We start from the raw sequence: 112,093 nt of genomic DNA on the forward strand, positions 1-112,093 counted from the left end.
CCTTGACCTGCACGTCCCTCGGAAGCGCCTCGGGCGCTTCGGGTGACTGTACGTCTCCCGAACTGTCATGAACAGCCGCGAATTCCCGACTACCATGGCCACGGGCCGCATGCGCGCGTCGTGGCTCAGGGTCGCGCTCGCCCGGGCGCTCGTTCGCTCGTCTCCCGCTCCCCCCTGCCCGGCTCGCCGCCGACGTCTCCGCGTGCCCGACCGAGGAGGACAGCATGGACACCGCACCCGACCACGGTGACAGCGATCCCGAGGAACCATCCGCCCCCCACACGCCCGGAGACCTCACCGACCGCGAGCGCGAGCTGCTCGCCTTCGAGCGCCAGTGGTGGCGCTACGCGGGCGCCAAGGAGCAGGCCATCCGCGAGACCTTCGGCATCTCGTCGACGCGTTACTACCAGCTGCTCGGCCAGCTGGTCGACCGTCCCGAGGCGCTGGCCCACGATCCGATGACGGTGAAGCGGCTGCGGCGGCTGCGTGCATCCCGCCAGCGCGAGCGCGCGGCACGCCGTCTGGGCATGCGCCCCTGATCCCTGGGGTACTGCTCCACGCGTGACTCATGATGTATTGCCAGATATCGCAGGTTTGGCCGCCATCAAGGCCGACCCCGCGGGGGCGGTGGTCGGTCTCGACTTCGACGGCACGCTCGCCCCTATAGTCCCCGACCCCGCCGACGCCCGTGTCGACCCGCACGCCGCCGCCGCGCTCGTACGCCTCGGCGGCCTGGTGGGCGGCGTGGTGATCGTCACCGGACGCCCGGCCGCGACGGCCATCGCCTACGGCGAGGTGCCGGGCGGGCCCGGTCTCGCGGACGTGCCCGGGCTGGTGGTGCTCGGCCAGTACGGGCTCGAACGCTGGGAGGACGGCCAGGTGATGTCCCCGCCACCGCCACCCGGGGTCGAGCGCGTGCGCGCCGCGCTGCCTGGTCTGCTGGCCCTGCTCGGCGTCACCCTCACCGACGGGACGGAGCCGGGAGTGACGATCGAGGACAAGGGCAGGGCGGTGGCCGTCCACACCCGCAGGGCCCCGGACCCGGAGGGGACGCTTCTCGTCCTGCGCGAGCCGCTGGCGAAGCTGGCCGCCGAGAGCGGCCTGCTCGTCGAGCCGGGACGGCTGGTGCTGGAACTGCGGCCCGCGGGGATGGACAAGGGGCACGCCCTCGGAGGGTTCCTCGCCGAGCGTTTCGCGCGGTCCGTGCTGTTCGCCGGGGACGATCTGGGCGACCTCGCGGCGTTCGAGGCCGTACGGCTGTCCGGGCTGCCGGGCGTCACCGTGTGTAGCGCCTCCGTGGAGGTCACCGCGCTCGCCGAGCGCGCGGACCTCGTCGTGGACGGCCCGGCCGGGGTCGCGGCGCTGTTGTCGGCACTGGCCGACGCGGTCGCGGAGAGAAGCCCGCGCGGGCACTGACCGAGGCCTCTGGCGCGCGCGGGCACTGACCGAGGCCTCAGGTGCGCGGGCACTTACCGAGGCATCAGGCGGGGGTCGTCGCGGGCGGTCGCGAGAGTGCGATGCCGGCGATCGCGAGGGCTATCAGCAACGGGACAACGAGGAACGCCATGCGGGTGCCGAAGCCGTCGGCGAGGGCGCCCAGCGCGAACGGCCCGACGCCGACGGCGACCCCGGTCCAGATGGAGGCCGCCGCGCTCGCCTGGGCGGCCCGGCCGCCCGACATGGCGAGGACCCTGGCGAGACCCAGCGGGAACTGCACCGCGATGCCGAGCCCGCTCAGGACCAGGCCCGCGTACGAGATCACCGGATGGGCGCTGAACCAGAAGACCGACCAGCCCGTCAGGGTCACCACGAGGGCGCCGGACAGCATGCGCGTCGGGTCCATGCGGAGGGCCAGCCGCCCGGTCGCGAACCTGCCCACGGCGATGCCGGCGGTGAACGCGGTGAGCCCGGTGGCCGCCGCCGCCGCGGTCATGCCCGTCTGGTCGGCCAGCAGCTTGGCGGCCCAGACGTTGAAGAGGAACTCCATGGCCACCAGGCAGAACAGCACCCCGCAGGCGGCGTGGAAGCGCCAGCCGTAGGGGGCGTCCGCGGCGCGGGTGGGGCCGGCCTCCGGGTGGTCGCCGGCCGTCGGGAGGGCCGGCACCCACACCCGGCCCATCAACGCGAGCAGGAGCAGCGCCGCGATGGGCGTGATGAGGATGCCGGCCCGCCAGCCGAGCGGGGTTCCGGCGAGCACGCTGATGAGGAAGGACACGCCGATGCCGACGGTGACGCCCACCGCGTTGGCCTCGTTGATGGCCGCGGGACCGGCCGCTCGATGGTGGTCGCTCAGCATCGACATGCCCACGTAGAGCGTGATGGAGCCGCCGCCGCTCGCCAGGCCGAACCCGAGCAGGGTGACGGGCAGCGCCGTTGTGAGCGCGACCAGCACGACGCCGCAGGCCATCACGGCCAGGCCCAGCCAGGTGGCCCGGCGCCTGCCGACCTTGGAGACCAGGCGCGGCATGGCGATGCCGCTGATGATGCTCCCGACGGCCATGGAGGTGCCGTGCAGCCCCGCGACGGCCTGGGACACCCCCTGGTCGATGCGGAGCAGCGGCAGGGCGGCGGAGAGCCCGTACAGGTAGGTGGAGAAGGTCGCGAGCTGCAGGTAGATGAGCCAGGTCGGACGGTCTCTGGTGAGCCGGGCGCGCGGTCGTGCGGACGTGGTCGAGCTCACTGATCCCCCGTGCCTCGGAACACTCGAACGGTCATGAAGGTACCACCGGACTATTCACAAGGAACGTGCCCAGACGGCAAGGAGTCCGGCACTCGAAAGAGCGGCGTTCCAGGGGCAGGCGACGGGGGTTCACTCGGGCCGGGTGGTCCCGTTTCAGGGGAGCCGGGTCACGAAAGACGGGTCAGCGTTCGAGGGCGGCCAGTTGGTCGGCGAACCAGCGGCTCGGGGGCAGCGCCGTCGCGGCGGCGCGCAGCCGGGTGCCGCGCTTGGCTCGCTCCTCCTCGGGAAGCATCAGCGCTTCGTGCAGGGCGTTCGCGGTGCCGGAGACGTCGTACGGGTTGACCAGGAGAGCGTCGGCGCCGAGCTCGGCCGCGGCGCCCGCCTCCCTCGACAGCACCAGCGCGCAGTGGGGCGAGAGGATCGGGCCCTCCTTGGCGACGAGGTTCATGCCGTCTCGGATGGGGTTCACCAGCAGCACGTCGGCCATGCGGTAGGCGGCGAGGGAGCGGGCGTAGTCGTCGTCCACGTTGAGGATCAGGGGATCCCAGTCCTCGCCGCCGAAGACGTCCTCGATCTCCTTGGCGCAGCGCTGCACGGCCGCGGTGTACTCGCGGTACTCGGGCAGGTCGTGCCGCGACGGGTAGGCGAACGCCAGGTGCACGACCTTGCCGTGCCACTCGGGATGGTCGGTCAGGAACTGCTTGTAGGCCGACAGGCCGCGGACGATGTTCTTCGACAGCTCGGTCCTGTCGATGCGCACGATGAGCTTGCGGTCGCCCACGCGCTCGCGGAGGGCGGTCATGTGCGACTCGACGTCGGGCTCAAGGGCGCGGGCCCACAGCGCGTCGCCGTCGACGCCGAGGGCGTGCACGCCGATGCGCGTGGTCCTGCCCTCGTAGGCGACGGTGCGCTCGACGCGGTCGACCTGGGCGCCGAGCAGGGTCTCGCAGCAGTCCATGAAGGCCGAGGCCCAGCGCGTGGCGAGGAAGCCGGCGTGGTCGGCGCCGAGGATGCCCGACAGCAGCTCGGCGGAGATGTCGTCGGGCAGCAGGGAGAAGTACTCGGGCGGAGCCCACGGGGTGTGGGAGAAGTGGGCGATGCGCAGGTCGGGGCGCTCGACGCGGAGCATCGCCGGGGCGAGGGTCAGGTGGTAGTCCTGGATCATCACGCGGGCGCCGTGCGCGGCCTCCTCGGCCAGTGCGAGGGCGAACGCCGCGTTGTAATCCTGGTAGGACTCCCACTCCCTGCGGAACCGCATGTCGAACTGCGGTGAGTTCGGGATGTCGTAGAGCAGGTGGTTGACGAACCACAGCGTGGAGTTCGCCACGGCGTTGTACGCGCGGTGGAACGTCGCGGGCGGGATGTCGAGCATGCGCACCGGGCCGGTGTCGTAGCCCGCCTGGTCGAGGCGCCCGCTCGGCGCGAGCCGTACGGCGCTGCGGTCGCCGTCGGAGAGCGCGGCGCACACCCAGAGCACGTTGGTGTCCTTGGCGACCTCCGAGAGGCCGGAGACCATGCCGCCTCCGCCCCTGCGCATGGTCAGCGCACCGTCGTCGGCAAGTGTGAACGACACCGGGCCCCTGTTGGAGGCCAGCAGAACAGTGTTCATCTGCCCATCACCACTCCTCGCCCGCCATGTGGCGGTGGTCCCTCGCCGTTCATCTCCGCTGTGATGCGCACCCGGCCGCGGATTAAATTAATTTAACGCTCCCAATAAGATGGGCTGATGGTCCGGTCGAGGCAAAGTGCAGACCGTCGAGGGGAGCTCCGGCATGGCGCTTGACGAGACGACCGAAGAGCTGGCCCGCGCCGCCGCCCAAGGTGACCACCGCTCCCTCGGAGAGCTCCTCCGCCGCATCGAGCCCGACGTGCTCCGCCACTGCGCGAGGCTCCTGCCCTACCACCAGGACGCGGAGGAGGCTTGCCAGGATACGTTGCTGGCCGTCGCCCGCAATATCGGAAGGTTCGAAGGGCGGGCACGTTTTTCCACCTGGTTGCATATCGTCACCGCCAACTGCGCGCGCACTACCTACCGCACGCTGAAACGCCGGGGCGCGGAGCAGACCTCCGAGGAGCTTCCGGACATGCGCGCCGACCCGCGCAGGGTGAGCGTCATCGCGGGCTCGCGGCTCGACCTGCTCGACGCCATGGAGGCCCTGGAGGCCGACAAGCCCGACCTGGCGCAGGCGCTGGTGCTGCGCGACATCTGCCAGCTCGACTACAACGAGGTCGCCGAGCAGCTCGGCATCCCCCTGGGCACCGCCAAATCGCGCATCCACCAGGCCCGCAAGTATGTGCAGGCGGCTCTCGGCGACGCCTACAAGTGATAGTCGCGATCCCACCGCGCGGTCACTCCGATCGTGTGGTGATGATACTTGTTCGTCTCGATTGGTGAGACGATCGACCGGGCCCGCTGGCGGGCAAGGTACAGTTCTTTTGTCCTGCCTGTAACATCGGCGGGATCACAACTTCATATTGCTCATCCAGAGGGGTGGAGGGACCGGCCCTGCGAAGCCCCGGCAACCCTCCCGGCTGTGGTCACACGCGTCTCCGAATGGCGCGGCAACCGACCAGAAGACCAGCCGGGACAGGTGCCAATTCCGGCCCGTGATCAAGGTGGTCCGGGCGAAGATGAGGGAAAGGCCTCGCTTCATGGCGCTCGCAACAGCTGAGACAACGACCACACTCGACTTCGGCCCCGCCGTCGCGCTCTCCTGCCGCGAATGTGGCACTCGCTACGACCTCGGACCGATCTTCGCCTGTATCGAGTGTTTCGGGCCACTCGAAGTGGCTTACACCTGGGACACCCCCGACGCCGGTCGCACCTCGGTGACCCGCCGGCAGATCGAGTCGGGCCCGCAGAACATCTGGCGTTACCGCTCGCTTCTCCCGGTGCCCGCCGACGTCATCTCCAAGCCCAACCTGGCGCCCGGCTGGACCAAGCTGGTCAAGGCCGACAACCTCGCCCGTGAGCTGGGGATCCGCAGCCTGCACGTCAAGGACGACTCCGGGAACCCGACCCACTCCTTCAAGGACCGGGTCGTCGCGATCGCCCTTGAGGCGGCACGCAACTTCGGTTTCCACACCCTGTCGTGCTCGTCGACCGGCAACCTCGCGGGCGCCGTCGGCGCCGCCGCGGCACGTGCGGGTCTGGACTCCTGCGTGTTCATCCCGTCGAACCTCGAAGAGGCCAAGATCGTCATGGCCTCGGTGTACGGCGGGCGCCTGGTCGGCATCGAGGGCACCTACGACGAGGTCAACCGCTTCTGCTCGGAGCTCATCGGCGACCCGCTGGGCGACAAGTGGGGCTTCGTCAATGTGAACCTCCGCCCCTACTACGGTGAGGGCTCCAAGACCCTCTCCTACGAGATCGCCGAGCAGCTGGGATGGCGGATCCCCGACCAGATCATCGTGCCGGTGGCCTCGGGCTCCCAGCTCACGAAGATCGACAAGGGCTTCAAGGAACTCATCAAGCTCGGGCTCGTCGACGACAAGCCCTACAAGATCTACGGAGCGCAGGCCGAGGGGTGCTCGCCGGTGTCGTCCGCCTTCAAGGCCGGTCTCGACATCGTCCAGCCGGTCAAGCCGGACACCATCGCCAAGTCGCTCGCCATCGGCAACCCGGCCGACGGGCCGTACGTCCTGGACATCGCCCGCCGCACGGGCGGAGCGGTCGAGGACGTCACGGACGCCGAGGTGGTCGACGCGATCCACCTGCTGGCCCGCACCGAGGGCATCTTCGGTGAGACCGCCGGCGGCGTCACCGTGGGAGTGCTCCGCAAGCTGGTGCGGAACGGCCTCCTGGACCCGGAGGCCGAGACGGTGGTGCTCAACACCGGGGACGGCCTGAAGACCCTCGACGCGGTCTCCGACAAGGCCCGGCCGACCGCGGTCATCCGCCCCTCACTCGACGCATTCCGCACGGCTATCGCCGATAACTCCTGAAAGGTCACGATAAATGAGCGTTTCTGTGCGGATTCCGACGATTCTCCGTACGTACACCGATGGTGCTGCGGAGGTGAACGGTGAAGGCGCGACGCTTCGCGAGGTGTTGCAGAAGCTGGAGTCCGACTTCCCCGGAATCGGCGCCCGCATTCTGGACGAAACGGGCAAGATTCGCCGTTTTGTCAACGTATATGTCGGAGAAGAGGATGTCCGTTTTGTGGACGGTCTTGACACCGCCACCCCGGAGGGCGCGCAGATCTCGGTGATCCCCGCGGTCGCCGGCGGCTGACCCTCAGGCTCCCCTCAACGCCCACGTGTCCCTGGGACGCGTGGGCGTTGGCATGCCCAGGGGGGCCTGGAACGGCCTGACTATCATAATAGAAGTTCTTACTGACTCTTGCGGGTAGTGTAATCCTCAACTAAACCAAGCGCGGGCGGAAAAGTGACGTCCTGCTTACAGCGAACGTCAAGAAGTAGTTTGATGATTGACTCTGTTGCGCCAAGCCTTGCCACAGGTATGGTCGAGAACGATCGACGTGGCCGAGGAGTTCGCATGCGTCTCGGTTCCGAAGGTCACGGGCCTCGCGGAGGAGTGGGTGGGGTCCGGAGCCCAGCAAGAGGAGTCGGAAAGTGGCGCAGGGCACCGTCAAATGGTTTAACGCGGACAAGGGCTACGGCTTCATCGCGGTAGACGGTGGTAAGGACGTGTTTGTCCACTACTCAGCGATCATGTCCGAGGGATACCGGTCCCTTGAGCAGGGTCAGCGGGTGGAGTTCGAGATCACACAGGGCCAGAAGGGTCCACAGGCGGAGTCCGTGCGGACTGTGTGACGACACCGGCCCCGTCCGGTCGTCGACGAAGATCCACTGGTCTCTCTCGGTCAGTAGCCGGAAGGTTCGGTTCGTCATGCAGGAAGACGGGCCGAGCCTTCCGTCATGTCCGTACTTTCCCGCACGTGAGGGCAGGTCCAATATTCGGCATACGGTCAGAGAAATCCTTGTGCCTCCCAGGTCATAGGGGTTGTCGCTTGCACTCGGCAGGGTAGAGTGCTAAACAGTTCGTTGGCACTCTCCTGTCGAGAGTGACAAACCTGGATCGAGGCGATGGGGCCTGGCGGTTCACGGCGACAGGTGTCGTGAAGTCGCGGGGTCTACATGCCGTCGCGGGCGTCGGCTCGATCCGCTGCAAGCCACCCTGTATCTGGGAGGTCTAGCCGTATGGCAGCCAAGATGATCGCGTTTAACGAGGACGCCCGGCGCGGTCTCGAGCGTGGTATGAACCAGCTCGCCGATGCCGTCAAGGTGACCTTGGGTCCCAAGGGCCGCAACGTCGTGCTGGAGAAGAAGTGGGGCGCTCCCACGATCACCAACGACGGCGTCTCGATCGCCAAGGAGATCGAGCTCGAGGACCCTTGGGAGAAGATCGGGGCCGAGCTCGTCAAGGAGGTCGCGAAGAAGACCGACGACGTCGCGGGTGACGGCACCACCACCGCCACCGTGCTCGCCCAGGCGCTCGTGCGCGAGGGCCTGCGCAACGTCGCCGCCGGCGCCAACCCGATGTCCCTGAAGAAGGGCATCGAGGCCGCCGTCGAGCGCGTCAGCGAGGAGCTCTCGAAGCTCGCGAAGGACGTGGAGACCAAGGAGCAGATCGCTTCGACCGCCTCCATCTCCGCCGGCGACACGCAGATCGGCGAGATGATCGCCGAGGCGATGGACAAGGTCGGCAAGGAAGGCGTCATCACCGTCGAGGAGAGCAACGCCTTCGGCCTTGAGCTCGAGCTCACCGAGGGTATGCGCTTCGACAAGGGCTACATCTCCGGTTACTTCGTGACCGACCCGGAGCGGATGGAGGCCGTCCTCGACGACCCCTACATCCTCATCGTCAACTCCAAGGTGTCGGCCAACAAGGACCTGCTTCCGCTGCTCGACAAGGTCGTGCAGGCCGGCAAGCCGCTCGTGATCATCGCTGAGGACGTCGAGGGCGAGGCCCTGGCCACCCTGGTCGTCAACAAGATCCGCGGCCTGTTCAAGTCCGTGGCCGTCAAGGCCCCCGGCTTCGGCGACCGCCGCAAGGCCATGCTCGGCGACATCGCCATCCTCACCGGTGGCCAGGTCATCAGCGAGGACGTGGGCCTCAAGCTCGAGACGGCCACGCTCGACCTGCTCGGCCGCGCGCGCCAGGTCATCGTCACCAAGGACGAGACCACCATCGTCGACGGCGCCGGTGACCCCGAGCAGATCTCCGGCCGGGTCAACCAGATCCGCGCCGAGATCGAGAACACCGACTCCGACTACGACCGCGAGAAGCTCCAGGAGCGCCTCGCCAAGCTGGCCGGCGGCGTCGCCGTCATCAAGGCCGGCGCGGCCACCGAGGTCGAGCTCAAGGAGCGCAAGCACCGCATCGAGGACGCCGTTCGCAACGCGAAGGCGGCCGTCGAGGAGGGCATCGTGCCCGGCGGTGGCGTGGCTCTGCTGCAGGCGGGCGCCAAGGCGTTCGACAAGCTGGAGCTCTTCAACGACGAGGCCACCGGTGCCGCGATCGTCCGCAAGGCGCTCGAGGAGCCGCTGAAGCAGATCGCGATCAACGCCGGCCTTGAGGGCGGTGTCGTGGTCGAGCGCGTGCGCAACATCGAGGTGGGCTTCGGCCTCAACGCCGCGACCGGCGAGTATGTCAACATGCTCGAGGCGGGCATCATCGACCCCGCCAAGGTCACCCGCTCGGCGCTGCAGAACGCCGCGTCCATCGCGGCTCTGTTCCTCACCACCGAGGCGGTCATCGCCGAGAAGCCCGAGAAGACCCCTGCCGCTCCCGCCATGCCCGGCGGCGGTGACATGGACTTCTGAGCCTCCGGCTCGCAAGTCACTGAAAGGGCCGTCCCCGGATCCACCGGGGATGGCCCTTTGGCGTTGGCGCTCACCTGGCTCGGAACACCCGAGACGACCGCGACCGCGCCCGCCTGATCAGCGCTGTCGTACGGCTAGGTCGACTTTTCTGCACGATCAGTGGGCTGCGTTCACCTGAAGGGCAGAGACGAGGCCGAAATGTGTTGCGGCCGTGTGGTGGAGCACGTAGGTTCATCGGGCCGTCCGTCACACCGGACCGGCGCCATCGACGAGGGGGTGTGCAGCAGATGCGCATGACGGTCGAGCAGCCGCACCAGGGCTCTGACACTTCCACCTCCTCATGATGGAGCGCTACCCCGACCTCGGCGGCCTGCTGGCCGACACGGCTGACAGCAACCCGTACATGAGGCGCATCAACGACGCGCTGGGCTACGTGCCGACGCACACGACCTTCGAGTACCAGCTCGACCTGTAGATCGCGAGTAGCCGCGTCTGCGACGGCCGGACAAGCGGGGGAGGCAGCCGATTCCTTCCCCGTGGGCCGGGTGTACGGTCAGCGGGCGCCGTAGTCGCCGATGCCCCTTTCGAGCAGGTCGAATGCGCGCTCCGCCTGCACGCGAAGGTCGGGGACGATCTTGTCGATGCTCTCATCCGCCATCTTGCGCCGTACGGCATGCGCCACCAGCCGCCGCGTGACCGCGCAGAGCTGGGCGGCGATCACCCAGGGTGTGATGTCGTCAGGGTCGGCGTCGGTTTCCTCGGCGAGGGTGCGGGCCAGGAGTTCCTCCTGGTGCTCGCCCAGCTCACGTATCCGTGCGACGAGCGACGGGCTGTCCTTGACCAGCCGGTTGAACACCTCGGAACCCTCGTTCAGCCCGATGCGCCAGTGACGCTCGTCGAGCGCGGTGAGGAAGTCGCGGCGCAGCGCGGCGACGACCGACTCGCCCGGCCGGCGCTCCCGGATGACCTGGCTCGGCAGGTCCTCCACGACGTCCGTGCGGTCGAGGAAAAGGTCTTCTTTGGTCTTGAAGTAGTTGAAAACCGTGTTTACGGAGACGTCGGCCACCCGGGCCACCTCGGCCACGGTCACGTTGTCGAAGCCACGGGTCATGAAGAGCCCCATGGCCCTGTCGGCGATGCGCTGCCGGGTCTCTCGCTTCTTACGTTCCCGCAGGCCGAGCTGTTCTCCCATGGCCACGATCCTAGGTAGGAAAAATAGAGCGGCACCAAGGATGGCGCCACTCCATTGACGTCAGTGGTCTGTGTGGGACCCTCGCTGGATCGGCACACGAGTTGATCTCGCCACCATGTCCCATGATGTGCCACGCCGTGGGACATGGTCGTATGATGTGTCCATGACCTACCCGGCGCACGAGCTACCAGAGATCAATCAGCGTGATCTGAAGAATCGTGCCAGCGAGATCATGGACGCCATAGAGCACGGCGAATCTTTCACTCTCATGCGCAACGGGCACCAGATCGCCACCGTCACGCCCATCGGCCGCCGGCGAACATTCGTCCCTCGGGAACGTGTCGCTGCCGTATTCGCCGGAGCTCCTGCGATCGACGACAAGAAGTTCCGAGAGGATGTCCGCGCCATCTTCGACGATGTGAATGACGACCCCTACGATCGCGCCCGCCGTCAAGGGCGGTCCGCTGCGGCGCCGGGGGAGGAGAACTCGTGACGGTCGCGACACGAGGGCTCCTCGACACCAACATCCTCATCCTCATGGAAGGTCTCGACCAGCGTGAGCTGCCACTAGAGCAGGCCATCAGCGCCATAACCCTGGCGGAACTCTCAGCAGGCCCGCTCGCCACCGACGATCCACAAGAACAAGCCGGTCGCCAGGACATTCTCACCCGCGCTGAGTCGGAGTTCGAACCGATCCCTTTCGACACAGCAGCCGCACGAGCTTTCGGCAGAGTGTACGCGGCTGTTCTGGCGGCAGGTCGAAACCCACGGCGAAACATCGCTGATTTGCTGATCGCGTCAATCGCGGTCGCCAACCGGTTGCCTCTGTACACCGTCAATCCTGATGACTTCAAAGGGCTGGAGCACCTGGTTCGCGTAGAACCGGTCACCCATCCCCAAGACCGTCCACACAGCGGCAGGTAACGATTCGCGAGGTCGCCGCCGAAGGTCGTTTTCGCTCTTTGGCATGGCCATCGCTCACCCTTACGGGCGACGCGGGCGTCAGGAGCGCCGCGACCCGAGTGGTTTGACCCACCGCCCCCACTCCCCCTGGCGTACGTAACCCGCGGCGGTCCAGGCGTGGTGGGCGAGGGTGTTGTCGTGGAGGACCATGGCGTCGGCCCGCATCCCGCCGTACTCCACGAAGCGTCTCTCGGCCGCGTCGAGCAGCATGCGGGAGATGCCCTTGCGGCGGTGCGCGGGATCGACGGCCAGCCGGTAGAGATGGCAGCGCCACCCGTCCCACCCGGCGATCAGCGTGCCCACCATCCGCCCGCCCACCTCGGCGACCAGCAACGCCTCCGGATCACGCTCGATCAGCCGGCGCACGCTCTCAGCGCTGTCATGCCGATCGGTCCCTTCAGCGGCTTCGAGCCAGAAGGCCAGCACCGCCTGGACGTCTTCGGCCACACCGTTCCGTATGGCAAGTTCCGTTTCCGCTGCTTTGGTCATGAACGTCAACGTAGCAAGGCGTGGTCGGCGGCAGCGCTTGAGCGCTGGTCAGCGCAACTCGCCGGACTTCATGCCATGGATGAACTCCTGCCATTCGGTGCTGGTGAAGCGCAGCATCGGACCGCTCGGATTCTTGCTGTCCCGCACGGTCCGGCCGCCCCCCTGAAGCTTGGCCACCTCGACGCAGTTGTCGTTGGCCGCGCTGTAGGTGCTCTTGCGCCCGGTCGCCACCATCCGACCGATCGGCCCGTGGTTCACAACACGGGTTCACTCCAGCCGGCATCGATGGCCGTGGCCTGCCCCTTGGTGGGGGGACGTGTCGACGTCTTGCCGCCTTTGGGGGGCCACGGCTGGGTGGGTTGCACTGGGTGCCCACGACACTGGGTGCCGGGTGGGCGATGGAGGGTGTGAGTCCAGTGCCCGAGGATGGGCCTTTGTCTCGGCTAGGCGAGCTGGGGTGGGAGGTCGCGGGTGTGGAGGACTTTGAGGGAGGTGACGGCGCGGGTGAGGACGACGTAGAGGCGGGCGAGGCCGCGGTCCTCGGCGTCCACGATGTCCGCCGGCTCGGCGACGACCACGTGGTCGTACTCCAGGCCCTTGGCGAGGGACGCGGGGATGACCGAGATCCGCTGCTCGGGGGAGGAGTCCGGCCCGAGCACGTCGTGCGGGATGCCAAGCGCGGCGAGCGCGGACGCCAGCGTGGCGACGGAGGCGTCGGCGGCGATCACGCCGATGGAGCCTTCGTGCCCGATGGTCTCGTTCACGGCCTGTGTGACGGCCTCGGCCAGGTCGGTCGCGCGCCGTACGGTGAGCGAGCCGGCGCCCGGGCGCAGCGAGCGGGGGGCGGCCAGGGTGGGCGCCACCGAGGGGAGCAGGCGGGCCGCGAAGTCGAGCACCTCACGCGGGACGCGGAACCCCAGGGTCAGCTCGGTGACCGAGCCCTCGGTGAAGCCGAGGTGTTCGAGCACCTCCACCCACGACCGGGCCGACCACGGGGTGGTGCCCTGGGCCAGGTCGCCGAGGACGGTCGCCGAGCCGGTACGGCAGCGCCGTCCGAGCGCGCGCAGTTGCATGGCGGACAGGTCCTGCGCCTCGTCCACGACCACGTGCCCGAGCATGGGCGTGCGCTCGACGCAGTCGGCCAGCTCGTCGAGCAGCGCGGCGTCCGCGGCGGACCACTTGGCGGACTTCCACGACCGGGGAGGCTTGGTCCAGAGCAGGGTCTCCCGCTCCTCGGCGGTCAGGTCGTCCTTGGCGGCGCGGGCGAGGAAGTCGGCGTCGGACATGAGCCGGAACAGCACCTGCTGGGGGGACACGCGGGGCCACACCTGGTCAACGAGCTGCTTGACGGGCTTGGACCTCGCGACCGCGTCCTGCACGCGGTCGTCGGGGGACTCGCCGCGCTGCTCCATGCGCACGAGAATCGCATGGGCCAGTCGCTGGGCGAGCGCAGCGCGGCCGGGGCCGTACCGCGTGGTGCCGCGCAGGGAGGCGACGATCTCGCGGACCTCGTGGTCGGGAACGCGGAAGCGGTTGACGCCGCGCGTGATCAACAGACCCTCCTCGGGCTTGCTGATGTGCATCCAAAGAGCCCTGTGCAGGACCGGCGCCATCTTGGCGTCGCCCTTGATGGTGGCGACGGCGGTGTCCTCGGGGGCCGAGTGGTCGCCGACGATGCCCGCGACGGTGGTCTGGTCGACCTTCACCTCGCCGAGGGCGGGCAGGACCGAGGAGATGTAGGAAAGGAAGGCGCGGTTCGGCCCGACGATCATCACGCCCGATCGCGCCAGCTTCTCGCGGTGGGTGAAGAGCAGGTACGCGGCCCGGTGCAGGCCGACGGCGGTCTTCCCGGTGCCGGGGGCGCCCTGGACACAGACGGTCTGGCCGAGGTCCGCGCGCACGATCTCGTCCTGGTCGGGCTGGATCGTGGCGACGATGTCGCGCATGGGGCCGGTGCGCGGCCGCTCGATCTCCTCGGTGAGGATCCTCGACTCCTGGAGCGGCGCCGCGCCCTGGTCGAGCGGCTCGTCTTCGTACGCGGTCAGCTCGCCGCCGTGGAACCCGAAACGGCGGCGGCGCCGCACGCTCATCGGGTCGGACGGCCGGGCCTGGTAGAACGCCCGGGACACCGGAGCACGCCAGTCGATCACCAGGGCACGGCTGTTGTCGTCGTGCACGTGCCGGCGCCCGACGTGGATGGTGACGGGGAGGTCGTCGTCGCCGGCCCTGTCGAGCCGGCCGAAGAACAGCGGGGTGTCCGCGTGGTCGGCGAGCGCGGCCACACGCTGGTCGAGCAGGCCCTGCAGGACCTGCTGCGAGACCCAGTCGCCCGCGGCGTCGGCCGACAGCGACTGGGCGTGCTCACGCATCGCGCGGAGCGCGGCGCGGGAAGCGGCCAGGTGGGCGCGCTCGGCCTGGAGTACTTGAGCGGGGTCGTCGTAAGGGATGTCTGAGGGGTCTTCGGCGAGGTGAGAGGGGTCGTTCTCCGGCGTGCCGGGGTCCTCTCCGGATATGTCAGGGGCCAATTGGTGTCCGGGCATGCTGAAGGACTCCTTGGGGGACGGGGGTGGTGGACAAAGGCAGCGAACCAGCAAGCCTATATGCTTACGCCATGTCCGTCGGCGCGGCTGTATGTCGCGTGTCCACAGATGGACGTACGATGTATTGCTTGTCCGGAGTTTGCCGACTCTTGACCTTTGGGTACAGCCGTCAGGGTGACGACGCGTACCCAGGTGGCGGTCTCTCCGGTAATTCCCGCCATGGCCAATCTGCTCCTCGGCGGACTGTGGACGCTGTCGGTCTTCGCGGGGTGGGGGCTCGCCGCGTTCTGCGGAAACGGGGAGCCGTTCGACTCGTGCATGGACCGGCTGACGGTGGTGTCCACGCTGTCGGGAGTGTTCGCGCTCGTGGCCGCGAGCAGCACGGTGGGCGGCCTATTACCACCGATAATGCGTAGATATCCGGAAAAGTCTTTGGTGCTTGTCGGGATCGCGACGGCTTCCTGGCTAATCGCGCTGGGTGTGCTTTACGTCGGCGGGTTAGTCGGTCGGTGATCTGGCGAACACGTTGCGTTAACGTATACCAAAATCGCGAAAAACCAGGACAACCCTTGTGATTTAGTTAGATCATCGGGTATGTCGCAGTTGGCGCCGTGGGAGCCAATAGGCGAGGGGGTGATGCGGTTGTACAGGACCGACGGTATTTCGTGGACCTGAATGCCTGTCCCCTAGGCGAAGCTTTTCCTGGGACAGGTTTGGGGGGACCGGCGGCGTGCCGCTCAGCGAAACGAGTCACTCGCTGGCGAGCACGTCGTCCGCGTCGATGATTTGATAGGCATAACCCTGTTCGGCGAGAAAGCGTTGCCGGTGCGCCGCGAAATCCTGGTCGACCGTGTCCCTGCTGACGACCGAATAGAATCGCGCTCCGCCGCCGTCCGCCTTCGGGCGGAGCACCCGACCGAGCCGCTGCGCCTCTTCCTGCCGGGAGCCGAAGGTCCCCGACACCTGGATCGCCACTGAGGCCTCCGGCAGGTCGATCGAGAAGTTCGCCACCTTGGAGACGACCAGCACCTGGATCTCCTTGTCGCGGAAGGCCTGGAACAGCCGCTCGCGCTCCTTGACGCGCGTCTCGCCCTTGATCACCGGCGCGTTGAGATGCTCGGCCAGCTCGTCGAGCTGGTCGATGTACTGGCCGATGACCAGCACCTGCTCTCCCGCGTGCCGCCTGACCAGCGTCTCGGTGACCCGCGTCTTGGACGGCGTCGTCGCGCAGAAGCGGTAGCGCTCCTCCGACTCGGCCATCGCATAGGCGAGCCGCTCCTGGTCGGTGAGGGTCACCCGGACCTCGACGCAGTCGGCCGGCGCGATCCAGCCCTGGTTCTCCATCTCCTTCCACGGCGCGTCGTACCGCTTCGGGCCGATGAGGGAGAAGACGTCGCCCTCGCGGCCGTCCTCGCGTACCAGCGTCGCGGTGAGCCCGACCCGCCGCCTGGCCTGGAGGTCGGCGGTCATCCGGAAGATCGGCGCGGGCAGCAGGTGGACCTCGTCGTAGATCACGAGGCCCCAGTCGCGGGCGTCGAAGAGCTCCAGGTGCCGGTAGACGCCCTGCCGCCGGGTGGTCATCACCTGGTAGGTGGCGATGGTGACCGGACGGATCTCCTTCTTGGTGCCGGTGTACTCGCCGATCTCGTCCTCGGTGAGGGAGGTGCGCTTGAGCAGCTCCTGCTTCCACTGGTGGGCGGAAACCGTGTTGGTGACCAGGATGAGCGTCGTCGCCTGCGCGTGCGCCATCGCGGCCGCGCCCACGATCGTCTTGCCGGCGCCGCAGGGCAGCACGACCACGCCCGACCCGCCGTGCCAGAACGAGTCGGCCGCCTCGCGCTGGTAGGGCCGCAGCGTCCAGTTGTCCTCGGCCAGCGTGATCGGGTGGTGCTCGCCGTCGACGTAGCCCGCGAGGTCCTCGGCGGGCCAGCCGAGCTTCAGCAGGGCCTGCTTGATGTTGCCGCGCTCGCTCGGGTGCACGGCCACGGTGTCGTCGCCGAGGCGCTCGCCCAGCATCGGCTGGATCTTCCTGGCCCGGAGCACCTCCTCGAGCACGGCCTTGTCCGTGCTGGTCAGCGTCAGCCCGTGGTGCTCGCTCTTCTGCAGCTTGAGCCTGCCGTACCTGGACATCGTCTCGGCGATGTCCACGAGCAGCGCGTGCGGCACGGGGTAGCGGCTGAAGCTGATCAGCGCGTCGATGACCTGCTCGGCGTCGTGCCCGGCAGCCCTGGCGTTCCACAGGGCCAGCGGGGTCACCCGGTAGGTGTGGACATGCTCGGGAGCGCGCTCCAGCTCGGCGAAGGGCGCGATCGCCTTGCGGCAGTCGTCGGCCCTGGCGTGCTCCACCTCCAGTAGCAGCGTCTTGTCCGACTGAACGATCAGCGGGCCATCAGACACGTTTCTTCTCCCGTTCGCATACGGCCACCGTGCTGGCGGTCCCGTCCGCCTATCCAACAAGAGAACGAGCCGGATCAGTCCCGCTTTCCCGCGGCTTGCCGCCACGACCTGCCTGTTTACGAGTTGGCGCTGAAGATGATGGCGGTCGCGATCCCGAGGATGAGCAGGCCGATGTTGATCCCGATGCTGATCCAGGACCATTTGAGCAGGGATCTGGCTCGGGCGGGCTCGGAGTCGACCTTGCCGAGCGCGATGCCGGCGATGATGGCCCCGGCGATGCCGCCCAGCGAGACGTAGCAGCTCAGCGCCATCACGAGGCTGATGACGAGGGCGACGATCGCGTGGGTGCGCGGGCCGTCGCTCGCGGGCCTCGGCGGGTACCCGTAGGGCTGGTTGTACTGCTGGCCGTAACCAGGCTGACCGTAAGCAGGCTGACCATAGCCGGGCTGGCCGTAGCCGGGCTGACCATAAGAGGCCTGACCCTGACCGGGCTGGCCGTATCCCGGCTGCCCGTAGCCGGGCTGACCATACGGGGCCTGGGCGGGTGAGCCGTACGGCTGGTCGTACGAGGGCTGGGCCGGCGCGTCGTAGGAGGGCGCCGGCGAGCCGTACTGGTCGTATCCCGGCTGGTCGTGCTGCTGCCCGTACTGCTGGTCGTGGGGCGGCTGGTCGTCATACGGAGTCGTGCGGGAGGGGGTGACGTAGGGCTCGCCGTACGACGGCTGGCCGCCGTAGGCGTCGTGCCCTCCGGACGATCCGTAGGGACTTTGCCAGTCCTTGGGATTCTGGCCGGAGGACTCGGGAGGGCCGCTGCTCACGATCGTCTCACTTCCATGGCTTTCCAGGCAGATCAACACTTACCACGTCGCATACGACCCTCGCGCCGCCTATCAGGTGAACCGGGAGCGCAGCACCTTCCTGTCGAGCTTCATTACGCTGGTCACCGGGATCGACTCCACGAAGTGCACTTCCCGGGGATATCTCACCCTGCCGAGCCGCTCCCTGGCCCACTCCATCAGGCTTTCGGCCGTGGCCGTGCCTTCCGGGTTCAGCTGGACGAAGGCCACGACCTCCTCGCCGAGCCTCGGGTCAGGGCGGCCGACCACGCCCGACATCGCGACGTCGGGGTGCCTGTTCAGGGCGTCCTCCACATCGCGCGGGAAGATGTTGAAGCCGCCCCTGATGATGAGGTCCTTCTTGCGGTCGACGACGTAGAGGTAGCCGTCGTCGTCAGTGCATCCGATGTCCCCGGTGCGCAGCTCGCCGTCCACCAGGGCGTGGCCGCTCTCGTCAGGCGACCGCCAGTAGCCCCGCATGATCGCGTCTCCGCGGACGCAGATCTCGCCGATGTCCCCGGGCTCCACCGGCTCGCCGTCGTCGTCCCTGATCGTGATCGTGTATCCGGGCAGCGGCAGCCCCGCGCTTCCGGCCTTCCTGTGGTCCAGCGGGTTGAACGTGGTCACCGCGCTCGTCTCCGTCAGGCCGTACCCCTCGATGATCCGCACGCCGGGCACGCGCCGCTCGAAGCCGGTGAGGACCTCGCGCCCGAGCGGCGCCGCGCCGCACGTCAGGTACAGCAGGTCGGGCAGCGGGGTGGCCTCGAGGGGCTCCGCCAGCAGCTCCTGGAGCATGGTCGGCACCACCGCGCCGTACTGGACGCGGTGCTCGGCGGCGAGCCGGAGGAACGCCTTCGGGTCGAACCACCGCATGAGCACCGTGTGGAGTGGTTCGGGGGCGTGCATCGCGGCGATCGTGACGATCAGGCCGTACGAGTGCGAGAGCGGCACGGGGACGATGGCTCGGTCGACCCCTGGCCGGTAGGTGAGATCGTGCGCGGCCCTGGAGACGTGCCACAGGCCCGCGTGGCTGAGCATGACGCCCTTGGCGCGTCCCGTCGTGCCGCCGGTGTACATGAGGGCGGCGAGGTCGTCCTCGTCCCGGCCGGAGGCCCCCGCCTCGGGGGACTCCTCCAGCTCCGCGAAGCCGCTGATCCGCTGAGTCCCGCCGTGCGCGCCGCCTTCGGGGACCTCGCCCACCACGACCACCGCGACGTCCAGGCCGTCGGTCGCCGCGAGGACGGCCGGCAGCAGCCCGGCGGAGGCGATCACGGCGCGCGGCTCGCTGTCGGTGACGATGTGCCGCAGCTCCTCGGCCGCGACCAGGAACAGCACGGGGGTCACGACCGCGCCCGCCGCCCACAGTGCCTGGTAGGCGATCTGGACCTCGGGGCCGTTCACCATCATCACGACGACGCGGTCACCCGGCTCCACGCCGAGCGCCTTCAGCCCTCCGGTGACATGCCGCGTGCGCTCCGCCAGATCGTGGCCGCGGTGCCACGCCCCCTCGTAGTGGAGCGCGTCGAAGTCTCCGAGCCTGCTCCAAGAGTCCTCCGCCAACCGGCCAAGAGTTCGCTCCGTGCCCATCGCGCTCACCTTCTCCCAAGAGGATTTACGCCTTCGCACGCCAAACTGATGCGGCCGGTAAAGGTCGTCAACCCTTAGGACGCCGGGGACCTTGGTTCAGTTCACGTCCGCGACGCCGGTGATGCGGTGGAGCGCGAAGCGGTGGATGGCAGCGCGTGTCTCGTCGTAGGCGGTGAGATAGCCGCCCTCCATGCGGGCGGGCTCCAGGATGCGGCTGGTGGCGTGGCCCTGCGAGTCGAGGTAGCCGATCCAGACGCGCTGCCCCTGCCGGATGGCGTCCTGCAAGGCCACGATCGTGCCCGTCGATGGCGAGCGCGGCACCTGCCCGTCGGGCGCGGCGACCGGATGCCTGCGCGACAGGTGGGCCTCGTCGCCCGCCCTGATGGCCCGTACGGCCGCGGCCACCAGGTCGGCGTCCGGGCTGGACGAGCTGAGCACCGGCCGGGCGGTGGGTGGCCGTTCGGTGCGCCGCGCGTCGGCGCGGGTCACCACCACGTCGCCCTCGGACGACTCGGCGACGGGGGCGTAGCCGATCGCGCGCAGCGAGTCGACCACCAGTGCCCGGGAGCTCCGCGAGGCCACCACGGTGGGCGCGAGCCGCCGCAGGCGCAGCGGGACCGCTCGCTTGTCGGCCATCACCTCGTCGAGCACGGAAGGGTCGTCACAGCGCACGTAGGCGCTGGCGGTGCCCACCCGGAGGCGGCCGTGCCTGCGTGCCACGTCGGTCACCAGGTAGCGCAGCGGCTGGGGGACGGAGGTCGTGGAATGCTTCTCCAGCATGGCGACCAGCTCGTCCGCGCTGGATCCCGCGTCCAGTGCCCGGCGGATCGAGCCGTCGTCGAACCGGTAGACGGTGGCGCCGCCCTTGGACTCGATGTCGGCGGCGAGCGACAACCAGCGTCCCAGCTCGCTGGTCAGCGGGCCGGGCGCGACGGCGGTGAGGTCGGCCTGGAGCACCACGTGGTCGACCGGCTCGGGCAGCAGCGGCGCCAGCAGCTCCGCGGGGGTGGCCGGGGCGAGGGCCCTGGCCCTGGCGGTGGAGACGTTCTTGGCGGCCTCGGCCTCCTGGGCCGCCCCGGGCAGCAGCCCGCGGCCGAAGACCGACATGGCGCCGAGCCCGGTGAGCCCGAGCTGCTCGGCCTCGCGCAGCGTGTAGTCGACCAGCTGGTCGCGGTAGGTGCCACGGCGGCGGGGCTGCTCGAAGGCCAGCCGCTCGCGCACCGACTCGGCGGACGGCGCCAGGCCGGGACCCGCCGAGGCCAGCACGCGCAACGTCCGCAGGCGGACCTCGGGCGCGGCCGGACGGCGCAGCTCGGGATGCAGGACGTTCATCAGGCGGTCGCGATCGTCCCGCTCGCCGACGAGGCCGGGCACGCGGTCGCTGGTCAGCCAGGCCGCGGCCAGCGCCTCCCAGCGGTCCTCGGTGGCCTTCACACGCCAGCCGTCGTAGGCCGTGGTGGGAAGCCACTCGCCGTCCACGGGCGCGCTGGACGCGATGAGACCCGCCGCGTGGACCACCTCCACCACCAGCGCGGCCGTCCACTCGGGCACGTCGAGAAGCTGCGCGGTCTTCTTCCAGTCGCGCACCGACAGGCCGCCCGCGCGCAGGGTGCCCGGAGGGTCGACGCTCCAGGCCTCGCACAGCTCCTCGACCGTGCGTACGAAGGAGAACGCCTGCCCCGCGGCCGTGCGGTCGGCGAGGGCCTGGTCGCGCGCGACTCCGTCGAGCGGCGGCGCCCCGGGATGCAGCTCGCGATGCACCCGGCCGCCCCGCAGGACCAGTGCCACCTCGCGGGGCAGCACGACGCTCTCGTCGCCCGTGGCGGCCAGCAGGCCGCGGGCGAGAAGCTGCTCGATGGGCGACTGGGCGGTGGCCACGCTGACCTCGCGCCGGGCGTTCGGAAGGCGGCCCGCGGGCGGACCCCAGGCGAGCTCCTCCAGTGCGGCCCGCGCCTGGGGGGCGATGTCCTTGAGGAGACGCTCGACGGCGCCTTCCTCGGCCAGCAGGGCGGCGAGGCGCTCGGGCACCGCCTCCCCGCGGCCGGCCCTGCCGGGGCGGACCACCCGGATCAGCTCCTCCAGGCGCTCAGACGGGTGGTGCCGGAAGACCTCGGCGGCCGGGGGCCCGAGCCCGGCGGGGGTCTCGGACACGTCGCGGACTCCGGGTGCGAGACGCAGCCCGCTGTCGGGGCCGTACACCAGGGCCATCATCTGGAGCCGGTCGATCGCCCGGCGCAGCGGCTCGTCGAGGCGGGCGGCGTCCTCACGGGAAACCGATCTGGCCACGGTGTCGCGGAGATCCTTAAAGGCCTGGCCGGGCCCGTCTTCTGTGGTGGTGACGAGAAGCGTCTCGACCACCGCGAGGGCGAAGCGGTTGAGCCGGTCGAGCGCCCTGCCGGTCGCCGACGGGCTGGTGGCCCGGATCACGAGCCCTTCGAGGTGCGCGGGGACGGGGGTGATGAGCTCGGGACGGGCGGCCACCAGCGCGCGCAGCCGGTCGTCGGTCAGGCCGCGCAGCCACTCAGTGAACTCGGTGTTCATCACGCTCCACCGAACCCCCTGTCGAACACTCACCGCATGCGCGTCCCACGCCGTGGAACCGTCCCCTCCATCGTAGGAGCCCACGGGCCATCACACGCCAGTTGCCCGATCACCGGCACTTCCGGAACGGACCGTCATTTCGCCGGACGTGCGGAGCGGTATGCGTTGACGGCCGAACTGAGCGGTGCGGATAGCCATTTCTTCGAAAGGGTGCGCGGGCCGGTGGGCTCGGGCAGTATGGCGAGGGTGATCGAGCGCGCCGACCAGCTCGTCCTGGAGTACGTCAGCAAGGTGGCCGATGCCGCCCACGGCGTGCTCCGCACCGACCAGCGCCTCGATTTCGTGGGACGGCTGCGCACCCGCATCGAGGAGGAGCGCCGGGGCAGCGCCGACCTCGCCACCGTCCGCAAGGTGATCGCCAGGTTCGGCGACCCCGGGGTGCTGCTCCAGCGAGAGATCCAGCGGCTGGCCGCCGGCGAGCAGGAGGCCGCGCGCCGGTCCCGTGAGCGTCCGGCGTCCGGGCCGTCGCCCGCGTCCCGGCCCTCTCCGGCCGTACGCGCGTCGCGGCCCTCTTCGGCCGTACGCGCGCCGGCTCCGAGGGGTGGCACGCCACCGGCGGTGGACGATTTCGGCGAATCGGCCACGGAGGTCTTTCCCGCCGTGGTCGACGACGCCATCGATGCCACGCAGGTCACCGAGGTCACCGAGGTGAGCCCATCCCGGCCGGCCAGGCCGCCGAGGCCCGTGAGGCCGCTGCCGCGCGGCGGGGTTCCGCTGCCCCGGGGGAGCTCCTTCGGGCCCCCTCCCCATACCGTCCGGACTCCGCTGGCGGCACGCCTGCGCCGCGTGAACCCGACCTCCACCGATGGGCGCGACATCGGCACCATCCTGCGCAACGATCGCCGTGAGGTGGTCGGGATGGCTCTGCTGATCCTGTCCGGGCTGCTGATCCCGTTCCCCCTGCCGTACGTCGCGATCTTCCCGTTCCCGGTGCTGGTGTGGGCGGCGGGCTCGCTCACGGTGCTGGCGAGCGAGGGGTGGATCTTCAAGGATCGCCTGACCGGGCTCCTCGCGCCGATCGCCGCCTACCTGGCCGGGGGCCTGCTGCTCGGCGCCCTCAGGTCATCCGAGGAGCCGGTCAAGGGGCTGCAGGCGTTCGTCGACTCGTTCTGGCACGTCAGCGGGCTGATGTTCATGATCGGAGCGGTGGGCGGGGTGCTGTGGCTGGCCTACCGCCTGCTCAACCCGCCACCTCCGCCACCTCGGCGGCTGCCCCTTGGCACGGTGCGCTGAGCAGGCCCATCGACAGCCGCACCCATGAGGCCACGAACCGGTCGCGCTCCGCCCGGCCGGGAGGCTCCCCGACGGTCTCCTGGAACAGCTGGTAGTGCACCACCGCGCCGCCCAGCACCGCGCCGATGGCCGGCCAGTCGAGATCGGCGCCGGCGTACTCCGGCTGCGCGCGGAACCACGTCGTGATCGAGTCGAACATGGGCTGGAGCAGCCCCTCGCGCACTGTGGCGACCAGTTCGGGGAACTGGCTGAGGTCGCGGAAGAAGACCCGGGTCAGCTCGCTCTCCTCGCGGGCCTTCGCCAGGCCCGCCCTGCACAGGTGGGCGAGGCGCTCCTCGATCGAGATCGACGTGCCGATGGCGTTCACCTCGGCCAGCGCGTCGGCGATCTGCGAGCGCGTGCGGGCGGCGTGCTCGTTCATCGCGGCGGCGAGTACCTCGTACTTGGACTTGAAGTGCCGGTAGAGCCCGCCCGCTCCCGGGGACAGCCCCGAGGCGGCCTCGATCTCGGCGACCGAAGTGGCCGAGTAGCCCCGCTCGGCGAAAAGCCTCAGGGATTCGTCGATGATCCGTTCGCGCGTCGGTCTGGTCATGAATGCCCGCTTTCCGTCGCGCGGACGCGCGTCGATAAGTAAGCCCTTTCTCGCCGCCAAGGGTCCCATAACCGTCAGGGGTACGCGTTACCGCCCGGAGTTTGGCATCCTTCAAGGGTGTATTCGGTAGGTTTCGATCTTGATCTGACGCTCGCGGACACCCGGGCGGGGATCGCGGCGGTGTACGACGAGGTGGCGCGCCGTCTCGGCGTGGTCATCGACAGCACCGTCGTGATCAGCCGCCTCGGCCCGCCGCTGGAGCAGGAGCTGACCTACTGGCTGCCACCCGAGGAGATCGCGGGCGCCGCCGCCCTCTACCGCTCCCTGTATCCCGGCACCGCCGTTCCCATGACCACGCTCATGGCCGGCGCGCTGGAGGCCGTGGCCGAGGTACGCCGCCACGGCGGGCGCGTGATCGTCGTCACCGGCAAGCACGGCGACACCGCCCGCCAGACCGTCGAGTTCCTCGGTCTGGACGTCGACGAGGTCGTGGGATCGGTGTTCGGGGCGGCGAAGGGTGCGGCCATCGCGAACTTCGGGGCCGCCGTCTACGTTGGAGATCACGTGGGTGACATCGCGGCCGCCAGAGCCGGGCGCGCGGTGAGCGTCACCGTGGCGACCGGTCCGTACTCGGAGGAGGCCCTGCGCGATCACGGAGCCGACTTCGTCCTGCCGGATCTGACGGGGTTCGCAGGGTGGTACGAGGCCTGGCGCGTCCAGGAAATCGGGGCCGTTTCGACGGTCATGTGATGCCCCGTGTGGGCATAACCTACATCCATTACCATTCATGACAGTCTGAACGAGGTCACCCCTGTGCCTACTGGCAAGGTCAAGTGGTACGACGCTGACAAGGGCTTCGGTTTCCTCACCCGCGACGACGGCGGTGAGGTATTCGTGCATTCCTCAGCGCTTCCCAAGGGCGTGGAAGCGCTCAAGCCAGGTCAGAAGGTCGAGTTCGGTGTGGCCGAAGGCCGCCGTGGCCAGCAGGCGCTTTCTGTCCACGTGCTGGAGCAGCCGCCGACGCTCGCCAAGACGGTGAAGCCGAAGGGCAAGCGCAAGAAGCCCGACGAGCTCGTCGTCATCGTCGAGGACCTGATCAAGCTGCTTGACGACGTCTCCGACTCCTACCAGCGGGGCAAGCACCCGGATGCCGCCCACGCGAAGAAGATCGCGACCGTGCTGAGAGCCGTCGCCGACGACATAGACGCCTGACCGTCCTCCCCGGGTCGTCTCCCGGAGCTCCCTTCCCCTTTCCCCAAGCCCTGCCGTACGGCTGTGCGGGCCGGTGGAGAGCCGGCTCCGGGATCAGCCGTGCGGGTTGGTCAGGGGCTTGGTCGCGTCCGACCGTGGCTTGGCGGCCTCGGGCCTCGGGCGTTCCGTGTACGGGGTGTCCTCGCGCGGTCCGGGTGTCCTGTGGACGTCGGTGAACGGCTTCGGCCTGGCCGTGGACGACGGCTCGGCGGCCGGTGCCGATGCGGGCCGTCCGTACCCGGGAGCCCCCGAGGCGGGCGGTCCGGAGGTGCGCGCGGCACGGATGCGTTCGGAACGGGCGCGCAGGCGGCGGTGGCGTGCGAGGAGCAGCCAGGCCAGCGCGGCGACCAGCGCCACCGCGACCACGGCCAGCCCGATCGGCCCCGCGGCGCGGCCCTTCAGCAGGGACAGCAGCAGCCCGGCGAGGCCACCGCCCACCCAGGCGATCTGCAGCAGCGCCTCCACCACGCCGAAGGTCGAGGAGCGCACCTCCTCGCCGATCTCCCGCTGGACGATCGCGTCGAGCGCCAGCTTGCCGACCTCCTGCGCGAACCCCGCGACCACGGCCACCAGGACGGCCGTCCACAGCGAGAAGAAGAACGCGCTGGCCGTCGCCGTCGCGGTGGTGAGCGCCAGTGTGAACAGGACGATGATCTGGGGGGAGTGACCGCGCACCCACGAGGCGACCACGGCTCCGATCAGGCCGCCCGCTCCGGCCCCGCCCGCGAGGATCGCGATCACGATCTGCTCGGGGATGCCGCTGCCCCGGAGGTGCCCGTCCTGCACGAGGAAGAGCAGGAAGAACACCAAAAATCCGGACAGCAGCCGGATCGCGGCGTTCGCTTGCATGGCCTCGGCCACCACCGGGCCCACGTTCAGAAGGGTGCGCCAGCGAGGCCTTCTCTCGCCCGCTTCGTCTTCTTCTTCCAAGTCCAGGTCGGGCGCGTCGACGTGGCGCGGCAGCCGTACGGCGATCACGCCCGCGGTCAGGAAGATCACCATGGTGCCGCGCAGCACCCAGTCGGCCCCCGCCCACGCGGTCAGGCCGACGGCGACGGGGGCGGCCAGCGCCGCGGACACCAGCGAGAACAGGGCGACCCGGGCGTTCGCCGTCACCAGCGTGATGTCGGCGGGCAGGACGCTCGGCATGGTGGCCGCCCGAGAAACGTTGTACGCCTTCGACAGCACGAGCACGGCCAGCGCGGCGGGGAAGAGCGTGAGCCCGTCGGCCGGGCCGATCGCCGCCGCCATGGCCCAGCAGAGCAGCCCTCGCGCGAACAGCGTGCCCGCCATGATGTAGCGGCGGCCCGACCTGAACCGGTCGAGCACGGGCCCGACGAAGGGCGCCACGACGGTGAAGGGCACCATCGTGATCAGCAGGTAGAGGGCCACCTGGCCGCGCGCTTGGTCCACGGGAAGGCCGAAGAGCAGGGTGCCCGCCAGGCTGACGGTGATGAGCGCGTCCCCGGCGCTGTGGGCGGCGGTCAGCTCGATCAGCCGCCCGAGGCCGGTGCGGTCGGCGCCCTGGGCGTGGGTCAGCTTGCGGCTGGCGTGGCCGATGCCCCGGCCCGCGCGCACCGTGCCCTTGGCGGCCGTGCGACCGGCGCCCGCCGTCCTCTTGACCACCGTACGGCCGGCGCGGATCGTGCCGCGGCTCGCACCGGCGGCGGCATGTCCGGCACGCGACAGCGAATCTCGAGCTCTGTCCCAGGCACCCGCCATCACGCGCGCGTGGGCGGGGCACCGGAGCCGGTGGCCAGCGGTCCCACGCTTCCCCCCTCAGTGGGTTCGATCATGTTCGTCCTTGACGATGGATCTCCAGAAACCCGTCTGCGGCTTTGGTTTACAGTCTTACCCGACCCATACGAGTGATGTCCGCTCGTAGCATGGGTGAGAATTGACGTGTGAGCCGCACTCGTTCCCGCACCTTTGCTGTCGACCAAGCCTGCGCCGCCGCTGTGGAGCCGGCCAGGGCCGCCGCCGAGGAGATCGCCCGACCCGGCGAGGTGGGCGAGCATCTCGGCTTCGAGAGCGAGGCCGAGCGGGTCGTCACGCACTACTTCGTGTGTCTCGACCGCGCCTACCGCGGATGGCGCTGGGCCATCACCGTGACCCGCGCCTCCCGGGCCCGCAACGTCACCGTGAGCGAGACCGTGCTGCTGCCGGGCGGCGGCGCGCTCCTTCCCCCGGCGTGGGTGCCGTGGAGCGAGCGGCTTCTCCCCGGCGACCTCGGCGTCGGCGACCTGCTGCCGACCTCCGACGACGACGACCGCCTCGCCCCTGGGTTCACCGAGACCGACGACGACTCCGACCGTCAGATGATCTTCGAGTACGGGCTCGGCCGGGCGCGGGTGCTCTCGGCGATCGGGCGCGACAGGGCCGTCCACCGCTGGCACGCCGGCGACTCTGGCCCGCACACCCCGCTCGCCCACGCCGCGCCCGCGCAGTGCTCCACCTGCGGGTTCTACTGGCCGCTCGCCGGTGCCCTCCGCCTCGGCTTCGGCGTCTGCGCCAACGAGTACGCCCCCGACGACGGCAAGGTCGTGGCCGCCGACCACGGTTGCGGGGCGCATTCCGAGGCCGCCGTGGTGACGCCGGCCGGTGTCGAGCAGGCGATGCCCATCCTCGACGACCTCGGCTACGACCTCATGGAAGAGGGCGCTCCGGCCGCCGGGTCCGTCGACGAGGAAGTCTCCGAGCCGCTCGGCCATTCCTGAGCCCAGTTTCTCCGAGCTTTACGGCCGAAAGGGTCCCGTGGGGCTCGGGGACCGGAGATGCTTCCGGGCCAGAAGCTTTGCCACCTTTTTGCACGGAAGCCGGCCCACCTCCTCCACCCCTTGGGACATGACTGGTGACTGACATCTTTGGCACCGAACGCATGCGCACCACCGTCCTCGCCGCCTGGACGGCCTCACCCGCGAGGTTCCGCGAGGACGCCAACGCCGAGGAGGACTTCGCCCTCGGCGGGTACCGCGATCGGCTGATCGTCGAGCTCGCCCAGAACGCCGCCGACGCGGCCCTGCGCGCCGGTGTCCCCGGACGGCTCCGGCTCACCTTGGAGAACGGCGTCCTGAGCGCCGCCAACACCGGCGCCCCGCTGGACGCGACCGGCGTCGAGGGCCTGGCCACGCTCCGCGTGTCGGGAAAGCGCGACGAGGTCGGCTCGATCGGCCGGTTCGGCGTGGGCTTCGCGGCCGTGGTGTCGGTGTGCGACGAGCCGCTGATCGCCTCGCGCGCGACGGGCGCCGTCCGCTGGTCGCGACCTGCGACCGCCGCGCTCGTCGGCGCCGAGCCCGCGCTGGCCGCCGAGCTCGGCACCCGGGGCGGGCACGTGCCGCTGCTGCGCCTGCCGTTCGAGGCCGGTCCTGTGGACGTGCCCGACGGCTTCGACACCGTCGTACGCCTGCCGCTGCGTGACAAGTCCGTCGAGCAGGCCGTGCGGCAGATGCTCGACGAGACGGGCCCGGCGCTGCCCCTGGCCATGCCCGCGCTCACCACGATCGAGATCGAGATCGACGGCAAGATCCGCACGGTCATGGCCGGCGACTGGCGGGTGGTGGAGGAGTCCGGGCGGTTCACGCCCGAGCAGGTGGCCGAGCTGTTCGCCGACCGCCCGACCGAGGAGCGCAACCGGCCTTACTGGCTGGTCCGCTGGGCCGTGCCCGCCGACCACGGGCGCCTGCCCAAGGACGTCGCCCCCGTCGTGCACGCGCCGACGCCGAGCGACGAGCCCCTCGACCTGCCCGCGCTGCTCATCGCCAGCTTCCCGCTGGCCACCGACCGGCGGCACGTGGCCCCGGGGCCGCTGGCCGACTTCCTGATCGAGCGGGCCGCCGAGACCTACCTCGACCTGCTCAGGTCGCTGCCGAAGACCCCCCGCCTGCTCGACCTGGTGCCCGGCCTGATGGGCAAGGGCGAGCTGGACGCGGCCATCCGGCGGGCGATCCTGCGCCGGCTTCCCGACACGCCCCTGCTGCCCGCGATCTCCGCGCCCGCCGACGCCCCTGATGGCTCCCATGACGCGGACGCCGATGGGTCGTTCGTCGTGTCCGGCCGCGAGGCCTCCGTGGTCGCGGGCCCGGCCGAGTTCCTGACCATGATCGCCGACGTGGTGCCGGGCCTGCTGCCGGCCGGATGGGCGTCGAGGCATCCCGCGCTGACCACCCTCGGGGTCACGCGCGTGGAGCTGTCCGACGTCGTCGACATGCTGTCGGGCGACGCCGTCGACGACAGGTCCGCCGCCTGGTGGCACTCGCTGTACGACGTGGTGCCCGGCGACGACCGTGAGGCCCTCGGCGCCGTGCCCGTCCCGCTGGCCGACGGCCGTCTCGTACGGGGGCCGCGCGGCACGCTCCTGCTCACCGACGGCTCGTCCCTGGATCCGGCGCTGCTCGGCCCGCTCGGGCTGCGCGTCGTGCATCCGGAGGCGGCCCACCCGCTCCTGCTCCGGCTGGGCGCGGCGGAGGCCAGCCCGAGGAGCGTCCTGGAAGACCCGCTCACGCGCGCCACCGTCTCCGAGTCGCTCGACAGCGCCGACCCCGAGCCGGTGGCGCAGGCCGTGCTGGCGCTGGTCGACGCGGCGGGGCTGACGGCGGGGGAGGCTCCCTGGCTGTCGGCGCTGGCGCTGCGCGGAGCCGACGGCGAGCTCTACCCGGCGGGCGAGCTGCTGCTGGGGGAGGGCGCCCTGGCCAAGCTGATCGACCAGGACGTGCCGTTCGGCGTCGCCGCCCCCGACCTCGTCGAGCGGTACGGCTCGCGCGTCCTGTCGGCCACGGGCGTGCTCGACGGCTTCGCCGTGGTCAACGACTCCGACGTGCTGCTCGACCCCGACGAGTGCGACCACGACCTGGACGCCGAGGACGAGTGGCTGGAAGCCGTGCTCGACGTGCTGCCCGAGGCCGACGTTCCCCCGGTGGCGCGGGAGTTCACCGCGATCCGCGACCTGGAGTACGTCGCCGACTGGCCGCACGCGCTGGCCCTGCTGTCCCGGCCGCCGCTGCGGGCCGCCCTGCAGCCGCTCCGCGCGCTGGTCAACGGCGAGATCGCCGAGGCTCCTTCGTACACCTCCTGGTGGCTGTCGCACCACCCCGTGCTCGCCGGCAAGCGCCCGACCGCGTTGCGCCTCGCCACGGGCGATCCCCTGCTGTACGGCCTGTACGGCGACGCGCCGGTGGGCGTTGACGAGACCGCGCTGGCGATGATCGGCGTGCGGACGACGCTCGCCGAGCTGCTCGCGTCGCACGGCGGGCCCGATGAGCTGCTCGACCTGCTGGCCGATCCCTCGCTGGAGGTCGACCGGGCCCAGCTACGGGCCCTGTGGATCGCGCTCGCCGCGGTGGAGCCCTCGCGCGTCGCGCCCCCCACGGCCGTACGGGCGGTGCTGAACGGCGAGATCGTCGTCGCGGACGCCGAGGACGGCCACCCCGTCGGCGGCAACGGCCACCCCTTGGTCGAGGGCCTGGTCGCCACGGGCGGGCCGGTCGTGGTCGAGGCGCCCGACCTGCTGCCGCTGGTCGCCTCGCGCCCGCTCGTGCTCGCGCCATTCGACCTCGCCGAGGCGCTGTCGGAGCTGCTCGACCTGCCCGTAATCGGCGAGGAGGTCACGGGGGAGGTCACCTCGTCGGGGCAGGAGCGTCCGGTGCCCGCCCAGGTGCGCTCGCTGCTGCCTTCCGCCCCCGCGAGCTACGTCGAGCACGCCGATCTGGAGGTCGACGGCGTCAAGGTGCCGTGGCGCTTCTTCGAAGGAGCGGTCCACGCGAGCGGGGTCGAAGGGCTTGCCAGGGGCCTGGCCTGGGCGAGCGGCCAGTGGGGAGACCGGCTCGCGGTCGCCGCCCTGCTGCGCGACCCGGAAGCCGTACCCCTGCTCCTGGCCGAGGCCGACCTCGACAGCTGACCGCCGGCCAGCGGCACAGGGGCTGCCCTGTGCCGCGGTCGGCTCACGACCGGACGGACTCGTCCTGCTGCTCGCCGGTGCTGGACGCGTCGCCACCGCCACCACGCCGGTCGCGACGCCGTACGAACCAGCAGCCGAAGAGCCCGAACGCGATGCCCGCCACGCAGGTCCAGATCCACCAGCGGTGGTCGGGCGACGGATTCATGATCAGCAGCACGATGAGCGCGACCACCCACAGACCAGTGCCCGCGAGAATGGTCGCTGTGTCGTTGGTCTCCAACGGGGCGGGATCCGGGGGGCGCGGCTCGTTCACGCACTCCAGCCTAGGCGAGAACGGTACTGACGTTGCTGGTCGGGTGGGGTAACCTCTTGCAGGATCCGAACCGTACACAAGTTGGTCTCATTAAGACCACGAGCGCCTCAGGGGTCTTCCGGACTGTGATACCGCCTGCCACTCTGCCCGCGTGAGCGAGATAACTGCCCCCACCTCCCAGCCGACGGGACTTCTTGGCTGGATCGACCGCTTTTTCCACATCTCCGAGCGACAGTCGACGCTCAATCGTGAGATCCGTGGCGGACTGGCCACCTTCTTCACGATGGCCTACATCGTCGTACTGAATCCGCTGATCATGGGCGGCGTCAAGGACGCGGACGGCCAGTACCTCGGCGACGGAAGCACCCCCAACTACGCCATGATCGCCGCGGCCACCGCGCTGACCGCGGGAATCCTGACGATCCTCATGGGCGTCGTCGCGAGGGTGCCCTTCGCCCTCGCCGCGGGCCTCGGCCTGAACGCGTTCGTCGCCTTCGGCATCGCTTCCAGCATGTCGTGGGAAGACGCGATGGGCCTGATCGTGCTGGAAGGCATCGTCATCACGATTCTCGTGCTGACAGGCTTCCGCACGGCCGTGTTCCACGCGATCCCGAGCCAGCTGAAGACCGCGATCAGCGTGGGCATCGGCCTGTTCATCGCGTTGATCGGTTTCGTCGACTCCGGCTTTGTCCGCAAGGCCGCCGGGACGCCACTCGAACTGGGCATCGGCGGCGCGCTGACCAGCTGGCCCATCTTCGTCTTCGTGATCGGCCTGCTGATCACCGTGCTGCTGGTCGCCCGCAAGGTCAAGGGGGCGATCCTCCTCGGCATCGTCGGCACGACCATCCTTGCGATCATCGTCGAGGCGGTCGCCCAGGTCGGCCCGTCCAACGGGGGCAAGAACCCGCTGGGCTGGAGCCTGGTCGTCCCGGTGTTCCCCGAGAAGATCATCGGCTCGCCCGACCTCAGCCTGATCGGGCAGTTCAGCCTGTTCGGCTCCTTCAGCAAGGTCAGCGTGGTGCTGGCCGTGCTTCTGGTGTTCACCCTGCTCATCACGGACTTCTTCGACACGATGGGCACGGTCGTGGGCGTCGGCCGCCAGGCCGGTCTGGTCGCCGAGGACGGCACGCTGCCCCGTACGCGCGAGATCCTGCTGGTCGACTCCATCGCGGCGGCGGCCGGCGGCGCGGCGTCCACCTCGTCGAACACCACCTACATCGAGTCGGCGGCCGGCGTCGGCGAGGGCGCCCGTACGGGCTTCGCCAGCGTGATCACCGGGATCCTGTTCCTGCTGGCGGTCTTCCTGTCGCCGCTGGTCGACATCGTCCCCTACGAGGCCGCGGCGCCCGCCCTGGTCGTGGTCGGCTTCCTGATGATGACCGCCATCAGGGACATCGACTTCAACGACTACGAGATCGCCATCCCCGCCTTCCTCACGATCGTCCTGATGCCCTTCACCTACTCAATCTCGAATGGCATCGGCGCGGGCTTCATCACGTACGTCCTGATCAAGCTTGTCAAGGGCAAGGCCCGCGAGGTCCACCCACTGCTCTGGGTGGTCACGGCCCTCTTCGTGATCTACTTCGCGATCGGCCCCATCAAGATCCTTATTGGGCTCGGTTGAGTTCGGTCGAGCCCAATCAGTTGTGGATGGGGCTAAAACTGAAGACCCAGTTCGTCTGCTAGCCGGAGTGAGCTGATCGATGTAGGTCGGTACTGGAAGCTCAGACTGTCACCCAGATGGTCTGAGCTTTCCCTGTTGCAGATCCTGGACTGATGAAGTAGCGGACAGTCTTGATTGCTATGCCTGGACGCTGATCCTCTGACGCGTTTCGAGATGCCCTTGCTGCTTATGAGGACAGTAGCCAGCGTGAGTCCTAGGGGTATGCACATACTCTTCCCAGCAGGGAGCGCGCCGCCTTGCGCCTGAAGGTCTTCCCCGCTGCTCGTATAGGAGCTGCTGCGAGGATCTATACACGATAGAGGCATCAGAGGCTTGTGATCAAAGACCAACCTCACGGGCGCAGGGTCGAGCAGGTTGAGTTGATGAGATGAAGACTGATGGACGCCTGTCATAGGAGCTGTCTCAACCCCTCTTCGGCGGCCAATCCTAACAACTGTGTCCAGGATTCGAGACATTGGAACAAACTTGGGGTGAAGAGCCTTATATTGAGGGTGCATTATGTAGCAAGATGTGGTGTCGTCCTCTGACGACACGCCGACGGCTTCCTCATATAGGAAGCTTGGAGCTACACAAGCGTAATTATTTGTGTACGCTCCGTGCGTGAGTGAAGACGGCCGTGTCAGGCTCTGAAGGGTGTGGGGAGCCCCGTACCCGGTCCGGGCAGACCAGTATTGGGCGCGAAGCTCCCCGTGGTGGTGGCCCTGGGTCGTTCCTCCCGCTAGGCGGTGAGGGGCCCGGGGCCGTTGCCGCCGTTGAACCAGCGGATCAGTTCCAAGAGGAAGCGACCCGTGGAAGCAAGGGCTTGAAGGGCCCGCCAGCGTCCGGATCCATCGTCGGCTTCCCCCTTGGCGCGTCTTCTTCTAGACACGCCCTCCCCTTCCTCTCGATCCCCGAAGGGAGATCAGCCGTCCTTCGACCGACCATGGTGCGTTCGAAGGCTGCGCTGAGGAAGAGCTGGAAATACCTGTACCACGACGATCCTGGGCATAGCCCAGCTCCTCGTGGGTTGTGCAACGAGCCTGAGCTTGTACGGCTTGTGGCCAGCCTGACTCATGTTTCCAATGGGATGTAGACCCCGTATCGGCAGACTACATCACCGGATGGGTCATGTACGACGCAAGGGATACGTGATGTTCAGTCAGGTCTCGCATCCTGGCGAGAAACGCGAGAGACACTCACGATCCCTAGATCTTTGAGATGCCAGAGGGCGTGTCACGTAGGCTAATCCGGCTCAACCGATATACAGGCTTGTCACGGAGCGGGCCACCTTCAGGGCATGTCAAGTCGTGTCAACTGGTGTACTAAACTGAACAACACTGGTCTTGAGATGTTGGTCACTGCGGTCTAGGGCCATCTAATTCGGACATGTAGGACATATAGGTATACTAAAGACATATGCGCATAGATGGGTTAATCTCTCTGGGGATCGATGGCCTCTGTTAAGAGGGAGGGGGGCTTCACTAGGATGATCATCACTATGGAATTCTCTGCGTTCCTCCGGCGGCGCCGGCAGACCCTTCGCCTCTCTCAAGCGGATGTTGCATGGCTGGCCAAGATTTCCCGGACTACGCTGTCGAATTTAGAGCACGGGCGAGGCGAGCCCGAATCTCGAACCGTCGTAGACGTGCTCACGGCGCTCGGGTATAGCCCTCTTGCCGTAGATGACATAGAGGAAGGCGGCTTGCCTGATACACCCCTAGTGGAGGACGTTTTCCTTCAACGAATCATAGGGCTGATCTCCCAAGAACGAGCATTCGATCCTTCAAGTGGTCGTCGTTTTGCTGATCGGCTGATGATGTTTCTTCAGGTCCTAGCCGGCGCTGAAGGTTTCGAGGGGTTCAACCGGCGGATATTGATTGATTTTGTGACTATAGTAGCGCCTCGGCTCGACCTGAGTAGTGCGATAGATGTGAAAATTCTAGAATTGTTGGAGAGTCATGACATAAGTTCGGGATTAAAGCGATCGATCGATAACGGGCGAATGCATGGGTCGATGCTGGCAAAGCCGGAATCCGAGGCGCTAAAGTTTCGCATGTCGAGTGATGTCGACTCTGCTTTAAATGAGATTCGCAGAAAGCTGGACAGTATAGCCAATTCCGTTCAGCCTTACGTGAAGCTACATCACGATCTGATAAGGGCTTTCGAGCGTCTCCCAGTCGTGGTGCAAGATGTTCTGCTGCACGGACAGGTAGTTGAACACGCTACCCACCGGCCTCAGGGAGCTCCTGAGCTTACGGTTCTGGACCTTGTGGTTAGAGACAGCGATAAGACGTCCGTGGTCCTCGCAAACAGACGTAAAACTATTGAAGCAGTAAGAAGGTGGAGCAGCGCCTTCCTTGTGGCTCAGTATCTGATGCAGAATCTCGAGCCTGAGCGGGATCCGCGAGAGATCATTGATGCTGTGGTGGAGGTGCTAGACACCTCCTCCGGTGCGCGTATTCAGGGCGATGGATAGGTGAGCGTTGCACGGATTTTCCATGCGATCTGCCCGGCGCAAATCGGTGCCTTTGCTACAGGAATGAGTGCAGAGGGATGTTGTATAAACGGGCTCCTTGGTCGTTTTGGGTGGCATAGTGACCAGTCGACTTAAGATAAGATTCGACGCGAGATCGGCAAGTTCAAGGCCAACGCCAGCTTTGTTGTGAATAGATGCAGCGACTTTCAGCGTTCTTGCATATAGGGGCGAATGGGCGAGCCTGTTGTACTGCTGCTACTTCTGAAGGCTGCGGATTCGCTGGGAAGTCCAGGAGGACATTTCCCGTTGCTCTGGGTAGGTGACTATTCACGTCATATCTTCGCGTACGACTAGACGACGGCGTCGGCGTGATCCCGCTTATGGAATGATCTTCGGGTGATTTCGGCTGGGGACGAGCAACCGTCGTATGGCTAGCTCGTGTCCCTGGTCGGGGTGTTGACCCCGCAATTGGACTCGTTGGAAGCGGAGAACGCGGAACTGCGTACCGAGAACGCTGAGCTGCGCCGGCAGTTGGGGCGTAACTCGCGGAACTCTTCGTAGCCGCCGTCAGCCGATGGGCCGGCCAAGCCACCACCTCGATTGATGCGAGGCAGTAGCGGACGCAAGGCGGGCAGGCAGCCCAGGGCGCCCGGGACCACGTTGATGCAGGTCACGAACCCAACGAGGAGCGTTCCCCATGTTCCGGCCGCGTGCGGGGGGTGCGGAGCCGACCTGGCCGACGCGGCCGCGGTAGGCACTCCGGTGATCCGGCAGGTCTTCGACATCCCCGAGGTGACGGTCGAGATCACCGCGCACGAGTTGCACGTCCGTGCCTGCGGCGGCTACGGGACGATCATCCGCGCCCCGGCTCCGGTGTTGTGCACGGCTCCGGCGGTCTACGGGCCGCGCGTGACCGCGCTGGCCGCCTACCTGTCGGCCCAGCATCACATCCCGGTCGGCCGCATCGCCGAGATCCTCGCTGACCTGGCCGGAATCGAGGTGTCGACGGGGTGGATCAGCGACGCGGTCACTAAGGTCGCCGACGTACTGGCCCCGGTCAACGCGTAGATCCGGGACGCCATCGCCACCGCGAGTGTTGCGCATTTCGACCAGAGCGTCACCCGCGTGAACAGTAAGAACCGTTGACTGCACGTAGCTGCCACCACGATGCTGATCGCCTACCACATCGACGAGCACGGCCGCGCAACCGAGTCGATCATCGCGTTCGGGATCCTGCCTCGCTTGTCCGGCGTGGCCCTCCATGACGCCTACCGCTCTTATCTGGGCTTCGAGGGCTGCACGCACGCCTTGTGCAACGCCCACATCGTGCGCGAGGCCACCGGGATCGGCGAGTACGAACCGGTCGCCATCGCCGATGGGTGGGCCCAGGCGCTGGTGCTGCTGCTCAGCGATGGCTACCGGTGGGTGGCCGGCTGGCGGGACCAGGGATACGACCGCCTACTGGACTTCAAGCGCGACGATCTATCACGACGCTTCGATGTCCTGGTCGAACGGGCCTTGGCAGCGCATCCACCACGCGGCTCGGGCAAGCAGAGTCCGGCCCGGAACCTGGCGCTGCGATTGCGGGATCGAAAAGACGAAGTGCTGCGGTTCGCCGCCGATTTGACCGTGGCGTACTCAAACACGTGGCGGAGCAGGCCATCCGCATGATTAAGACGGAGACCAAGGTCAGTGGCGGCTTCCGCACGCTCAAGGGCGCCCAGACCTTCCTCGCCATCCGCGGCTACATCTCCACCGTCCGCAAGAACGGTCTGCGCGCCGCTCACGCTCTTCACGACGCACTGCTCGGCAATCCCTGGACGCCTGCACTCACGTCGTGACGTGAACAGTCACCTGGGTAGGTCATGGATCTTTCGTGATGTACTCACGATCGGTCCGATCAAGATTTTTCTTGGGCAGCTGACATATCTAGCCGCTCCGGGCTCCACGCGCCGCGGAATCGTTACCCCGGTAGGTAGTTGTGCTCAGGGGCGCCTGAGTAGGGCGGCGCATGCGAATGGTGACCTGAAGGGAGCATTGTTCTCTCATGCGCGGAGATGTGCGGTGTCCTGACTGCGGTGCGGCGTTAGCCGGAATCGGCCCTCCTGTGCCGGATTCGGCACCCAAGTGCCCTGAGTGTGCGCTTCCACTGTGGGGACCTGACGCGCACGAGCTGTGGCGGGTGGACGAGGCGCTCGCCGGGCTGCGGATACAGGAGACCCGGCTGCTGGCCCGCCGCGAGGAACTGCTGGGCATCCTGCGCGACGGGCGCACGCGGGAACCGGCCGGCACGACGGCTCAAGGGCGTGCCGGCGGGGAAGCCCAGGGGGAGGCCGATGCGGCGGGTCAGGGGCACGGCGGTGCGGTGGGTCATGGGGCGGTCGGGGTTGGAGCGGTGGGGCCGTACTCGGGGGCTGGTGGCGAGGGTCGGGTGCGGGAGGTTTCGGCGGGGGCCGTGCAGAACGTGCTGCTCGTGCTCGGGGGACTGCTGTTGACGGTGGCCGCAGTGGTGTTCACCGTCGTGAGCTGGGGGCGGTTGGGCGTCGGCGGGCGCGCGGGGGTGCTGGCCGGGTTCACCGCGCTGGCCATGCTGGCGCCGGCGGTGCTGGTCAGGCGCGGGCTCACCGCGACGGCAGAGACCGTGGCCGGATTCACGGTCGCACTGCTGCTGCTGGACGGCTACGCGGCCAGGCGGGTGGGGTTCCTCGGGGCCGACGCCGTCGAGGTGCTGGACTACACGGCCGGGGTGTTGGGGCTCGTCGCGCTGATCCTGGTGGTCTATGCCCGGGTTGTGCCGCTTCTTGGGCCCGTTCCGGTCGCCGTGGTCCTGGCGCAGCCGGTCCTTCCGCTGCTGGCCGGAGACGCGTCGGCGACATGGGTGCTGGCCATGCTGGTGGCCACGGCGGCGCTGGACGTCGCCCTGGTGCGGTACGTCCGGGCGGGGTACGGCCCGGCGTGGACGACGGCCGTGCTCTGCGGTAGCGCGGTCGCGACCCTCGCACTGTTGGGCGGCGCGCCGTACGCGCTCGACGCCGGCTCCGTCGGGCAGGCGTTGGGCAGGTCGGCGCCGCTGGCCGGGCTGGTGCTGCTCGGCGCGTTCGTGACGTGGAGCCTGGCCGGACGGGGCAAGACCGAGGGAGAGGTCTTGGCCTCCCTGATCACCGTGGGAACCACGCTCGCGCTGATCGCCGCCCTGGTTGCGCCGGTGAAGTCGGTGCTGGGCCCGCTGAGCCCGGACTGGAGCCCGCTGGCGTACCTGGTTCCGGCGCTCGTGGTGGTGCTCGCCGCCACCTGGCTGCCCTGGCGCAGGGTACGGCTGGCGGGCATGGTCACCGGCGGGCTGGTGGCGCTGCTGACGGCGCTTACGCTCCTGCCCTGGGTCGTGGTCACCCTCGCGGCCCCGCTGGCCTGGTTCGACACGCTCTGGACGGGCATCTGGGACGGCGGCTCGTGGCCGACCGGGGTGACGTCGCCAGTGGACGTGGTGGTGCTCGGCGCGCTCGCGGCCGGTTTCCTGGTGCCGGCCGTACGAGGGACCGGCGGGTGGCCGGTGAAGGCGGCGGTGATCGGCGCGCTGGTGTCCGGGGCGCTCATGGTCGCGGTCGCGCCCGATGCCCTCGCGATGGCCTACCCGGCGGCGGTGGCGGTGCAGGTGGCGCTGGCCACGTTGCTGGCGGTGTCCGCCACGCTGGGCCGGACGCCGTGGTGGGCGGTGGCCTGCGCGCTCACCGCCGGTCTGGCCTCGGTGGAGGCGGCGGCGTACGCGTTCGGCGGCAGGACCGCGACCCTGATCGCGCTGCCGATCCTGGCGGTGGCGGCCGCCGCCGTGGCGCTGGCGGCCAGGGTGACGGCATTGCGGATGTGGGGGATGGGCGTCGCCGTGCTGTTCCTCGGCCTGGAAGCGGTCGCGGCAGGGCTGGCGGTGGGGCTGCAGGTCAGGGTGGCGGCGAGCGTGGGGTGCGCGGTGGCGGGGGTGCTCCTGCTGGGCAGGTCGCTGTGGGCGGACCGGTCCGGGAGGGACGGGCTCAGGTACACGGGCACCGCCCTGTTGCTTCTGGCCTCGTGGTTGCGGCTGTGGGCCGGCGAGGTCACCGTCGTCGAGGCGTACACGGTGCCGTGCTCGCTGGTCCTGCTGGGATTCGGCTGGTGGCGGCGGCGGAGCGCGCACGTTTCGTCGTGGGCGGCCTACGGTGCCGGGCTCTCCTCCACGATGCTGCCGAGCCTGGTGGTGGTCTACGCGGACACGGAATGGCGGCGCTCGATGGTGCTCGGCGTGCTGGCGCTGGCGGTGCTGCTCGCCGGGGCCCGGTTCCGGCTCCAGGCGCCCACGATGATCGGAGGCGTCGTGCTCGCCGGGGTCGCGGTCCGGGAACTCGCCCCGTACGTGTCGGAGATGCTGCTCGCGGTGCCGCGCTGGGTGCCTATCGCGGTGGGCGGGCTGCTCCTCGTGGTGCTCGGGGCGACGTACGAAGCGCGCAAGCGGGACTTGCGACGGCTGCGGGGCACCCTGGCCACGATGGACTGACCCCCGCGGCGAGGCACTTATGCCATGTGTCGGGCGCTCTTGGCCAAGTCCCGCACATCTAGCGATCTCCCCCCTGACGCCGGCGGGTGGCACTGGCCGCGGCGGCGGCGGATGGTCCCCACGTCTGGGGTGGCCTACGTGGTGCACTGAGCAGTTGGCCCAGGAACCCCCAACTATCGGGTCCGACTGATCTGATGTGAGGAGTCAGTGGCGACCTGGTGTGGGTGAGGGTCCGCATGGACCGGCAGGTCTGGCCGGTGATCGCGCTGCCAGGCGAGCAGCGTGATCGCAACAATGATCTGCACCGCCACCATGAATGCCTGCGTCACAGGATGACGGCCGCACCCGTCGCATCGTCAGCCTCGTCGTCGTGCCCGACAAACCCGCGGCGAAACCCGGGCCGGACGCCGACGCCGAGCGGGTGGCTGATTGAACTGTTCCACGGCCAGTGGTCGCGTGCGGGTCCAGGCGTCCGCAGGCCACCGGCGACCGGTTTCAGCTCGGGCAGACGCTGCAGGCCGTCGACATCGCAGATCTAGCGATCTCCCACCCCTGACCGCCGGCGGGTGGCACTGGCCGCGGTGGCGCCGGAGACCGCGGACGCCGGGCCGCGGTGCCGGCGCCGGCGGTCGCGGAATTCCGGGATCGGTGTCAGACCGGTTCGGCGAGCGGGTGGTCGCGGTCGACGACGTCGGTGATGGTCACGGTCACGCCGGGATCGGCGCCGGAGAAGAGCGTGCCCTCGTGGCCGACCGCGGCCGCCGCCCAGGCCAGTGCGTTACGCAGGGCGTCACGGCCAATTCCTCCCGCCGCCAGGAAGCCGGCGAGCAGGGCGTCCCCGGCGCCCACGGCGCTGACCACCCGGGGCACCGCCGCCCGACCGTGCAGCACGCCGTCGTCCTCGACCAGGATCGCGCCGTCGGCACCGAGGCTGGCGAGGACGGACCGGGCGCCCCGCTGCTGGAGCACGGCGGCCGCGTCCACGGCGTCTCCCAGGGTCTTGAGCGGCCGTCCGACCACCTCGGCCAGTTCGTGGGCGTTGGGCTTGACCAGGTCGGGGCGGCCGGGAAGCGCGCTACGCAGTGTGGTGCCCGACGTGTCAATCGCCACCTTGACCCCATGGCGGTGCGCCTCCGCGGCCAGCCGCGCGTAGAAGTCCTCCGGCAGGCCGGCGGGCAGGCTGCCGCAGCCGGCCAGCCAGCCGGCGCCGCCGGTGTGCTCGAACGCGGCGGCGGTCAGCGCCGCGGCCTCGGCCGGGTCCAGCGCCGGCCCGGGTTCGTTGATCTTCGTCACGGTGCCGTCGGGTTCGACCAGGCTGACGTTGATGCGAATCTCGCCGGCGATGGGAACCGCGATGACCGGAACGTCGGCGTCCTTGAGCATCGTCATGATCTGTGAACCGACGGCGCCGCCGACCGGCAGCACGGCCACGACGTCGTGGCCGTGCGCCCGCAGGGCCAGCGCGACGTTGACCCCCTTGCCGCTCGGTTCGCTGTGGGTGCGCCGGCTGCGGACGACGGCGCCTCTTGGCAGCGCGTCGACGAAGACGGTGCGGTCGACGCTGGGGTTCGGGGTGACGGTGACGATCACGTCTGCTCCACTTCGAGGCCCGCGGCCCGCAGTGCTTCCAGGTGGGCCTCGGGCAGGCCGGTGTCGGTGATGAGCAGGTCGATATCGGACAGGTCCGCGTGCTTGCAGAGACTGACGGCGCCGACCTTGCTGTGGTCGGCGAGCAGGATCCGCCGACGGGCGCTGGCGAGCATGAGGCGTTTGATCGCCGCCTCGGCACGGTCAGGGGTGGTGAGCCCGCGCTCCACCGAGATCGCGTTGGTGCCGAGGAACGCCACGTCGACGTTGATCTCGCTGAGCGCCCGTACCGCCCAGTCGTCGACTCCGGCGAGGGTCAGCGGGCGGATACGGCCGCCGAGGGTGATGACCGTGAGCCGGGGACGGGTGACGAGCGTCAGCGCGATCGACAGCGTGTTGGTGTACACGGTGAGCTCCCGGTCCGCCGGGAACAGCTCCGCGAGCCGTCCGGTCGTGGAACCGGCGTCGATGAGGACGGACCCGCGGACCGGCAGACGGGCGAGCGCCGCCATCGCGATGCGGGTCTTCTCCTCCGAGTAGTACGTGCGGGTGGGCACGGCGGGCTCGAAGGACAGCTGTTCCACGGGGACCGCGCCGCCGTGCACCCGCCGCAGCACGCCCTGCCGTTCGAGGTCGATGAGGTCCTTGCGCACGGTCTCCTTGGTGACCCCGAGCTGGGCGGCGATGTCGGCGGCGTCGACCCGCCCGTTCGCGCGAAGGTGCGTGACGATCGCCTGCTTGCGCTGCGAGGCGTACGGCACCCGGTCGGGCGGCGTGGGGGTGCTCACGAAGCGCCTCCCGGTTCGAGCGGCGGGAACTCCCGCGGTCCGGCGTACACGCCCGCGGCCATGCCGCCGAGCAGCGCCGCGCCGCGGGCGCCCGCCTCGGAGACGCCGGGGTTGCGCAGCGGGCCGAGTACCCGGCGCTTCACCTCCAGCAGCGCCCGGCTGCGCGACCAGCCCCCGGTGACGACGAGCGCCTGGTGGGCGCCGACGACCGCGGACATCGCCGCGTGGACCTGCTCGGCCTGCGCGACGACCGCCTCGAGCGTGGCGCGCCAGAGGTCGGCAGGGCCGGTGCCGTTGGCGACCCCGGCGATCCGCAGCTCGTCGGCGTCCACGCCGGTGACGGTCACGGTGCGCCCGTCCCGGACCAGCGCCTGCCGGTCCAGTTCGGCGAGTTGGCCGGAGGTGAGCCCGAGCAGGCCGAGGACCCGTTGCAGGGCGAGGCCGCCCTGGGTGCCGCCGAGCAGGCACCAGTGGTCGGACAGGACGTGCCAGCCGGTGGTGATCCCACCCTTGGCGAGCGTCGCGACGTCGGCGGTGTTCACCAGGCCGGCCGGGACCGTGCGGACCAGCGCCTCGGCGGTGCCGCACGAGTCGAGCTCGTCTCCGGGCCCCGCCGCGTCCGCGCCCACGGTGGCGGCCTGGTGGTCGTGGCCGGCCACGGTGAGCACCGCGCCGGTCAGCCGGGGAATGCCGGCCTCGGCGCCGACCGTGCCGAGCGGCGTGCCGGCCGTGACCAGGTCTGGCATGAGCGAACGGGCGGCGCCGGACCACTCCAGGGCCTCGGGCCACCAGCTTCGCGTGGCCAGCTCCAGCCAGCCGGTGCGCGAGGCCAGTGACTGTTCGGCGGACTCCTCGCCGCCCAGTCCCCGCACCACCCATTCGGCGATGTTGAGGCGGCGGACCGCTTCCTTGGTCTGGGGATGGTGCTCCAGCAGCCAGCGGTGCTTGGTGAGCGACCACTGGCCGCGAAGCGGCAGGCCGGTGCGGCCCGCGAAGTGATCCTCTCCCAGTGCGGTGGTCAGGTCACGGACCTCGGCCCTGTCCCGGGTGTCATGCCAGGCGATGACGGGCGCCAGCGGGACGCCGTGCCCGTTGAGCAGCACGCCTGACTCGCCCATACTTGTCACGCCGACGGCGAGCACCGGCCCGTCCGGGGCCGAGGCCAGGGCCTGCCGCAAGGCCTCCTGGGCGGAGTCCAGCAGCTCACCGGCGTCCAGCTGCGCGCCGTGCGGGGTCACGACCCAGGGGGTCACGGCCTTGCCCTCGCCGACGGGCCGCCCTTGCGTGGTGAAGACGACGGCCTTGCTCGTGGTCGTTCCCACGTCCAAGCCGACGATCAATGGATCCATGCACCCCGCCTTCGGTAACGACCCGTTGCTCGGTTGTGGGTCGATGGATATCGTTGCGTTTCGTTGGGGGAGTGTCAAGGGAACCCAACGCTCGAAGTACCGGTCCCGGATCGCGAGACGCCTCGCGCCGAACATTCTCGGAGGCATTGGATGCCGCTCGTCAGTACTCAGCAGATCGTGGACTCCGCGCGGGCCCGAGGCGTCGGGGTGGGGGCGTTCAACGTCATCACCCTGGAGCACGCCGAGGCCATCGTCGCGGGCGCGGAACAGGCGGGCACCCCGGTGGTCCTGCAGATCAGTGAGAACGCGGTGAAGTTCCATGGCGGCCGGCTCGCGCCCATCGCCGCCGCCGCGGCGGCGGTGGCCGGGCTGGCGGCCGTGCCGGTCTCCCTGCACCTGGACCACGTCGAGAGCACCGAACTGCTGTACCAGGCCGCCGATGCGGGGATGAGCTCGGTCATGTTCGACGCCTCCAAGCTGGACTACCAGGCCAACGTCGCCGCCACCCGCGCCGCCGCGGACTGGGCGCACGAGCGCGGCCTGCACCTTGAGGCGGAACTGGGGGAGGTCGGCGGCAAGGACGGCGCGCACGCTCCGGGTGTGCGCACCGACCCGGCGGAGGCGGCGGCCTTCGTCGCGGCCACCGGGGTGGACGCCCTCGCGGTCGCGGTCGGCAGCTCCCACGCCATGACCACCCGCACCGCCAGGCTCGACCACGACCTGATCGTCAAGCTCCGCGAGGCCGTGCCCGTGCCGCTGGTGCTGCACGGCTCCTCCGGCGTGGCCGACGACGAGCTGAGCACCGCCGTGCGGGCCGGCATCGTCAAGGTGAACATCGGCACGATCTTGAACGTCGCCTTCACCGGAGCGGTGCGCGAGACCCTGCGGGAGCCGTCGTTGGTGGACCCCCGCAAGTACCTCGCCCCGGCGCGCACGGAGATGACCGCCGTGGTGCGGCACATGCTCACCATCCTGACCAGCGACGACACCGGCGCGGCCGCGTCCTGAGGCCCGCCGCGGCGCCGGTCCGGCAAGCTGGGCAAACAGTCGGGAACAACCCTTGACAGGTTAAAACGTGGTGTCTAAGTTCTAACCACCCTGATGTGACATCGATTACCTCGCCGGACGGCAGAGATCTTGACGGATGGCGAAGCGTTATGAGCAGTGCTGACTCGATCCTGTGGGAAAACCGCACTGCTTCGATTCCCCTGACGGTGTACCCGAAGAATTGCCATTTGGGAGAGGGTTGACATGCCGGTATGCGTTACCTAGCGTGAGCTCGCTTCTTCGTGACATCGTTTACCTTCTGGCAGCCGTAAGGCCATGAGCAACCGGAAACAGCCCGCGCTCCCCGAACCGACGGCATGTAGCCCATATCCGCAAGGCCCCCCCGGGCGAAGGTAGCCGGCAACGGCGGCGAATCGGCCGGTCATGAGGCTCCCCTATAGCGCGAAACACCTCGGAATCGAAAGGTACCCCCGCATGCAAAGATTCGCCGCGAAAACGCGACGCGCGTCAGTGGCTCTGATGGCCGCAGCCCTTCTCATCACGGCGGCGGCATGTGGCTCGTCGTCCGGGGCCGAGTCCAGCTCGGCGAAGAAAGAGATCACGATCGGCTGGTCGGTCGCCTACTTCGACCACCCCGTCTACCAGTTGATGATGGAGGGCGCCAAGGAGCAGGCCGCCAAAGAGGGCGTGAAGATCATCTTCGCGGACGGCAAGAACGACCCCGCCATCCAGACCCAGCAGCTCAACAACTTCCTGGCGCAGAAGGTCGACGGCATCATCCTCACCCCGGCCGTCTCCGACCCGATGATCCCGGCGGTGAAGAGGGTGAACGCCTCCAAGGTGCCGTTCGCCATCGTCGACCGGCGGATGGAGACCAAGGGCTCCGGCATCAAGTGGGACTTCCTGGTCAGCTGGGACATGGTGAAGTCCGGCACGGTCGGCGGTGAGCAGGTCGTCAAGGCGCTGAACGGCAAGGGCAAGATCGCGGTGGTCGAGGGCACCGCGGGCGCGGGCTCCACGGTCGACCGAGGCGGCGCGTTCTACAAGGTGATCGCGCAGAACCCCGGCATCCAGGTGGTCTACAAGGCGGACGGCAACTTCACCCGAAGCGGTGGCCAGCAGGTGACCGAGGCCATCCTGCAGCGCTTCCCCAAGGGCCAGCTCGACGCCATCTACTTCATGGCCGACGAGATGCTGTTCGGCGGCATCCAGGCCATCAAGAACGCCGGCCGCCGCGACGACGTCAAGATCATCAGCTGTGACGGCGACAAGAACGCCCTGGACCTGCTGCGCAAGGGCGACATCGACTACGACGGCATCTTCTTCCCCAAGGACGAAGGCGTCATCGGCACCCGGCTGATGGCTCAGCAGCTCAAGGGCCAGAAGCCCGACTTCGCCAACCAGGAGTTCGAGGGCCGCAAGGCCGCACTCGTCCAGCACGAGGGCATGCCGTGGGTCAAGCCGGACTTCTTCGGAGTCGACCCCAGCAACATGAACGACAAGCAGTTCGTCGGCTGGTAACAGCCCGGCTCGCGGAGCCCGCTCCGCACCAGCCCTTCCCGCCCGCCGCCGGCGAGCGGGAAGGGCCCCACCGAAAGGCCAACGGGGAGTACGAGAAAGGGGGCATGCCATGGTCGCTTCATCGACTCCACAGCCCCTCCTGCGCATGGAGGGCATAACCAAGTCGTACGGCAGCGTCCAGGTGCTCCACGGCGTCGACCTGTCGGTCGGGCGCGGTGAGGTCCTGGGACTGCTGGGCGAGAACGGCGCCGGCAAGTCGACGCTGCTGAACATCCTCAACGGGGTGATCCCGCGGGACACCGGGTCGATCGTCATCGACGGCGCGCCGGTCGAGTTCACCGGGCCCAAGCAGGCGCAGGAGGCCGGCCTGGCCTTCATCCACCAGGAACTCAGCGTGCTGCCCTACCTCAGCGTCGCCGAGAACGTCTTCCTCAACCGCCTGCCCCGCCGCAAGGGCGCCCCCTGGCTGGTGGACTGGCCGGCCTGCTACCGGCAGGCCGGCGAGATCCTGGAGCGCCTCTCGCTGAAGATCGACCCGCGGACGCTGGTCGGCCGCCTCGGCACCGCCGAGCAGGAACTCGTCGAGATCGCCAAGGCACTGTCGATGAACGCCCGCATCATCACCATGGACGAGCCGACGGCGTCGCTCACCGAGTCGGAGATCGAGCGCCTGTTCACGCTGATGCGCGCGCTCAAGGCCGACGGCGTCTCGGTGCTCTACGTCTCACACCGCCTGGACGAGGTCGGCGAGATCTGCGACCGGGCCACCATCCTGCGGGACGGCAAGATCGTGACCACCGTCGACGCCAAGACCACCGACTCCCACGCCCTGGCCACGATGATGGTGGGCCGCGAGCTGTCGGAGCTGTTCCCGAAGACCGAGCACGAGCGCGGCCGCGAGACGCTCCGGGTGTCGAACCTGTCGAACGCCAAGCTGAACGACGTCAGCTTCACCGCCCACGCCGGCGAGATCCTCGGCCTCGCCGGGCTCGTCGGCTCCGGCCGCACCGAACTGGCCCGCGCCGTCTTCGGCGCCGACCCGATCGGCTCCGGCGAGGTGTTCGTCAACGGCGAGGCGGTCACCGTCGACTCGCCGGGCACCGCCATCCGGCACGGCATCGGCCTGGTGCCCGAGGACCGAAAGCACCAGGGCGCGGTGCTGCCGATGACCAACGCGCACAACATCACCCTTGCCAGCCTGGCCAAGGTGAGCCGGTGGGGACAGCTCGACCGCGGCGCGGAGCGGCAGGCGGCCAAGCGGCTCATCCAGGATCTGCGGGTCCACCCCTCGCGCATCGAGCAGGAGACCGGCCGGCTGAGCGGCGGCAACCAGCAGAAGGTCGTGCTGGCCAAATGGCTGTTCGCCGGCTCCGACATCCTCATCGTGGACGAGCCCACCCGCGGCGTCGACGTCGGCGCGCGGGCCGCGATCCACGGACTGCTCGACGACCTCGCCGGGCAGGGCGCCACGATCATCATGATCTCGTCGGACCTCCCCGAGGTGATGGGGATGAGCGACCGCATCCTCGTCATGCACGAGGGACGGATCGCCGGTGAGCTCGCCCGCGAGGACTTCAGCGAGGAGGCGATCGTGATGTACGCCTCCGGGCTCAGGCCGGCCGCCTCGTCGGCGCCCGTCTCTGGACGCAAGCCAACGAAAGAAGGGTCGAAGGCGTGAGCTCCACCGCGCAGATGGGCAGCCCGGTCGACGCCGACGCGCCGAAGAAGGGCCGCTGGGCCAGACCGAACATCCGTGCCGAGAACGTGGCGAGCGGCGTCGTGCTGCTCGGCCTGGTGATCGTGCTGAGCGGCGTCTCACCGGCCTTCCTGTCGTTCTCCAACTTCCTGGACATCGCCCGGGTCGTGGCCATCACCGGCGTCATCGCCGCGGGCATGACCCTGGTCATCATCACCGGCGGCATCGACCTGTCGGTCGGCTCCACCGTCGGCCTGGTGGGCGCGGTGACCGCCTCGCTGGTGGCGGGATCGGCCAGCAACTCCTCGTTCGTCACCGACTTCAAGCTTCCGGTGCCGCTCGCCGTCCTAGTCGGCCTGGCCGTCGGCGGCGCGATCGGCTTCGTCAACGGCCTGATCATCACCAAGACGCACATCGAGCCGTTCATGGCCACGCTCGGCACCATGATCTTCGTGCGCGGCCTGGTGTACCTGTTCACCGGCGGGTACCCGATCCACTTCGACCCCATGCCGCACGACTTCGCGTTCATCGGACAGGGCGCGCTGTTCGGCATCCCGACGCCGGTCTGGCTGTTCGCGATCGTCGTCGCCGCGCTCTGGTGGGCGTCCCGGCGCATGTCGGTCGGCCGCACCATCTACGCCATCGGCGGCAACCCGGAGGCGGCACGGCTCAGCGGCCTGAAGGTCGACCGGACGAAGATCCTCGTGTACACGCTGCTGGGCCTCCTCGCCGGCCTGGCGGGGATCATCCTGACCTCGCGGCTGGCCAGCGCCGACACCGTCAACGGCGTGGGATACGAGCTGATCGCGATCTCCGGGGTCGTGATCGGCGGCACCAGCCTGGTCGGCGGCCGGGGCTCGGTCATCGGCAGCCTCATCGGCGTCTTCACCGTCGGGGTCATCCAGAACGCGCTCAACCTGTTCGGCGCCTCGACGCCGATCCAGTACGTCGTCACCGGCCTGGTGCTGCTGCTCGCCATCAGCCTCGACGGCATCGCGCGGCTCCGGAGGCGGACATGAGGACGCACAGGTCGCTTCGGTTCGGACGCGCAGAGAGCAGGTTCGGTTAGATGTCGTCGTTGCCAGCACAGATTCCCGGCCGCCGACGTGGAGCGAGGGCGTCCGGGGCCTTTCGCGGGCTCCCCGTGCAGGGGCAGCAACTCGCGCTCGTCCTGATGATCGCCCTACTTGCGGCCGGGTTCACCAGCCGGGCGCCGGAGTTCCTGTCCTTGGACAGCATCGAGAACCTGCTGCGCAGCGCCTCGATGTTCGGCATCGTCGGCCTCGGCATGACGGTCGTCATCATCAGTTGCGGCTCGCTCGGCGGCATCGACCTGTCGGTGGGCTCGATGATGGCCCTCGGCGGCGCGATCGGCGCCGGCCTCCTCGGCACGGCGTTCACCGCCGCCAACCCGGTCCGGCTGCCCGCGGTCCTCACCGTGCTCATCGCCCTGCTGGTGACGGCGCTGCTCGGCGCCGCCAGCGGCCTGCTGATATCGCGGCTGAAGCTCGCGCCGTTCGCCGTCACGCTGGGCATGATGAGCGTGGCCCGTGGCCTGGCCTACCTGATGGTGGCCTTCGCGATCGGAAGCTCGAACACCGCGGGCGTCACGTTCTCCGACCCGCTGTTCGACTGGTTCGGCCTGACCAACATCGGCCCGGTCCCGGCGGTCACCGTCCTGTTCCTGGTGCTCGCGGTGCTGATCGCGTTCATGCTCAAGGCCACCCCGTTCGGGCGCGGCCTGTTCGTGCTGGGCGGCAACGCGGAGAACGCGCGGCTGGCCGGCATCAACGTCCGGCGGACCATCGTGATCGTGTTCGCGATCAGCGGGCTGCTCGCCGGGCTCGGCGGGCTCATCCTGACCGGCCGCCTGTCGTCGGCCTCGCCGCTGGCGGCGAACGGCTACGAGCTCGAAGTGATCATGGTCGCGGTCATCGGCGGCACCAGCCTGTCCGGCGGCCGGGGCTCGATCCTCGGCACCGTTCTCGCCGCGATCCTGGTCAGCGAGATCGACACCGGCCTGGACATGATGAACGTGCCCTCGTTCAACCAGTACCTGATCAAGGGCACCATCCTCGTCGTGGCCGTGGTGATGGACAAGGTGTACCAGGCGCGAAGCAATCGGAAGTTGGTACAGACCGCGTGATGTGCGAGCGGGCCGGGGCGAAAGCCCCGGCCCGCTCCGCTTGAGAGGTGAGCTGCATGCAATACGCAAGGAAACCTGACCCGGTCGACGTTCTCATCGTCGGAATGGGCGCCTCGGGCGCGACCGCCGCGAAGGTGCTGTGCAAGGCCGGCCTGAAGGTCGTCGGCCTGGATCGCGGGCCGTGGCTACGGCCGCGCGAGCACTTCTCCGGCGACGAGATCAAGTTCCTCAACCGGACGTACCTGTGGTCCGACCCCCGGGTCAACCCGCGCACCGTCCGGACGGAGGAGAACGAGACCGCCGTCCCGACACCGTTCTCGATGGTCCCGCAGATGGTCGGCGGCGGGACGGTGCACTGGGCGGGCTGGCTGCCGCGCCCGCGCCCGTCCGACTTCCGCATGCGCACGCTGCATGGTGACATCGAGGGCGCCAGCCTCGCCGACTGGCCGATCGGCTACGACGACCTGGAACCGTACCTGTCCAAGGTGGAGTGGGCCTTCGGCTGCGCGGGCCTGGACGGCGCGGACGCCCACGAGCCGTACCGCAGCAGGCCGTACCCGACCCCGCCGCTGCCGCCGACCCGGGCGGGCAAACGGTTCTACGAGGCGTGCGAGAAGCTGGGCATCAACGCGATGCCGATCCCGCAGGCGATCGTCACCAAGCCGTACCGGGGGCGTACTCCCTCGAACTGGACGAGCTTCTGGAACGGGTACGGGGACCCCAGCGGCATGCGCTCCTCGACGCTGGACACCTTCGTGCCGGAGGCGCTGGCGACCGGCAACCTCGAACTGCGGCCGGAGTCCTACGTCCGCGAGGTGACCGTCGGGCCGGACGGCCGGGCCCGTGGTGTGCTGTACATCGACGCCGACGGCCGGGAGGTCGAGCAGGAGGCCGCGCTGGTCCTGCTGTGCCTGGGGGCCGTGGAGTCGGCGCGGCTCATGCTGCTGTCGAAGTCCCGGCAGCACCCCGACGGCCTCGCCAACAGCAGCGGGCAGGTCGGGCGCAACGCCACCTTCCACGAGTACCTGTTCGCCGTCGGCCTGTTCAACGACGCGGAACCGCTGTACGGGTTCCCCGGCAACTACATCAGCGGCGGGTCCTTCCAGTTCTACGAGACCGACCATGACCGCGGGCACATCGGCGGCGCGCTGATCGGCGCCTCACACGTCGGCCAGCCGATCAACTGGAACTTCCCGGGACGGCCGCAGTGGGGCGGCGCCGCCAAGGACGCCGACCGCGACTTCTACAACCACGCCATGAAGATCGGGCACACGCTGCACGACATGCCCGTGGCCTCCAACCGGGTGGACCTCGACCCCACGGTCAAGGACGCCTGGGGCCTGCCAGTGGCCAGGATCACCCACAAGGCGCACCCCAACGACATCCGCCTGGCCAAGTGGCAGGTCGACAAGAACGTGGAGATCCTGCAGGCCGCGGGCGCGTGGAAGACGATCCCGGTGTACCTCGAACGCGGCCGGGCGAGCGGGAACACCTGCCACCAGCACGGCACGGTACGCATGGGCACCGACCCCGCCACCACCGTCCTCAACGAGTGGTGCCAGGCGCACGACGTCGACAATCTCTACGTCCTGGACGGCGCGAGCTTCCCCACGGCGACCGGGGTGAACCCGACGCTCACCATCATGGCCAACGCCTGGCGGTGCGCCGACTACATCGCGGGCGTCCACGCGAAGGGGCGTACCGAACGTTTGCCGCAGGGGCGCTCCGGCCGGGCCGCGGCGCCGACGAGCTGAGGAGGAGACGTGACATCGATGGCAGACTGGCCGGTCGTTCCCCCGCCTGCGGATGGGGACTCGGACGAGCGGCTCTTCTTCGACGACCACGAGTGGGACACGATCGAGGCGGCGACCGCGCGCGTCATCCCGACCGACCACGATCCCGGCGCGCGTGAGGCGGGCGCCGTGCGCTTCATCGACCGGTACCTGTCCGGCATCGACGCCGTGTACGCCGCCGCGGACGGCAGCGGGTTCCTGCGGCTGAGCGGCAAGCTCGCCGACGCCTGGCGCGCCCGCATCGCGGACCTGCGGGAGACCTACCGGCAGGGGGTGCGCGACCTGGACGCGATCGCCCGCGAGCGGTTCGGCGCGGACTTCGTCTCGCTCGGCGACCCGGAGCAGGACGCCGTGCTGGAGCAGGTGTCCGGCCGGCCGAGGCCGGCACCCGTCGGGCTCACCGGCGAGGACGGCAATCTCACGATCCAGGTGTACGCCTTCGACGACGGGCTGTCGTTCTTCGACGCCCTGGTGGCGCACACCCGGCAGGGCTTCTACGGCGATCCGGTCTACGGCGGCAACCGCGACCGGGTCGGCTGGCGGGTGATCGGCTTCCCCGGTCCGGAGTCGCTCAAGGACACCATCGACGGGACGTACAGCGTGCGCGAGTACTACGTACAGGACTATGACTGGGGCCGGCTCATTCCCCACTTGAGAGGAGTGGGCAGGACGTGATTCGATCAGCGTCGGTCCGGTGTGTCGCCGGTTGCGGGCCGTGAGCGCCGCATCGTCTGAGAGGACGGCGAGCCGTTTGATGAACGACAGTCCGCTGTCCGTCGTGCTGCCCGGCCGGGTGTCGCGATGAAGAAACTGGTACGGCTCAGTGACGTCGCCGCGGCGGCCAACACCAGCGCCAAGACCGCCTCGCGGGTGATCAACGGCGACCCGCGGGTGTCCGCGGAGACCCGCCGCCGGGTGCAGGAGGCGGTCGTCCGGCTCGGATACCGTGTCGACCTGCTGGCCAGGTCGCTCCGCCGGGGCGTGGACGACACGATCGGCGTGGTCGTGGAGTCGATCGCCGACCCGTTCTTCGCGGCGGTGATCAGCGAGATCGAGCTCGCGGCGCTGCGGCGCGGGCTGAACGTCATCGTGACCAGCAACAGGCGGCTGCCGAACCGCGAGGTCGCGATCGTGGACGGCCTGCGGCAGCGCCGGGTCGCCGGCATGATCATCACGCCGCACGCCTCGGACCTGTCGTACCTGGCGTCCACCGAGACGCCGGTGGTGTTCGTGGACCGTCATCCCAGGAACTTCCCGGCGGACGTCGTGACCTTCGACGACCGCGGCGGCGCACGGACGGCCGTGCGTCACCTGCTCCGCTACGGTCACCGGAGGATCGCCTTCGTCAGCGACGACCTGGAGATCGAGACCTCCCGCGACCGGCACGCGGGGTACGTCGACGCGCTGCAGGAGGCCGGCGTCCCCGTGGTGGCCGGGCTGGTGGCGACCGACTGCGCGGACGCCGCCGTGGCCCGGGGGCGCACCTGCGACTTCCTGGACCTCGACGAGCCGCCGACGGCCATCTTCAGCGCCCGCTCCGAGACGTCGCTGGGGGTGGTGAAGACGCTCCACGACCGCAAGCGCACCGACATCGCCATGGTGTCGTTCGGCGACTTCGCGCTGGCGGACGTCCTGTCGCCCGCGATCACGGTGCTTGAGCAGTCCCCCGAGCTGCTCGGACGGCTGGCGGCGGAACGGCTGTTCGCCCGGTTGGACGGGGACCGCTGCGATCCGATCAACACGGTCATCCCGGTGCGTCTGGTGCCCCGCGGCTCGGGAGAGATCATCCTGAGCGAGGACGCGGAGACGGTGGCCGTCGCCGGAGCGTGACGACCGCCGGGGCTCGGCGCGGCCGTGGTCCGGTGCCCGAGGCGGCCCGTGGGCGGGTGGCCCCCGTGCCCGGGGACGCCGCCCGGTGTGGCTCTCGTACCCGCCGCCGGCCGGGGCCGGAAAACAGTGCGGGCTGACCGCTGTTCCTGGCGACCCTATGGGTTGACCTGCGCGTTTACCGCTATTAGATCCGCCGGGCGATTTGCTTGACACGTAACAGGGAGGGTGTTTACGGTTGGGTTCTAATGCTGTGACATCGATTACCTAACCCCCCGAGCGCCAAGGCAGGGGCGACGCTGCCTTCGTGCGCCGTAATCGGTCGTCATCACCGATCCACGTCATGCTCCGTCCCTGGTGTGACCCGCACCCCCCGCGCGAGCAAAGACGCTTTTTGTAAGAGAAGTGCCGAGCGGCATCCCGCCGAGGCGCATGAATCAGGAGGAATCGACTGTGGTCGACCCGTACGCAGTGGTTGCGATCTCGCCGCGCATTGTCACGATGAAGAAGCGCGAGGACGCTCTGGAAAGCGCCAAGCGAATCTGTGACTTCATGGACCCAGCGGTTCAGGTCGCCGCCACCGAGGGCGCGCCCGTCAAGCTGATCGTTCTGCCGGAGATGGCGATCCAGGGCATGCCCATGGACTTCGCGGCCGGCAACCGGGCGGCGCACGAGGCGTTCGCCCTGGACATCCCCGGTCCCGAGACCGAGGTGCTGGCCCAGAAGGCCCGGCAGCTCAACACCTACATCGCGGCCGAACTGCTGATGGTGCGCGACCCCGACTTCCCGGGGCACCTGTTCAACGTCGCATTCATCATCAGCCCCGAGGGCGAGGTCGTCTACAAGCGGGCCAAGGCCACGAGCGACGCCTACGAGGGCGGCGCGCTCGGTACCACCAACCCGCACGACATCTACGACGAGTGGGTGGAGAAGAAGGGCAACGGCAACGCGCTGGACGCCATCTTCCCGGTCGCCAAGACCGAGATCGGCAACATCGGCTACATCATCTGCCACGAGGGCGCCTACCCCGAGATCGCCCGTGGCCTGGCGATGAACGGCGCGGAGATCATCATCCGCTCCACGCTGATCGACCCGCAGGTCAGCCACGGCATGTGGGAGCTGCAGAACCGCGCCCACGCCATGTTCAACCAGGTGTACGTCATCTCCCCGAACCTCGGCCCGCAGATGAACGACGACGGGCACATGTACGACCTGTTCGGCGGCCGCTCCATGATCGTGGACAACAAGGGCCGCATCGTCACCCGGCAGGAGGGCGTGGTTCCGGGCGACTCGTTCATCAGCACGGTCGTCGACGTCGAGGCGCTGCGCCGCAACCGCATGCTCAACGGCGTGACCAACTGGTTCAAGGACCTGCGCACCGAGCAGTACGCGGCGATCTACGAGAAGCCGCTCTACGAGAAGAACCAGTACGCCAAGGAACTGCCCCAGGAGGGCTGGCTCGCCCGCGAGGACGTCCGACGCGCCGGGAACATCGAGAAGCTGGTGGAGCGCGGCATCCTCACGCCTCCCTCGGCCTGATCCCAGCACGCCCGGCGCACGGCGGGCCCGTCCGGACCTGACCGCTTCTAAAGGTCTCCGGCTCGGCTCCGCCGCGCGTAGCGGACATCGGCCGGTCGCGGCCGGTCACGTTTCCCGACGGTGCCGCTTGGCCCACATCAAGGGCCGAGCGCGCCTTCGGTGGGTCCCAGCCCACCGGTGTGGTCTTCTCAGAGAAAGCACCTACATGAAGGCAGTCCTGCTCGAACAAGCCGCCCCGATCGAGGACAAGCCCCTGCGGCTTCGCGAGGTCGCCGATCCCACCCCGTCGGCGACGCAGATTGTCATCAAGGTGACCGCGTGCGGCGTCTGCCGGTCCAACCTGCACATGGTCGAGGGCGACTGGCTGCCCGGCACCCCGGCCTCGTTCCCCATCATCCCCGGCCACGAGGTCGTGGGCACGGTCGCGTCGGTCGGCTCGGCCGTCACCCACCTGGCCGTCGGCGACCGGGTCGGCGTGCAGCCGATCTGGGCGACGTGCGGCGTGTGCGAGTACTGCTTCTCGGGGCGCGAGCAGCTGTGCCGCAAGCGGCAGATCACCGGCGAGACCCTGAACGGCGGCTACGCCGAGTACATGCTCGCCGAGTCCGCGTACACCTACCCGATCCCGGACAACGTCACCGACACCGAGGCGGCGCCGCTGTTCTGCCCCGGCATCACCGCGTACGGCTCGGTGACCAAGGCCGACCTGTCGCCGGGCAAGAAGGTCGCCGTCCTCGGCGTCGGCGGCGTCGGACACATGGTCATCCAGATGGCCGCCCTCACCGGCGCCGAGGTGTACGCGGTGACCCGCAGCGCCGTCCACCGGTCCGTAGCCGAGGAGCTGGGCGCGCTGAAGTCCTACAGCCCGAAGGGCGAGGGCGGCAGTTTCGTCGCCGACGCCACGCTGGACGCCGCCATCGTCTTCGCGCCGTCCGCCGCGTCGGTGGCCGAGGCGATGCGCATCACCAAGCCCGGCGGCCGGATCGTGCTCGGCGTGTCCGAGACCGTCGGCCCGGTCGACATCGGCGACGAGAAGACCGTCCTCGGCTCCGTCCTCGGCAACCGCCGGCAGATGCGCGAGGTCCTCGACCTTGCCGCGGCCGGCAAACTGCGCGCCGTCCACGCCGACTACCCCCTGGCCGAGGCCAACGAGGTACTCGGCCTCCTCAAGTCCGGCCAGATCCGCGCCCGCGCCGTCCTCGTCCCCTGACCTGTGCGGTGACCACCCCCGTCACGACAAGGAGTTCCAGCGTGCTGAGTGATGAGGCGTCCCCGTCCTCCGTCGAGGCGCCACGGCGGGAGCCGGTACGGTTCGGGGTGGTCGGCCACGGGTGGCGGGCGGACTTCTACCTCCGCCTGGCCCGGCAGGCCCCGGACCGGTTCCAGTGCGTCGGCGCGGTGACGCGCCGCCCCGAGGTGGGCGCGCGGCTGGAACGGGAATGGGAGATCCCCACGTACCGGCGACCGGAGGACCTCGTCGCGGCCGGCGCCCCGGAGGTCGTCGTCACCTCGGTGCCGAGGACCGCCAACCCTGGCGTCCTGCGGACGCTCGTCGGTCTTGACGTGGCCGTCCTGTCGGAGACGCCGCCGGCCGAGGACGTCGACGACCTGCGCCGGCTGTGGGCCGACCTGGGGGCCGCCGACCTGGTCCAGGTGGCCGAACAGCACCCCTACCTCCCTATCGTGGCGGCGGTGCGCGGCCTCATCGACCAGGGCGTACTGGGCGAGGTCACCTCCGCGGAGGTCTCCTGGACGCACGACTATCACGCCATCGCGCTGCTGCGGACCCTGCTCGGGGTCCGCGGCGAGCCGGCGCGGGTGCACGCCGTTCACACCACCGGGCCGGTGCTGGAGGGACCCGACCGCGGCGGATGGCCGGACGTCCAGAAGGTACGGGCGGCCGAGCACACCCTGTCCATCCTGGAGATGGCCGGCCGCACCGGCGTCTACGACTTCACGGAGGGGCAGTGGTTCAACCCGCTGCGCCGGCGGCGCCTGATCGTGCGGGGCAGCCACGGTGAGGTGGTCGGCGACCAGGTCACCTGGGCCGGGGACGATGGCACGCCGCTGAGCGCGCCGATCGTACGCCGCCACACCGGGCTGGACGGCAACCTTGAGGGCGCGGACCTCGACACGCTGACCTGGGCGGATAGGGTGCTCTACCGCAACCCGTACCCGGGCGCGCGGATGTCCGACGAGGAGATCGCCATCGCGACCTGCCTGGAGCGGACGGCGCTCTGGCGGCGCGGCGAGGGCCCCGCGCCGTACCCGCTGGCCGACGCCTGCCAGGACCACCTGCTCGCGCTGAGCGTCCACGCGGCCGCCGAACGGGGCGAGCCGGTGACGACCGTCGCCGAACCGTGGGCCGACGCCGTCCGGGTCACGTGAACCCTCAACCGCAGTTTTTTTCGCCTATGGGAAAGGGAAGCGTGGCATGACATCGCTTAGCGGAAAAGTGGCCTTCATCACGGGGGCGAGCGGCGGCATCGGCGCCGCGGTGGCGCACGCCCTGGCGGCGGAGGGCGTGCGGCTCGGCGTGGCGTCGCGTTCAGGGACGGAACTCGGCCTGCCGGACTGCGTGGGCACGGCCTGCGACGTCCGGGACCTCGCCCAGGTGGAGGCGGCCGTGGCCGCGACGACCGACCGCTTCGGCGGCCTGGACATCGTCGTGGCGAACGCGGGCGTCGGCTCCTGGGGGCCGTTCGAGAGCACCCCGGTCGCGGACCTCGACGAGATGGTGGACGTCAACGTCCGTGGCCTTTTCCACACCGTCCGGGCGACGTTGCCGCACCTCAAGGCGCGCGGAGCCGGTGACGTCATCACCGTGGCCTCCGAGGCGGGCCGGCGCGGCCTCCCGGACGAGGCCGCCTATGTGGCGACCAAGTTCGCCTCCGTGGGGTTCACCCGGTCGCTCGACCACGAGTTGCGCGGCAGCGGCATCCGGTGCACCAACATCTGCCCCGGCGGCGTCGCCACCGGCTTCGGCATGGGTCGGGGCCTGCGCACGCCCGACATGCCGGAACTGGCGGACATGATGCGCCCGGAGGACGTGGCCGAGATGGTGGTCTTCGCCCTCACTCGGCCGCGCCACTACCGGCTGCTGGAAGTCGCGTTCCGCTCGATGACCGAGCAGTCCTGGGGCTGAGCCGACGCCACACAGCGGGCGCATGACGGCGTTGACATCGCTCACCTCGCCGCCATGCGCCCTTCGCGTGAGTGCGGGGGACTATCGAGCCACCACAGGATCCTGCGGCCCCTGCACGGGCCGCGGCGTCGTCCGGCCCCTGCGCCGGATCAACGCAGTCGCCTCGGACTACGCGGGCACCTGGCGGTAGATGGAGCCGCGCTCGACGACCGGCCCCAGGATGTCGTCCTCAAGGTAGTACTCGGCCTCCCCCTCGGCGGCCGGCATCCGGCGCGGCGCGACACCCGGGTAGCCGAGGACGCGGCGAACCGCCGGGTTCATGAAGTAGGCGCCGCCGACGGCGAACGCGAAACCGTCGAAGACCTCCCGCTCCTGCGACCGCAGCTTGGCCAGCACCTCGTCAGGCGCACCGTCGATGCCCAGCACGTGCGCGACCGGGCCGGTGAGGTCGGGGTTGGCGCCGAGCACGCGCTCGATCCACTGACCCGCCACGTCGGCCTCACCGGCGGACGGGAGGCCGGACCCGCCGGGGATCAGGACGTCGGCCAGCGCGGTGAGGCGGGCCCTCGAAGCGTCACCCAGTTCATCCGGAAGGTTAGGCTCGCTCACGAGGCGACCTCCAGTTCCCGAGCGTTGGAAGCGATGTAGGTGGCGGTGCGCCTGGCCAGCGCGCAGATCGTCGCGGTCGGGTTCACCCCGGTCGAGGTGGTGAACACGCTCGCGTCGATGACGTACAGGTTCGGCACGTCGTGGGCGCGGCCGAAGCGGTCGACCACCGAGGTGGCCGGGTCGTCGCCCATCTTGGCGGTGCCGGTGTTGTGGCCTGTCATGAAGTTCCGCCCCGCGATCCAGGTCTTCTGGGCGCCCGCGGCCTCGTGCGCCTCCAGCGTCCTGGCCAGGTGGAAGTCGATGATCTTGTTGGTGTTGTCGGAGACCCGGTAGCGGACCTTGGCGGCCGGTAGGCCGTCGGAGTCGGTGAGGGACGGGTGCAACGCGACGAAGTTCGTCTCCTCCGGAAGGTCCTCAGGAACGACGTGCCACTGCAGCATGCGCACGAAGGACTTCATCCGGTCGGCCGAGCCTTCTCCCCAAAGCTCCTCGCCGCTGAGGCTGCTCTTGTCCGTCCACTTCTCCGCGGCTTCCAGAGGCCCGGCGATGGGCAGCAGCGACCACTTCGCGCCGCGGACGAAGCCGCGTGACTTGTCGGTCTCGTAGAACTGCATCGAACCGATGTGCTCTCCCGCGGGCCCCAGCCAGTTCTCCAGGTCGTCGTCGTAGACGCCGACGGACACGGCGTACGGGTGGAGCATCAGGCGCTTTCCGACCAGCCCGGAGGAGTTCGCCAGGCCGTCCGGGAAGCGGTCGGAGGCGGACATGAGGAGCAACCGGGGCGTTCCGATGCCGCCGGCGGCCATGAGGACCACCGACGCGGCCTGGAAGTACTCGCGGCCGTCCCGCAGGTAGACGGCCCCGTTGGCGCGGCCGCGTTCGTCCAGCGTCACCCGCGCCACCCGCGCCCGGGTGATCACCTTGGCCCCCAGCGACTCGGCGTCCCGCCAGTGAGTGACGTCGGTGGAGGACTTGGCGCCTTCCGGGCAGCCCATCCGGCAGATGGCGTAGCGGACGCACTTGCCCTCGTGGCCGCGGTTCTCCGTCGGAATGGCGTTGGTGCCGGGCCACCAGTGCCAGCCCAGCCGGTTCATGCCCTCGGCCATGAGGCGGCCGGTCCGGTGGATTGGCGCGGCCGGGAGCGGCGGTTCGAAGCCCGGCGGGTAGGCGGGGTTCCCCGCGAGGCCGGCGACGCTCATCTCGCGCTCGACCGCTTGGTAGTGGGGGAGCAGTTCGTCGTAGGCAATGGGCCAGTCATCGGCGACACCATCGAGAGTGCGCACCCGGAAGTCGGCGGGCAGCGGCCTCGCCCAGATGCCGCCGTAGAGCACGCTCGAGCCGCCCACGCCGTTGTACATCCACACCGGCAGGTCGGCGTCGGTGGTGTCCACCGGGTAGTCCTCGCGACGCCCGCGGACGTTCGGGCTCGGATGCCAGTCCTTGGACCCGAGCAGTTCGTACTCGGGCTTGTTACCTGGCAATTCTCCCGGATCCACCCAGGTACCCTGCTCAAGGCAGACCACCTTGAATCCGGCCCCGGCGAGGTGCTTGGCCGCGACGCCCGCCGAGGTCCCCCCTCCCACGATCAGAACATCTGCGGGATCTTGCCTGGAACCCAACCGAACCACTCCTATGCGGCCTTGCGTCCTTCACGGCGCCAAAGCCCCTGAAGGGAACCCCGGTCACAAGCGCCCGCCCGGCGTGCAGGCCGATGCGAGTCCACTTGTGAGCTGTTGGGAAGTGTTGCAACTCGTTGGAGTTCTGTCAACCCTCCCAACTTCCCCCTGAGCTCCTCTACGGGCCCCTGGTCGGAGGCGTGATCACCGTATTCGGCGGCGAGCACGCGGCCGTCGGCCGCGATCAGGAAGTCGGCCGGGAGGCCTGGCCTGCCGCCGTGGGGGTTGGTCCGTTATTCAGATCCGGCCGTGCCGTCGAGAACATCCCCTTAGCCGTGGAAGCGAAGATCGTGTTGCCGGGTACCGCCTGCCCGCACAAGATGAGGTGGTGGATGGTCTGGCCGGGGTCGTTTCCCCGGGGGCGCGGGGGAGTCTGGTCTCGGCGGGTCTCCCGCGGACGTACGAGCCGGGTTCGACGGTGCTTCGCCAGGGTGACGCGGCGACGCATGATCGCACAGTGTGCCCCAGATGACAGGAGGATGTTAAATGTCCGAGATGAGCCCGTACCGCGCGCTTCTGACGGTGGACGCGTCGGGTTACGGCCAGCAGCCAGATGCCCTGCTTCCGTTCATCCACCACGAGATCCACACGGCCCTGACGAACGCCTGTGAGCGCAGCTCGCTGAGCGAGCCATGGGAGTCGGTGTCGTTGTTGCAGAGGCCGGGGGACGAGCTGGTCGCCCTGCTACCCGTGGAGACGCTTCCCCTGCTCGTCCACCCTTTCCTCGACAACCTGCAGGACGAGCTGGCGCGTACCGACCAGAGGGTCTTCGAGCAGGACCATGGCCCCCGGTTGCGACTGCGGGCGGCCGTGCACGTGGGGTCGCTGGAGGAGGACGGCTCGGTCATGACGGGCATCGCGCGGGCGGTGAACGACATCCACCGGCTGCTGAACTGCGAGCCCCTGATAGACGCGTTGTGCGACAGCGACCCCGACAGCACCTTCGTCGCGGCGATCATCTCGTCGGAGGCGTTCAGCAGGTACGTGGAGGAAGGGGGAACGAGCCTGGATCCCTCCCGCTTCACGAAGGTCCGGGCGCGGGCGAAGAACTTCGACCACCCGGCCTGGCTGTACGTCCCGCGCCCGTCCCGGGCCCCCGAGCAGGCGGCTTCACCTGCGCCGCAGGAAGGTGTGGTCGGCAACTAGCGCTCGGCCGCCGCGTCCTTCCCCGACGGGGGCGGTCGCCCTGGCTTGGGCGGGAGGGGGCGGTGTCAGCCCTGCTCGGGCGTTCGCGTGGATGAGAAGCCTCTGGACAAGGCGTCGATGGCGAAGTCGTAGCGGGCCTGATGGTCTTCGGGGGTGCCGAGCCCGTCCTGGATCGCGGCGGTTGCGTTGGGGAACTCGGCCGGGTCCATCTCGGGAATCGTCATCGGGGGCTCACCAGGCGGGTCGACCTCGGCCAGGCAGTGGCCGGTGGTGAACATCGCGACCGTGTTCATCAGGTGGAACGCCTCACGCAGCCCGAACCCCGCGTCCCTCAGCATGGTCACGATGGCCTCCAGCATGCGTATGGCGTCCGGCGTCGTCACCGGTCTGGTGGCGACCAGTTGCAGCACTCCCGGATGCCGCAGCAGCTCCCGCCGGGAGACGGCGAAGTCGCGGAGCGTCCGCCGCCAGTCGGACTGGGAGTGACCACGAAGGCGCGGGTCTGACGCGCTCGACCAGCTCGTCCAGGACGGTGTCCTTGTTGGGTATCGCCGACGCCCTGGGGAAGTCGGGCATGGACTGGCACGAGGCATGGCGAAACGACGTTGCGGCCAGAGAACGCCGAAAGCGGGAAGCCTTTGGGCAGGGATCGCTCTTCGACGACGAAGGAGAGCCGCCGGTCTTCGACCGCGCAAGGCACCAGAAGGATCAGGAACCGAAGTGGGTCGCGGCGATCGAAAACAATCTTCAGAAGTTGCTGGCCCAACATGGAACGTTCCGCATCGCCGACTATGTGGCGGACGTTTAAGGCACCACGCTCGGATCAGCCTGGATACCACATATCAGAAATGCGGTGAAGCGCCTGAACGGCGCGGGAGTCATTGACAATAGCGGCAAAGGTGACTTTCACCTGGAGATGATCACTCGAGCTAAGCCGTCATAGGGCGGGCGGAGTGTGGGACGGCTGGGCGGCGTGACGGCATCTCACCCCAGATGCGCCCGTCCAGCGTGCGTCCCCCGGCCTTGGGGGTCCTGCCACCCCATTGTTTGAAGAAGAAGGCGACTTCGTCCTTAAGACACTGATCGCGGAGCTCACGTACCCAATCGGGGTCGACACGCCGGGCGCCGGAACCGCTCTCCCCACCGGCGATCAACCAGTGGATGTCCGTGAGGTCGAGACCGCTCAGTGAGCCTAGAAGGGGCTCCGCGGATACGAACCGCACGGCGGCCGGCACGTGTCGTAGAGAGTCGACTCGGGCTGTCACCTGTCGGTTCTCGACACTGGCTCCCATCCAGACATTGTCCGGCCATGGGAGCTGGTGGGCGATGCGCGCGAGCCGAGTGGCACGCTTTGTCAGCACTTGGTAGGTGTGCTGAGGCGTCGCTGCCATGACGTCGAAGACTTGACGGACGAAGGTGATGGGGACACGCGCATGGAACAGGTCGCTCATGGAGTTGACGAAAACCAGTCGGGGTTCGCGCCAGCGGAGTGGCGCTGTCAGCGTGTCTTCATGCATGGTCACCCCGAAGCCCGGTCCGCTGGTGCGAGGGTCGCCATCGTTCTGGTACTTAGCGGCACCCATGGCTTTAAGCCGCTTCGCAAGCGTAAGTGCATAACAATTATCACAACCGGCCGAAACGCGATCGCACCCGGTCGTCGGGTTCCACGTGACCTCGGTCCATTCGATGCGGCTTCGATCTGCCATTGGTCGTTCCCTCCTCCAGCGTTCTAGAGATCGAAAGAACTTGCTTCGTCAGAGCAAAACCGATGTCCAAACCGGGTCACAGTGGACGATGTCTCCAGGCCGGGGGCCGGCCTGGTACAGAGGCCCCGTTCGTACACCGGGAAGCCCTCGGCTGCGGCCGAGGGCTTCCTGTGCTTACGAGGGTCGGGGTCAGAAGTCGAATTCGCCCTTCTTGGCACCGTCGATGAAGGCGTCCCAGACGCCGGCGCACACCACGAAGGGGGCACGCTCGGGAGCCTCGGTGTCCCGCAGCCCCACCCGACCACCGGACAGCGGGGCGACCTCCAGGCAGTCGCCGCCATTGGACGCGCTTCTCGTAGCCTTGCGCCAGGTCGCGGCCTTCAGTTCGTCGCTCAACTCCATGCCTTTATCGCCTCTCTGATCCGATCGATGGACACATGCTGTGGGTGTGCCTCTGTCCGGATGATGTCGTACCTGTGGTGGATCGCCTGGACATCGTCCGAATGGCTGGTTACGTACCCATGGGTGGCTGATTCGATATATACCGTATCCGTTCGTCCTGGTAGTTGGGCGATAACAAACCCTCCAGAAATCCCTGTAGTGCCTCCAAGCATCAGGGGAACTACTTGGATGCTGATTCGCGGAGACTCTACGGCCGCCAAAAGACATTCGAGCTGGCGACGTATCACGTCCTTGCCGCCGATCGGACGGAGTAGCACGGCTTCGTCAAGCACTACCCAGAGCACTGGAGGCGTGGTGCGAGCCAGAATCGCCTGCCGCTCCATGCGTGCTTCCAGCTTCTTCGCTACCTGCTCCTGGGTAATACAAGGTTCCCCGCGGATCACTTCCCGCGCGTATTCCTCGGTCTGGAGCAGACCTGGGACGACGAGCGGCTGCCAGGTGCGTAGCGTGTGAGCCTGCTGCTCGACGTCCAGCCAACCGTGGAACCATGGCGGACTCGCTTCTCGCGTCAGCAGTGGCCACAGGCGGGTGAGTTCGCCCTTCAACTCCAGTGCCTGGTCGCAGCGCTCGACAAAATCACGGCTCGGAAAACGCTGGGCCCTTTCGACGAAGCCGATCAAGCTGGCACTGAAATTGATTCTGTCCGCCAGGTCCTCTTGGGAGATGCCCGACCGCTGTCTGTAGTTGCGCAGCTCAGCACCGAAGAAGGCAAGTGGACTAGCGGTTGGGTGGAGCTCGGCGGGTGCGGGCATCTCTCCTCCGTTCGGCAGCGGTCATACAGGGATCGCACATGAATAGAACAGCACCTGATACAAGAACTGTTCTCACGATGTGCTTACCGTTCAGCTGAAAACGTAGTCGGCTGGGAGCACTCTGTGAAGGGGTTCGATAGATCGGGACACCGTCCGAGAAGCTCTTTCATCCGTATTACGCAGAGCTCTCAGTCAGCATCACTGAAACAACCAGATATGTCCGGATAAGAAGGGTGAGGAATGAATGCGACCCGGCGCCGTACAGGACACACGACTGCGGCGCAGTGAGCGACGGCACGGCCCGCAGAATCACCCCGCCCTCCCGGGGAGCGACGGAGGCCGGCCCGTACAAGCACTGACAACGTCCAGGACGACCGTTCTTTCCCCGAGGGCGACGGAGGCCGGTCCGTGCAACTACAGACAACGTCCGGAACGACTGTTTCCCCGGGGCGACGGAGGCCGGTCCGTTCAACTCCCGATGGCCCGGAGCCAGTGAACGAAGGGCCCACTCGTGAAAGCGGGGCTCGCCCCGGGAGGCGACCATCTGGGGCGACCTCTGGGCGGTCTCCCCGGCCAACCCGTCCGCCCGTACCCCACCCACTGTCACCCCGAGGAGTGATCATGCTTGAAATGCCGGACGGCTCGCGTTGGGTCTGCTGGGATCTGCCCCACGACTTGTCGATGGTCGGCAAGAGCCGGGGCATGGTCAACGAGATCCTCGCCACCTGGGGCCTCCAGTGCCTCGCCGACGACGTTGTCCTGGTGGCCGGCGAGCTTCTCGCCAATGCGATCACCTACGGCGAACCCCCGGTCAGTCTCACCCTGAGTGCCGGGACCGGCGAGCTCCACCTCCAGGTCACCGATCACGGCCCCGAACAGCCCCGCCACCTCCACCTCAGCCTCGAAGCCATTCACGGCCGCGGCCTGACCATCGTCGAAGCCCTCGCCCACCGATCAGGCGTCACCCAACTCCCCGACGCCCAAGGCAAAACCGTCTGGGCCCGTTGGTGCCTTTCCCCCTAGGTCGGTCGAAGGCTCCACCGTCCTGTCGGTGCTGCGGCCCCGCACGCCCTGACGGCCGGTCCAAGATTGTCGAAGGTCTGAGGTTGGACGCCGCCCTGCCGCCACGGCTCGCCGACCGACGCCCGGGTCGCGGACCTGACGGAGCCATCGCCGTACTCCGCCTGCCGCAGCGATTCTTCGCCGGGGTCTGCGATGATTTGTCCTGGTATGTGATCACGTGTCGGGGAGGGGTGGCCGGGTGGCCGTCGTGCACGGTGCGCTGGATCATCGGTATCGGGGTGAGCATCCGCTGCGGACACTCGTGTACCTGTTCCGCGAGGACCGGAGCCGCATCGCGTTCGCGTTCGGCGCCTTCATGGTCAAGCACAGCCCGACGTGGCTGCTGCCGCTGATCACCGCGAACATCATCGACATCGTGGTGGGGCATCTTCCCATCTGGCAGCTGTGGGTCAACACCGGGGTCCTGCTCGTACTGCTGATCCTGAACTACCCGTTCCACCTGGCCTACGTCCGTCACCTCAGCGGGGCGATCCGCCGGATGGGGACGAGCCTGCGGTCGGCGCTGTGCCGCCGCATGCAGCAGCTCTCCATCGGCTACCACTCCCGGGTGAGCGCCGGCGTGCTCCAGACCAAGGTCATCCGTGATGTGGAGAGCGTCGAGCAGATGCTCCAGCAGGCGGGGGACCAGGGCCTGGCGGCGCTGTGGATGCTCAGCGGCGGGCTGGTCGTGATCGCCGTGCGGGTGCCGGCCGCGCTGCCGGTCTTCCTCCTCGTCGTCCCGGCGGCGGCCCTCCTGGTGATGCGGATGCGAACCCGGCTGCGCTCCGACAACGAGAGCTTCCGCCAGGAGGTGGAGCAGCTCTCCTCGCGGGTGACGGAGATGACCCACCTCATCCCGATCACCCGCGCGCACGGCCTGGAGCAGGACGCGCTCAACCGGGTCGACGGGACGCTGTCCAAGGTCCTCCGTACGGGCCTGCGGCTCGATCTGCTCAACGGGCGGTTCGGCGCGCTGGCCTGGATCACCCTCAACGCCCTCGGCGTCGGCTTCCTCGCCACGTCGGCGTGGGTCGCGTACTACCAGGTTCTGCCGATCACCCCGGGCGACGTGGTGATGCTGAGCACCTTCTTCGCGACGCTCACCTCCTCGGTGACCACGCTGATGAGCCTCACCCCGGTGATCAGCAAGGGCCTGGAGGCCGTACGTTCCATCGGTGAAGTCCTCCAGGCGCCTGACCTGGAGAACAACGCGGGCAAGGCCGAGATCGACTCCGTCCGTGGCGTGGTGGAGTTCCAGGACGTGGTCTACGAGTACGAGGGGGGCCGGCAGGCGGTCGGCGACTTCAGCCTGACCGTGTCCCCGGGTGAGACCGTCGCCCTCGTCGGGGCCTCGGGCGCGGGCAAGTCGACCATCCTCAATCTGGTCATCGGCTTCCTGCGCCCCACGTCCGGACGGATCCTGCTGGACGGCCGCGACATGGAGACGCTCGACCTGCGCACCTACCGCCGGTTCGTCTCGGTCGTGCCCCAGGAGTCCATCCTGTTCGAGGGCAGCATCCGGGACAACGTCCTGTACGGCCTGCGGGACGTATCAGACGAGACGCTCCGGGAAGCCCTGCGGGACGCCAACGCGCTGGAGTTCATCGACCGGCTTCCCGGCGGGCTCGACACGGTGGTGGGCGAGCGCGGCGCGCGGCTGTCCGGCGGGCAGAAGCAGCGCCTGGCGATCGCCCGCGCGCTCATCCGGGACCCCCGGGTGCTCATCCTCGACGAGGCCACCTCCGCGCTGGACACCAGGTCCGAGGCGCTCATCCAGCAGGCGCTGGCGCGGCTGGTCGCCGGTCGTACGGTCTTCGTGGTGGCCCACCGGCTCTCGACCATCCGTACGGCGGACCGCATCGTCGTCATGGAGGACGGGCACATCGCCGAGGTCGGCACGCACGACGAGCTGATCCGCCGGCGCGGGCTCTACTCGGGCCTCCAGGCCGCCCAGCTCGGGTGAGGATGAGGAGGTGCCCCGGTAGTAGGGCGGGCGGAAAAGAGATTGCCGGCTCGGGGGGCGCCTCACTACGGTCGAAGCCCTCTGCCCCGCACTCGATCGGAAGATAGTCATGCTGTGGCGCGCCCTCGCCCGCCGCTTTCCGGTGCTCGCCATCCGCGACTTCCGATTGTTGCTCGCCGATCGCCTGCTCGCGCCGGCCGCGTTCGCGTTCTCGCTGGTCGGCGTGTCGTTCGCGGTGCTGGACATCAGCGGGTCCACCGCCGACCTGTCGTACGTGCTGGCGGCGCAGATCGCGCCGTCGCTCGTGTTCACGCTGATCAGCGGTGTCATAGCCGACCGCGTCCCCCCGCAGCGGGTCATCATCGCGGCCAACATCATGATCGCGGTGGGCGAGGGAACCCTCGGGATCCTCGTACTCACCGGCCAGGCCGTGCTGTGGCAGATGATCGTGCTGGAGACGCTGACCGGCGTGGGCATGGCCGTCTTCTGGCCGGCGTCGCAGGCCCTGCTGCCGAAGATCGTTCCTGACACGCTGCTCCAGCAGGCCAACGCCCTCAGCAGGCTGGCGATGAACGGCGCCCAGATGGGCGGGGCCGCCGTCGCCGGTGTGGTGGTCGCGGCCGTCGGCCCTGGATGGGCCCTGTCCGTCTGCGGCGTCGGCCTGCTCAGCACGATTCCCCTGCTGCTGGCCATCCGCGTAACCGGTCACGACCGGGTTCGCAACGCCGGCATGCTGGGGGAGCTGCGCGACGGCTGGTCGGAGTTCATCTCCCACACCTGGCTGTGGGCGATCGTGGCCCAGTTCTCCGTCATCATGATGGCCTGGTACGGAGGCTTCCAGGTGCTCGGCCCCGCGGTCGCCAAGGCGCATCTCGGTGGCCCGGCCGCCTGGGGGGCGATCGCCTCGGCCGAGGCCCTCGGCCTGATCATCGGGGGCGTGCTCTCGCTGCGCTTCACCCCGCGAAGGCCCATGCTGTTCGTGGTCTGCATCGGCGCCGCGATGTCGATCTCACCGCTGTCGCTCGCCATGCACTGGCCCCTTCCCGCGCTCTGTCTGGCCGCGGTGTTCCTGGGGGTCATCATGGAGATCATGATGGTTCAGTGGAGCGTCGCTCTGGCGCGCAACGTGCCGCCCGACAAGCTGGCCCGCGTCTCGGCCTACGACGCGCTCGGCTCGGTCATGGCGATGCCGCTCGGCGCCCTGGTCGCCGGGCCGATCGCCGCGGAGATCGGGCTCTCGGCCACGCAGTACGGCGCGGCGGTGCTGATGGTGGCGGCGTCGGCGCTGGCCCTGCTGTCGCGCGAGGTGCGCACCATGCGCTCGCCTGTGATCCTCGACACGAACGGCGAGCCCTCGGTGGCCGCCGAGCCGGGCCCCCGGTGACCCGCGCCTGACGCCTGCGGGAGCACGTCGTTCCGCACCGAATGCGGATCTTACGTCGTCTGCGCGAACGTCTCAGGCGTCGCGCGCGTTCGGCAGGTCAAAGGAAGGTCGCGGTACGGACGTGCGTGGTACCGCGCTGGGAGAAACACCGAGCCATCAGGAATCATGACATGTCGTATATAGTTAGCAAAGGTAATGACTCATGCTAACGAACACTCCAAAGACGGGGCGCCTGTCGGACCTACGCAGCGACGCCGGGCTGGCGTCCGCGCTGCGCGTCTCCCTGGCGCGGCTGACCAGACGGCTTCGGCGGCAGGCCGGAGCCCACACACTGACCCCCACCCAGCTCGCGACGCTCGCCGCCGTCGAACGGCATTCAGGGATAACCCCTGGCGAATTGGCCGAGCTCGAAAAGATGCAACCCCCCTCGATGACCCGGGTGATCGCCGCGCTGGCGGAACGGGGACTGCTCGCCCGTACCCCGCACCCGACCGACCGGCGCCAGGTGACCGTCAGCGTGACGGAGCACGGGCGAGGCCTGCTGAAGGAGGAACGCCGGGGCAAGGAGGCGTGGCTCGCCCAGCGGCTCAAGGAGCTGACTCCCGAGGAGCGGACGACGCTGCGGGCCGCGGCGCCGATCCTGGAAAAGCTCTCCCAGATGTGACTTGTCCACAGGCTGTGGACGAGGACGCCGGAGAACCTCCCGAACCCGTGGCGCGAGCCGTACGGGATCGGGACGCGCAGGTCGAGGACGCCGAGCTCCGTGAGGTCCAGGCCGAGGAGACCAGGGGCGTCCAGGCCGAGGAGAGCCGGAGCTCGGCCGCCCGGTCGAGCGGGGGGATGTTCCGCTCGCTGCGCAACTACAACTATCGCTTGTTCGTCTCCGGCAGCGTCGTGTCGAACGTCGGCACCTGGATGCAGCGCACCGCGCAGGACTGGCTGGTCCTGGAGCTGACCCATGGCAGCTCGGCCGCCCTCGGCATCACGACCGCCCTGCAGTTCCTGCCGGTGGTCGTCTTCGGCCTCTGGGGCGGCATGCTCGCCGACCGGTACCCGAAGAGGCCGCTGCTCATGGGCGCCCAGTCCCTCATGGGCCTGCTCGCGCTCACGATGGGCCTGCTGACGATCACCGGGCACGCCCAGACCTGGCACGTCTACGTGATGGCGTTCATGCTCGGGCTGGTCTCGTGTGTCGAGGTGCCCACGCGGCAGTCGTTCGTCGTCGAGATGGTCGGCCGTTCCGACCTGGCCAACGCGATCGCCCTGAACAGCTCCACCTTCAACCTCGCGCGCGTCGTCGGCCCCGCCGTCGCCGGCCTGCTGATCTACGCCCTGGGCGGCACCGGTCCGATCTTCCTGCTGAACGCGGTGTCGTTCGCGGCGGTGATCACCGGTCTGTTCCTCATGCGCTCCTCGGAGCTGCGCACTCCGGAGCCCCTCGCCCGGGCCAAGGGGCAGCTGCGCGAGGGCCTGCGGTACGTGTGGCAGCGCCCCGAGCTGCTGATGCCGATCCTGCTCGTGGCGTTCGCGGCGATGTTCGCGACCAGCTTCTCGATGAGCATCGCGCTGATGGCCAAGCAGGTGTTCGGCCAGGACGCGTCGTCGTTCGGCGTGGCGTCCAGCGTGTTCGCGGTCGGGGCACTGGGCGGGGCACTGCTCGCCGCCCGGCGCGCGCGCCCGACACGCCGCCTGCTGGTCGGCGGGGGCATCTGCTTCGGCATCGCGCAGATCGCCGCGGGGTTCGCGCCCGTGTACCCGGTCTTCCTGATCCTGCTGGTCCCCGCGGGCATGGCTATGATCACCACGAACACCGCGGCGAACTCCGCCGTGCAGCTCGCGGCGTCACCGGAGATGCGGGGCCGCGTCATGGGAATCTATGTCCTGGTGTTCACCGGCGGAGCCCCCATCGGCGCGCCGCTGATCGGCTGGGTCGGCGAGCTCGCCGGGCCCCGGCTCGGAGTGGTGATCTGCGGAGTGATGTGCCTGGTGGGCGTCGGTCTCGCGATCCTGCTCACCAGGTTCGCGGCGGGAAGGACGCACGGTGCGGTTGTTCGTGGCGTTGTCGCCTCCCCCGGAGGCACTCGCTGAGGTGGCGCGGGTCGTCGCCTCCCACAGCGAGGCGTGGCCCGAGCTGCGGTGGGTCGCGCCCGAGACGTGGCACGTCACGATGACGTTCCTCGGCGAGGTCGCCGAGGAGGTGCTGCCCCGCCTTGCGGTACGGCTGGCGCGGGCGGCGAGCCGCTACCCCGCGATGACGCTGGCCTTCGGGGGAGCGGGCGCCTTCTCCTCCGCCGCCAGGGCCCGGGTCGTCTGGCTCGGCCTTTCCGGCGGAGGCACCGCCCTGTCCCGGCTGGCCGCCTCGCTGGCGGCGGGCGCCCAGCGCGCCGGGGCCGTCCACACCGACAGGAAGCCGTTCCATCCCCATCTGACGCTCGCCCGCTCCCGCGCGCGTACGGGCACCGACGCGCGGGGGCTGGTCGAGTCGCTGGGTTCGTTCAGCGGTACGCCGTGGCGCGCCGACTCCGTGCATCTGGTGCGGAGCCACCTCGGGCCGTCCGTACGTTACGAGACTCTCGGGTCATGGCCACTGGCCGGACGCGACTAGGCTCCATTGCGTGGACCGTCCCCGTCGCTGGCTGCTGCCCACGGTGCTCGCCCTGCTGGTGATCATCGTGGTGATCGGCGCGTTGCTCTCGTAGAGGCGCCGGGTTCGACGGGGCGGAGCCGCGGCCCTCACTGAGAGGACCACGGCCGCCGCCGACGGGCTTGCCGCGCACGCCGGTCCAGGTAACTACCAGGCGTACGCCTCGGGAGCGGGGCCGCCGGGACCGGGGAAGATCTCGTCCAGGCGGGCGAGAGCCTTCTCGTCGAGCTTGATCTCCAGCGCGCGGAGGCTGCCTTCGAGCTGTTCGATGGTCCGGGGGCCCACGATCGGGCCGGTCACGGCCGTCTGCTCCAGAAGCCAGGCCAGCGCGACGTTGGCCGGGTCCTCGCCCAGCTCGTCGCAGAAGGCCTCGTACTGCTCGATCTGCTCCCGGTGCTTCTCCAGCTCGGCGAGCACGTGCTCGGAGGCGGAGCGACCCTTGTCGATCTTGCGGAGCACGCCGCCGAGCAGGCCGCCCGCGAGCGGGCTCCACGGGATGACGCCGAGCCCGTAGTCGTCGCAGGCCGGGAGGACTTCCAGCTCCACGGTGCGGGTGAGCAGGTTGTAGTGCGACTGCTCGGAGACCAGGCCCAGGAAGTTGCGCCGCTTGGCCTCCTCCTGCGCCTTGGCGATGTGCCATCCGGCGAAGTTGGACGACCCGGCGTAGATGATCTTGCCCTGCTGGCGGAGGACGTCCATCGCCTCCCAGATCTCGTCGAACGGGGTGTTCCTGTCGACGTGGTGCATCTGGTAGATGTCGATGTAGTCGGTCTGCATCCGCTTGAGCGAGGCGTCACAGGCCCTGCGGATGTTGAGGGCCGACAGGTGCGTCTCGTTCGGCCAGTCGCCCATCGAGCCGTAGAGCTTGGTGGCGATGACCGTCTTCTCCCGGCGGCCGCCGCCCTTGGCGAACCACCGCCCGAGGATGTTCTCGGTTACTCCCTCACCCTTCTTCCAGCCGTAGACGTTTGCCGTGTCGAAGAAGTTGATCCCCAGCTCGTGAGCCTTGTCCATGATGGCGAACGAGTCCTCTTCCGAGGTCTCGGGGCCGAAGTTCATGGTGCCCAGGCAAAGGCGGCTCACGGAGAGACCGGCGCGTCCAAGATGTGCGTATTCCATATCTTCACCCTAAGCGCCTGGAGTGCACTCCAGGCGATCCCGAAGGCCCTGCGGCCACGGCGGGCCGGCCAAGACCTGCCCCAAGTCCGGTCCAGGCCCGGTGCGGCTCCGGCGCGGTGCCCCCCGGCGCGGGGCATGATGAGCGAATGGGGAGCAGACGGGTGGGCGTGGCAGCGGGGGTCCTTACGGCGGTCGGGCTGGTGGTGGCCGGTCCCGCCTCGGCGTCCGCCGTCACCTCGGCGGGGAGCGCGGCGCACGGCCAGGCCGCGTCGCGAGTCAAGGGCGGTGAGCCGGCCAGGGACAAGGAACGGCTGCTCTTCCGGTTCAAGGATCGGCGGATCTCCGAGTCGAGCGGCCTCGCCGTCTCGCCCACGCACAAGAACGTCTTCTACACCCACAACGACAGCGGCGCCGGCCCGCAGTTCTACGCGGTCGGGCCCGACGGGCGCACCCTGGCGGTGTTCACGGTGGCCGGGGCCGCCGCGAGGGACTGGGAGGCCATGGCCGCCTCCGTCGACCCGGCGACCGGCGAGAGCGTCCTGTGGTTCGCCGACATCGGGGACAACCTCAACGGCGCCTGGCCCGACTACTCCGTCTACAAGGTGACCGAGCCGAAGACCATGCGCGACGCGACGCTCCAGGCGACCCGCTACCGCTTCCGGTACAAGGACGGCGGGCGCAACGCCGAGGGCATCATGGTGCACCCGCTCACCGGGCGGCTCTACGTCGTGAGCAAGGAGTTCGCCGGGTCGATCTACGCGGCCCCGGCCAAGCTGCGCACCGACAAGGTGAACATCCTGCGCCGGGTCGGCCCGGCTCCGATCATGGCGACGGACGCCGCCTACGCCCCCGACGGGTCGAGCTTCGTGATCCGCACCTACTTCTCGGCGTCGCTCTACCGGGCCCCGGGCGAGCTGATCAGCCGCGTCTCCATGCCGTCGCTCCAGCAGGCCGAGTCGATCACCTACACCCGGGACGGCAAATCCCTGCTGACCGGGACCGAGGGCGTCAACAGCCCGGTGTACGAGGTGCCGCTCCCGACCACCGCCGCGGCGAGGACGGCGCCCGGCACCCCGTCGCGTACGGGCGCCGCGCCGTCCAGGGTCGCCGGGGTGCCGGACGCCTCGGCCTCGAACGCCGCCGCGGGCGACGGCGACTCGGGGGTGCCGGCCGGGGTCATCGCCCTGTGGCTCGGCGTCGCCCTCGGTGCCACCGGCATCATCGCCGCCATCGCCCGCCGCGTCAGCTGAACGCCGTCAGCGCGTCATCGTCTCCGCCCGGGGAAGGACGATCGGCTCCGCCACGTCGCCGGCGTGGGACGGCGCGGGCGGCTTGACGGGGAAGGGCGACAGCGGGAGGCCCAGGGAGTCACACGACCGGCGCGGGAACCTCACCTTGGGGCAGGCGCCGGTGCAGCCGACCTCCACGGAGTCGAGGAGGTTGCCGGCGATCGTCGAACCCGAGGCGGCCGAGACCGACTCGATGGAGATGCGGGTGACCTTCTGGCGCCTCGGGACGCGGTAGATGCCCATGTAGTGACCCCAGGCCATGCCGCCGTCGGCGATGTCGCCGGTGGTCTGGCCCAGCGGTACCTGGACCCCGGTGGAGCCCGGTGCTCCGATCCTGACGCGGATGACGTCCTTCTCCTCGGGGCTCGCGCTGCGCGCGCGGTGGGCCAGCCGCCACACCAGGAGGGTCTTGGGCTTGGTCGCGAGGTCCTGGTGGAGGGTCGCGGCCTGCGTCCCGTTCAGCTCGGCGAACTGGGTGCCGGAGTCGGCGGGGATCTCCGCGCCGGTCGCGCTCGCGTTGCCCCGTCCCCAGATCCTGATGAGGCCGTCGGCCGAGTTGGTGTGCCAGCTCGGCACGTCCTTTCTCAGCGTGCCCGCGCCGTCGACGCCGGCGGGTTCCTCGAACCCCCCGTTGCCCGGCAGGCACGCGATGGGGGGCGACGCCGAGGCGGACGCCTGCGGAGACCGCTGCGCCGAGGCCGGGGAAGCCCCGAGGCCGGCGGCCGGGAAGGTGACGAGCGAGGCGGTGACGCCCAGTAGGAGGACACGCCGTGGCAGGGAGGCCAGAGCATGGGGTTGATTCATGAAGTTCCCCTCGATCGGATGACCGCCCCGGAGGCCGGGGCGAGGAGGGCACGCCGGAACTGATCATTCCGGCGCGCCGTGTCGAGGTATGCCCTGGTCAGACGCCGAACCTTGGGAGGCCGGAGACTCTTGGACCGTCTCGCCCCAGGGTTTTACCGGGGCGGTCTTCTTTGCCCTGAGGTGTCCATGCGGGCGACGAAGGGCTCGCCGCGCAGGGCCTGCTCCACCAGTTCGATGGAGGCGCCCAGCCGTACCAGCCGCGGGCCCTCGCGGCGGTAGGCCTCAAGGACCGCCTCTATGGCGTGGGGCGGCAGGTGCCCCTTGAGGTCGACCGCCGCGCCCCGGTAGCCGGTGCGCGCCGCCTCGACCATGGCGTTCACGTGGTGGCGGGCCATGCGTGCCAGCGCGAGCGGGTGGCGCCGGAGCACGCCGTACGCGCGGTAGTCGGGCGGCACGGCGTCGAGCAGCCAGGCCACCGCCGAGGCCTCCCAGTCGGGGCTTCCCGGCGGGAGGACCTCCGATGGCCACCCAGGCGGAACGTACACATCAGCGAGTGTATCGAATGTCTGTTCGATGGCTATGTGGGGTGTTACGCCCCTTTCCTTGATGTCTGCCAAGCGCTAGCTTGCGTTCATGCGCGTTGTGGTGACCGGGGCCTCCGGATTCGTCGGCTGCCACGCGGTGGCCGCTTTACAGGCCGCCGGACATGAACCCGTCCTGCTCGTCCGCAACCCCCAAAAAGCGGTGAAAGTCCTGTCGATTCTTGGCATCACCGATCCGGTGGAAACCCACGAGGCCGACATCCGGGACGCGCGGGCCGTACGGGAGGGGTTGCGGCATGGGGAGTCCGTGCTGCACACCGCCGCCGAGGTCGGGGTCACAGGGCACGGCGGAGACCTGGTCGGCACCAACGTCACGGGCCTCAGGAACGTCCTCGGCCAGGCGGTCGAGCTCGGCCTCGACCCGGTGATCCACGTCTCCACGACCGCGGTCTTCGTCCCGCCGCGCGGCCCCGTCATCACGATCGACAGCCCGTTGGCGTCCCCCAGGACGGCCTACGGCAGGACGAAGGCCGCCGGGGAGCGGTACGCGCGGGCGCTCCAGGACGAGGGCCACCCGGTCACGCTCGTGTACCCGTCGGGTGTCATCGGCCCCCACCAGCCGACGCTGGACTCGATGGTCGAGGGCCTGCGCGGAGGCCTCGACCAGGGGTGGCCGATGACCGCCGGCGGCGTCGCGCTCATAGACGTGCGCGACCTGGCCACCGTGCTCGCCCGCTGCGCCGAGCCCGGCAGGGGGCCGCGCCGGTTCCTGCTCGGCGGCCACTTCCTGCGCTGGGCCGAGCTCGCCGACGTGTGCGACGAGGTCACGGGTGGTCGATGCCGCCGCTTCCCCGCCCCCGCGCCGCTGCTCAAGGCCGCGGGCAGCTTGCTGGACGGGCTCAAGAGGGTCAAGCGCATCGACTACCCCCTGACCCGGGACGCCGCCGACATCATGGTGTCGATGGTCCCTGTCGACGACACCGCGACGCTCGACGCCCTGGACGTACGCCTGAGGCCCGTCCAGGAGAGCGTGGCCGACACGCTGCGCTGGCTCGCCGAGGCGGGGCACCTCGCCCCCCGCCGCGTCGGCCGTCTGGCGCGGCCCTCGGAAAACGAGGAAGATATCACCCTGTGAGTGAGCGAATCGGGGTCGTCGGTGCGGGCATCCTGGGGCTGGCGGTGGCCAGGGAGCTGGCGGCGCGCGGCGCCACGGTCACCGTGCTCGACAAGGAGGACCGCGTCGCCGCCCACCAGACCGGCCACAACAGCGGGGTCGTCCACGCCGGCATCTACTACACCCCCGGCTCGCTCAAGGCGCGGCTCTGCCGGGACGGCGTCGCGCTCCTGCGTGAGTACTGCGCCGAGCACCACATCCCGTACGAAGAGGTCGGCAAGCTGGTCATCGCCTCGACGGCGGCCGAGCGCGCCGGCCTGAAGCGCATCGCCGGCCGGGCCAGGGAGAACGGCGTGCCCGGCATCGCCGAGCTGGACGCTCTCGGGCTCCGCGAGATCGAGCCGCACGCCGTCGGGGTGGGCGCGGTCCACTCCCCGCACACGGCGATCGTCGACTTCCCCGCCGTCGCCCGCCGCCTCGCCCTCGACGTCGCCGACCTCGGCGGGTCCGTACGGCTGGGGCATCCGGTGCGTGCGCTGCGCGAGACCGCGAGCGGGGTCGAGGTGCTGGCGGGGAAAGCGCGGTTCGCCTTCGACCGGCTGGTCTCCTGCGCGGGGCTGCAGTCGGACGCCGTCGCCGCGATGAGCGGGCACGCGGGTGACGTGCGCATCGTCCCCTTCCGCGGTGAGTACTACAAGCTGGCCGGGTCCGCCAAGGACCTCGTGCGCGGGCTCGTCTACCCGGTGCCCGACCCGCGCTATCCCTTCCTCGGCGTCCACCTGACCCGGCGCATCGACGGCGAGGTGCTGGTCGGGCCCAACGCCGTGCTGGCGCTCGCCCGCGAGGGCTACTCGTGGGGCGACGTGTCGCCGCGCGACCTGCGCGAGATCCTTGCCTGGCCCGGCACCCGGCGCATGGCCGCAGCGCACTGGAGGACCGGCATCGGCGAGGTCTACGGCTCTTTCGCCAGGAAGTCGTTCCTCAAGGCCGCCCGCCGCTACGTGCCCATCCTGACCGCGGACGATCTCGTGCGCACCCCCGGAGGAGTGCGGGCCCAGGCCGTCGCCCGGGACGGGAGCCTGATCGACGACTTCGTGGTGGACGTGCACGGCAGGGTGATCCTTGTGCGCAACGCCCCCTCACCTGCCGCCACATCGAGCCTCGCGATCGCCCGCCACATCCTTTCTTTCATCCCAGCTTAAGGAAATCAGGTCACTATAGGGGCGTGACCGATTCGCCTGAAGCCCGACTGCTGGTCGTCGAGGACGACCCGAACATCCTCGAACTGCTGGCCGCCAGCCTGCGGTTCGCCGGGTTCGAGGTGACTCCCGCCGGAAGCGGGGCCCAAGCGGTCGAGGCCGCCCAGCGCCGTCGCCCGGACCTGATCGTCCTGGACGTCATGCTGCCCGACATGGACGGCTTCGACGTCGTACGGCGTCTGCGCGGCGGCGGCGCCCACACGCCGGTGGTCTTCTTGACGGCGAGGGACGCCACCGAGGACAAGATCAGGGGGCTCACGCTCGGCGGCGACGACTACGTGACCAAGCCGTTCAGCCTCGAAGAGGTGATCGCGCGCATCCGCGCCGTGCTCCGCCGTACGGCCGGCGACCCCATGGCGCCGCCGCCCCGGATGACCTTCGCCGACATCGAGCTGGACGAGGAGAGCCACGAGGTGTGGCGGCGCGGCACGGTCGTCCCGCTGTCGCCCACCGAGTTCAAGCTGCTCCGCTACTTCATGGCCAACGCCGGGCGGGTGCTGTCCAAGGCGCAGATCCTCGACCACGTGTGGGACTACGACTTCCGGGGCGACGCGGGCATCGTCGAGTCGTACGTGTCGGTCCTGCGCAGGAAGATCGACAATTCCAGCCCCCGGCTGATCCACACCCTGCGGGGCGTCGGCTACGTGCTGCGCACTCCTCCCACGTGAACCGGGCCGCGCCCGTGAACACCACCCCGCGATCGGCCCTGTCCTCCGTGTTCTCCCGGACCCCGCTCCGCATCAAGCTGATCGCCACGATGCTGGCGCTGGTCGCGATCGCGCTCGCGGGCATCGGCGTGAGCAGCGTGTCCGTGCTCCGCGGCTACCTCGTCGACCGGATGGACCAGCAACTGGCGACCTTCGCCCAGGACGTCGCCCGGCGCCTGCAACGCGGTCCCGGCCTCGGCAACCGGGTGCCCCCGGACGGGCTCATCCAGCTCCGCGACCAGGACGGGAAGATCGTCGCCACGCTGGCCGGGCTGGAGACCGAGAACCGGCCGTGGCCCGTGCTGCCGGACCTGAGCGAGGCGTCGGCCTGGGAGCCCGAGACGGTGCCCGCCGCCTCGGGCGGGGGCGAGTGGCGCGTCCGTGTGGTGTCCGTGGTGGGGGTGGGAAGCGTCGTCATCGCGATCGACCTGTCGTCGGTCGACCAGATCACCGCGCGCCTCGCCCTGACCGAGCTGCTCGGAGGCGGGGTCGTCATGGTGATCCTCGCCCTGTTCGGCGTGGTGATCGTGCGCAGGAGCCTCCGGCCGCTGGTGGAGATGGAGCACACCGCGGCGGCGATCGCCGCGGGTGACCTCGGCAGGCGGGTGCCCGACCGCGACCCGCGCACCGAGGTGGGCAGCCTCGCGGCCTCGCTGAACGGCATGCTCGCCCAGATCGAGACCGCCTTCCGGGCTCGCGAGATCTCCGAGGCGGCGGCCCGTACGTCCGAGGAGCGCATGCGGCGGTTCGTCGCCGACGCGTCGCACGAGCTGCGTACCCCGCTGACCTCGATCAGGGGCTTCGCCGAGTTCTACCGGCAGAACCCCGCGGGCGACCCCGCCAGGCTCATGCGTCGCGTCGAGGACGCCGCGGCCCGCATGGGCGTCCTGGTCGAGGACCTGCTGCTGCTCGCCCGCCTCGACCAGCAACGGCCGCTGACGATGGGGCCCGTCGACCTGCTCGCCCTCGCCGCCGACGCCGTCCAGGACGCGCGCATCCTCGCGGGCGACCGTGACATCGCCCTGGAGGTCGCCGGCGAGGTCGCCCCGATCGTCTCCGGCGACGAGGTACGGCTGCGCCAGATCGTCGGCAACCTGATGAGCAACGCGCTCACGCACACTCCCCCGGGCACCCCGATCAGGGTCCGCGCGGGTACGGGCGGCGCCACCGCGTTCCTCGAGGTCATCGACAAGGGCCCGGGTCTCGCGCCTGACCAGGCAGAACGCGTCTTCGAACGCTTCTACCGCGCCGACCCATCGAGATCACGCGCCGCCGCCTCGGCGAACCCGGCGACCTCGGGGAACCACGGGGGCAGCGGGTTGGGGCTCGCCATCGTGGCGGGCCTCGTCGCCGCGCACGGCGGCACGGTAACCGTCGAGACCTCCGTGGGCGCGGGAGCCACCTTCCGCGTCGTCCTGCCCCTGTCCCCCGACGTACTGGCGTCGCCGGCGTGAAGGTGATATTTGTCTGCCCTCTTATGCTCACGTAAGTGGACCCGTCCCGATGTCAGCAATGTCCGCCTCCTACTCGACCTGTACGGCGTAACCGACGCTCAAGTCCGCGAGGCCGTCCTGAACCTTGCGCGGCACTCGCGCGAAAAGGGCTGGTGGCAGAGCTACAAGGACGCGTTCGGCAGCAGTCTCCCGGGCTTCGAAGCCGATGCGACGCAGATCCGGACGTATGAGGTCGCGTTTGTAGCGGGTCTCTTGCAAACCGCTGGATACGCCACAGCCATCTTCAGGGCCGGCCAGGTGCTGGAGGCCGGTGAAGCCGCCGTCACGCGACGTGTTGAAGGACGCCTTGCCCGTCAGCAGATCCTTGCCCGTGAAGATCCACCGCATCTGTGGGCCGTCATCGACGAGGCAGCGCTTCTGAAGTTGGTCGGCGGGCCCGCAGTCATGGCCGAGCAACTCCGTCACATCGTCGAGATGGCGAAGCGTCCCAACATCACCATTCAGGTTCTGCCCAACTCTGCAGGGGCACACACGGCCATGGCCTGCGGATTCGTCATCTTGGATTTCGCCGGCGATCTGGACCCGTCTATCGTCTACCTGGAGACCCCCACAGATAACCTCTTCCTGGAGCGGCCAGGGGAGATACAGGCATATACGCTCATTCATAACCACGTGGTGGCTGCGGCATTGACGGCTGAGGAGTCCAGTCGCTATGTGCTAGCACTGGCCGATCGACTACTGCAGTAATAGAAGGCAATCATGGATGAAACCCCCCATATGCCCATCTGGCGCAAAAGTAGCCATAGTGGTCAACAGGACAACTGTGTGGATGTGGCGGACATACCCGGTGGCGGCCGTGCCGTGCGTGACAGTAAGAAGAGCACCGGCCCCACGCTGGTCTTCACTACGGACGAGTGGAACGCCTTCATAAGCGCGGTGAAGACCGGCCGATTCGCCACTCCGTAGCCAGCGAACAGGCTCAGGCACTTAGCAGTTAGAAACGATCGGGGGCCGTAACTGGTTAGGTGCCCAGGATTGATGAGCGTGAGGACGTCAGGCTGCGGTGGGCATGGTTCAAGCATCCGGGACTGGATGGTTGATCTCGCGCGGGGGCGTTTGAACGATCCGGGTCATGACTCCGATCTGGACGTCGTGTATCTAGAGAGTCAAACTGGTGCCTTGTACCTCGAAGAACGGGCACAGGTTGACCGGTACAACCAGGTGTTCGACCACCTGCGCGCCAAGGCACTCGATCCCGTCGACTCACGTGCCCTCATCGCGCAGGCAGCCAGAGATATTTCATGACCAACTCCTCAGGGAGGCGCTGGGTGGACGACCAGCCCCGACTCCGCGTTCAATGGCGTAAGAGTAGTTACAGCAACAATGGTGGCGACTGCGTCGAAATCGCGGTGTCGGACGACATGAGCCTCACAGCACACAAGGCGGACAGCGAGACGCTGTACCTAGTGCGCGATTCCAAGGACCCCGACGGACCGGTCCTGGCGTTCACTCCCACTGAATGGGATGCTTTCCGCGTCGCTATCAGGCATGGCGAGTTCGACGATCTGGGGCGGAAGCGACAACGCTAGATCCCCCTTTACGGTCATCTGGTGCAAGAGTTCTGACAGTGGGCAAGAAAATTGTGTTGAAGTTGCAGTCCTCTCCACCGGGAACCGCGTCGTACGAGACAGCAAGAACCTCGCCGGTCCAAGGCTGAGATTGGCTCCAGGTGAGCGGCATGCCTTCGTCGGTGGTGTGAAGGCCGGCCGATTCGCTGGCCCCTAGCGAGGGGTGAACAAGGCCCTTGGCAACAGGGACGCTCCGAGGGCCTTGCCTTGTCGTAGACCTACGTGGGTGTCGGCTCGGCACCGATAGCTTTCAGGACGTTCCAGGACACCTCGGACTTTCTGCTTCAGAATCCGATCACGAGGCCGGGAGGCCGGGGAAGGTTCCGTCGGGGAAACCGCCTGAGGTGGCGCTGGTGGGGATTTGGATCTGGTCGCCGTCAGCGAGGCCGGAGCGGATCTCGATGTACTGGTCGCCGCGTACTCCGACCTCCACCGTCCGCTCGACGCTCTGCCCACCGTTGCGGGCGAGCACCGTCGCGACGCCGTCCGCCCTGGTCCGCACGGCTTGCGCCGGTACGTAGACGGCGTTCTCGGCCTTGTCGAGCGTGACCTGGACGGTCGCCGTCTGCCCCAGCATGAGGCCGGCGGGCTGGCGGTCGAGGGCGATCATCACTCCGTACTGCACGAGCTTGCCGCTGCTGGTCGCCATCACATCGATGTGGGTCACCTCGCCGTCGTACGTCTTGCCGGGGCGAGTCGCCAGGGACACCGCAGCGGTCTGGCCGATCTTCAGGCGTCCGACGTCGGTCTGGGAGAACATGGCCTTGACCTGCAGCTCGTCCAGGTTGCCGAGGGTTACGAACGCCGATCCGGCGTTGGCCATCGTGCCGACCGTGCCCGCGAGGGTGAGGATCGTGCCCTTGGCGGGCGCCTTGATCCTCACTCCGGCCAGGACGTCCTCGGCGTTCCGCAGCGTGGTCTTGGCCCTGGCGATGTTCGCCTCGGCCTGCGCCACAGTGGTGATCGCCTGGCCGCCTTGACCTCGGCCCGAGCCCTGGCCCTGGCCTTGTCCGCTCCGGCCCCCCTGTCCGCCCTGACCACCCCGGCCGCCCTGGCCTGATCTGCCCTGGGGCTGCCGCTGGGTGGGCTTGCCGCTCGGGTTCACGTTGTCGTGCCCGTCGGGGGCCCCGCAGCTCGGGGACGGCTTGGCGGTGGGCGTCCGGCTGGGCTTGGGAGAGGCGCTGGGTTCCGGGGTGGTGCCGTGCCCGCCCGGCGGCGGCACGACGACGACGGGAGTCCGGGATGGGCGCGGCCTGGGGTCGCTGGGTTGCGTACGGGTCGGCGTGGCGCTGGGCGTGGGCGATGGCGAGGCGCTGGGGATACGGGATGCGGTCGGAGTGTGGCTGGGCGTCGGGGTCGGCGTGCGGGATGCGGTCGGAGTGCGGGTGGGCGTCGGGGTCGGGGTACGGGAGGTGTGAGTGGGTGTCGGGGTCGGTTTACGGGAGGCGGTGGGGGTGTGGGTGGGTTTCTGGGTTGGTCTCCGGGAGGCGGTGGAGGTTCGCGTGGGTTTCTTGACCGGTGTCTTCGACGCGGCGGCAGTCGGAGACGGCGTCGGAGTCGGGGGCGGGGTGGGGGTCGGCGTGGGGGTGGGAGTCGGGGTCGGGGTTGGCGTGGGGGACGTGGTCTCGGGCTCCGCTGAGGAGGGGGCGTCGGTGGCCGGTGGGCGGTCACCGGAGAGGGAGATTTCCGCCGCCGCGAGCACGGCCGCGTGCGGCGTGATGGTGAAGCCGACCGAGGGCTCGGGCGCCGTGGGTGTGGGGGAGGCCTCGGGGCTCCCCGATCCCGATGGTCGAGGACTGCCGGACGCAGTGGGCGGGCACGACGTCTGACCGGACGGCCCGCTGGACGGTTGTCCGGACGGGTGGGCGCTGGGTCCGGTGGACGGTTGTCCGGACGGGCGGGTGGAGGGCTGGGCCGAGGGGCGGGCGGACGGCTGGGAGGAGGGTCGTCCGCTCGGGCCGGTGGAAGGTTGTCCGGAGGGCCCGGTGGACGGTTGTCCGGAGGGGCCGGTGGACGGTTGTCCGGAGGGGCCGGGTCGGGTCGAGGGGCGGGTGACCGGGGCGGTTCCGCCGGAGTTGCCCGACGGGGATCCGGCGCTCTGGGCCTCTTCCAGCTTGTCGCGCGTTTCCTCGGCGGCGGCCAGCGTCGCCTTGGCGGCCGTGTAGTCCTCCCGCGCGATCGTGTCATCGATCCGGGCCAGGACCTGGCCCTTCTTCACCTTCTGTCCCACGGCCACGTACACCTTCTCGACCGTGCCTGAGGCGCCGAAGGCCAGGTCGCGGATGTTGGCGTCCACGGTGTTCCCCGCCGCGGAGACGCCGCTCACGACTGTGCCCCGCCTGGCCGACGCCAGCGCGATCCCCGTTCCCGAGGAGGCGTCTCCGCCGCCGAGGTAGATCAGTCCTGCGCTCACCAGGACGATCCCCGCAAGCGCGAGTCCTCCAACTCGTACGGCGGCCGGCGGAGTGCTCGATCTCATGCGGGCCATCCTGGTCAGCCGACGTCACTCCAAGCTCAGCCCGGCCTGAGAGTTTGCTGTGGATCGGCGGCCGGAAATGGCGTGCCGAGCCGGGAATCCGGAGACTCGCCCCCATCAGTCGCAGCTCTGCCGGCCCCGCGTTGTCAGGAAACCTTCAGGGACGACGGAGGTTCACCCAAGCGGAGTGGGCCAGGCTCAGGGCTCGTGAAGCTGTCGACGAAGCGCAGAGCGCTGATCGTGAACGGTGCCCTCGGGGTGCTGTTGCTGGGCGGCGCGGGCATCGCCTACGCATCCCTGAACGGGGGTTCCTCCGCGGGGACGGCGCCGCTCACCACGCGTGTCACCCGGGGCACCGTCCTGTCGTCGGTGTCGGCCTCCGGCTCGGTGGAGAGCGGCAGGACCAGGTCGCTCGGTTTCAGCACCAGCGGCACGGTCGAGAAGATCTACGTCAAGGCCGGTGACAAGGTGTCCAAGGGCCAGATCCTGGCCCGGATCGACGACACGGCCGCGCGGGAGAGCCTGGACGCCGCGGCGGCGAGCCTGGACGCGGCCGATGACGCCGACACGACCACTGCTTCCGGCTACTCGCAGTACGTCCAGGCCAGGAACTCCTACCGGGACGCCAAGCGGACGGTCGACGGGACGGTGATCAAGGCCCCGTTCGCCGGCACGGTGACTGCCGTGAACGGCACGGTCGGCGGCTCCTCGTCGGGTTCGGGAGCGTCCAGTTCCAGCTCTTCGAGCGGCTCGGGGACCTCCGGCGGCAGCGGGGCCGGGGCCTCCAGTGGTTCGTCCGCATCGTCCGGCTCGGGTTCGTCCGGCGGCTTCATCGACATCGCCGACACCAAGCGCCTCCAGGTCGTGGGCGACTTCACCGAGTCCGACGTGACCAAGCTGAAGGTCGGTCGGCCCGCGACCGTCACCTTCGACGCGTTGCCCGGGGTCACGGCGTCCGGCAAGGTCACGCTGATCGATCCGGTGCCCCAGACGAGCAACAACGTGGTGCAGTACTCCGCGACGATCTCGCTGAGCGACGTGCCGAAGACGGTGAGGCTGGGCCAGACGACTAGCGTCCAGGTCATCGTGGCCAAGGCGGATGACGTGCTGACGGTCGTCAGCTCGGCGATCACGACCGCCGGTGGCCAGAACACGGTCACCGTCCTGGAGGGCCAGAAGCAGGTCACCAGGCGGGTCGAGATCGGCGTCAAGGGCGACTCGACCACCGAGATCAAGTCGGGGCTCAACGAGGGCGACCAGGTGGTGCGCGCCACGGCGGGCACGGGCGGCAACCCGCAGGGAGGCTTCCCCGGCGGCGGCTTCCCCGGCGGTGGCGGCGGCATCCGCTTCGGCGGCGGTGGCGGGGGCGGACGGTGACCCCCTGGGACCGCGGAGACCGCACGGAAGGCGGCGCGTGGCTCGCGGCGAGTCGTACGGCCCCCGTCCTGGACGTGCGCGAGGTCAGCAAGACCTACGGCACCGGGGACGCCACGGTGCACGCGTTGCGCGGGGTGTCGCTCACGGTCGATCGGGGCGACTACCTGGCGATCATGGGCGCCTCCGGCTCCGGCAAGTCGACGCTGATGAACATCCTCGGATGCCTGGACGTGCCGAGCACCGGCAGCTACCTGGTGGACGGCACCGACGTGGGATCGCTGGACGACCGGCAACTGGCCCTGCTGCGCAACAGGAAGATCGGCTTCGTGTTCCAGTCGTTCAACCTGATCCCGCGCATGAGCGCCCTGGCCAACGTGGAGCTGCCCCTCGCGTACGGAGGGGTGGGCGCGGGTGCGCGGCGCGGGCGGGCGCTCGCGGCCTTGGACCAGGTGGGGCTCGCCGACCGGACCCATCACGACCCGAACGAGCTCTCGGGCGGCCAGCAGCAGCGTGTCGCCGTCGCCAGAGCGCTGGTCACCGCGCCGTCGCTGCTTCTGGCCGATGAGCCGACGGGAAACCTCGACACCAAGTCCACCGCCGACGTGCTGCGGATCCTGGACCGGCTCAACGCCGCCGGGCGGACGATCGTCCTGATCACCCACGAGGACGACGTCGCGAGCCACGCGAAGCGGGTCGTCCGCCTGGTCGACGGCCTGATCGTCGAGGACCGCCGCCAGGCCCCCGTGGACGGCCACCCGCCGAGGCTGCCGAGCGTGACCCCATGAACTGCTGGCCCCATCAACAGCCGGGCTCGGAACGCCTCCGGCGAGGAGCGGTGAGCGATCGATGAACGCCTTGGAGGTCCTGCGCTTCGCCGTACGCGGCCTGACGGCCAACAAGATGCGCAGCGCCCTCACCACGCTGGGCATCCTGATCGGCGTGGCGGCGGTGATCCTGCTGGTCGCGGTGGGTGAGGGCACCTCGCAGTCGATCCAGCAGAACATCCAGCGCCTCGGATCCAACACGCTGACCGTGATGCAGTCGTTCAGCGGCGGTGGCGGGCGGGCCGGCGGCGGAGGAGGGTTCGGCGGGGGCGGCGGTGGAGCGGCCCGGCAGCAGGGCGGCACCGGCCCGCGTACCCAGGCCAAGGAGCTGACCCTCGACGACGCCAGGGCCATGGCCGACGCGGCCGGCGCGCCCTCGGTGAAGAGCGTGTCCCCGGTGGTCACCGCGTCCTCGCAGACGGCCACGTACGAGGGGGCGAGCCATGCCATCTCGCAGCTCGTGGGCACCTACCCGAGCTATTTCGAGGCGTCGAACAAGCCGGTGGCCAAGGGCTCGTACTTCGTCAATGACGACGTGCTGGCCGCCAGGAAGATCATCGTGATCGGCCAGACCGTGGCCGAGGACCTGTTCGGGACCGTCGACCCGGTCGGCAAGCAGATCAACATCACGGGCGTGCCGTTCACCGTGGTGGGCGTGCTGAAGGAGGCGGGCTCGTCCGGCTTCCAGGACGCCGACGACGTCGCGATCGCGCCCCTGCCCGCCGTGCAGCAGAGCCTGACCGGGTTCGGGTCGCTCGGGCAGATCGTGGTGCAGGCCAAGAGCGCGACGGCGGTGGACGCGGCCCAGTCGGAGATCACCGAGATCCTCGACCAGCGCCACGGCATCACCGGCACCGCCACGGCCGACTACCGCATTCTCAACCAGGCCGCCCTCCAGGAGACGGTCAGCGCGGCGACCGGCACCTTCACGGTGCTGCTCGGCGCCGTCGCCGCGATCAGCCTGCTCGTCGGCGGCATCGGCATCACCAACATCATGCTCGTGACCGTCACCGAGCGGACGCGGGAGATCGGTATCCGCAAGGCCATCGGAGCACCCCGGGGTGCCATCCTCGGCCAGTTCCTCGCGGAGGCCACGATGCTCAGCCTCGTCGGCGGCCTGCTGGGCGTGGCCATCGGAGTGATCGGCAGCAGGTTCACGATCGCCGGTGTCCAGCCGGTCATCGTGCCCACCTCGATCGTGCTCGCCCTCGGCGTCTCGGTCGCGATCGGGCTGTTCTTCGGCAGCTATCCGGCGAACCGGGCCGCGAAGCTGCGCCCCATCGAGGCACTGCGGCACGAGTGACGTACGGCCACCGCACCAAGGAGAGATCATGAGTACGAGCAGGCGCAAGTCGTACGCGGCGGACGAGCCCGCGACGGCGCGAGAGCTGCTGGAGACCTCGCCGTTCGAGGGCGACCTCGACGCCGAGCTCGCCGTGCGGCCCGAAGGGCGCCGGATGTCCACCCTCACCCTGGTTCTCGGCGCGGGGGTGGTGCTCGTGGCGGGCATGCTCGCGGGGATCCAGGCGCAGAAGGCGTGGGGGTCATCCGCCACGGGCAACCGGCAGGCGGCCGTTCAGGCGCTTCTCGGCGGCAACGGCGGGCAGCAGCGGGCCGGCGGCGCGGGCAGGGCCGGTGGCTACCTCGGCGGCGGCCAGGGTCTCGGGCAGGCAGGCCAGGGCGGTCAGGGCCGAGGGCAGGGTCAGGGACAGGGCGCGTTCGGCAACGTGACCGTCGGCACGATCAAGCTCGTGGACGGCGACAAGATCTACCTGGAGACGACGGGCGGCGGGGTCGTCATCGTGAGGACCTCGGGCAACACCAAGATCCAGGTCAGCAAGGAAGGAAAGGTCAAGGACCTCAAGCCCGGCGGCATGGCGAGCGTCCAAGGTGAGCGGGGCAGTGACGGCAGCGTCAGCGCCACCTCGGTGAGCCAGGGCGGTGCCACCGGCGGGTTCGGCGGCAACCGGGGCGGTGGCTGATGTGGGGGAGACGACCGGTGCGGGGGGAAGCGAAGGCGGTACGGCGAACGGAGACAAATCATGCAGGGTGAGGCGAAACTGCTGGTGGTCGACGACGAGCCGAACATCCGCGAGTTGCTGTCGGCCACGCTCAGGTACGCCGGGTTCGACGTCCTGACGGCGGCGGACGGGCGCGAGGCGGTGCAGCTGGCCGAGCGGGTACGGCCCGACCTGGTCGTGCTCGACGTGATGCTGCCCGACATGGACGGCTTCGCGGTGGCGAACCGGCTCCGCTCGACCGGGAGGCGTACCCCGGTGCTGTTCCTCACGGCCCGCGACGAGACCGAGCACAAGCTCACCGGGCTCGGCCTCGGCGACGACTACGTGACCAAGCCGTTCAGCCTGGAGGAGGTGCTCGCCAGGATCCGGGCCGTGCTGCGCCGTACCCGGGCGGACCTCAACCTGCCCTCGCGACTCCAGGTGGCGGACCTGGAGCTGGACGAGGAGGGCCACCAGGTCTGGCGTGCCGGCAAGCGGGTGAAGCTGTCGCCCACCGAGTACAAGCTGCTGCACTACTTCATGGTCAACACCGGCCGCGTGCTGTCGAAGGCGCAGATCCTCGACCACGTCTGGAACTACGACTTCGGCGGCGACAGGAACGTGGTGGAGTCGTACGTCTCGTACCTGCGGCGCAAGGTCGACACCGTGGAACCCCGGCTCATCCACACGCTCCGGGGGGTGGGCTACGTACTACGCGCACCACGGCATTGATCCGGTCGGCGAACCGGCGATGAGCCGGTGATGAGATCGATGCCCGCCCGGGAGCTGAAGCGGCGCCTGGCCCGGTCGCCGCTGTGGCTGCGCCTGGTCGTCGGAACGCTCCTGCTGGTCACGCTCGCGATCGCCCTGACCGGTGGTTTCGCCGTTCAACTGCTCCGCGGCTACCTCGTGGACCGGGTCGACAGGCAGCTGGAACTGGCGAGCCACCCGCGGCGCGACAGCTACATCCCGCCTGCGCTGCAGTCGCTGGACATGTCCCGGCCGCCAAGGCAGATCGGCCTGTTCTACATGGCCATGCTGGGATCCGACGGTGCCATAGAGCGCACGCTTCAGGAGAACCCGGACACCGACCCGCCCAAGCTCCCCCACCTCACGCTGGCCAAGTTAAGGGCCGCGACGCCCCACCCGTTCACCGTGGGGTCGGACTCCGGCATGAGCTGGCGGGTGATCGCCGTGGCCGACGGCACGCACATCCGCGTGATCGCGGTCCGGATGGACGACATCGACGCCACCGTCACCCGGCTCGCGGTGATCGTGGCGACCGTGGGTGGCGGCGTGCTGGTCCTGCTCGGCTTCGCCTGCCACTGGCTCGTGCGCCGCAGCCTGCGTCCCCTCGCCGAGATCGAACGCACGGCGGGCGCCATCGCCGGAGGCGACCTGTCCCGCCGCGTCCCCCTGCGCCACCGCCGGACCGAGATGGGACGGCTCGGCAGGGCCATCAACGGCATGCTCGCCCAGATCGAGACGGCCTTCCGCGCCCGCGAGGCGTCCGAGATCGCGGCGCGCGAGTCGGCCAAGGCGGCCCGCGAGTCCGCCTCCGCGGCCCGCCGGTCCGAGGAGCGCATGCGCCGCTTCATCGCCGACGCCTCCCACGAGCTGCGCACCCCCCTGACCTTGATCCGCGGCTTCGCCGAGCTGTACCGCCACGAGAAGACCCCCGACCTCGCCGAGGCCGCACGCCTCCTCCACAGGATCGAGGACGAGGCCGCCCGCATGGGCCTCCTCGTGGACGACCTGCTCCTCCTCGCCCGCCTCGACCAGCAACGTCCCCTGGACCGCCACCCCGTCGACGTCCTCAGCCTTGCCGCGGGAGCCGTCCTGGACGCCCAGACCCTCGCCCCCGAGCGTGAGATCGACCTGGTACGCCTCGACTCCGGCGACGGGCCCGTCATGGTGACCGGCGACGAGACCCGCCTCCACCAGGTGATCGCCAACCTGGTCGGCAACGTCCTGCGCCACACCCCGCCCGGGACCCCGTTCCGCGTGGGCGTGGGGACCGTGGACGGCCAGGTCGTGATCGAAGTGGCGGACGAGGGCCCCGGCCTGCCCCCCGACGCCGCCGACCGCGTCTTCGAACGCTTCTACCGTGCCGACCCGGCCCGAACCCGCGGCGAATCCGGCGGCACCGGCCTCGGCCTCTCCATAGCCGCCGCCCTCACCGAGGCCCACGGCGGCGCCATCACCCTGGAAAGCCCCCCGGGTAGGGGCGCCACCTTCCGGATCTTCCTCCCGGCCATCGAAGGATGACACAGGGAGTCTCGACGGCTATAGGTGTCCTCGTGGTGGAACTCTTTCCCGCGGGGCACATTCTCGGCGCCCCCGGCGTCGTCATCCGGGCCGGGGACTCTACCGTCGGGCAGCACGCCCGCGGTGACGCCCGGATCACCTGGGTCCTGGCGAAGGCCGAGGACGTCGCGGACTACACCACAGGTCGATGACCGGTGTTTGCTGGACGCAGCATTACCCGGCGTGGGTGGTGGGAGGCTTGGCGGGCAACATAGCGTCGGAGACATGGCCGTTGAGTTTGCGCAGATTCTTTCTCGTGAGGTGGTGACCGGTGTCGCCACGATGGACATGTCGACCGAAGAGGGGACGATCAGCGCGCGCATGGTCGTGCAGGACATCACCGGGATCGACCGGGAAACCGGCCAGGACCGCAGGCTCCTGATCATCTTCGACCCGGACGGGGTCGAGGCGATGGCCGACGCCCTGCGCCAGGCGGCGGCGAAGGCGAAGACCCCGGAATCCTGAGGACGTCGGGGTGGGCCACTTACCGACGAGCACCGCCGCCGTGAGGTGGTCATTCGCGGACGGCCCGGCTCCTGGCAGGCGTTCAGCGATGCGCGCCGTGGGGCGGGGCTGACGCGTAGTGTCGTGCGACCGCCGAGAGCGCGTCTTCGAGGGATGGGCGCAGGGCCGCGATGCTCTGGGTGATCATCAGGTTGTCCACTCCACCGAAATTCTCGATGCGCAGCCCGTCGGGTTCCACCCGCTGGCGATACTCGGACAGGTCGCTGCTGTAGGCGAAGACCGGCATGCCGCGGCCGCACGCGTAGCCTATTTCCCACACGGTGCCGACGTCGGCGGACGGTCCTCGAAACGGCGTGATGTTCGCGACGACCGCATCGGCCCGATCGATCAGGGCCACGTTGTTCATGAAGATCCGGCGCGCCGCGGGCTCGTCCTCGATGGGTGGCGAAGCGCCGCCATCGACCGGGGCCAGTACCTGAATACCGAGGCGCCGGGCAACGTTTCGGGCTTTCTCCGCCCGCTCGCCGGCGTCGGGGAAGAACACATCGGGGCCGGCGAGATAGACCACGCAGCGGGGCGCAAAGGCGGGATCCATGGTCATCATGCCTCCAGTCGCTGGACAAGCACCCGCTGCCGTTCCTTGGCCTTCGCCCGCACCTCGGCGACATCCACCGTGAGGATCTCGCGGTCCTTCACCACCACGGCGCCGTCGACGACCACGGTATGCACATCCCTGCCCGAGGCGCCCTGGAAGAAGAACGCGTCATCGGAGGCGTAGCCCGCCGCATCGGGGCCGTCCGTGCCGAGCAGGATGATGTCCGCCCGCTTGCCCACTTCGAGGCTGCCGATCTCGCGGTCCAGGCCCATCGCTCGCGCGCCTCCACGGGTGGCCATCCGCAGCGGTTCCTGAGCACCGACGGCCATCCGGTTGTGTACCGGCGTGCCGTACACGGCCTGCTGCCCGATCCTGGTCGCGAGGGCCACCCGGAACAGATCAAGCGTTCCGTGGGAGTTCACCCCGTCGGTGCCCAGGCCGATGGGAACACCGGCTCGCCACATGTGCAGCGCCGGTGCGTGGCCGATGGAGTAGTTCCCGAACGCGCAATGGCAGGCCGAAACCTGGTGGCGGGCGTAGCGCGCCACGTCCTCGGCGTCGGCGAGCACCGAATGCGCGGCGTGCAATGTGGGTGTGAACACACCGAGGTCCACAAGGTAGTCGACCGGCCGCTTGCCGTGCTGCTCGAGACACCAGTCGATCTCGTAGGTCCCCTCCACGAGATGCGTGTGCACCTTGACCTCCCGTTCGGCCGCGGCGCCCACGATCTGGACGACAAGCTCCGGAGTGGAGGTGATGATCTGCCGCAACGACATGGCGGCGCTGACCCGCGAGCCCCGGGGCCAGCGTTCCACCAGCTCGATGTTCTCCTTCACCGCGACGTCGGTGGACGTGCGCATCGATTCGGGAATGCGTGAGCCGACATCCATCGTGTTGCGGGAGACCTGTCCGCGGATCCCGGTGTCGACCGCCGCCTGGGCCATGTGGTCCGGATGGACGCCGCCCGCCTCGAAGAACGTGGTGGTCCCGGACAGCAGCATCGAGCTGAACGCGAGCTGCCCGGAAAGGTACATATCCTCGGGGCTCAGCATCGCTTCGAACGGCACGTAGTACTCGCGCCAGAACGGTACGCGCAACTGCTTCGTCCGGGCCAGGGTCTGGAGTGCGCCCCGCATCATCGTCTGCCCGACGTGCATGTGCGTGTCGACAAGGCCCGGTGCCGCCACCGATCCGGCAGCGTCGATCCGTTCCTTCGACCGCCATTCCTCCCGGATGGTCGCTGACGGGCCGATGGCGGCGATCGTTCCGTCGCGCACGGCGATTCCTCCATCGGAAAGGATGGTGTCCTCGTCGTCCATGCAGATCACCGTGGCGCCCAGGACAAGCAGGTCGGCCTCCTGCGGGTTCGCCATCGCCTTGGTCACTCGGGTTCCTTTCGTGGTCGTGGGTGTGGTCATGGTCATCTGGCCGCGATACCGAGACGCGCGCTCACCCGGCGGTCGACCAGAGCGACCAGGGCATAGAGGGCGAGCACCACGATCACGAGCAGGAAGCCCGCCGACCATAGGGTGTCGAAGTCGGAGCCCTGCGCGGCGTCGGTCAGGACATGCCCAAGCCCCTGGTCCGTCGCCAGCCATTCGGCGAGCGTCGCTCCCGAGACCGCGGCGGGGACCGCGATCCGCGCCGAGGCCAGCAGCGCCGGCACCGCGTACACCAGCCGGATGTACCGGCCCACCTGCACCGCGGTACCGCCGGCCGCGCGGACGACATCGCACGCGCCTACCGGGGCGCCCTTCAGCGCGACCAGGACATTCACCAGAGTGGGGAAGAAGGTGATGATCGCGACCATCACCGTCACGGCCACGAGGTTACGTCCCAGAACAAGCACGAGCAGCGGGGTCATGGCCACGAGCGGAACGGATTTCAGGGCGATGGCCAGCGGCATGAGCACTCGTTCCAGGCCTGGTGCGGCGGACAGCAGCACCGCCACGGCCACGGCGCCCACGGTGCCGGCGAGGAAGCCGGCTCCCGCGTCCACGACGGTCTGACCGAGCCCGGGCCAGAACTCGGCCCAGAAGCCACCTCCGCCGACGTTTCCGGTCAGTGACGGCATCGCGCCCTCCGTGGCGGAGGGGTTGTCGATGAGGAAGCGCAGCACGTCCGCCGGGCCCTTCACGAAGAAGGCGTCAAGCCGGAGCGCCGAAAGCAGCGACTGCCAGCCGGCGAGCAGCAACGCCACTGACAGCAGAGTTCCCATGACCTTCGACCACGGCCCCCCGCTGGGCTCGACGCCGCCCAGCGCCACGCTGACGGAGGCGTCTTTGGACTGCCAGGGCATGAGCCGCCGCGCGGTGAGCGCGACGATGCCGTAGCCGAGTGCGGCCAAAGCGCTGATGTAGAGGGCCACCGCCCATGCGCGTTCGGTGTTCAGTGCGCTCTGGGACTGCACGAGGAGGGCCCCGAGCCCGGAGTTGGTGCCGAAGAACTCCGCGATCAGCGCGCCGAGTAGCGCTCCGGGCACGGCGATCTGCAAACCGGCGAACAGGGCCGGCAGCGCCGCGGGCAACCGGACCCGTCGCATGAGGCTCCAGCGCGACCCACCGCTGGCGTCGACGACGTCGGCCATCAGCGGGTCGGCTGCGCGCAGCCCGAGCAGGGCGGACATGAGCAGTGGGAAGTACACCTGCAGGGCCGCGATGGCGATCTTCGGGCCGTCGCCGGGCAGCACGATGACCAGGATCGGCGCGATCGCAGTGAAGGGCACGGAGTGGATGACGAGTGCGATCTGGACGATCAGCGCTTCCGTCACCGGCGCGAGGACGGCGATGACGGCCAGAGGGATCATCGCCACCGCGCCGACCAGGAACCCGCGGGCCGCGATGGACACCGTCGAAGCCGTATTGCCGCCGGCGAGCAGGGGAAAATCCTTCGCCATCTGCGCCAGGACCTGCCACGGGTACGGAACGAGTTCGCGACCGGCGAGCGCGGCGGCCAGCAGTGTCCAGGCGACCAGCACGCCGACGACCGAGCCCACGGGCGCCAGTTTCGCGGTGTAGGCCCGAGCGGAGGGACGTACGGGGGCGGTGTGCCCTGCCTGCGTACGCGGGGCCGCCGTCACGACGCCGCCTCCTCGGCGAATGAATTCCGTGCGGTGAACAGCAGCTCGGAGAGCCCGCCGAGTTCCTCGTGGAACTCGGGCGAGCGCATCATCTCGACCGTGCGCGGTCGCGGCAGGTCGATCCTGCGGTCGGCGACGACGCGACCGGGCCGGGCCGCCAGCACGATGACGCGGTCGGACAGGAACACGGCCTCGTCAAGGGAATGCGTGACGAGCAGGGTGGTGGTGCGGCGCTCCGTCCAGATTCGCTGCAGCTCGATGTTCATGTGCCGCCGGGTCATGTCGTCCAGCGCCCCGAAAGGCTCGTCGAGCAAGAGCACCTCGGGCTCGAGCACGAGGGCCCTGGCGATCGCGACGCGTTGGCGCATGCCGCCGGACAGCTGCGCCGGCCGGGCCTGCTCGAAGCCGCCCAGCCCGGTGAGCGACACCAGGTCGCTGATCGCCTTCTTGTCCACCCGTCGGCCTGCCACCTGCAGGGGAAGCGCGATGTTGGCGGTCACGGTGCGCCAGGGCAGCAGCGCCGAATCCTGGAAGGCCACGCCGAGGCGGTGGCCGGCCTTGGCGACTTCCGGTGCTTCGCCATGAACGCGGACCGTGCCGTCGGTGGGCAGGTCCAGTCCCGCGAACATGCGCAGCAGCGTCGATTTTCCGCAGCCCGAGGGACCGATCAGGGTGGTGAACGATCCGGCCTCGCTGGAGAAGCGCACCTGGTGCAGCGCGTGTACGGGCTCGTTGCCCATGCGGAAGGTCCGGTTGACCCCGTCTGCTTCGAGACCCGGTGCGGCTTCCGGTGTCTCAGGCATGGAACACCTCGTCTCCGAGGGAGGTGTCGAACAGGCTCGAGGCGTCGATCTTCACGCCGATCGCGGACAGGAACTCCTGCGTCTGCTGCACGCCCTGGGGCGTCACACGCAGGTGGCCGTGCTGTTCAGGGGTGGAGGCGATCTCGTTCCATCGTCGGATCGCCGCCTGCTGGCTGCTCAGGTCGAGTCCTTGGTTCTGCCCGTAGAGGTCAAAGACGATCTTCGCTGCGGCGTCAGGATCGGCCATCTGCTCGGTGAGCGCGCGCTGGCTTCCCTGGAGGATCACTCCGATCGCGGACCGTTTGACCGGGTCGGCGAGCGCGTCCGCGGCGACGACGAGCAGACTGCTCCACCGGTGGTAGCCGAAGTCGGCAAGGTGGAGCTCGTGCGTTTTGATTCCCTTCTGTGCGAGGGCGACCGGCTGGTTGGGGATCACGGCGCTCATCGCGTCCACCTCGCCGGAGACGAGTGAGGCGGGGTCGGCGCCGACCTGCACCATGGTCACCTTGGATGGGTCGACGCCGCTCATCTTGAAGAACGCACCATACGTCTGGGCGTCCGCGGCGGAGATTCCGAACCGCTTGCCCTCAAGATCTTTCGGCTCCTGAATCGGCGCTTTGGCGAGGGAGAGTATGCACGAGGACGACGTCTGGTAGACCGCGCCGACGGCCTTGAGTTTGGCACCTTGCAACACCGCGTCGGCAAGCCGCTCGATGGCCAGCACCCCGGTCAGAGCGTTGCCGGCGACGATCAGCGGCGCGATCGTCACGGTGGGCCCACCGGGCTGGAGCGTCAGGTCGACATGGCCGGCGGAGTAGTAGCCCCGCTGCTTCGCGACGACGAAAGGCGCACTTTCCACGTTGGGGAACCACCCGAGCTGCAGATTGCCCCGCACGGTCTGGCGCGGTGGGGCGAAGGAGGACGGCCCCGTGGACGTGGGCGAGGTTCCGGAGCCGGAGCCACCGCCGCAGGCGGCGAGCAAGGGGGCGGTCATCCCCACCGCGCCCACGAGACCGAGGAAGCGACGCCGATCGAACTGAGAATGCGGAATGGAGGTCATGCGGGTCTCCTGGTGAAGGTGGAGGGGCCTAGAGGGTGAGCAACTCGTGGACGCGGTCGCGGTCGAGCTCGAGCGGGATGTGCACGTCTGGCCGGTCGGGGCGGGAGCCGGTCCAGTCGACCGCGGTGAGACCGGCGGCGAGTCCGGGGGCGGTGCCGACCAGTACCGCGTGCCGCGCGGATCGCCGCACGCAGGCGGGGTCCAGCGCGACGGCCATCGCGATGGGATCGGCCGTAGAACGTGGTCGTTCGACGCTGTCCGGTCGCGCTCGTACGCGGGCGTCGTCCAAGGCGGCGAGCACGCGTGCACCGGGTGTGCCGGACTTCGCCATCACCGCCCACTCCTCCGGTGTGAACGGCGCCGTACGGGTGGTCTCCCAGGCGACGAGGGTGACGGCCGCCATCTCGCCCAGGACGATATCGGCGGCCACGGGATCCGCCGTGACATTGAATTCCCCGACGGGGCTCGCGTTGCCCTCGGCCCGTATGGCGCCGCCCATGACGACGATCGAGGCGAGGTTGCCGGCCAGGTCCGGATCCAGGCGCAATGCCAAAGCGATGTTGGTGAGCGGCCCGAGCGCGACCACGGTCAGCTTTCCCCGGTGTTCCCTGGCCAGACGGGCGATCGCGACCGCCGCCGGCTCGTCCGCGGGACTCACCTGGGCGCCGTCCGGGATCGTGGCGCCGAGCAGACCGTCCTCCCCGTGGATGTGAGTCGCGCGCAACCTTTCACCGCCCAGAGGTGCCGCAGCGCCACGGAAGACCGGGACCTCCGGGGCGAGCACACCGAGCAGGCGGCAGGCGTTCTCGGTGGCGATCGGCAGATCGACATTGCCCGCGACGGTGGTGACACCGACGACGGTCTGCCGCGCGCAGGCCATCGCCAGCGCGTGGGCGTCGTCGAGGCCCGGATCGGTGTCGACAAGGAGCATGCTTCGCCTCCGTCGCGCCCGCCGCCACTGCCGGATGCAGAAAGCGACTAGCTGTAGTTAATCGATTTAGTGAAAGCTAACGAGAGCACCGGGTGGACGGCAAGGGGGCGAGTATTGCGGACGCGTAAACGATCGAGGGGTGCTCAGCCGACTACGGTGCGTGTGGATCCCCGGACGATCACGTCGGGTCGCGGCGCGGGCAGGACCGTGCGGTCGGCCCGGCCTTCGAGACTGTCCAGCAGCAGCATGACAGCCAGCTCGGCCATCCGGTCGAGATGCAGATCCAGCGCCGTGATCGGCGGTTCGAAGGTCTGTGCCCGCAGGCCGTTGTAATGGGTGACCAGGCGGACGTCCTCGGGGATGCGTCGGCCGGCTTCACACAGGGCCCTTCCGGCGCCGACCGCGAACAAGTCGATCGGCGCGTAGACCGCGTCGACGTCCGTGCCCCGCGCGAGCATTCCGGACACGACCCGGTACGCCTCCTGCTCCGCGTCACGGAGAGGCAGCTCCAGTGTGGTCAGTCGCATGTCCCCCCTCGCCTCCCGGGCGGCGGCATAGGCGCGCACGCTGGTTGCCACAGCCGTCCGCTCAATCGAGGAGATCAGCAGCAGATGGATGCAGCCCTGGGCGATGAGATGCTCGATGAGCACATCCGCCCCGGCGACCCCACGGTCCACCGTGCCGACCGACTGGACCCCCTCGACGTCGCCGATGGTGACGATCCGCACCCCGCGACCCGCCAGGCGCGCGGCAAACGGGTCGTTCTCGACAGGGTCCAGGAGGATCGCTCCGTCGATGTCCAGTGCGTCGAGCTCTGAGACGTCGGCCATGGGCGGGGTCAGCACCATGCTGTAGCCGCGCTTGAGGGCCGAGCCGGCCACGGCGATCGCGATGTCGAGCAAGTACCCGAGCCTCGAAGAACCGCCCACGACGGTGTCAGGAATGGTGGTGATCACCGCGATACTTCCCGAACGGCCGGTCCGGAGCCGCTGTGCGCGGATACTGGGCCGGTAGGCGAGCTCGGCGGCCACTCTCTTGACCCGGTCCCGCGTCGCCTTGCCGATGGCGCCGCGTCCGTTCAGCACCAGAGAAACCGTCGCCGTGGACACGCCCGCGGCGCGCGCCACGTCCTTGATCGTGACGACCTCGACGGGCAAGGGCCGGTGCGTGTCACCTCCCATGCCGATCCTCCCACTCCGCGGTGACCGCGTACGAAACCCGCAGCAGACCCTACCGTCGCCGCGTGGATCACCGGATACAGCTGCGGTACCCCTGGCCAGGAGGCGGATAACGACTTGGAAACATCCGGGTATGCCGGTGTTGACGTTTCTCCGGTGCCTGCTGCAACCATGCTCTCGGAACGCTTTCAGCATGCTGGCGACGTCGGTCTCATCGGGTTCGACGACTTCGGCGCGGGCCCGCCGCGGTCGCCGCCGACGGTCATCGACCCGCCGGTGGTCGAGCAGGGCGCGCTCACCGTACGGCTGCTCCTGCGCCGGCATACGGACGACGCAGCCCGGTCTGTCCTCCTGGACACCAAGCTGATCGAGCGAGCCTGGATGACGTTAGCTCGTGGCCGACCGGCCGGCCGGCCCCGGCACCGCCGTCCCGGTACCACGACCGTCTGGGACCGCAACGGAAGCTGACTCCGGCAGATCTCTCACATCTCCGGGACACGGCGGGATGCCATGGCCCCGGACCACCAATGCCTGGAACAGGAGAACCGCAATGGAACCGAATGGCGTTCTCGTCGTAGGCAGCATCACCGCGGACGTCACAGCCTTCAGCCGCAGGCTCCCCCGCCGTGGGGAGACGGTACTCGGCGAGGACTTCACCCTCGTCCTCGGTGGGAAGGGCGCCAACCAGGCGGTCACTGCCGCCCGCGCCGGGGCGCCGACCTGGATGGCCGGCTGCGTGGGCAAAGATCCGTTCAGCGACATCGTGCTGTCGGGCCTGCGGTCTCATGGCGTGAACCTCAGCGAGATCCGCTCCGTCGACAACCGTACCGGCGTGGCGCACATCCGGGTCGATGCCTCAGGCGAGAACGACATCGTCATCACGCCTCTCGCCAACTGGGACCTGAGCGTCGAGATGGTCGACGACAGCATCGATGCCGTTCGGGACCGCGTCGCCGTACTCCTCCTGCAACTGGAGATCCGTACCGACGTCGCCCGCCACGCCGCGGAGGCGGGGGCGCGGGCCGGGCTGACGACAGTCCTCGACCCGGCCCCGGCGCAGTCGCTGCCTGAGGACGTGTGGCGGCACATCGACGTCGTCACGCCGAACGAGAGCGAGGCGACCGCCCTGACCGGTGTGGAGGTCGTCGACGTCGAGTCCGCGGAACGGGCCGCGGCATGGTTCCTCGAGCGCCGCGTACGGCATGCGCTCATCACGCTCGGATCTTCGGGGGTCCTGTCGGTCACCGCTGAACGGACACGTTACTTCCCCGCATACCCGGTCAGCCCGGTTGACACCACCGCTGCCGGCGACGCCTTCACCGGCTCGTTCGGCGCCGCGCTGGCCTCCGGTCTCGATATCGACTCCGCGATCCGGCGAGGGATGGCGGCCGGAGCGCTGGCCACCACCGTCCATGGAGCCAGCCCGTCGCTGCCTGACCGCCAATCCGTGGATGAACTGATCAGCCTGTACCCGAGCGTCGACGGAGGCGCCTCGTGAGGGCCTGGGAACCTGTGCGGTTCCGGCACCGGCCGTGCGGCCCGGTTGACAGGTGAATTTCAGGTTCGTCTCATGCGGTTCTGAGATTGGTGGCCTGTGATGGTCAGGCCAAAGCCCCTCGGTTTCCCGATGGAGTTCCCCTGTGACTGCGTTGCCCCGTGTTCTCGGCGCCGCCGCTGTAGCCGCCGTCCTGCTGACCTCCGGGTGTGGTGGAGATTCCACCGCCACGGCCGGTGCCAAGGCTTCGCCCAGCGGGTCCGGTGACCAGCGTGCGGCTTTCGCCGAGTGCATGCGCAAGAACGGTGTGGAAATGCCCACTGGCCGCCCTGGCGCGGCACCCACGGCTCGACCGAGCGGTTCCCCGTCAGCTCGGCCGAGCGGGAGACCGGGGGGCTTCGGCACCATGTCACCTGAGATGCGGAAGGCCTTCGAGGCGTGCCGCTCGCTGATGCCCCAGGGCGGTTTCGGGCAGGGACGCGGCGGCCAGAGGCGCGGGGTGGACGACTCCGCGCTCCAGGCGTTCCGCTCGTGCATGAAGGACAACGGAGCCGAGCTCCCGCAGAACGGTGGAATGCGGCAGCTGAAGACGAGCGACCCCGCGATCGCCAAGGCACTGGAGAAGTGCCGCCCGCTCCTTCCCACGGGCGGTCCCGGGCGGCAGCCCGGAGACCAACCCTCCGCGCAGCCCACCGCCTAGTCCGAACCCGAACCCGGCCCCCAGCCCGAACCCGGACCCCATTCCGAACCCGAACCCCATTCCGAACCTGAACCCCAGCCCGCCGCCTGGTCCGAACCCAAAGCCAGCCCATTGGGTGGCCCGAATCCGGATAAAAGGTCACAGCCGGCTCTCCAGGCGCGGGAGCCTCGTTCGGAACAGGCTTCCGGGCTGGGCTTTTCCACAAGCTGCGGATACCTCGGCTCTCTCGGGGCATGACGGGTCGTATGGCGGGGAACAATGGCCTGCTCGTGGCCCTGGAAACCCTGCGGCGTCAGCTCGATCACGATCTGTTCCCCCTCGCGATCGGTGACGTCGCTTCGCATCGTCGTGCCCTCAAGGAGCTCAGAGGGCAGCTCGACGACTACCTCCTGCCGCGCGTCGCGGCCATGGACGCTCCACTGCTGGCCGTCGTCGGAGGCTCGACGGGCGCGGGCAAGTCCACGCTGGTGAACTCCCTGGCCAGCGCGGACGTCACCGAGCCCGGAGTGCTGCGCCCGACGACGCTCGCTCCCACGCTGGTCGCCAACCCGGCCGACGAGGTGTGGTTCACCCGGCAGGAGGTCCTTCCCGGCCTGGCCAGGACGACCGGGCGGGGTCGCGGCGAGCCGGGGACCCTGCGGGTCGTCACGGCCACCACCCTTCCCCCGGGGCTCGCCCTGCTGGACGCCCCCGACATCGACTCGGTCGTCACGGCCAACCGCGAGATCGCGGCACAGCTCCTCGCGGCGGCCGACCTCTGGCTGTTCGTCACCACGGCCTCCCGCTACGCCGACGAGGTCCCGTGGGGCTTCCTGCGCAGCGCCCGCGAGCGCAGCACGGCTTTGGCGGTGATCCTCGACCGGGTGCCGCCGGAGGCGCTGGAACCGGTGAGCGCGCACCTGCACCGCCTGCTGGACGCCAACGGCCTCGCCGGCACGCCCCTGTTCAGCGTGCCGGAGGTGGTGCTTCCCGAGGAGAACGCCCGTCTGCCCGAGGAGGCCGTACGCGGCGTGCGCGACTGGCTGGCCGCGATCGCGGCCGACGCCCAGGCGCGGGCGGAGGTCGTGCGCAGGACCCTCTCTGGAGCGCTGGAGAGCATCACCACCCGGGTCCCGGCGCTCGCGGACGAGGCGGACCGGCAGCGGGCAGGGCTCGCCGACCTGCGCGTCTCGGTCGATTCGGCCTACGGGGCGGCCATGGCGACCTTCGACGACGGGATACGCGACGGCTCGCTGCTGCGCGGCGAGGTGCTGGCCCGCTGGCAGGACTTCATCGGCACCGGCGACTTCATGCGCACGCTGGAGTCGCGCATCGGATGGCTGCGCGAGCGGATCGTCTCGGCGTTCACCGGGCGGCCCGCTCCCGACACCCAGCTCAGGGTGGCCCTGGAGACCGGGGTCGAGGCGCTGATCAGGTCCGCCGCCGACGCCGCGGCCGAGCGCACGCTGGAGGCCTGGTCCGGCATGCCGGCGGGCCGTGACGTCGTCGAGCGCGCGGGCGCGGTCTCGGCGGGGCGGCTCGGCCGCGCGTCCTCCACCCTTCCCGAGCGCGCCTCCTCGGCCGTCCGGGCCTGGCAGGGGTACGTCCTTGAGCTCGTCGCCAAGGAGGGGGCCGAGAAGCGCACCACCGCCAGGCTCGCCTCGTTCAGCGTGAACGGGGCCGGCCTGCTGCTCATGCTCATGGTCTTCTCCGCCACCGGAGGGCTCACCGGCATCGAGGTCGGCATCGCGGGAGGCACGAGCGTGCTGAGCCAGAAGCTCCTGGAGGCCGTCTTCGGCGACCAGGCCGTACGGACGCTCACCCAGGCGGCCCGCGAGGATCTTCAGCAACGGGTGCGTGAGGTGCTCGACGCGGAGGCGTCCCGGTTCACCTCGCTGCTCGAAGGCGTCGGACCTCCCGAGGACATGTCCGCCTCTCTCAGGCAGGCGGCGCGCACCGTACGGGACCACCGGGGTGAGATCGACGCCCCCACCGTGGAGGCCGGGGTGGACGGGCTGTGAAGGTGCTCCGGCGGTCCGCCGCGGTGTCGCTGGACGACCGGCTCACCGCGCTGGCCGAGGCGGCCGACCTCGCCGAGGGGCGCCTCGACGGGGAGGCCGTCACGGAGGTCCGCGCCGTGGTCTCCCGCGCGGGGGCGCGGCGGAGCCTCTCGGTCGACCACACGGTCGTGGCGCTCGCGGGTGCGACGGGCAGCGGGAAGTCGTCGCTGTTCAACGCGCTGTCGGGCACCACGCTCGCCGGGGTCGGGGTGACCCGGCCGACGACCTCGACGGCCCAGGCGGCGATGTGGGATCCCGAGGGGGCGGGGCCGCTCCTCGACTGGCTGGAGATCCCGCGCCGCCACGTCGTCGACGGCGTCGACGGCTCGCTCTCAGGGCTGATCCTGCTGGACCTGCCGGACCACGACTCCATCGAGCTGGCCCACCGCCTTGAGGTGGACCGCCTGGTCGCCGTGGTCGACCTTCTGGTGTGGGTGCTCGACCCGCAGAAGTACGCCGACGCGGCCGTCCACGAGCGTTATCTGCGTTCCCTCGGCAGGCATCGCGACGTCATGGTGGTCGTGCTGAACCAGACCGACCGGCTCACCCCGGCGGCGGCCGACCGCTGCCTGGGCGACCTGCGGCGGCTGCTGGACGAGGACGGGCTCTCCGGCGTGCCGATCGTCGCGACTTCCGTGCCCAAGGACGTGGGCGTCGCCGACCTGCGCGCGACGCTGGCCAAGCGCGTCGCGGACCGGCGCACGTGGGCCGCGCGGCTCGCGGCGGACGCCGGCACGGCCGCCGACGTGCTGGCGGTCGCCTCGTCGGGCGGCCCGGCCGACGAGGCGCCCGGGAGCGACGCGGCGCTGTCCACGGGGGAGCTGGCCAAGCGGGCCAAGGCCGCGGAGGAGGCGCTGTCGGACGAGCTGGCCAGGCCGCTGACGGCCGCGCTCGCGGAGGCGGCGGGCGTCCCCCTCGTGGTGGAGGCGGTCGCCAAGGCCCACAGGCACCGGTCGATCGCGGCCACCGGCTGGCCGGTGACCCGATGGCTGCGGCGCTTCAGACCCGACCCGCTGCGCCGCCTGCACCTCGGCGTGCCGCCGGCGGCCCGTCGCGCCGACGACGGGGCGATCGCCGGGCGCGGCGCAGAGGGCACGTCGCTCCCGCCCGGCGCCGGCGGGCGTACGTCCATCCCGGCCGCGTCAGCCGTCCAGCGGTCCCGGATGGACACCGCGATCAGGGACGTCGGCTCGGCCGTCTCGGCCGGCCTGCCCGAGCCGTGGGCGGTGGCCGTACGGCGGGCGGCGCGGTCGCGGGCGGACGACCTGGCCGAGAACCTCGACCGCGCGGTGTCGGTGACGTCGGTGGGCAGCGGCAGGCGGCCCCGTTGGTGGAGCATGGTCGGACTGCTCCAGTGGCTGCTGTTCGCCACCATGCTGGCCGGGCTGCTGTGGCTGTCCGGGCTGTTCCTCCTCCAATACCTCCGCTTCCCCGAGCTGCCGACGCCGACGCTCGGCGAGGTGCCGTGGCCCACAGCGCTGCTGGGGGGAGGAGCCCTCGCCGGGCTTCTCGTCGCCCTGCTGTCGCGGGTCGCGGCGGCCCTGGGCGCGAGGCGCAGGGCGCGAAAGGCCCGGCGGGCGCTGTGGGCGAGCGTGGACACGGTGGGCAGGGAGATGGTGCTCGACCCGGTGCGGGACGAGCTGTCGCGCGTACAGCGCTTCGCCGGAACGCTCACCACCGGCCGCGGCTGACCTCCACCGCGGCGGGCGTGGGCTCAGGACTCCTCGGGACGGGGCTCCCTCAGCGCCTCGGCCGGCTGGAGCTGCGCGTTTCCGAGCCCGGCCAGTGGGTCGGGGACGGCGGTGCCGGGGCCGAGCCGGCGCGGGCCGGAGTCCTCGGCGTCGGCGATCGCGTCCTCGGCGGCCTTCGCGGCCATGGCCGCCTCGTCCTTCGCCGAGGTATTTTGCGTCGTGACCTCGCGGGTGGCCGGGGACCTGGGCAGCGACTCGGTGAACGCCTTGGACACCCCCGACAGGGCGGAGGTGACCTCGCTGGGGATGACCCAGAAGGTGTTGCCGGAGCCCTGCGCGAGCTGCGGGAGGACCTGGAGGTACTGGTAGGCGAGCAGCTGCGGGTCGGGGTCGTTGCGGTGGACCGCCTGGAACACCTCGTCGATGGCCTGCGACTGGCCCTCGGCCTTCAGGATCGCGGCGGTGCGGTCACCCTCGGCCCGGAGGATCGCGCTCTGCTTCTCGCCCTCGGCGGTGAGGATCTGCGACTGCCGGAAGCCCTCGGCGGTGAGGATCGCGGCGCGCTTGTCCCGCTCGGCGCGCATCTGCTTCTCCATCGCCTCCTTGATGCTCTTCGGCGGGTCGATGGCCTTGATCTCTACCCGGTTGACCCGGATGCCCCACTTGCCGGTGGCCTCGTCGAGCACCCCGCGCAGCTGGCTGTTGATGGTGTCGCGGGAGGTCAGGGTCTTCTCCAGATCCATGCCGCCGACGACGTTCCTCAGGGTCGTGACCGTGAGCTGCTCCACGCCCTGGATGAAGTTGGCGATCTCGTACGCCGCCGCGCGCGGGTCGGTGACCTGGAAATACAGCACGGTGTCGATGTCGACGACGAGGTTGTCCTCGGTGATGACCGGCTGGGGCTTGAAGGACACCACCTGCTCGCGCAGGTCGATGAGGGGCTTCACGCGGTCGACCCACGGGATCAGGAAGTTCAGACCGGGTCCGAGCGTGCGGGAGTAGCGCCCGAGGCGTTCGACGTTGCCCGCCCGCGCCTGTGGGACGATCCGGATCGAGCGCAGGACGGTGAACACCACCAGCAGGGCGATCAGGATTCCGGCGATCAAAGTGGCGTCCATGCTCACTCCCGGGGATAGACGAGGGCGGTCGCACCCTCTATTTGAATGACGTCCACAGTCGCGCCCGCCGGGATCACCAGGGTCTCGTCGTAGGCGCGGGCCGACCACTCCTCTCCTCCGATGCGTACCCGGCCGTTCAGGCCCGTGACCTCCCGGGTGACGTAGGCGGACTTTCCGACCAGGGCCGCGACGCCGAACCGCTGCACGGGAGGCAGGGCGATATGTCGCTGGGCGATGGGCCGGAGGACGGCGAGACCGGACACGGAGGCGAGGACGAAGACCACGAGCTGAATGCCCGTCGGCAGGCCGATAGTCGAGACCGCCGCGGTCAGAAGCGCGGCGGCACCGAGCAGACCAAGAGCCGCGGTGAGCGTGAAAAGCTCCGCCACGCCGAGCACCGCCGCCAGTATCAACCAGAAGATCCACGAGTCCATTTGCCCCGGCCCTCCCTATAAGGAGAAACGCGTTCTAGGCGTCGGTGGTTCCTTGTTTCCCACCGTAGTCCTAAATTTTGGGGTACGGCAGGGCAAGCTCGTGCGGGTAGACGACCTGGGAGTCGCCCACCCAGTGCCGGGCGCCCGGCACCGGCTTGGCGGCCCGCACCCCCAGCGATCGCAGGCGCGGACGCGGTGCTCCGCGCCTGCCGAGCGGCCTGGAGGTGGTCAGTCTCGGGAGGGAAGGATCGTGCCGGTCACCTCGCCCAGCGCGATCGAGGTGCCGCCGGGGCCCGGGGCCGTCGCGGTGATCCTCACCGTGTCGCCGTCTTCGAGGAAGGCACGCGTCTGGCCGTCGGAGAGCTTGATCGTCTCGGTGCCGTTCCAGCTGATCTCGATCAGTGATCCCCGCTGTCCGGGCTCGGCCCCGGAGACCGTGCCGCTGGCGAACAGGTCGCCCGTGCGCAGGCACGCGCCGTTGACGGTCATGTGGGCGAGCATCTGGTCGGGGGTCCAGTACATCTCCTTGTACGGCGGGCTGGAGATCGGCTCGCCGTTGAGCTCCACGTCGAGCGTGAGGTCGAGACCCCACGGCTCCCGCCTGGCCAGGTAGCTCAGCGGCTCGGGATCCTGTGCCCGTCCGAGGACGCGGGCGTGTTCGAGGGCCTCCAGCGGCGTGATCCACGCGGAGATCGACGTGGCGAACGACTTCCCGAGGAACGGCCCGAGCGGCACGTACTCCCACGCCTGGATGTCACGGGCGCTCCAGTCGTTCACCACAGTCACCCCGAAGACGTGATCGGCGAGGTCTCCGGCGCTCTCGCCGAACCGGGTCGGCGTCCCGACGACGAACCCCAGCTCGGCCTCGATGTCGAGCTTCACCGACGGCCCGAACACCGGCACGTCGCCGTGCACGGGGGCGCGCTGGCCCCGGGGACGGGTGATCGGGGTGCCGGAGACGACGACGGTGCCCGACCGGCCGTGGTACCCGACCGGCAGGTGGCGCCAGTTGGGCTTGAGGGGGTTCTCGTCGGGCCGGAACATCTGGCCGAGGTTGGTCGCGTGCTCGAGCGAGCAGTAGAAGTCGACGTAGTCGCCGATCTCGATCGGCATGTGGAGCCGCACCTGGTGCAGGGGAATGAGGTGGGGCTCGGTGGCCGCGCGGTTCGCCGACGCCTCCTTGGCCTCCGCGGAGAGCAGGCGCTGGATGCGGCGCCTGGTGTCCCGCCAGGCCGTGCGGCCCCGTGCCATGAAGCCGTTGAGGGTTCCGGCGGCGAACTCCTCGTCGTGCAGGACGGCCGCGAGGTCGAGGACGTGGTCGCCGATGCGCGCGCAGGCGCGGGGACGCTCCCCGGGGCGGGAGAACACGCCGTAGGGCAGGTTCGCCACGGTGTAGGCGGACGCGTCGGCTCCGGGTACCCAGCTGGTCGTCACGACTTCCTCTTTGATCACCGATGCGGGCCTGCGGTGGTTGCCGACCAGGCCGAGCCTGCGCAGGTCGTCGATCGGCGTGAACGTGTTGCAGGAGCCGTAAGAGACCAGCAGTTCCCTGGCCCGCCGCGCGGTCTCATGCGGCACGGCCCGCGCCAGCGCCACCAGCTCGCGCTTGTCCATGAGCTCCAGCACCCGCGCGGGATCACGGCCCTCGACCGCCGCGCACACGGCCATCAGGATGTTGAGGAAGCCGTGCCGGTAGACGCCGAGGCCCGGATCGGGGTGGCGGACCGCGTGGTGCAGGCCGGCGGTCGCCTTGAACGGCGTGTTCCGCTCGACGCAGTTGCGGATGAAGACGCCCAGCTCGTGGGTGGAGGGAAAGAGCTCGGGTGTGAGCCCTCCGCAGCGGACCTTCAGCCCCACCCCGTCCGGCACCTGGTGAAGGTCGGCGGGCGGGACCTCGACGAACAGCCGCGCGGCCGAGTTCCTCGGACGGACCCGGTCGACCAGCTCCTCGATGGTCGAACCCGCCGGCAGGGCCATCTCGATCAGCTCGACGTCGATGCCGGTGAGATCGCCGAGATGGTCGACGCCGGGGAAGTCGTGCGTGTCGATGATCAGCCCGATCCTGATCGGACGGGTCAGCATCGCCCGCAGCTCGTGCAGGCGGCTGGCCTGGCAGAGGAACCGGTGGCTCAGCACAGGGCTTCCAGCGTCCTCGTCGGCGTAGTGCCGGGCGACCGCGTCCGACATCGGCAGGAACGCCGGCGGGAACAGCCCCGCGTCGTCGACGAGAGCCGCGAACAGCGGGCTCGGGCCGGGGTCGGTCATCGGGCCCACGTCCAGGCGTACCCCGGGTCCTCGCAGGACAGCGCGGCGTCGCCGAGATCGAGCGGCCGGAACGTGTCGACCATCACGGCCAGCTCGCTGGTGACTGTCACGCCTCGCCGCACGGCGTCGACGGCGGCCTCGACCGCGCCCGGCTGCGGCCCGTGGGTGAAGCCGGCCGGATGCAGGGAGATGGAGCCGACGTCGATGCCCGAGCCCTTGCGCGCGGTGTAGTCGCCGCCCGCGTAGAACATGAACTCGTCGGAGTCGACGTTGTGGTGGTTGTACGGGATCGGCACGGCGTCGGGATGGAAGTCGAGCGGCCGTGGGCAGAACGAGCAGATGACGAAGCCCGGCCCCTCGAAGGTCTGGTGGACGGGCGGCGGCGCGTGGGTGCGCTTCACGATCGGCTCGAAGTCGGCGATGTTGAACGCGTAGGGGTAGAGGTAGCCGTCCCACCCGACCACGTCGAACGGGTGGTGCGCGTAGGTCAGCCGGGTCAGGCCGCCTCGGGTCCTGACCAGGACGGGCGTCTCGGAGTCCTCCACGATGAGCGGCTCGGCGGGCGCCCGCAGGTCGCGCTCGGAGTAGGGCGCGTGCTCCAGGAACTGGCCGTACTGCGACAGGTAGCGCTTGGGGGGCCGGATGTGCCCGGACGCCTCGATGGCAAGGGCCCTGACCGTGGTGCCGTCGAGCGGCACCCAGCGGTGGATCGTGCCGGTGGGGATCACGACATAGTCGCCCTCCCCGGCCTCGATCACCCCGTATGTGGACTCGAAGCGCACCCGGCCGCTCGCGACGTAGACGCATTCGTCGCCCTTGGAGTCGCGGTAGAGCTCGCTCGGCCGGTCGGCGGAGGCGTACGACAATCGGACGTCCGCGTTGCCCGCCAGCGGCTGCCGGCCGGTGACCAGGTCGCCTCCCGAGGGGAGATCCTGGGTGCGGAAATGGCGCGGGGACAGCGGGAGGTTCGGTGAGAGAGCGGCTCGCGCCCCCTCGGCGACGGCCTCCGCCTTGACGATCGCGGTCGGCAGGTGCCGGTGGTACAGCAGTGAGGAGTCAGAGGAGAAACCCTCCTCACCCATCAACTCCTCCGCGTACAGCCCGCCATCGGGCTTCTTGAACTGGATATGCCGTTTGCGCGGCACCTCGCCGACCGTGCGGTAGTACGGCATCGGCCCTCCTGTGTACGCATATCGGACATCCTTGTCCTCTATACGTACGACGATCCGCCATCACGGCAACGATGTCAATCGCACGCCCGCGATCTCAGGCGCCGGTCATTCCAGGGCCCGGCCGAGCTCGGCGGCCGCGGCCGAGACGCGTGGGCCGAGCTCGGCGGCGTCGATGGCGCCGAACGTCACTATCCCCACGGACGCCTCCAGCCACGGCAGGCCGGGCAGCGGGGCCGCGATGCCGCGCGCGCCCTCCTGGAGCTGTCCCTCGGTGACCAGGTAGTCCGTGCGGCCCTCGCGCAGGGCCAGGATCGCCAGCCCCGCCGCCCCGCGCGACAGCGGGTGGCGCGAACCCTCCCGGTAGGCCACGTGCATGTCCGTCCACGTCGGCTCCACCACGGCGATGGCCAGCCCCTCGTCGCCCTCGGCCGCCGTCAGGTGGGCCGTGGCCCCGGTCTCCTCGGCGAGGCGGCGCAGGGCCGGGAGCGCGGCGGCTCGCAGCAGGGGCTGCACGGCTCTGGCCAGCGCCAGGACGCCGAAGCCCAGATGGGCGCGCCCCTCGGCGTCCCGCCGGGCGAAGCCCTCGTTCTGCAGCGTGGTGAGCAGCCGGTAGACGATCGGGCGGCTCAGCTCCAGCTCCTGCGCCAGCTCCGTGGGGGTGCGCCCGCGGTGGCCGTCGGCGAGCAGCCGGAGCAGCCTGAGTCCCCGCTCCAGGGTCTGGGCCGACTCCGGGCTCCCTTTGTGATCGCGCATCTCCCGATTATGCGAGGTGACACCGCGCGCGGGAGGTCGCGGGTCGCCTCACTCCACGCCTGACGCCCGGTTGCGCGGGCCCTACGGAAGAAAGAATTTCTCGTTCATCCGGCGGTGTCCGGGAAGATCATGCGAGGTGGCGACGGACAATTGGTGTCCCTGCGCGTCAAGGAATCCTGTAGAGCCACTGGTCGAGTAAAGATACGCCCGATACAGTCGTTTCGATCGTTTACGGACGATCACTGATGATTTCGCACCGCCCAAGGAGACGCTTGATGCGAATCAGGAGAGCCCTCGCCCTCAGCGCCGCACTCACCGTGCTCGCGGTGGGCATTCCGGCCGCCACGGCGTTCTCCGAGGACGGCGCCGACGACTGCAAGAATGTCACCAACGGTGGCTCGCAGTCCGACCCGCAGTGCTTCTGGATGGCACCGACCCCCCAGGACGCGCTCGACATCGTGCGGTTCTGGGCCAAGGACGACGGAGCCAAGCTCAAGGAAGCCACCGAGTACCCGATCGGCTGGATCGACTGCACGGTGGAGGCCTGCAGCCAGGACGGCGAGGGCGACGGCCAGGCCCACGACGGGGGAGACCCCGCGCCCCAGGGCTACCAGGACGACAACACGCCGCCCACCTGCCAGACCGCCGGCGAGACCTGCTCGGTGACCCCCGAGGAGATCGCCGCCGCCGCGAAGACCCCCGCCGGGCAGGCGATCGCCGCCGCCACGGCGAGCGGCATGCGGGTGTGGATCGACAGCGAGCTTCTCGACGACTACAAGGCCGGCACCGCCGCCTTCGCCGCCGCCGTCAAGAAGGTGGGCGCGCTCGCCGCGCAGCCGGGCGTCGTCGGCATCCGGTTCACCTCGCAGCTCGGCTACAACGGCGCGGTGAAGACGCCGGAGGAGATGCAGTCGTTCGTCACGGCCGCCGCCGCCGCGCTGCACCAGGTCGCTCCCGGCAAGAAGCTCGGCGTCCACACGGTGGTCCCCGAGTTCGGCTGCGGCAACAGCGACCTGTGCAAGGCCGAGATGACCAAGAAGTACCCCCTGCTCACGCCGGAGCACATCGAGCCGCTGCTGACCTCCGGTTCTGTGGACCAGCTCGCGCTCGACGCCGGCCTGCTCTCGACCGCCTACTCCACCTGGAAGATCACGCCGCAGCAGGCGCAGCGCAACCAGTGGAGCAAGGTCAAGACCCTGGCCTGGGACACGCTCGCGCAGATCGCGGCCGAGGACGCCGGGCTGGCGGGCAAGAACGCCTCCCCGCTGACCGCCGAGCAGGCGGCCACGACGGCGCAGGAGCGGATCACCACCCCGCTGAAGGACGGCGCCGCGACGGTCAACCTCTGGACCCGCTGGCAGGACGGCACCGGCGCGACCTACCGCGTGATGGGATCCGGCCTCGCCTCCACGCCCGCGTGGGAGCAGCTCGGCAAGCTGGAGCCGCTCCAGCGCCGCCTGACCACCATGTTCAACCCGGCTTCCCCCGAGGTCGGCATCACCGAAGACGTCAAGAAGCTCTCCGAGGTCTTCAGCCAGGTCTACATCACCGACTAGGCGTCGTCCCGGAGGCCGGGCCGAGGCCGGGAGGCC

General features: G+C 69.5%; 102 protein-coding genes, 1 pseudogene and 1 riboswitch. Of the genes and pseudogenes, 65 read left to right on the forward strand and 38 right to left on the reverse strand.

Annotation, left to right across the window (positions count from 1 at the left end; genetic code table 11):
* Positions 1-224: 224 nt before the first annotated feature.
* Both AB0O34_RS05785 and otsB read left to right on the forward strand, forming a co-directional pair.
* Positions 225-539: a DUF3263 domain-containing protein gene (locus tag AB0O34_RS05785; RefSeq protein ID WP_363913038.1), complete on the forward strand. Its 315-nt coding sequence runs from the start codon at positions 225-227 to the stop codon at positions 537-539.
* A gap of 46 nt (positions 540-585) precedes the next feature.
* Positions 586-1,416 carry a trehalose-phosphatase gene (otsB, locus tag AB0O34_RS05790; RefSeq protein ID WP_363913228.1) on the forward strand — a complete coding sequence of 277 codons (831 nt, stop codon included), beginning with the start codon at positions 586-588 and terminating at the stop codon, positions 1,414-1,416.
* A 64-nt stretch (positions 1,417-1,480) separates the two neighbouring features.
* Here the strand turns inward: otsB and AB0O34_RS05795 are convergent, their stop codons facing one another.
* Together AB0O34_RS05795 and AB0O34_RS05800 are read right to left on the reverse strand one after the other, a co-directional pair.
* Positions 1,481-2,734 carry an MFS transporter gene (locus AB0O34_RS05795; RefSeq protein ID WP_363913230.1) on the reverse strand — a complete coding sequence of 418 codons (1,254 nt, stop codon included), beginning with the start codon at positions 2,732-2,734 and terminating at the stop codon, positions 1,481-1,483.
* Between the two features lie 127 nt (positions 2,735-2,861).
* Positions 2,862-4,289 carry a trehalose-6-phosphate synthase gene (locus AB0O34_RS05800; RefSeq protein ID WP_363913040.1) on the reverse strand — a complete coding sequence of 476 codons (1,428 nt, stop codon included), beginning with the start codon at positions 4,287-4,289 and terminating at the stop codon, positions 2,862-2,864.
* A 163-nt stretch (positions 4,290-4,452) separates the two neighbouring features.
* Here AB0O34_RS05800 and AB0O34_RS05805 point away from each other — a divergent pair, with 163 nt between their 5' ends.
* The 6 genes from AB0O34_RS05805 to AB0O34_RS05830 all read left to right on the forward strand — a co-directional run bounded on the left by AB0O34_RS05805 (position 4,453) and on the right by AB0O34_RS05830 (position 9,944).
* Positions 4,453-5,007, forward strand: coding sequence for an RNA polymerase sigma factor (locus AB0O34_RS05805; protein ID WP_363913042.1), 555 nt, complete (start codon positions 4,453-4,455; stop codon positions 5,005-5,007).
* A gap of 149 nt (positions 5,008-5,156) precedes the next feature.
* Positions 5,157-5,318, forward strand: a riboswitch (SAM riboswitch).
* Between the two features lie 14 nt (positions 5,319-5,332).
* Positions 5,333-6,625, forward strand: a complete 1,293-nt coding sequence (gene thrC, locus AB0O34_RS05810) for a threonine synthase (RefSeq protein WP_363913044.1) — start codon at positions 5,333-5,335, stop codon at positions 6,623-6,625.
* Positions 6,626-6,638: 13 nt separating this feature from the next.
* Positions 6,639-6,914 (forward strand): MoaD/ThiS family protein, encoded by a 276-nt coding sequence (locus AB0O34_RS05815; RefSeq protein ID WP_363913046.1) that lies wholly within the window; start codon positions 6,639-6,641, stop codon positions 6,912-6,914.
* A gap of 341 nt (positions 6,915-7,255) precedes the next feature.
* The gene (locus AB0O34_RS05820) at positions 7,256-7,456 is read left to right on the forward strand and encodes a cold-shock protein (protein WP_248960783.1); all 201 of its coding nucleotides are present in this window, start codon (positions 7,256-7,258) and stop codon (positions 7,454-7,456) included.
* Between the two features lie 387 nt (positions 7,457-7,843).
* On the forward strand, positions 7,844-9,469 hold the full coding sequence (gene groL / locus AB0O34_RS05825) for a chaperonin GroEL (RefSeq protein WP_363913049.1): 1,626 nt from the start codon (positions 7,844-7,846) through the stop codon (positions 9,467-9,469).
* 340 nt (positions 9,470-9,809) lie between these two features.
* Positions 9,810-9,944: a hypothetical protein gene (locus AB0O34_RS05830; RefSeq protein ID WP_363913051.1), complete on the forward strand. Its 135-nt coding sequence runs from the start codon at positions 9,810-9,812 to the stop codon at positions 9,942-9,944.
* Between the two features lie 78 nt (positions 9,945-10,022).
* Here the strand turns inward: AB0O34_RS05830 and AB0O34_RS05835 are convergent, their stop codons facing one another.
* A complete protein-coding gene (locus AB0O34_RS05835) occupies positions 10,023-10,661 on the reverse strand; it encodes a TetR/AcrR family transcriptional regulator (RefSeq protein WP_363913053.1) in 639 nt (212 codons plus the stop codon).
* A gap of 163 nt (positions 10,662-10,824) precedes the next feature.
* On the opposite strand from AB0O34_RS05835, the gene AB0O34_RS05840 reads away from it, so the two are divergent.
* Together AB0O34_RS05840 and AB0O34_RS05845 are read left to right on the forward strand one after the other, a co-directional pair.
* Positions 10,825-11,154, forward strand: a complete 330-nt coding sequence (locus AB0O34_RS05840) for a prevent-host-death protein (RefSeq protein WP_363913055.1) — start codon at positions 10,825-10,827, stop codon at positions 11,152-11,154.
* Positions 11,151-11,585 (forward strand): type II toxin-antitoxin system VapC family toxin, encoded by a 435-nt coding sequence (locus AB0O34_RS05845; protein ID WP_363913057.1) that lies wholly within the window; start codon positions 11,151-11,153, stop codon positions 11,583-11,585. The genes AB0O34_RS05840 and AB0O34_RS05845 overlap by 4 nt, the downstream gene beginning before the upstream one ends.
* A 78-nt stretch (positions 11,586-11,663) precedes the next feature.
* Here AB0O34_RS05845 and AB0O34_RS05850 read toward each other — a convergent pair whose 3' ends face one another.
* From AB0O34_RS05850 to AB0O34_RS05860, 3 genes are all read right to left on the reverse strand, one after another.
* On the reverse strand, positions 11,664-12,071 hold the full coding sequence (locus tag AB0O34_RS05850) for a GNAT family N-acetyltransferase (protein WP_363913059.1): 408 nt from the start codon (positions 12,069-12,071) through the stop codon (positions 11,664-11,666).
* Positions 12,072-12,161: 90 nt separating this feature from the next.
* Complete coding sequence (locus AB0O34_RS05855) at positions 12,162-12,371, reverse strand: DUF397 domain-containing protein (protein WP_363913061.1); 210 nt, start codon at positions 12,369-12,371, stop codon at positions 12,162-12,164.
* A 185-nt stretch (positions 12,372-12,556) separates the two neighbouring features.
* On the reverse strand, positions 12,557-14,653 hold the full coding sequence (locus AB0O34_RS05860) for an AAA family ATPase (protein ID WP_363913063.1): 2,097 nt from the start codon (positions 14,651-14,653) through the stop codon (positions 12,557-12,559).
* 219 nt (positions 14,654-14,872) lie between these two features.
* On the opposite strand from AB0O34_RS05860, the gene AB0O34_RS05865 reads away from it, so the two are divergent.
* Positions 14,873-15,166, forward strand: a complete 294-nt coding sequence (locus tag AB0O34_RS05865) for a hypothetical protein (RefSeq protein ID WP_363913065.1) — start codon at positions 14,873-14,875, stop codon at positions 15,164-15,166.
* 237 nt (positions 15,167-15,403) lie between these two features.
* Here AB0O34_RS05865 and AB0O34_RS05870 read toward each other — a convergent pair whose 3' ends face one another.
* From AB0O34_RS05870 to AB0O34_RS05885, 4 genes are all read right to left on the reverse strand, one after another.
* Complete coding sequence (locus AB0O34_RS05870) at positions 15,404-17,050, reverse strand: DNA repair helicase XPB (protein WP_363913067.1); 1,647 nt, start codon at positions 17,048-17,050, stop codon at positions 15,404-15,406.
* Between the two features lie 116 nt (positions 17,051-17,166).
* Positions 17,167-17,868 carry a hypothetical protein gene (locus AB0O34_RS05875; RefSeq protein WP_363913069.1) on the reverse strand — a complete coding sequence of 234 codons (702 nt, stop codon included), beginning with the start codon at positions 17,866-17,868 and terminating at the stop codon, positions 17,167-17,169.
* A gap of 72 nt (positions 17,869-17,940) precedes the next feature.
* Positions 17,941-19,473 (reverse strand): AMP-binding protein, encoded by a 1,533-nt coding sequence (locus AB0O34_RS05880; RefSeq protein ID WP_363913071.1) that lies wholly within the window; start codon positions 19,471-19,473, stop codon positions 17,941-17,943.
* 96 nt (positions 19,474-19,569) lie between these two features.
* A complete protein-coding gene (locus tag AB0O34_RS05885) occupies positions 19,570-22,014 on the reverse strand; it encodes a helicase C-terminal domain-containing protein (protein ID WP_363913073.1) in 2,445 nt (814 codons plus the stop codon).
* A 222-nt stretch (positions 22,015-22,236) separates the two neighbouring features.
* Here AB0O34_RS05885 and AB0O34_RS05890 point away from each other — a divergent pair, with 222 nt between their 5' ends.
* Entirely contained in the window at positions 22,237-23,307 is a 1,071-nt protein-coding gene (locus AB0O34_RS05890) for a hypothetical protein (RefSeq protein ID WP_363913075.1), read from the forward strand.
* On the opposite strand, the gene AB0O34_RS05895 is transcribed toward AB0O34_RS05890, so the two are convergent.
* A complete protein-coding gene (locus AB0O34_RS05895) occupies positions 23,255-23,899 on the reverse strand; it encodes a helix-turn-helix domain-containing protein (protein ID WP_363913077.1) in 645 nt (214 codons plus the stop codon). The genes AB0O34_RS05890 and AB0O34_RS05895 overlap by 53 nt on opposite strands.
* Before the next feature lie 117 nt (positions 23,900-24,016).
* Between AB0O34_RS05895 and AB0O34_RS05900 the strand changes: the two genes are divergently transcribed.
* Positions 24,017-24,649 (forward strand): HAD hydrolase-like protein, encoded by a 633-nt coding sequence (locus AB0O34_RS05900; RefSeq protein ID WP_363913079.1) that lies wholly within the window; start codon positions 24,017-24,019, stop codon positions 24,647-24,649.
* A gap of 63 nt (positions 24,650-24,712) precedes the next feature.
* Complete coding sequence (locus AB0O34_RS05905; protein ID WP_363913081.1) at positions 24,713-25,111, forward strand: cold-shock protein; 399 nt, start codon at positions 24,713-24,715, stop codon at positions 25,109-25,111.
* Between the two features lie 93 nt (positions 25,112-25,204).
* On the opposite strand, the gene AB0O34_RS05910 is transcribed toward AB0O34_RS05905, so the two are convergent.
* Positions 25,205-26,872: an MFS transporter gene (locus AB0O34_RS05910; protein ID WP_363913083.1), complete on the reverse strand. Its 1,668-nt coding sequence runs from the start codon at positions 26,870-26,872 to the stop codon at positions 25,205-25,207.
* 182 nt (positions 26,873-27,054) lie between these two features.
* Here AB0O34_RS05910 and AB0O34_RS05915 point away from each other — a divergent pair, with 182 nt between their 5' ends.
* Together AB0O34_RS05915 and AB0O34_RS05920 are read left to right on the forward strand one after the other, a co-directional pair.
* Complete coding sequence (locus AB0O34_RS05915; protein WP_363913085.1) at positions 27,055-27,867, forward strand: DUF3027 domain-containing protein; 813 nt, start codon at positions 27,055-27,057, stop codon at positions 27,865-27,867.
* Between the two features lie 134 nt (positions 27,868-28,001).
* Complete coding sequence (locus tag AB0O34_RS05920; RefSeq protein ID WP_363913087.1) at positions 28,002-31,043, forward strand: hypothetical protein; 3,042 nt, start codon at positions 28,002-28,004, stop codon at positions 31,041-31,043.
* Positions 31,044-31,086: 43 nt separating this feature from the next.
* On the opposite strand, the gene AB0O34_RS05925 is transcribed toward AB0O34_RS05920, so the two are convergent.
* A complete protein-coding gene (locus AB0O34_RS05925; RefSeq protein WP_363913089.1) occupies positions 31,087-31,356 on the reverse strand; it encodes a DUF2530 domain-containing protein in 270 nt (89 codons plus the stop codon).
* A gap of 151 nt (positions 31,357-31,507) precedes the next feature.
* Between AB0O34_RS05925 and AB0O34_RS05930 the strand changes: the two genes are divergently transcribed.
* From AB0O34_RS05930 to AB0O34_RS05950, 5 genes and pseudogenes are all read left to right on the forward strand, one after another.
* Positions 31,508-32,980 (forward strand): NCS2 family permease, encoded by a 1,473-nt coding sequence (locus tag AB0O34_RS05930; RefSeq protein ID WP_363913091.1) that lies wholly within the window; start codon positions 31,508-31,510, stop codon positions 32,978-32,980.
* 1,489 nt (positions 32,981-34,469) lie between these two features.
* A complete protein-coding gene (locus AB0O34_RS05935; RefSeq protein ID WP_363913093.1) occupies positions 34,470-35,495 on the forward strand; it encodes a helix-turn-helix transcriptional regulator in 1,026 nt (341 codons plus the stop codon).
* Positions 35,496-36,158: 663 nt separating this feature from the next.
* Positions 36,159-37,166: pseudogene (locus AB0O34_RS05940) on the forward strand (IS66 family transposase).
* Positions 37,163-37,336 carry a hypothetical protein gene (locus AB0O34_RS05945; protein ID WP_363913095.1) on the forward strand — a complete coding sequence of 58 codons (174 nt, stop codon included), beginning with the start codon at positions 37,163-37,165 and terminating at the stop codon, positions 37,334-37,336. The pseudogene AB0O34_RS05940 and the gene AB0O34_RS05945 overlap by 4 nt, the downstream one beginning before the upstream one ends.
* Positions 37,337-37,677: 341 nt before the next feature.
* Positions 37,678-40,020 carry a hypothetical protein gene (locus AB0O34_RS05950; RefSeq protein ID WP_363913097.1) on the forward strand — a complete coding sequence of 781 codons (2,343 nt, stop codon included), beginning with the start codon at positions 37,678-37,680 and terminating at the stop codon, positions 40,018-40,020.
* 651 nt (positions 40,021-40,671) lie between these two features.
* Here AB0O34_RS05950 and pfkB read toward each other — a convergent pair.
* From pfkB to AB0O34_RS05965, 3 genes are read right to left on the reverse strand one after another with little or no spacing between them, the layout of a single operon-like run.
* Entirely contained in the window at positions 40,672-41,610 is a 939-nt protein-coding gene (pfkB, locus tag AB0O34_RS05955; protein WP_363913099.1) for a 1-phosphofructokinase, read from the reverse strand.
* Positions 41,607-42,395, reverse strand: a complete 789-nt coding sequence (locus AB0O34_RS05960; RefSeq protein ID WP_363913101.1) for a DeoR/GlpR family DNA-binding transcription regulator — start codon at positions 42,393-42,395, stop codon at positions 41,607-41,609. Before AB0O34_RS05960 ends, pfkB begins: the two co-directional genes overlap by 4 nt.
* Positions 42,392-43,744 (reverse strand): FGGY family carbohydrate kinase, encoded by a 1,353-nt coding sequence (locus AB0O34_RS05965; protein WP_363913103.1) that lies wholly within the window; start codon positions 43,742-43,744, stop codon positions 42,392-42,394. Before AB0O34_RS05965 ends, AB0O34_RS05960 begins: the two co-directional genes overlap by 4 nt.
* Before the next feature lie 150 nt (positions 43,745-43,894).
* On the opposite strand from AB0O34_RS05965, the gene AB0O34_RS05970 reads away from it, so the two are divergent.
* From AB0O34_RS05970 to AB0O34_RS06025, 12 genes are all read left to right on the forward strand, one after another.
* Positions 43,895-44,752, forward strand: a complete 858-nt coding sequence (locus AB0O34_RS05970; RefSeq protein ID WP_363913105.1) for a class II fructose-bisphosphate aldolase — start codon at positions 43,895-43,897, stop codon at positions 44,750-44,752.
* Positions 44,753-45,271: 519 nt separating this feature from the next.
* Complete coding sequence (locus AB0O34_RS05975) at positions 45,272-46,273, forward strand: substrate-binding domain-containing protein (protein WP_363913107.1); 1,002 nt, start codon at positions 45,272-45,274, stop codon at positions 46,271-46,273.
* 109 nt (positions 46,274-46,382) lie between these two features.
* The gene (locus tag AB0O34_RS05980) at positions 46,383-47,951 is read left to right on the forward strand and encodes a sugar ABC transporter ATP-binding protein (protein WP_363913108.1); all 1,569 of its coding nucleotides are present in this window, start codon (positions 46,383-46,385) and stop codon (positions 47,949-47,951) included.
* Positions 47,948-48,988 (forward strand): ABC transporter permease, encoded by a 1,041-nt coding sequence (locus AB0O34_RS05985; RefSeq protein ID WP_363913110.1) that lies wholly within the window; start codon positions 47,948-47,950, stop codon positions 48,986-48,988. Before AB0O34_RS05980 ends, AB0O34_RS05985 begins: the two co-directional genes overlap by 4 nt.
* A gap of 125 nt (positions 48,989-49,113) precedes the next feature.
* The gene (locus tag AB0O34_RS05990) at positions 49,114-50,115 is read left to right on the forward strand and encodes an ABC transporter permease (protein WP_363913112.1); all 1,002 of its coding nucleotides are present in this window, start codon (positions 49,114-49,116) and stop codon (positions 50,113-50,115) included.
* Positions 50,116-50,171: 56 nt separating this feature from the next.
* Positions 50,172-51,869, forward strand: a complete 1,698-nt coding sequence (locus AB0O34_RS05995) for a GMC family oxidoreductase (protein WP_363913114.1) — start codon at positions 50,172-50,174, stop codon at positions 51,867-51,869.
* An 18-nt stretch (positions 51,870-51,887) separates the two neighbouring features.
* Positions 51,888-52,583 carry a gluconate 2-dehydrogenase subunit 3 family protein gene (locus tag AB0O34_RS06000; protein ID WP_363913232.1) on the forward strand — a complete coding sequence of 232 codons (696 nt, stop codon included), beginning with the start codon at positions 51,888-51,890 and terminating at the stop codon, positions 52,581-52,583.
* Positions 52,584-52,709: 126 nt separating this feature from the next.
* Positions 52,710-53,738 carry a LacI family DNA-binding transcriptional regulator gene (locus AB0O34_RS06005; RefSeq protein ID WP_363913116.1) on the forward strand — a complete coding sequence of 343 codons (1,029 nt, stop codon included), beginning with the start codon at positions 52,710-52,712 and terminating at the stop codon, positions 53,736-53,738.
* A 549-nt stretch (positions 53,739-54,287) separates the two neighbouring features.
* Positions 54,288-55,274, forward strand: a complete 987-nt coding sequence (locus AB0O34_RS06010; RefSeq protein WP_363913118.1) for a nitrilase-related carbon-nitrogen hydrolase — start codon at positions 54,288-54,290, stop codon at positions 55,272-55,274.
* Positions 55,275-55,479: 205 nt separating this feature from the next.
* Positions 55,480-56,484 carry an alcohol dehydrogenase catalytic domain-containing protein gene (locus tag AB0O34_RS06015; RefSeq protein ID WP_363913120.1) on the forward strand — a complete coding sequence of 335 codons (1,005 nt, stop codon included), beginning with the start codon at positions 55,480-55,482 and terminating at the stop codon, positions 56,482-56,484.
* 41 nt (positions 56,485-56,525) lie between these two features.
* Positions 56,526-57,662, forward strand: coding sequence for a Gfo/Idh/MocA family oxidoreductase (locus tag AB0O34_RS06020; protein WP_363913122.1), 1,137 nt, complete (start codon positions 56,526-56,528; stop codon positions 57,660-57,662).
* A 46-nt stretch (positions 57,663-57,708) separates the two neighbouring features.
* The gene (locus tag AB0O34_RS06025; RefSeq protein WP_363913124.1) at positions 57,709-58,419 is read left to right on the forward strand and encodes an SDR family oxidoreductase; all 711 of its coding nucleotides are present in this window, start codon (positions 57,709-57,711) and stop codon (positions 58,417-58,419) included.
* 168 nt (positions 58,420-58,587) lie between these two features.
* Here the strand turns inward: AB0O34_RS06025 and AB0O34_RS06030 are convergent, their stop codons facing one another.
* Together AB0O34_RS06030 and AB0O34_RS06035 are read right to left on the reverse strand one after the other, a co-directional pair.
* Entirely contained in the window at positions 58,588-59,028 is a 441-nt protein-coding gene (locus AB0O34_RS06030) for a hypothetical protein (protein WP_363913126.1), read from the reverse strand.
* The gene (locus AB0O34_RS06035) at positions 59,025-60,611 is read right to left on the reverse strand and encodes a GMC family oxidoreductase (protein ID WP_363913128.1); all 1,587 of its coding nucleotides are present in this window, start codon (positions 60,609-60,611) and stop codon (positions 59,025-59,027) included. Before AB0O34_RS06035 ends, AB0O34_RS06030 begins: the two co-directional genes overlap by 4 nt.
* Before the next feature lie 579 nt (positions 60,612-61,190).
* Here AB0O34_RS06035 and AB0O34_RS06040 point away from each other — a divergent pair.
* The gene (locus AB0O34_RS06040) at positions 61,191-61,850 is read left to right on the forward strand and encodes a hypothetical protein (protein ID WP_363913130.1); all 660 of its coding nucleotides are present in this window, start codon (positions 61,191-61,193) and stop codon (positions 61,848-61,850) included.
* Positions 61,851-61,915: 65 nt separating this feature from the next.
* On the opposite strand, the gene AB0O34_RS06045 is transcribed toward AB0O34_RS06040, so the two are convergent.
* Positions 61,916-62,443, reverse strand: a complete 528-nt coding sequence (locus AB0O34_RS06045; protein ID WP_363913132.1) for a TetR/AcrR family transcriptional regulator C-terminal domain-containing protein — start codon at positions 62,441-62,443, stop codon at positions 61,916-61,918.
* Here AB0O34_RS06045 and AB0O34_RS06050 point away from each other — a divergent pair.
* Positions 62,392-62,658: a hypothetical protein gene (locus tag AB0O34_RS06050; RefSeq protein WP_363913238.1), complete on the forward strand. Its 267-nt coding sequence runs from the start codon at positions 62,392-62,394 to the stop codon at positions 62,656-62,658. The genes AB0O34_RS06045 and AB0O34_RS06050 overlap by 52 nt on opposite strands.
* Positions 62,659-62,779: 121 nt before the next feature.
* Here AB0O34_RS06050 and AB0O34_RS06055 read toward each other — a convergent pair whose 3' ends face one another.
* From AB0O34_RS06055 to AB0O34_RS06065, 3 genes are all read right to left on the reverse strand, one after another.
* A complete protein-coding gene (locus AB0O34_RS06055; RefSeq protein WP_363913134.1) occupies positions 62,780-63,556 on the reverse strand; it encodes a phage Gp37/Gp68 family protein in 777 nt (258 codons plus the stop codon).
* 189 nt (positions 63,557-63,745) lie between these two features.
* On the reverse strand, positions 63,746-63,958 hold the full coding sequence (locus AB0O34_RS06060; protein WP_363913136.1) for a DUF397 domain-containing protein: 213 nt from the start codon (positions 63,956-63,958) through the stop codon (positions 63,746-63,748).
* Positions 63,949-64,770: a helix-turn-helix transcriptional regulator gene (locus AB0O34_RS06065; protein ID WP_363913138.1), complete on the reverse strand. Its 822-nt coding sequence runs from the start codon at positions 64,768-64,770 to the stop codon at positions 63,949-63,951. The genes AB0O34_RS06060 and AB0O34_RS06065 overlap by 10 nt, the downstream gene beginning before the upstream one ends.
* 621 nt (positions 64,771-65,391) lie before the next feature.
* On the opposite strand from AB0O34_RS06065, the gene AB0O34_RS06070 reads away from it, so the two are divergent.
* The 6 genes from AB0O34_RS06070 to thpR all read left to right on the forward strand — a co-directional run bounded on the left by AB0O34_RS06070 (position 65,392) and on the right by thpR (position 71,784).
* On the forward strand, positions 65,392-65,793 hold the full coding sequence (locus tag AB0O34_RS06070; RefSeq protein ID WP_363913140.1) for an ATP-binding protein: 402 nt from the start codon (positions 65,392-65,394) through the stop codon (positions 65,791-65,793).
* 238 nt (positions 65,794-66,031) lie between these two features.
* On the forward strand, positions 66,032-67,795 hold the full coding sequence (locus AB0O34_RS06075; protein ID WP_363913142.1) for an ABC transporter ATP-binding protein: 1,764 nt from the start codon (positions 66,032-66,034) through the stop codon (positions 67,793-67,795).
* Between the two features lie 109 nt (positions 67,796-67,904).
* Complete coding sequence (locus tag AB0O34_RS06080) at positions 67,905-69,179, forward strand: MFS transporter (RefSeq protein ID WP_363913144.1); 1,275 nt, start codon at positions 67,905-67,907, stop codon at positions 69,177-69,179.
* A 202-nt stretch (positions 69,180-69,381) separates the two neighbouring features.
* Positions 69,382-69,843: a MarR family transcriptional regulator gene (locus AB0O34_RS06085; RefSeq protein ID WP_363913146.1), complete on the forward strand. Its 462-nt coding sequence runs from the start codon at positions 69,382-69,384 to the stop codon at positions 69,841-69,843.
* Positions 69,840-71,267, forward strand: a complete 1,428-nt coding sequence (locus tag AB0O34_RS06090) for an MFS transporter (protein ID WP_363913148.1) — start codon at positions 69,840-69,842, stop codon at positions 71,265-71,267. The genes AB0O34_RS06085 and AB0O34_RS06090 overlap by 4 nt, the downstream gene beginning before the upstream one ends.
* Positions 71,221-71,784 (forward strand): RNA 2',3'-cyclic phosphodiesterase, encoded by a 564-nt coding sequence (gene thpR / locus AB0O34_RS06095; RefSeq protein ID WP_363913150.1) that lies wholly within the window; start codon positions 71,221-71,223, stop codon positions 71,782-71,784. Before AB0O34_RS06090 ends, thpR begins: the two co-directional genes overlap by 47 nt.
* A 186-nt stretch (positions 71,785-71,970) precedes the next feature.
* Here the strand turns inward: thpR and AB0O34_RS06100 are convergent, their stop codons facing one another.
* Positions 71,971-72,942 (reverse strand): aldo/keto reductase, encoded by a 972-nt coding sequence (locus AB0O34_RS06100; RefSeq protein ID WP_363913152.1) that lies wholly within the window; start codon positions 72,940-72,942, stop codon positions 71,971-71,973.
* A gap of 161 nt (positions 72,943-73,103) precedes the next feature.
* Here AB0O34_RS06100 and AB0O34_RS06105 point away from each other — a divergent pair, with 161 nt between their 5' ends.
* Positions 73,104-74,192 carry a hypothetical protein gene (locus AB0O34_RS06105; RefSeq protein WP_363913154.1) on the forward strand — a complete coding sequence of 363 codons (1,089 nt, stop codon included), beginning with the start codon at positions 73,104-73,106 and terminating at the stop codon, positions 74,190-74,192.
* Between the two features lie 6 nt (positions 74,193-74,198).
* Here the strand turns inward: AB0O34_RS06105 and AB0O34_RS06110 are convergent, their stop codons facing one another.
* Together AB0O34_RS06110 and AB0O34_RS06115 are read right to left on the reverse strand one after the other, a co-directional pair.
* Positions 74,199-75,035 (reverse strand): hypothetical protein, encoded by an 837-nt coding sequence (locus tag AB0O34_RS06110; protein ID WP_363913156.1) that lies wholly within the window; start codon positions 75,033-75,035, stop codon positions 74,199-74,201.
* A 152-nt stretch (positions 75,036-75,187) separates the two neighbouring features.
* Positions 75,188-75,511 (reverse strand): hypothetical protein, encoded by a 324-nt coding sequence (locus tag AB0O34_RS06115; RefSeq protein WP_363913158.1) that lies wholly within the window; start codon positions 75,509-75,511, stop codon positions 75,188-75,190.
* Between the two features lie 157 nt (positions 75,512-75,668).
* Here AB0O34_RS06115 and AB0O34_RS06120 point away from each other — a divergent pair, with 157 nt between their 5' ends.
* The 9 genes from AB0O34_RS06120 to AB0O34_RS06160 all read left to right on the forward strand — a co-directional run bounded on the left by AB0O34_RS06120 (position 75,669) and on the right by AB0O34_RS06160 (position 81,896).
* Positions 75,669-76,712 carry an NAD-dependent epimerase/dehydratase family protein gene (locus AB0O34_RS06120; RefSeq protein WP_363913160.1) on the forward strand — a complete coding sequence of 348 codons (1,044 nt, stop codon included), beginning with the start codon at positions 75,669-75,671 and terminating at the stop codon, positions 76,710-76,712.
* Positions 76,709-77,893: an L-2-hydroxyglutarate oxidase gene (gene lhgO, locus AB0O34_RS06125; RefSeq protein ID WP_363913162.1), complete on the forward strand. Its 1,185-nt coding sequence runs from the start codon at positions 76,709-76,711 to the stop codon at positions 77,891-77,893. The genes AB0O34_RS06120 and lhgO overlap by 4 nt, the downstream gene beginning before the upstream one ends.
* 23 nt (positions 77,894-77,916) lie before the next feature.
* Positions 77,917-78,618, forward strand: coding sequence for a response regulator transcription factor (locus AB0O34_RS06130; RefSeq protein ID WP_363913164.1), 702 nt, complete (start codon positions 77,917-77,919; stop codon positions 78,616-78,618).
* Between the two features lie 14 nt (positions 78,619-78,632).
* The gene (locus tag AB0O34_RS06135) at positions 78,633-80,111 is read left to right on the forward strand and encodes a HAMP domain-containing sensor histidine kinase (protein ID WP_363913166.1); all 1,479 of its coding nucleotides are present in this window, start codon (positions 78,633-78,635) and stop codon (positions 80,109-80,111) included.
* 9 nt (positions 80,112-80,120) lie between these two features.
* Positions 80,121-80,858, forward strand: coding sequence for a DUF5753 domain-containing protein (locus AB0O34_RS06140; protein ID WP_363913168.1), 738 nt, complete (start codon positions 80,121-80,123; stop codon positions 80,856-80,858).
* Between the two features lie 12 nt (positions 80,859-80,870).
* Positions 80,871-81,077: a DUF397 domain-containing protein gene (locus AB0O34_RS06145; RefSeq protein WP_363913170.1), complete on the forward strand. Its 207-nt coding sequence runs from the start codon at positions 80,871-80,873 to the stop codon at positions 81,075-81,077.
* Positions 81,078-81,203: 126 nt separating this feature from the next.
* Positions 81,204-81,416 (forward strand): Scr1 family TA system antitoxin-like transcriptional regulator, encoded by a 213-nt coding sequence (locus AB0O34_RS06150; RefSeq protein ID WP_363913172.1) that lies wholly within the window; start codon positions 81,204-81,206, stop codon positions 81,414-81,416.
* Positions 81,417-81,439: 23 nt separating this feature from the next.
* Complete coding sequence (locus tag AB0O34_RS06155) at positions 81,440-81,700, forward strand: DUF397 domain-containing protein (protein WP_363913174.1); 261 nt, start codon at positions 81,440-81,442, stop codon at positions 81,698-81,700.
* Positions 81,660-81,896 (forward strand): DUF397 domain-containing protein, encoded by a 237-nt coding sequence (locus AB0O34_RS06160; protein ID WP_363913176.1) that lies wholly within the window; start codon positions 81,660-81,662, stop codon positions 81,894-81,896. Before AB0O34_RS06155 ends, AB0O34_RS06160 begins: the two co-directional genes overlap by 41 nt.
* A gap of 138 nt (positions 81,897-82,034) precedes the next feature.
* Here the strand turns inward: AB0O34_RS06160 and AB0O34_RS06165 are convergent, their stop codons facing one another.
* The gene (locus tag AB0O34_RS06165) at positions 82,035-84,218 is read right to left on the reverse strand and encodes an efflux RND transporter periplasmic adaptor subunit (RefSeq protein WP_363913178.1); all 2,184 of its coding nucleotides are present in this window, start codon (positions 84,216-84,218) and stop codon (positions 82,035-82,037) included.
* A 204-nt stretch (positions 84,219-84,422) separates the two neighbouring features.
* Between AB0O34_RS06165 and AB0O34_RS06170 the strand changes: the two genes are divergently transcribed.
* From AB0O34_RS06170 to AB0O34_RS06205, 8 genes are all read left to right on the forward strand, one after another.
* Positions 84,423-85,592, forward strand: a complete 1,170-nt coding sequence (locus tag AB0O34_RS06170; RefSeq protein ID WP_363913180.1) for a biotin/lipoyl-binding protein — start codon at positions 84,423-84,425, stop codon at positions 85,590-85,592.
* Positions 85,593-85,660: 68 nt separating this feature from the next.
* Complete coding sequence (locus AB0O34_RS06175; RefSeq protein ID WP_363913234.1) at positions 85,661-86,377, forward strand: ABC transporter ATP-binding protein; 717 nt, start codon at positions 85,661-85,663, stop codon at positions 86,375-86,377.
* A gap of 61 nt (positions 86,378-86,438) precedes the next feature.
* Complete coding sequence (locus AB0O34_RS06180) at positions 86,439-87,719, forward strand: ABC transporter permease (protein ID WP_363913182.1); 1,281 nt, start codon at positions 86,439-86,441, stop codon at positions 87,717-87,719.
* A 28-nt stretch (positions 87,720-87,747) separates the two neighbouring features.
* The gene (locus AB0O34_RS06185) at positions 87,748-88,398 is read left to right on the forward strand and encodes a hypothetical protein (RefSeq protein WP_363913184.1); all 651 of its coding nucleotides are present in this window, start codon (positions 87,748-87,750) and stop codon (positions 88,396-88,398) included.
* Positions 88,399-88,458: 60 nt separating this feature from the next.
* Entirely contained in the window at positions 88,459-89,148 is a 690-nt protein-coding gene (locus AB0O34_RS06190; RefSeq protein WP_363913186.1) for a response regulator transcription factor, read from the forward strand.
* Between the two features lie 30 nt (positions 89,149-89,178).
* Positions 89,179-90,684 (forward strand): HAMP domain-containing sensor histidine kinase, encoded by a 1,506-nt coding sequence (locus tag AB0O34_RS06195; protein WP_363913188.1) that lies wholly within the window; start codon positions 89,179-89,181, stop codon positions 90,682-90,684.
* Positions 90,685-90,719: 35 nt separating this feature from the next.
* Entirely contained in the window at positions 90,720-90,875 is a 156-nt protein-coding gene (locus AB0O34_RS06200; protein WP_363913190.1) for a hypothetical protein, read from the forward strand.
* 73 nt (positions 90,876-90,948) lie between these two features.
* On the forward strand, positions 90,949-91,188 hold the full coding sequence (locus AB0O34_RS06205) for a hypothetical protein (protein WP_363913192.1): 240 nt from the start codon (positions 90,949-90,951) through the stop codon (positions 91,186-91,188).
* An 82-nt stretch (positions 91,189-91,270) separates the two neighbouring features.
* Here the strand turns inward: AB0O34_RS06205 and AB0O34_RS06210 are convergent, their stop codons facing one another.
* The 7 genes from AB0O34_RS06210 to AB0O34_RS06240 all read right to left on the reverse strand — a co-directional run bounded on the left by AB0O34_RS06210 (position 91,271) and on the right by AB0O34_RS06240 (position 98,783).
* A complete protein-coding gene (locus tag AB0O34_RS06210; protein ID WP_363913194.1) occupies positions 91,271-91,792 on the reverse strand; it encodes a nucleoside 2-deoxyribosyltransferase in 522 nt (173 codons plus the stop codon).
* A complete protein-coding gene (locus AB0O34_RS06215) occupies positions 91,789-93,102 on the reverse strand; it encodes an amidohydrolase family protein (protein ID WP_363913196.1) in 1,314 nt (437 codons plus the stop codon). The genes AB0O34_RS06210 and AB0O34_RS06215 overlap by 4 nt, the downstream gene beginning before the upstream one ends.
* 101 nt (positions 93,103-93,203) lie before the next feature.
* Positions 93,204-94,862, reverse strand: a complete 1,659-nt coding sequence (locus tag AB0O34_RS06220) for an ABC transporter permease subunit (protein WP_363913198.1) — start codon at positions 94,860-94,862, stop codon at positions 93,204-93,206.
* Positions 94,859-95,665 (reverse strand): ABC transporter ATP-binding protein, encoded by an 807-nt coding sequence (locus AB0O34_RS06225; RefSeq protein WP_363913200.1) that lies wholly within the window; start codon positions 95,663-95,665, stop codon positions 94,859-94,861. The genes AB0O34_RS06220 and AB0O34_RS06225 overlap by 4 nt, the downstream gene beginning before the upstream one ends.
* Complete coding sequence (locus AB0O34_RS06230; RefSeq protein WP_363913202.1) at positions 95,658-96,725, reverse strand: ABC transporter substrate-binding protein; 1,068 nt, start codon at positions 96,723-96,725, stop codon at positions 95,658-95,660. Before AB0O34_RS06230 ends, AB0O34_RS06225 begins: the two co-directional genes overlap by 8 nt.
* A gap of 28 nt (positions 96,726-96,753) precedes the next feature.
* Positions 96,754-97,656 (reverse strand): nucleoside hydrolase, encoded by a 903-nt coding sequence (locus AB0O34_RS06235; protein WP_363913204.1) that lies wholly within the window; start codon positions 97,654-97,656, stop codon positions 96,754-96,756.
* Positions 97,657-97,799: 143 nt separating this feature from the next.
* Complete coding sequence (locus AB0O34_RS06240; protein ID WP_363913206.1) at positions 97,800-98,783, reverse strand: substrate-binding domain-containing protein; 984 nt, start codon at positions 98,781-98,783, stop codon at positions 97,800-97,802.
* 207 nt (positions 98,784-98,990) lie between these two features.
* Here AB0O34_RS06240 and AB0O34_RS06245 point away from each other — a divergent pair, with 207 nt between their 5' ends.
* From AB0O34_RS06245 to AB0O34_RS06265, 5 genes are all read left to right on the forward strand, one after another.
* A complete protein-coding gene (locus AB0O34_RS06245; RefSeq protein WP_363913208.1) occupies positions 98,991-99,302 on the forward strand; it encodes a hypothetical protein in 312 nt (103 codons plus the stop codon).
* An 82-nt stretch (positions 99,303-99,384) separates the two neighbouring features.
* Positions 99,385-100,332 (forward strand): ribokinase, encoded by a 948-nt coding sequence (locus tag AB0O34_RS06250; RefSeq protein ID WP_363913210.1) that lies wholly within the window; start codon positions 99,385-99,387, stop codon positions 100,330-100,332.
* 403 nt (positions 100,333-100,735) lie between these two features.
* On the forward strand, positions 100,736-101,029 hold the full coding sequence (locus tag AB0O34_RS06255) for a hypothetical protein (RefSeq protein ID WP_363913212.1): 294 nt from the start codon (positions 100,736-100,738) through the stop codon (positions 101,027-101,029).
* A 245-nt stretch (positions 101,030-101,274) separates the two neighbouring features.
* Positions 101,275-103,029 (forward strand): ABC transporter, encoded by a 1,755-nt coding sequence (locus tag AB0O34_RS06260; RefSeq protein WP_363913214.1) that lies wholly within the window; start codon positions 101,275-101,277, stop codon positions 103,027-103,029.
* Positions 103,026-104,759 (forward strand): GTPase, encoded by a 1,734-nt coding sequence (locus AB0O34_RS06265; RefSeq protein ID WP_363913216.1) that lies wholly within the window; start codon positions 103,026-103,028, stop codon positions 104,757-104,759. The genes AB0O34_RS06260 and AB0O34_RS06265 overlap by 4 nt, the downstream gene beginning before the upstream one ends.
* A gap of 23 nt (positions 104,760-104,782) precedes the next feature.
* Here AB0O34_RS06265 and AB0O34_RS06270 read toward each other — a convergent pair whose 3' ends face one another.
* The 5 genes from AB0O34_RS06270 to AB0O34_RS06290 all read right to left on the reverse strand — a co-directional run bounded on the left by AB0O34_RS06270 (position 104,783) and on the right by AB0O34_RS06290 (position 110,501).
* Complete coding sequence (locus AB0O34_RS06270) at positions 104,783-105,877, reverse strand: SPFH domain-containing protein (protein ID WP_363913218.1); 1,095 nt, start codon at positions 105,875-105,877, stop codon at positions 104,783-104,785.
* 2 nt (positions 105,878-105,879) lie between these two features.
* Positions 105,880-106,311, reverse strand: coding sequence for an NfeD family protein (locus AB0O34_RS06275; protein ID WP_363913220.1), 432 nt, complete (start codon positions 106,309-106,311; stop codon positions 105,880-105,882).
* Positions 106,312-106,539: 228 nt separating this feature from the next.
* Positions 106,540-107,745, reverse strand: coding sequence for a fumarylacetoacetase (gene fahA / locus AB0O34_RS06280; RefSeq protein WP_363913236.1), 1,206 nt, complete (start codon positions 107,743-107,745; stop codon positions 106,540-106,542).
* Between the two features lie 827 nt (positions 107,746-108,572).
* Positions 108,573-109,748, reverse strand: a complete 1,176-nt coding sequence (locus AB0O34_RS06285; RefSeq protein WP_363913222.1) for a homogentisate 1,2-dioxygenase domain-containing protein — start codon at positions 109,746-109,748, stop codon at positions 108,573-108,575.
* 105 nt (positions 109,749-109,853) lie between these two features.
* Positions 109,854-110,501 (reverse strand): helix-turn-helix domain-containing protein, encoded by a 648-nt coding sequence (locus AB0O34_RS06290; RefSeq protein WP_363913224.1) that lies wholly within the window; start codon positions 110,499-110,501, stop codon positions 109,854-109,856.
* A 275-nt stretch (positions 110,502-110,776) separates the two neighbouring features.
* Here AB0O34_RS06290 and AB0O34_RS06295 point away from each other — a divergent pair, with 275 nt between their 5' ends.
* Entirely contained in the window at positions 110,777-112,057 is a 1,281-nt protein-coding gene (locus tag AB0O34_RS06295; protein ID WP_363913226.1) for a hypothetical protein, read from the forward strand.
* Positions 112,058-112,093 lie beyond the last annotated feature (36 nt).

Source organism: Sphaerisporangium sp. NPDC088356, from assembly GCF_040685555.1.
Lineage (GTDB): Bacteria > Actinomycetota > Actinomycetes > Streptosporangiales > Streptosporangiaceae > Sphaerisporangium.

What these genes read in the sequence shown, in the direction of transcription:
- AB0O34_RS06295 (WP_363913226.1), top strand. Translation starts at nt 110,777, where the DNA reads ATGCGAATCAGGAGAGCCCTCGCCCTCAGCGCCGCACTCACCGTGCTC.
- AB0O34_RS05880 (WP_363913071.1), bottom strand. Translation starts at nt 19,473, where the DNA reads ATGGGCACGGAGCGAACTCTTGGCCGGTTGGCGGAGGACTCTTGGAGC.
- AB0O34_RS06080 (WP_363913144.1), top strand. Translation starts at nt 67,905, where the DNA reads ATGCTGTGGCGCGCCCTCGCCCGCCGCTTTCCGGTGCTCGCCATCCGC.
- AB0O34_RS05995 (WP_363913114.1), top strand. Translation starts at nt 50,172, where the DNA reads ATGCAATACGCAAGGAAACCTGACCCGGTCGACGTTCTCATCGTCGGA.
- AB0O34_RS06190 (WP_363913186.1), top strand. Translation starts at nt 88,459, where the DNA reads ATGCAGGGTGAGGCGAAACTGCTGGTGGTCGACGACGAGCCGAACATC.
- AB0O34_RS06120 (WP_363913160.1), top strand. Translation starts at nt 75,669, where the DNA reads ATGCGCGTTGTGGTGACCGGGGCCTCCGGATTCGTCGGCTGCCACGCG.
- AB0O34_RS06255 (WP_363913212.1), top strand. Translation starts at nt 100,736, where the DNA reads ATGTCACCTGAGATGCGGAAGGCCTTCGAGGCGTGCCGCTCGCTGATG.
- AB0O34_RS05800 (WP_363913040.1), bottom strand. Translation starts at nt 4,289, where the DNA reads ATGAACACTGTTCTGCTGGCCTCCAACAGGGGCCCGGTGTCGTTCACA.
- AB0O34_RS06085 (WP_363913146.1), top strand. Translation starts at nt 69,382, where the DNA reads ATGCTAACGAACACTCCAAAGACGGGGCGCCTGTCGGACCTACGCAGC.
- AB0O34_RS06260 (WP_363913214.1), top strand. Translation starts at nt 101,275, where the DNA reads ATGGCGGGGAACAATGGCCTGCTCGTGGCCCTGGAAACCCTGCGGCGT.
- AB0O34_RS06040 (WP_363913130.1), top strand. Translation starts at nt 61,191, where the DNA reads ATGTCCGAGATGAGCCCGTACCGCGCGCTTCTGACGGTGGACGCGTCG.
- AB0O34_RS06015 (WP_363913120.1), top strand. Translation starts at nt 55,480, where the DNA reads ATGAAGGCAGTCCTGCTCGAACAAGCCGCCCCGATCGAGGACAAGCCC.
- AB0O34_RS05785 (WP_363913038.1), top strand. Translation starts at nt 225, where the DNA reads ATGGACACCGCACCCGACCACGGTGACAGCGATCCCGAGGAACCATCC.
- AB0O34_RS05840 (WP_363913055.1), top strand. Translation starts at nt 10,825, where the DNA reads ATGACCTACCCGGCGCACGAGCTACCAGAGATCAATCAGCGTGATCTG.
- AB0O34_RS06150 (WP_363913172.1), top strand. Translation starts at nt 81,204, where the DNA reads ATGGTTGATCTCGCGCGGGGGCGTTTGAACGATCCGGGTCATGACTCC.
- AB0O34_RS06230 (WP_363913202.1), bottom strand. Translation starts at nt 96,725, where the DNA reads ATGACCTCCATTCCGCATTCTCAGTTCGATCGGCGTCGCTTCCTCGGT.
- AB0O34_RS06060 (WP_363913136.1), bottom strand. Translation starts at nt 63,958, where the DNA reads ATGGAGTTGAGCGACGAACTGAAGGCCGCGACCTGGCGCAAGGCTACG.
- AB0O34_RS06010 (WP_363913118.1), top strand. Translation starts at nt 54,288, where the DNA reads ATGGACCCAGCGGTTCAGGTCGCCGCCACCGAGGGCGCGCCCGTCAAG.
- AB0O34_RS05945 (WP_363913095.1), top strand. Translation starts at nt 37,163, where the DNA reads ATGATTAAGACGGAGACCAAGGTCAGTGGCGGCTTCCGCACGCTCAAG.
- groL (WP_363913049.1), top strand. Translation starts at nt 7,844, where the DNA reads ATGGCAGCCAAGATGATCGCGTTTAACGAGGACGCCCGGCGCGGTCTC.
- AB0O34_RS06285 (WP_363913222.1), bottom strand. Translation starts at nt 109,748, where the DNA reads ATGCCGTACTACCGCACGGTCGGCGAGGTGCCGCGCAAACGGCATATC.
- AB0O34_RS06070 (WP_363913140.1), top strand. Translation starts at nt 65,392, where the DNA reads ATGCTTGAAATGCCGGACGGCTCGCGTTGGGTCTGCTGGGATCTGCCC.
- thrC (WP_363913044.1), top strand. Translation starts at nt 5,333, where the DNA reads ATGGCGCTCGCAACAGCTGAGACAACGACCACACTCGACTTCGGCCCC.
- AB0O34_RS06165 (WP_363913178.1), bottom strand. Translation starts at nt 84,218, where the DNA reads ATGAGATCGAGCACTCCGCCGGCCGCCGTACGAGTTGGAGGACTCGCG.
- AB0O34_RS06145 (WP_363913170.1), top strand. Translation starts at nt 80,871, where the DNA reads ATGGATGAAACCCCCCATATGCCCATCTGGCGCAAAAGTAGCCATAGT.
- AB0O34_RS06065 (WP_363913138.1), bottom strand. Translation starts at nt 64,770, where the DNA reads ATGCCCGCACCCGCCGAGCTCCACCCAACCGCTAGTCCACTTGCCTTC.
- AB0O34_RS05830 (WP_363913051.1), top strand. Translation starts at nt 9,810, where the DNA reads ATGATGGAGCGCTACCCCGACCTCGGCGGCCTGCTGGCCGACACGGCT.
- AB0O34_RS06110 (WP_363913156.1), bottom strand. Translation starts at nt 75,035, where the DNA reads ATGAATCAACCCCATGCTCTGGCCTCCCTGCCACGGCGTGTCCTCCTA.
- AB0O34_RS06005 (WP_363913116.1), top strand. Translation starts at nt 52,710, where the DNA reads ATGAAGAAACTGGTACGGCTCAGTGACGTCGCCGCGGCGGCCAACACC.
- AB0O34_RS05975 (WP_363913107.1), top strand. Translation starts at nt 45,272, where the DNA reads ATGGCCGCAGCCCTTCTCATCACGGCGGCGGCATGTGGCTCGTCGTCC.
- AB0O34_RS05815 (WP_363913046.1), top strand. Translation starts at nt 6,639, where the DNA reads ATGAGCGTTTCTGTGCGGATTCCGACGATTCTCCGTACGTACACCGAT.
- AB0O34_RS05895 (WP_363913077.1), bottom strand. Translation starts at nt 23,899, where the DNA reads ATGACCAGACCGACGCGCGAACGGATCATCGACGAATCCCTGAGGCTT.
- AB0O34_RS05965 (WP_363913103.1), bottom strand. Translation starts at nt 43,744, where the DNA reads ATGGATCCATTGATCGTCGGCTTGGACGTGGGAACGACCACGAGCAAG.
- AB0O34_RS06205 (WP_363913192.1), top strand. Translation starts at nt 90,949, where the DNA reads ATGGCCGTTGAGTTTGCGCAGATTCTTTCTCGTGAGGTGGTGACCGGT.
- AB0O34_RS06025 (WP_363913124.1), top strand. Translation starts at nt 57,709, where the DNA reads ATGACATCGCTTAGCGGAAAAGTGGCCTTCATCACGGGGGCGAGCGGC.
- AB0O34_RS06210 (WP_363913194.1), bottom strand. Translation starts at nt 91,792, where the DNA reads ATGATGACCATGGATCCCGCCTTTGCGCCCCGCTGCGTGGTCTATCTC.
- AB0O34_RS05885 (WP_363913073.1), bottom strand. Translation starts at nt 22,014, where the DNA reads ATGAACACCGAGTTCACTGAGTGGCTGCGCGGCCTGACCGACGACCGG.
- AB0O34_RS06290 (WP_363913224.1), bottom strand. Translation starts at nt 110,501, where the DNA reads ATGCGCGATCACAAAGGGAGCCCGGAGTCGGCCCAGACCCTGGAGCGG.
- AB0O34_RS06045 (WP_363913132.1), bottom strand. Translation starts at nt 62,443, where the DNA reads ATGCCTCGTGCCAGTCCATGCCCGACTTCCCCAGGGCGTCGGCGATAC.
- AB0O34_RS06275 (WP_363913220.1), bottom strand. Translation starts at nt 106,311, where the DNA reads ATGGACTCGTGGATCTTCTGGTTGATACTGGCGGCGGTGCTCGGCGTG.
- AB0O34_RS05805 (WP_363913042.1), top strand. Translation starts at nt 4,453, where the DNA reads ATGGCGCTTGACGAGACGACCGAAGAGCTGGCCCGCGCCGCCGCCCAA.
- AB0O34_RS05970 (WP_363913105.1), top strand. Translation starts at nt 43,895, where the DNA reads ATGCCGCTCGTCAGTACTCAGCAGATCGTGGACTCCGCGCGGGCCCGA.
- AB0O34_RS06055 (WP_363913134.1), bottom strand. Translation starts at nt 63,556, where the DNA reads ATGGCAGATCGAAGCCGCATCGAATGGACCGAGGTCACGTGGAACCCG.
- AB0O34_RS06100 (WP_363913152.1), bottom strand. Translation starts at nt 72,942, where the DNA reads ATGGAATACGCACATCTTGGACGCGCCGGTCTCTCCGTGAGCCGCCTT.
- AB0O34_RS05980 (WP_363913108.1), top strand. Translation starts at nt 46,383, where the DNA reads ATGGTCGCTTCATCGACTCCACAGCCCCTCCTGCGCATGGAGGGCATA.
- AB0O34_RS06160 (WP_363913176.1), top strand. Translation starts at nt 81,660, where the DNA reads ATGGCGAGTTCGACGATCTGGGGCGGAAGCGACAACGCTAGATCCCCC.
- AB0O34_RS06250 (WP_363913210.1), top strand. Translation starts at nt 99,385, where the DNA reads ATGGAACCGAATGGCGTTCTCGTCGTAGGCAGCATCACCGCGGACGTC.
- AB0O34_RS05865 (WP_363913065.1), top strand. Translation starts at nt 14,873, where the DNA reads ATGGCCAATCTGCTCCTCGGCGGACTGTGGACGCTGTCGGTCTTCGCG.
- AB0O34_RS06185 (WP_363913184.1), top strand. Translation starts at nt 87,748, where the DNA reads ATGAGTACGAGCAGGCGCAAGTCGTACGCGGCGGACGAGCCCGCGACG.
- AB0O34_RS06195 (WP_363913188.1), top strand. Translation starts at nt 89,179, where the DNA reads ATGAGATCGATGCCCGCCCGGGAGCTGAAGCGGCGCCTGGCCCGGTCG.
- AB0O34_RS05935 (WP_363913093.1), top strand. Translation starts at nt 34,470, where the DNA reads ATGGCCTCTGTTAAGAGGGAGGGGGGCTTCACTAGGATGATCATCACT.
- AB0O34_RS06235 (WP_363913204.1), bottom strand. Translation starts at nt 97,656, where the DNA reads ATGCTCCTTGTCGACACCGATCCGGGCCTCGACGACGCCCACGCGCTG.
- AB0O34_RS05860 (WP_363913063.1), bottom strand. Translation starts at nt 14,653, where the DNA reads ATGCCCGGACACCAATTGGCCCCTGACATATCCGGAGAGGACCCCGGC.
- AB0O34_RS06225 (WP_363913200.1), bottom strand. Translation starts at nt 95,665, where the DNA reads ATGCCTGAGACACCGGAAGCCGCACCGGGTCTCGAAGCAGACGGGGTC.
- AB0O34_RS06180 (WP_363913182.1), top strand. Translation starts at nt 86,439, where the DNA reads ATGAACGCCTTGGAGGTCCTGCGCTTCGCCGTACGCGGCCTGACGGCC.
- AB0O34_RS06270 (WP_363913218.1), bottom strand. Translation starts at nt 105,877, where the DNA reads ATGGACGCCACTTTGATCGCCGGAATCCTGATCGCCCTGCTGGTGGTG.
- AB0O34_RS06000 (WP_363913232.1), top strand. Translation starts at nt 51,888, where the DNA reads ATGGCAGACTGGCCGGTCGTTCCCCCGCCTGCGGATGGGGACTCGGAC.
- AB0O34_RS05910 (WP_363913083.1), bottom strand. Translation starts at nt 26,872, where the DNA reads ATGGCGGGTGCCTGGGACAGAGCTCGAGATTCGCTGTCGCGTGCCGGA.
- AB0O34_RS06215 (WP_363913196.1), bottom strand. Translation starts at nt 93,102, where the DNA reads ATGGACGACGAGGACACCATCCTTTCCGATGGAGGAATCGCCGTGCGC.
- AB0O34_RS05835 (WP_363913053.1), bottom strand. Translation starts at nt 10,661, where the DNA reads ATGGGAGAACAGCTCGGCCTGCGGGAACGTAAGAAGCGAGAGACCCGG.